Origin of the sequence: Sediminibacillus dalangtanensis, assembly GCF_017792025.1 — a bacterium.
Taxonomy (GTDB): Bacteria; Bacillota; Bacilli; order Bacillales; family Amphibacillaceae; genus Sediminibacillus; species Sediminibacillus dalangtanensis.
In genome coordinates, this window is sequence record NZ_CP046956.1 from 1,382,273 (window position 1) to 1,497,615 (window position 115,343).

A 115,343-nucleotide genomic window follows, 5' to 3' on the forward strand; every position below is an offset into this window, starting at 1 on the left:
TTTTGTTCTTTTATCTGGCTATGCTTGGCTTGGCGCTTTCGATCTTTCATCGCATCCATCATGAAGCGGAGGCAGTCGCGGCTCGGTACGATGCCTTGCTACATGAGTACCGTGGCTTAAAGCGAAAAGCCGTCTCGGATGAGAAACTGGCCAGGCAACAGGAACGTGCCCAAATCGGCCGGGAAATTCATGACAGTGTAGGACATAAGCTCACCAATTTATTGATGCAGCTGGAAGTGGCACGGATGGAAGCGGGCGAAACAAAAAAAGAACGGATAAGCCTGTTAAAAGAATTGGCACAGGAAAGCCTGGATGAAACGCGCCGTGCGGTCAAAGCATGGAACGAGGAAGAGATCGGAGGCATTCCGGCAATGATTCGTTTGATCCGCAAGCTAGAGGCGGAAAATTTTATCCGGATACAATTTTCCGTAAAAAATCGTGCTTTTTCTGCACGATTGACGCCCGAACAAGCCGCAGCCGTGTACCGGGCTGTGCAGGAATCATTGACCAATGTAATGCGTCATGGACCGAAAAGAGAAGCTTCTATTACGTTTGAATCAGCTGGTGAACGCATCTTCCGGTTTGAAATCTCCAATCCGATTCTAGCAGGTTATCGATTTGAAGAGGGCTATGGCCTGACCGCTATGAAAGAACGTGTTCAACAGGCGGGCGGGAGTCTGGAAATTCTTGCTTTCAACAGCTTATTTATCGTACGGGGGATGTTCCCGCTGAAAAAGGAGGATGTCGCAGGTGGTTCGGATTCTATTGGCTGAGGATCAGTCGCTGGTTGCCCAAGGGCTTAAAATGATGATGGAAACAGAGGGGACTCTGCAGGTGACCGGGGAAGCGAAGAACGGAAAGGAAGCGATCGCCCTTTGTGAAAAACAGCAATTCGATTTGGCAGTCCTGGATATCCGTATGCCCGAAATGGACGGACTCGAAGCGGCCAAGGAAATCCGCAGCCGCTGGCCAAGTATGAAGATTTTGATCCTGACCACGTTTAACGATGACGAGTATGCCTTGCAGGCACTGCGTTTAGGAGCGCATGGCTACATGCTCAAGGATGCGGATGCCAAAACGCTGATCCACTCGGTGAAAAGTTGTCTTGCCGGCGGTTTACAGCTGCAGGGCGAAGTAGCGGCCAAAGTGATGCCGCGCCTTCTGTTTGCGAATAATAAAGAGGTGCAAAGAGAACACCATTTAACACCCAGGGAACTGGACATTTTAAAGCAGATTGGTGAAGGAAGAAGCAACAAAGAAATTGCAGCAGAATTGGCTTTATCGGTGGGAACGGTAAAAAACCACACCTCCCAGCTGTTGGATAAACTCGGGCTAAGGGATAGGACACAGCTGGCTATTTACGCCATACGGAATGACTTGGTATAAAAATGTGACGCAGGTCATGGTTTGTCATTTAGATTAGTGACGGAAGACAGTATGCACGCTGTCTTCTTTTTTTTATACTTTAAAAGACATAAACCAAATGTGGTGGAAAATGGTGTTGAAGGGGGAAAGCGCTGTGCTGGAAACAACGAATTTGAAAAAAGTATTTAAAAAGAATGTAGCGGTATCAGACGTCAATTTATATTTAGATAAAGGGGAATCCGTCGGCTTGCTTGGACCGAATGGGGCTGGCAAATCGACGGCGATATCGATGATTTCATCGCTCGTTAAACCGAGCGCAGGAGATGTGACATGGCATGGGAAGAGCGTGGTCAAAGATCCGAACGTCATCCGCATGCACTTGGGCGTCGTGCCGCAGGATATCGCGCTATATAAAGAACTAACGGCTGTGGAAAATCTGCGGTTTTTCGGAAGGATTTACGGGTTGAGAGGCAAGGAACTGGAATCGCAAATGGCAAATGTATTGGAAATCGTCGGCCTGACCGAGCGCAAGAATGAACTGGTCAAACATTATTCCGGCGGGATGCAAAGACGGGTAAATATCGCGGTTGCCCTGCTGCATGAACCGGAGATCATCATCATGGATGAACCGACGGTTGGAATCGATCCGCAATCGCGCAATTACATTCTGGAAATGGTTCAAAAACTCAACGAGGAGCAGGGAATGACTGTGTTGTACACAAGTCATTACATGGAAGAGGTCGAAAGGCTTTGTGACCGGATTTATATTATGGACGACGGCAAAGTGATCGCTTCCGGAACAAAGCAGGAACTCACCAGCATTTTGTCCAGTGAAGAAACGATTTGGATAGAACTGGATCGCTCCTACCCTGCTCTTGCCGCTGAGTTGAATGAGATGGATGGTGTGCTCCGTGTCACCGAGTCAGACAAGGGCATCAAACTGATCACACCGAAAAACAGCAGGCTGCTCGGTCGCATTTTCCAGGCTGCGGAACGCCAGCAAGCCCAGATAACCAGTTTAAATGTTCAAGTGCCGACGCTCGAGGATGTATTTTTACATCTGACAGGTCGCAAGTTGAGAGATTAGGGGGGGACGATGGATGCTATCATTTTTGAAAAAAGATGTAGTGGTATTGCTCCGGGATCGAACCGAATTGCTCGTCTTATTATTAATGCCGATCATTTTGACGGTGATTTTAGGATTCGCATTGAAAGGGATGTTTGCAGGAGGGTTTACTTCTTTTGATATGAAGGTTGCTGTTGTTGATCATAATAATCGCAATGCTGGGGTAGAGCAATTTACGGAAGAAGTCAGGCAGCTTTCCATACCGGTGGAAGCAAAAGATCAACTTATAAAAGCGGCAGAGTCTTCCGAACCTTCCGCCATGTTGATGAACATGCTTGAAGACGAGGAACTTGGCCAAGTGATGGAAACGGAAAAAATGAATGAAAACAAGGCAGAGGAAGCACTAGATGATGGCGAAGTTACCGCCCTGCTGAAGATACCGGAGAATTTCACCTATTTAACGCTAAAAAGGATGCTGCTGGACCAAGGGAAAGGCGCAGAGCTTGAAATGGTTGAGGGAAAGGATTCCTCGCTCATGTCTGGTATTTTCTATGACACGGTCGAGCGCTTCGTCCGTACGTTCAACTTTGAAACCGCCATTGCACAAGCAGCTGACGGGACAGAAGTCACAAGCAAACTGTCTGAAGGGAAGCAGGATGACTTAGGTGGCGTTATCACAGTTACAGACCAGGAGCCGATTTCATCGATTGAGTACTATTCGATCGGTATGGCTGTCATGTTTGCCATGTTTGTTGCATCGACAATTGCCTCAAAGGCTTATGTGGAGAATTATCAAAACGTGTTTTCTCGCATTCTATTATCGGGAAAGCATCCGCTTCTCTATTTGTCCGGAAAGGCGATCTCTACAACTGTATTAGTGTTTATGCAGCTTGTCCTGCTATTCGGCATGGGAAGACTTCTATTGCAAGCTTTTGCCGATAATTCCTGGCAGTTTTGGCTCGGTATGCTGGTGATCGGCGCAGTTTTTTCCTTATGTATCGGAGCTTTGGGTGCTTTATTGACCGCCATTACGGTGAAATCGGAAAGCAATGTTGTTCCAGGTATATTTGCAGGGGGGATTGTGACCGTGTTGGCCATGCTCGGAGGAAGTTTCTTCCCTGTGTCCGGAATGCCTGCATTGTTTACAACCCTTGGGAATTGGACGCCGAACGGGATTATGTTAAATATGACGCTTCAATGGGCGCAAGGTCTCGGGACGTCCTACATTTTACCGTTGATCTTTCGGCTGCTGCTATTGACGGTTGTACTAATCGCAGTCAGTTTGTTGATTTTTTCGAAAAGGAGGGCGGCTTAATTGAAATCAATTTTCCTTTTACAGCTGCAAAGGCTGCGCCGAGAACCTTTGATGGTCCTTTCCATGTTAGGAATGACTTTTATCTTTGTATTCTTTCTTGGCGGATTTGGAACTTACGGGCAAGTGGATGTTCCGGTTTATTTTGATCAATCCATGAAAGAAAAGGAACAGGATTCCCTACTGGCGCAGCTTAACGAATCGGACAGCTATATGTTTACAGAAACGGATCAGAAAACGGCCGAAAAACAAGTCGCTCTAGGCGATGTTGCCTTTGCGATGAAAGCGATGCCTGACAACTACAGGATGCTGACTGCCGCTGACGATCCCAATCAAGTGCTTGTCGATCAGTATGTCAAACAGATCTATGCGGAAAAGTTGCGTCTGCAGGAAGCCGAACAAGCTTCAGGAAATGGTGATTTCCGCGATCAGGTCGAAGCCGCCTTAGTGAATGCTCCTATTACGTTGACTGCTTCGACAGCTGAAGGGGAGTCGAGCGCCGGTGGATATGATCAACGCAATCATTTCTTGTTTGGCATGACGATATTCTTTTCGATCTACACGATCATTTTTAGCTTGAGTAAAGTCGCCGAAGAAAAACGGACTGGCACCTGGAACAGGGTGATTTTATCACCGGTCAAAAAACTCCACTTATACATCGGACACTTGGCTTACTCGTTTATGATCGGTTTTTTGCAAATCGTGTTTATCTTTTCCGTTTTCCAATATGGGTTTGATTATGATATCGGCGACAATTATGGCATGATTTTAGTGACCGTAGTCTGTTATACATTTGCCGTGGTTGCGCTGGGAATGTTGCTGTTAGGATTGGTGAAAAGCCTTGAGCAGCTCAACGCGCTTGTACCAATTATTTCGGTTAGTATGGCGATGATCGGGGGAGCATACTGGCCGATTGAAACGGTCAGTAACAACATCCTTCTCAGCATATCCAAAGTCGTCCCGGTTACCTACGGCATGGAAGCATTAAAGGGAATATCGTTGGGCCAGTCGATGTCTGCCTTGGCTCAGCCTTTAGCAATTCTAGTGGTGATCGGTGTTTTATGTATGGGGGTAGGAATAAACTTGATGGAGCGTAAAGTCTAACGTGCCCTGTTAATAGTGGAGGCAGTCCGGTGAAGGGGACTGCCTCCTTTATTTCGGGTGATCATGCGTACCCGTTTTTTTCTACTAGTGAAATAAAAGGGGTGAAGGCAGGAATTGCGTGCAGTAACTAGAAGACTAATACAAGGAACAGAACAAGGAGGTTTTTTGATGAGTAAAGTGGAGGAAATTCGGATTGTACATCTGCAGGTCCTTCAGGAATTACTCGGGAAAGTCGATGATAAACATGTCGATTTCAAGCCAAGAAGTCCCTTTTTTATAAACCAACTGGTCAAAGGATGAATTTGGCTATCCTGGCGGTTTTTAACTTTATACAAAAAGCTGGCCCGTTTTTGGAACAGCTTTTTGGGTAGGTTCTTTGAAAGTGAAGTTGATAGTGCTATTGTAAAATACGCTTCTTGGGCTGCTTTTTTGCTTGTTTTCCAATTTTTAGAAAGAAAAAGATTCTATTTATTAATTTTCTTTATTTCATCTAGTAAGTTTTTAATCTCTTCTGTTTGGTCTAATAAATTATTATTTATCTTTCTCAAAGCATCGTAAACAGCAAAAATACCTGCAAATACTAAGAATCCGAATAGGATATTCAATTTCAAACTCCTCCCCTTATCCTCTCAAAATACATATACTGATTATAACATTCGTCTTCCTCTTATTGTGCAGAAACAAAAAAATTATACCGGCCCAATAAAGGAAAGTAGTTTACATCGGGAAACTTGGCACCCAAATCGCATTCATTATTTTTATATTTTCTACATGATTCCCTTCCCATTAAGTCAAAATTTCATCTTGCGGTCTGCTTTTCATAGCGGAGAAGTTCTTCTGGTGGCGAAAGAGACGGAACCTACAAGGAGTTTCGTGGGTCTGTTTAAAAACGTACATTTTTAATAAATTTCTTATTTTTATTCGTTTTAAGTCGTCGTTTGGTTGATTTTTTTCTACTTAAGAAGGTATGATGTTCGTAAATGGTAGAGGAGGGATTCCATGTTTGGAGTGCCAGGTCAAGAAAAGGCTATGAAAATGGTATTGCTAGGTTCTGGGGAACTAGGTAAAGAGATGATCATCGAAGCACAGCGTCTGGGAGTGGAAACCGTCGCGATTGACCGTTACCCAGGAGCGCCGGCCATGCAAGTGGCACATCATTACCGTGTGATCGATATGCTCGACGGAGCTAAACTGAAGGAAGCGATTGAAAACGAGAACCCTGATTTAATCGTTCCTGAAATTGAAGCGATTGCTACTGATGCCCTGGTTGAATTGGAACGGCAAGGTTATCGTGTGGTTCCGACTGCTTATGCAACACAGCTGACAATGGACAGGGAAGGGATTCGGCGCTTAGCTAGTGAACAGCTAAAACTTCCGACAGCAGGTTATGCGTTTGCCGAATCATTGGATGAATTAAAACAAGCTGTACATAAAATCGGGACACCGTGCGTGATCAAGCCCTTGATGAGTTCCTCTGGAAAAGGTCAGACAGTTTGCCGGACGGAGGGAGAAATCGAAGCTTCCTGGCAGGAGGCAATAAAAAGCGGACGCGGAAAAAATACCAGGGTGATTGTGGAAGAATTCATCTCTTTCGATTCGGAAATTACCTTGTTGACCGTCCGCTCCTCTTCCGGGACAGTGTTCTGCCCGCCGATCGGTCATAAGCAACAAGATGGAGATTATATTCAGTCGTGGCAGCCCCATACAATGAGCGAGGGGCAAATACGGGAAGCAGAAGACATCGCCAAAAAGATCACAGATCATCTTGGAGGTTTTGGTGTCTTCGGAGTAGAATTGTTTATTACCAAACAGGGCGTTTACTTTAGCGAAGTTTCTCCGCGTCCTCATGACACGGGGATGGTAACAATGGCAACGCAGGATTTATCCGAATTCGCATTACATGTGCGGGCGATTCTGGGATTGCCGGTAGAAGAGGTGACACTTATTTCTCCTGGTGTAAGTCAAGCGGTCAAATCCGAGAGCGAGGGTGATTCCTATTTCCTGGAGGGGATTGAACAAGCATTGCAGACTCCTGGTACGCAGTTACGATTGTTTGGCAAACCAACTACATCGGTCGGACGCAGGTTGGCTGTCGTACTGAATAAAGCAGAAGATGTAAAAGCAGCAAAACAGCAAGTGGCAGAAGCTGCGTCCAAGCTGAAGGTGAAAAATATGGAGTCGGTGGGAAAGCTATAATCACACGTTTTTAAGGAAGGATTGGGAGCATGGAAACAACGTTGGCGGAAGCTTTCAAGCAAACGTCTTACCAGTTATCGGGCCATTCACCACGTAATCTAGAAGTGCTTAAACAAGCTTTGGATCAAGCGAATGGCGAAACAATCAGCGATATGTATGGCAAAGGAGAAATTATCGAGGATTTTCAAAATAAAATGGCCGGTTTCTTAGGGAAGGAAGCGGCAGTGTTTTTCCCGAGTGGCACGATGGCCCAGCAAATTGCTTTGCGGATATGGGCGGATGAAAAGCAGGTAAAGCGTGTTGCTTATCATCCACTGTCCCATCTGGAGATCCATGAAGAAGACGGGCTGAAAGAGCTTCACTATATCGATACTGTATTGTTGGCGGATGAGGATCGTGTCATCGGGTTGGACGATATAAAAGCAATGGATAAAGATATCGCTTGCCTGCTGTTGGAGCTGCCACAGCGGGAAATCGGCGGTCAGCTTCCAACATTTGAAACCTTGGAAGCAATCTCTGTTTATTGCAGAAAGCAGAACATCCGACTGCATCTGGATGGCGCGAGACTATTGGAAACCTTGCCTTATTATAAAAAATCAGCTTCCGATATTTGTGCCTTATTTGATAGTGTGTACATTTCCATGTACAAAGGATTGGGCGGTGTAGCTGGTGCGATTCTTGCCGGGGAAACATCTTTTACAGAAGCATCGAAAGTTTGGAAACGGCGGCACGGTGGGGACATTATCAGTCTTTATCCATATATTCTTTCCGCTGACTACTACTTTGAGAAACGCAGAGGCAAAATGGGACAATATTATCAGGACGCTGTGCAATTGGCTGCATTCTTTAACCAGTGCCCGGCCACAATGACAATTCCGGAGGTTCCAGTTTCTAACATGTTCCACGTTCATGTGGCGAAACGAAAGGAAGAAATAGAGTCTCTCTTGGCAGCTATTTATCAGGAGACTGAATTAGGGCTTACCAGTTATCTCAAAGAAACGGGAGATGAATCCTGTTATTTTGAAGTCAGTGTTGGAGATAGTTTTCAAACCATTCCGAAACCGGTTTTGGAAAGGACTTTTAAGTTGTTTGGTAAGGGGATAAATGAGCTGACTGTACATGAATGAAGGGCGCAGCCACTAATCATAGGGGAAAAATATACTCGACGCAATAAAAATGAGACATGAAACGAAAAACTGTTTTCGCTATGAACCTCCATAAACGATAAAAAGATGGTGAAGCTAGTCACCATCTTTTTATCGTTAGTCTTTACAGGAGAGAAAGGCTTCTCGTTTATTCATGTTTTGTTCCTATACTTCTTAGCCATTCTCGTAGCTGGGCTTTCGGATAATAGACTTTATTATTAATTATTACATGAGGGATATCGGGGAAATCCTCTTTCAACGATTTCGCGTCTTCCTAGGTGATCCCCAGAAAATAATGCACGTAATTTTCCTTCAACAGTTGTTGATCATCATTGTCACTAGATGTATCCATCAATCCTTTTGTTTCCGGGTTTTTGAAATTCTTCAGCCCCTCTCCGATAAAGTAACCTGCCACGGCTATTCCAATTGCTAGCCAGAAAAAATCCAATTCCATGGTGTTTCCTCCCTACTTTTTCTAAATTGCTTTATTTATGTTTACGTTTATCGGCTCTTGAAAGTTTCACTAACCCAGACACCGGATGAGTAGGCAGTTTTAAAGCATGATATAGGATAGGAGGTGAAAATATGCTTGCAGATGGACAGGATGAACATTTTGACGGTGAACGGGAAGGCGTTTATAACGATTCGATCGGCAAAGAAATCGGTGTGCAAAGCGATGCGCCTAAAGCATCGGCAAATCCTTTTCACGTGAAGACATTGAAGAAAGACAATGAATGGAAAAGATTTGATCGGACACGGAAGAGATAAGTTGAAAAACAGCGGTGAGAAAGGAATCTCGCCGCTGTTTTTCCCTACAAGTTGACGCCGTTCATATCAGGATAACGATCCCCGGCAGCTACATGTTGAGGAGATACCTTATCAATTCGCGCCAAATCTTCCTTCGTCAAGGTAACATCGAGAGCTCCTACGTTTTCTTCTAAATACTTTATCCGTTTGGTTCCGGGGATTGGCACAATGTCGTCTCCTTGTGCCAGCAGCCATGCCAATGCCAGCTGTGCAGGCTTACATCCTTTTTCCTGAGCGATTGTTTCGATATCGGTAACTAGGTCCAGGTTTTTCTGAAAGTTTTCCCCTTGGAAGCGAGGAGAAAAGCGGCGGTAATCGTCCTCGGCTAAATCCTCGAACCGTTTGATTTGGCCGGTCAAAAAGCCTCGTCCTAGTGGACTGTAAGGGACAAAACCAATGCCGAGTTCACGGCATGTCGGCAGGATTTCGTCTTCGACATCACGGCTCCATAGCGAGTATTCCGTTTGCAGTGCTGTGATTGGATGGACCTTGTGTGCCCGGCGGATGGTTGCCGGAGCAGCCTCTGACATGCCGAGAAAGCGGACTTTCCCTTCTTTTACTAAGTCAGACATCGCACCGATTGTCTCTTCAATCGGGACATCAGGATCTACACGGTGCTGGTAATACAAATCGATATGATCTACCCCAAGGCGCTTCAGACTGGCATCGCAGGCTTTTTTAACATAATCAGGATGCCCGTTCACACCGAGAAAGGAACCATCATCTCCCCGGACATTACCGAATTTGGTGGCAAGGACTACGTCATTTCTACGTCCTTTCAAAGCCCTCCCTACCAGTTTTTCGTTTTCGCCGACACCATACATGTCAGCTGTATCAAGAAAATTGACTCCCAATTCCAACGCTCGGTCAATCGTTTTTAAAGACTCATTGTCGTCGCGCCCGCTGTAAAAATCGGACATTCCCATGCAGCCTAATCCGAGAGCAGTTACTTCCAATCCTTGGCTTCCAAGATTCTTCTTTTCCATATCCCAGTTTCACACCCTTTTACTAAGTTTTTATGTGATTGTCTTTTGACAAAGTGTAACGAAAAATAGGTGAAGATGCCATTAATTGGTTTTGACCTAATAAAGGTTGTTTATATCGTACTGTAAGATATAATCTTAAATAACGATATGATTAGAGGTGAAGGACTTGGGGCTGGACGAAAAGCTTCTAAATGAGTATTGGACCGATATATATTTTTTATTGCACTATCCGCATAAAGAGAAAGTAACGCATCAGGTTATCCGAATCATGCAGTTGATTGAAAAAAAAGAAACTGTCGGTATAGGCGATGTAGCCGATTACTTTGGGATTTCTCCTAACACGGCATCGGAGCATGTGAAAAGGATAATCGAAAAGGGGTTAATTGTAAAAAACAGGGATAAGGCGGATGAAAGAAAAGTCATCTTAGCGTTGACCACATTAGGACAAAAGGTGTTGCAGCACAATACGAGTCTGGATAGTGAAAAATTAAAACAAGTACTCGTAGGAATGACAGAGGAGGAGAGACAACACATTGAATCAGCTTTTCAATTATTGAGGGAGCGTTCTATTCATGTTTGTTCTGATTAAGATTCTTTTGTCGGCAATAGTAATTGGGATAGTTACCGAGATTTCCAGACGGATACCTGCTTATGGGGGAATGCTTGCAGCTTTGCCGTTGGTTAGTTTGATCAGTATCATCTGGTTGAAAGTACAGGGGGAAGCCGGAACGGACCTAAGTAAGTTCGCTTTAGGAGTTCTTGCGGGATTTCCGGCTACTGCAGTTATGTTAGTCGTTGTTTATTATTCTTTGAAACATGCAGTCAACCTTTACCTATCTATTTTAATGGGGTTAACTGGATGGATTGTTTTTCTCATACTGCAGGAAGCGGTACTTCGTTATGTGAAACAGACCATCATGTCTTAACATGATAGGAATAGTCGGGAGGACATAAATGGATATAGCAAAAGAAGCAATCCGTAACACAGACGGTGAACCGATTCCTTACAGGTTTATTCGAAACAACTCGAACAATAGCAGACTTTGTGTCATGCTTCCGGGATTAGGCTATACAACGGATCAGCCATTGTTTTATTATGCAACCGGACTGTTTTTTGATAAAGGGTTTGATGTCTTACATATTCAATATGAATATGACAGTGCTTCCTTTACAAAACGGGATCGGAAAGAACAATTTAAAATCATAAGCGATGATGTAGAGAAAGTAATGGAAGAGGTCGTTCCAGAAGCTAAATACACGAGTATTTATATGATGGCCAAGTCTATCGGCACTGGCGGACTTGCTCATTTGTTGGAACTGGAGATGACAAAAGTTATTTGGCTGACCCCGCTGCTGCAAATAGATGCGCTCTATGATTGTTTGCGCAATAGTTGGAAAGAGAGCTTATTGCTTATTGGCGACCAGGACAAATGCTTTGTTAAAGAAAGGGTGAGCGGACTCGCTGCCAAGCGCAACTTTAAGGTGCAGATTTTCAAGGGTGCCGATCATTCCTTGGAGCATGAGGGCGGAATTTACCAGTCTATTGATTGCTTGAAAGCTGTCATGAAGGAAATAGAATTGTTTACGAGCGAATAATGGAAAAAGCAAGAGGTCACCAGGACATAAATCCATTTGCGGATGCTTTTGGTATCAGGAATAGAATACCTTGTTGACGAATCGGTATAATTTTTATATAGTAAGTAATAATTTAACACTGACTAGTGCGAGGAAAAGGATAGGCGTTTTTCTAACCGGTTTACAGAGAGGGAAGGCAAGGCTGGGAACTTCCCAACGCAGGAGAAAAATGCACCACCTTCGAGCAGTATTGAGGAAAGCAAGTATTCAATACCGCAGCCGCGGCGATAAAGCGGAATGAGCTGTCACTTTTTTCAGAGTGACGGGAAGCTGGGTGGAACCACGGGTCTGACACACACTCGTCCCTTTCTTAGAGGGATGCGGTGTGTTTTTTATTTGCAAAAAATATAGAAGAATTGCGATGACAAGGACAACAGTTTTTCTAAAACGGCCGACAGAGAGGGAAGGCGAGGCTGAGAACTTCCCGGTGCAGGGAGAAAAGCTTACCACCTTGGAGCAGTCACGGGGAACTTTAGTAACCGGACCGCAGACGCTGTGATAAAGCCGTAACGAAGCCGTTTTGTAATCATATTTACTTGACGGAAAGCTGGGTGGAACCACGGGTATCAAACACGCTCGTCCCTTTTTTATAGGGATGGCGTGTTTTTTTATTTATTTGGAAAAGAAGGAGTGACAAGGGATGAAGTCTAAGAAAATAATCATCCGCTTCCCGGACGGAAGTGAGAAACAGTACCAACAAGGTGTGACGCTTGAAGAAATAGCAGGGTCGGTCAGCCCGTCTTTACGAAAGAAATCGGTTGTCGGAAAAGTGAACGGCGTGTTGACAGATTTACGAAGCAGTATTTCCAATGACGCCGAAATAGAGCTGCTTGACGTTCCGTCACAAGAGGGATTGAAGGTGATGCGTCATACTACTGCGCATGTGTTGGCACAGGCTGTCCAGCGTATTTATGGGGATGTTCATTTCGGTACAGGGCCGGTCATTGAAAATGGATTTTATTATGATTTGGAATTGAGCCAACCGATCTCACAAGATAATCTGGAACAAATCGAGAAGGAAATGCAAAAAATCGTTTCGGAAAATCTGCGAATCGAGCGGGAAGAAGTGTCACGAAATCGGGCAAAGCAATTGTTTGCAGATGATCCATTAAAGCTTGAACTGCTGGGAGATATCCCGGATAGTGTACCAATCACTGTGTACCGGCAAGGGGAGTTTGTCGACTTGTGCCGGGGGCCGCATCTTCCGGAGACTCGTCATATCAAAGCATTCAAGCTGACGCGCGTTTCTGGTGCCTATTGGCGCGGAAACAGTGAAAACCAGATGTTACAGCGTATTTACGGCGTGGCTTTTGCTTCTAAGCCGGAGCTACAGGCTTATTTTGAATTTTTGCAGGAAGCAGAAAATCGGAATCACCGCAAGCTGGGCCGTGAGCTGGATTTGTTTATGTTTTCGGAAGAAGCGCCGGGCATGCCTTTCTATTTGCCAAACGGTCAATTCATACGAAATCAATTAGAAGCATTTTTGCGGGAGATCCAACATCAGTATGGCTACCAGGAAGTGCGTACACCGTTCATGATGAACCAGCGGCTTTGGGAACAATCCGGCCATTGGAACCATTATAAAGATAACATGTATTTTTCCGAGGTTGATGACCAGCGATTTGCCTTGAAGCCAATGAATTGTCCAGGACATATGCTGATTTTCAAAGATAAACTTCGATCTTACCGGGAGCTGCCAATCCGAATGGCTGAGTTTGGCCAGGTGCACCGTCACGAATTCAGTGGTGCGTTGAATGGGCTGTTAAGGGTTCGGACGTTTTGCCAGGATGATGCCCATATCTTTGTGACACCGGAACAAATCGAAGGGGAAATTACCTCTGTGTTGAACTTGATAGACGAAGTATATAGTGCCTTTGGATTTGACTATTCGATTGAACTTTCGACAAGACCGGAAAATTCGATGGGGGAAGAGGCGCTTTGGGTCAAAGCGGAAGCTGCTTTAAAGGATGTACTGGAAAAACTGGACTACGACTACCAAATCAATGAGGGAGACGGAGCATTTTACGGGCCGAAAATTGATGTGCACATCAAGGATGCATTAAATAGAAGCCATCAATGCGCGACCGTTCAATTGGATTTTCAAATGCCCGAATTATTTGATCTGGTTTATGTAGATGAAGACAACCAGAAAGTCCGCCCTGTCGTCATACACCGTGCCGTTTTCGGGTCAATTGACCGTTTCCTGGGTATTCTGATCGAGCATTTTGCCGGTGCGTTTCCTGCATGGCTTGCGCCCGTACAAGTAAAATTGATACCGGTGTCCAGTGCTGTTCATGGGGATTACGCAGTGGAAGTGCAAAATCGCTTACAAACAGAAGGGGTACGAGTTGAAGTAGATTTACGAGAGGAAAAAGTCGGTTACAAAATGAGGGAAGCGCAAGTCAAAAAAACCCCATATATACTGGTAGTTGGTGACAAGGAACGCGACAGCCAATCGATTAATGTCAGGAAATATGGTGAGGAGGAGTCTGAAGAGATGAAATGGAGTGTCTTTATCGAAGCATTGAAGCAGGAGATCGGTATCTGACGTGGAAATTATGAAGGAAGAGTAATTCTTAAATAAGGGGGAGGAATATCACTTTGCGAATAATAAACTTGGTGATTGGCAGCACTACACTTAATTTTTCGTAATCGTTATGCTGGTCCAATCATTTAATCCTCCTATTTATTGGATGTTTGGTCTGTTAACCGCACTTTTTGGGGGGATGGGAATAGAGAGTCTGAAGGACGGTCAGAAGTGGGTTGGATCTGTCTTTTTGTTTACGGCTTTTGTTTCGTGTCTGACAATTGTGAGGAATGCTATTATCGCTTGAAGAGGAGATGGAGAAGGGTGAAACAGGAATTGGATGAGCATTATATTTTAAAAAAAATGACCCAGCGGCAGGCGGAAGAAATCGCTTATAAGTGGCATTATCCAGGTGAATATAGTTTTTATGATATGGAAGCGGATGAAGAAGACTTGGAGGAATTTTTAGATGCAGATCAACGGGGGGATGATTACTATGTAGTGGAAAAGAATGATCAATTGATTGGATTTTTCAACTTTCATCAAAAGCAAAATGGAAAGGTGGAAATTGGGCTTGGTATGAAACCTGAATGTACAGGGAAGGGGAGAGGGCTGGATTTTCTTCGAGCTGGATTGGAACTTGCAATCAAAACATATTGCCCGTCAGCAGTCACGTTATCCGTAGCAGCCTTTAATAAAAGGGCGATCAGACTATATCAAAAGGCAGGCTTTGTCGTAGTCGGTACATTTATTCAAAACACCAATGGAGGCAGCTATGACTTTGTATCAATGGAATGGAATCCAAGGGAATAAACGGGCTTGAAAATATAGCCGGAGGATGAGTTGTTAGGCGAAGATAAAAGCGAATCGGTATTCTTGCTATACTCCTGAATTTATCACAGTATCGTCTATTTTTTCTGCTTAGTATTGATAAAACCAGCAGGCGCCGAAAAGGAACTTGCTGGTTTTATCTTTGCTGCAACATTATTTTTTGTTAACGGAAGCGTCATAAATAGATTCTACTGCATCTCGAAGAGCAGCGTTGAATTCTTCATCCGTTTGATTGACATTTAAGTCAGCGCTCAATGCTCGGGAGAAGCTTGCAATCAAGCCGTCATTTTCTTTTAATTTCTCATTGGCTTCATCACGGGAATAACCGCCAGAAAGAGCTACAACACGTACAACACGCGGATGGTCGATTAACTCTTTGTACGTGTTTGCTACAGTAGGAATTGATAATTTCAGCATAACGTTATCTTTATCATCCAGATTATTTAAATGGCCGAGAATCTCGTCTTTTAAGATTTGCTCGGATTTTTCTTTATCGTTACTATGAATATCTACTTCCGGTTCAATAATCGGTACTAATCCAGCTTCGATGATTTGTTTTCCAATCTCGAATTGCTGATCAACGACAGTCTTTATCCCTTCTGGATTGGCTTCTTTGATAACGGACCGCATTTTTGTCCCAAAGATATGGCGTTCGTTCGCACGTCTTAGTGTCTCGTCCAAGTCGTGAATGGGCTTCATCAGTTGCACACCGTTGGATGCATCTGCTAATCCTTTGTCAACTTTCAGAAAAGGTACAATTCCTTTTTTCTCTGCGAGATAGTCAGCGGTGTACTGGCCTTCTATTTCGCGATCCATGGTTTGTTCGAACAAAATGGCTCCCAGAATGTGAGTAGAGTCAAAAGCAGGGGACGTAATGATACGGGTCCGCATTTCATGGACAAGATCAAACATCTCCTCTTCGTTTGAATAAGCGTCTTCGGAGACACCATAACCAGCCAATGCTTTCGGCGTACTTCCACCGCTTTGGTCAAGGGCTGCAATAAAGCCTTTCCCTTTTCTGATTTTCTCCAATTGATTTGCTTGCATCTTTCCCACTCCTTTACCGGTTTTCAATCACTTCTTCTGAATAGTGATAGAACAGAAGAGAGTTTCCATCCTTTAGTTTAGCCTAAATAAAAGAAAACTTGTAGTAATCGGACTTGAAGTTAAAAAGGATAGATAATAGAAATAGTAAAATTTCCCATTGTCTCAGACAAGCAAGTTCCGATACGTTGTCCTGATCTATCCTATATTGTTCTATAACCTGTTAAGCGAAACATCTAAACCAAAAGCGCATTCATTTTCCATAACGGGCATCGATAGATCGAAGTTCAGATCCAAACGATAAATTTGCAGGAATTTTCCTTGCCAAAAAGAATGTAATGCTTATGGAGAATGAAATGAGGAGGTGGTGTTGTTGCGGATGGAGGATGAAATAGCTGCAAAAGTACATCGCATGAGAGAACTTCACGAAAACTTTTCTCAAGGTCATTACTAGGAAATGAATGACAATTATTCAGATCACTTTATCGGCAGGCTTTACATGCCTGCTAAAGATAAAGTAGTGACCTTTACAGGAGAAAAAATCAAGCAGGGGAACAAACAGGCGGCAGATTATTATCAGGGCAAGGAGCTCAAATTCGTTTATTCCGGCTTAAAGATTATTCCGCAGTCCGATAAACAAGCAGCTGTATCTTACTACATCACACACCAGGCAGAAGGGAAATGTGGTCAAAGCACTTTCGTTGGAAGTGTGGAAAAAAGAACAAGACGGGGAATGGAGAATGATAAGGTGGTATGAAGAAAATGGCTCTGGACAGCCAGTTTAAATGGTATCTGCTTTATTTGTCTATTTATTTTGTCTTTATCGCAGGTATTGTTTTTGGTGGCATGAACCAAATAAGCAATGTAATTATAAGTGATACAGATTACATGGCGGAAGTCTGGAAGTCCTGGCTAAAATGAGAGAGGATAGGGGCGAGGAACCGCTCCATGAGGTCTACCGTGATTTGTACCTATCGACTCAATAAGCGGAAAGCCAATGAATTGATTTTTTCCTTGCAGGACCAGATAAAAAGACAATGACATAACAAACAGGAGAGCGGGAATCCCACCCTCCTGTTTGTTGTTAATATACTTTGTCGCCGTTGAAAATGGAATTTTTAACAACAACATAGTCCACATTGCGAATGGCTTCAAGCTTGTTGCCGCCTGCGTAGGATATCGCTGATTGCAAATCCTGTTCCATCTCTTTCAACGTATCGGAAAGAGACCCTTTGTGCTCGACAAGCATCTTTTTCCCTTCGACATTCTTCTTTTCTCCTTTTTGGAACTCAGAAGCAGAACCGAAGTATTCTTTGAAAAGCTTGCCGTCCGTTTCGATTGTCTCGCCCGGAGATTCTTCATGGCCCGCGAACAGAGATCCAATCATGACCATGGAGGCGCCGAATCGGATTGATTTTGCGATATCGCCATGCGTCCGGATTCCGCCGTCAGCAATAATCGGTTTGCTGGCCGCTTTGGCGCACCAGCGCAACGCAGCTAATTGCCAGCCACCGGTTCCAAAACCTGTCTTGATTTTTGTGATACATACTTTACCAGGGCCGATTCCGACTTTTGTCGCATCGGCGCCGGCGTTTTCCAATTCCCTTACGGCTTCCGGAGTGCCGACATTCCCAGCGATGACAAAGCTGGCTGGCAGATGTTTTTTAATATGCTGGATCATTTCGATAACAGCATTAGAATGACCATGGGCTATATCGATGGTGATGTATTCTGGCGTAAGCTGCGCTTTTGCCAGTTCTTCGACAAAACGGTATTCTTCTTCTTTAACGCCCACACTGATCGAAGCGATCAATCCGCGATTCTTCATGTCCTTGGTAAAAGCCAGGCGTTTTTCTGGCTCAAAACGGTGCATGATATAGAAATAATCATTTTCGGCTAAATATAATGCGATTTTTTCATCGATAATCGTCTGCATATTGGCGGGAACAACCGGAAGTTTGAATGTGTTACTGCCAAGCGTTACGGTTGTATCACATTCTGAACGACTGTCTACGATACACTTTGCAGGAACTAGTTGTATATCTTCATAATCAAATACATTTTCCATGTTATACACCTCTAAACACGAATATTTTAATCAAGTTAAATGTTATCGTTCGTACATAGGGTAATTTACATCATTTTTTAGTGGATGTCAAAGGTTTTATTTGGGTTAAACCAGAACTATTCTTTATATATAAAGGAATCTTTTTCAATGTGATTTCCGTTCTTCTTCGGAATGAATGATAGAATGCAGGCTGGCCGGGTACACTGGTTATAAAAACAAAATGGACTCTGCCTTAAACATAAGGCTGAGAAACTCAGCAGCCGGATTATACCTTTTACGCATATAAGTCTCTTGTTAAACACCATCTAAAAATCGTCTGATAAAGGAGGGGTACGTATGGATATCCGTATTGAAATGCTATATCAGACTCCAAAAGGAACAACGGCCAGCTTCCAGTCAGAAGAAATGAACCCGGGAAAAGCAATCCTGATAGCGGAGGATTTGGAAAGATCCGGACGGATAAAACAAATCCATTTTCTCGACAGCCGTGATACGGAATGGACTTTAAAAGAATTGAAGAAATTTATTGCTGAAATAGAAACAGAACCACATAATGTTACGGTGTATTTTGATGGCGGCTTTGACCAGGATATGCAGCATTCGGGTTTAGGATGCGCTATTTATTATGAGCAAAACGGAAAATCGTTTCGTCTGAGAAAAAATGCACAAGTAGAAGAGTTGGATACGAACAATGAAGCTGAATATGCTGCGTTTCATTTGGCGCTGCAAGAACTGGCATTTATGGGGGTGCATGACCTTCCTGTCACTTTTATCGGTGATTCGCAGGTTGTCTTACAGCAATTGAGTGGGGAATGGCCGTGTTATGAAAAAGAGCTTTCCAAATGGATAGATCGTATCGAAACACTGTTGGATGAACTGGGCATCGATCCTTCCTTTCAGCTTGTTTCCCGCAAGTTGAATAAGGAGGCCGATCAGCTCGCTACACAGGCGCTGCGAGGGATCAATATAACCGGCAATAAAGAGGTAAATTAACCATAATAGCTTGATAAATGCTGAAGTTGGGAGCTGAGTAGCTTCCGGTTTCAGCATTTTTATTGGAATATACTTTTTTAGCACATTAGCATTTGTAGCAAATTACATTGACAGACAAAGTAATATGCTTTACATTGTATTTTAGGAGGTGAGGATAAATTGGCCAGCAACATTTCGACAGACCTGATCAGGGGGCATACTGATACGATTATTTTGAACGTACTGCAGCAGGGGGACAGCTATGGGTATCAAATATATAAAACCATCATCGTTTTAAGCGGAAATCAGTATGAGCTGAAAGAAGCGACGCTTTATACTGCTTTTCGCCGGTTGGAGAAGGAGGGGTATATCGCTTCCTACTGGGGTGATGAAACGCAAGGAGGACGCCGGAAATACTACCGTATAACAGAGGCAGGTCTGGAGCGGTACAAACAGAACAAAAAAGATTGGCATTTTGCCAAGAATGTCTTGAATCAATTAATTGAGGGAGGAATCCATAATGAAGAGAATGAACCAGGATCTTAATCAGAAGGTTCGATCCTATGTAGACAATTTGTTTGCTGGAGTTGGCGATAGTCAACAGTTATATGAATTAAAAGAAGAGCTGTCCATCAATCTGAAGGAAAAGATTATCGATTACAAAAAGGCCGGCATGAATGAAGAGGAAGCCTTCAAGGAGGCGGTTAGTTCGATGGGAGATCTGAGCGGCCTGGTCGAGGATATGCGGCAGATCGGCCAGGACCAGACAAGAAAATCTGTTTATTCATCCATGACTGCCCGTGTTTCCACTGCGGGATTAATTACTGGCATACTGGTAGGTCTATTTGGTCTGTTGACGATGGCCATGTTGTATTTTATGGAGTTGCCCCTTGAGGCTGTGACCGGACCGGCTATCTTTATCGTATTCGGCGGAGCCATCGTCACTTACAGTATGTTGACAAGGGAAACAAACAAAAAGTACGCCATGACCAAAGTGCGTGCGATGCTATACGGTTTGTCGGTCGGATTAATTTTGTTCAGCTTGTTTACAGCTTTTACTTCCGGTTTTGCGACTGGTGAAATTTTTATCGGAATCAGTTCCTTCATGGTATTTTTCTTGGCCGGGTTTGGCTTATTGCTTGGACTGCTGTTCACAGGGACAGATCGGAAAAAAGGAAGATAGGGAATATGGGTGCACATGATGAAGGCATAGTACAGGAGAAGCCAATGATGATAGATGAAAAGCTCCCTTTGCGTTAAAGCAGAAGGAAGCTTTCCGAAAAATGTCTGATTTCGTCCCTTGGAGACAGGGACCGGGGAGAAGTGTTGGCGCACTTCTCTCTTTTATTATAACGAATAAGAAAGATTGATTCTACTAAGTAAAGCTATTATCGTGCGTGATCAAAAGAAGGATGAACAGGATCAAGAAGTTCAAGGCGGCGTAGATTTCAGCAATGGCGCGTATGCAATTATTACGTGAGCAGCGGAAAAGCAAGCCAACAAAAAATTCGAAGGGTTATTTTCACCGGACTTTTTGAACAACCCCTTATAAAATCGTCACCCAATATGGTATTTCCAGCGAACAAAGGATTTCTCTTTCAAGATTGCGGGGTTCGCTATAGGAACTGATTGCTTGAAGCTCGGTATCCGCAAAAGCCGGATGGGTCATGACTTCCACTTTACCGGCTGGGATCCTGCGTAATTGATCGAATATGCTGCTGGTAACACCGTTACCATAAAAGTCTGTCCACAAGGCTTCGGTCAATAGATAATCTGGATCGGTCTGAAGCGATTCTGCAAAGCGAACCGGAACTCGATAGTCTTCCGCTAATCGGAGCATCAACTCCTTCAGTGGTTCCCAGCCATGAATATGATGGTGGCTGTCGATATGATGAAGGGGTAACCCTGTGGAAAGAAACACCTCCAATTGTGTCCGCCATTCTTTTTCTGTTTCCTTCATATCAGGAATATTCATTTCCCGAAAATTACTCCGCCAGCGAAAGGTGCCTTCTTTGTCGACAATCGAATGTAAGTCGGGGCAGAGGGCTTTTCCCCAAGTAAGAACAAGGTGGATTCCGACTTTTAAACCAGGATGGCGCTTTGCAGCTGTTACAGCATCTTCAACGGCAGGTCCATTCATCATTAGTGTAGCGGAACCTACCACACCATTCACAAAAGCCTCGATGATTCCATCATTCACGCCTTTCGTCAAGCCGAAATCATCTGCATTAAATAAAACTTCCATCTGTTTCCTTCCTTTAGTTATGGATTTTGGTCATACAATCGTTCGATGATGAAATTTGTTTTGTCTCCGCGAAAATAAGAGCGTGAAAATTCGATCTTGTTTCCGTGTATATCTTCTGCTGTTGTCTCGATATAGAAGAGTGGCAATCCAGTGTCACACCGTAAATGGCTGCAGATCCGCTCATTTGCAAAGGTGATTTCTACTTGCTCGGTCGTTTTTGCAATATGAAGGCCGAAGACTGCTTGTAAAGCTGCATAGAGGGAGGTTTCGGCATGCTGTTTTGTAAGGCCGGGTGCCATGCTCCAAGGGATATAGGAAACTTCGTATTGGGTTGGTTCTTGATCGGCCAGCCGGATTCTTTCTATCCGTTGCACGGCATCGTTCCTGGAAATGGATAGAGATTGGGAAAGATGTTGATCAGCAGGGATGACCTGAAGATCGAGTAACATGATTTTTGGCTTCTTTCCTTGTATTGCAACCTGGTCACTATACCGTTTGATTGTATGGGAAAGGGTTTGTTTTACCTTCTGATCTGCTACATATGTACCCCGGCCTTGATGCCGTGCCAGGTATCCTTCTTGTGTCAATTGATTCAGGGCAGTTCTCACGGTCGTTCTGCTCACGTTAAACGTGTTGCAAAGTTCCATTTCCGTTGGGATCTTTTCGCCGATTTGGTAGTGGCCGGTTTTAATGCTAGTAAGCAATTCCTCTTTAATGAATTCATGTAATGATAGATTTTTGTTCATTGCATAACTCCCATCTGAAAAGCGACTGGTACTCAAAAATATCTACAGTTTGTTATGACAAATTCGGCTCTTACTCTCTATTGTATGGGAAAAGAATTATTTGTATGATACATTTTCTGCGCCTTTGACGCATAAACATCTTTAAAAAGAACTTGTCACGGCACTCGACTCCTGACCTGTGAAAGGAATGAGCACCAATGTGAAGGATGGATAACTAGGTATTGGCCGCAGACTCAACAGGAATCGTCTTGATGTTTAATTTGGCGAAGCTTATGTGTGATTCGACAGGAAAAAAGCAGGGAAGTGATTGGAAATGTTGATTCAGATCAACTGGGGAACGGCATTGGCCACTCTTCCCATCATTTCATTTAGGGGGTAATCAGAATGAATCATCCGCTCATGCAAAGGTTTATTGAAGTAGCCGGGAGAATAGGAGCTCAGCGTCACTTAGTTGCCATCCGAGATGGGTTTGTCGCCATCATGCCGCTCGTGATCATTGGATCGCTAGGAATCCTGATAAACAATTTTCCACCTTTCGGGAGTTTCGATTTGCCAGGTATCTTAAATGGTATTTTTGGAGAGGGAAACTGGCAAAAGGTAGGCGGGAGCATTTGGAATGGCACGTTTGCAGTTCTCGGTTTGTTGATTGCATTTTCCATTGCTTATAATCTGGCAAAGTCTTATGAAATAGACGGTTTGTCCTCAGGATTAATAACTGCTGCTGCTTATATCATGCTTGTACCAGAAACTCCGGACTGGGGCTTGAGTTTTGCCTGGTTGGGGGCGCAAGGGTTGTTTGTCGCAATCATACTCGCATTGGTTCTTACTGAATTATTTCGATACCTGCTCCAATCCAGGCTGACGATAAAAATGCCGGAAGGGGTACCCGATGGAGTCTCCCGGTCGTTTACCGCACTGATTCCTGCATCTATCATTTTGATCCTCGTAGGCTTATTTCAGGCCTTGATGAGTTACTTCGCGGAAATCAGCATTTTTGAATGGATTTTCAATATCATCCAAGAACCCTTGCAAGGACTAGGAAACACGCTGCCAGCGGCAATGGTCGTATCCTTCTTGAATCACCTGTTATGGTTCTTCGGTTTACATGGAACCAATATTATCGGTTCTGTCATCGAGCCGGTTTATCTGCCGCTCATCGAAAAAAACCTTTCCTTGTACCAAAACGGCGTTTCCGCTTTTGATGTCCCGAATATCGTAACCAAACCATTCCTCGATTCTTTTGTGTTTATGGGCGGTTCCGGGACAACGATTGCTTTGCTGATCGCTATATTTTTTGTCATCCGTCAAGAGAAAAACCATCCATATCGGGAAGTGGCAAAATTATCAACACCGGCTGGGCTTTTCAATATAAATGAACCCGTGATCTTCGGCTTACCTATCGTATTAAATCCAATTATGATGCTCCCCTTCATACTCATTCCTGTCATACTTACTGTTACTTCCTATGTCGCGCTGGCAACCGGAATCGTCCCTAAAACAGTAGCGATTCTCCCTTGGACGACGCCTCCGATTTTGAGCGGGTATCTTGTGACGGGAGGAAGTTGGCGGGGGATTGCTCTCCAGATTTTCAACCTGACGTTGGCGATAATTCTATATATCCCGTTTGTTGTGGCTGGTGTCCGGGCGTTGAAACAAAGAATGGAGGCACGATAGAGGAGATAAATGGGAAAACTTGCACGGTGCTTGATGATTTTGCGGGTATGAAAGGGAAAGGGATAGTAAACGCCCGCCGTTTTTTCTTAGAGATTTCTTTCAAAACATCAGGCAAGGTCTGCATGTTATTAAAAAGGCACAGATAGAAGTGATAGTGTTTCTATTGTGTTTTTTGGGGAGCAGGTTGCTTAAGGAAGGGGGAAGGAAAAGAAAGATGAATATCATTCTTGTATGCTCGGCTGGTATGTCGACGTCGATGCTAGTTGCCAAAATGAAAAAAGCAGCGGATAACCGAGGAGTGACGGCAACTATCGAAGCAGTTTCCGAGTCAGCGCTTAAGCGTAAATTGGAAAATCTCCACGTGGTGCTGATAGGTCCGCAGGTTAGGTATTTGGAGAAAAAGATAAAAAGCCAGTTGGAGCCTAAGGGAATAAAAGTTGCTGTAATCGACCAAATGGCTTATGGCATGGTACAAGGAGAAAAAGTACTCGATCAGGCACTGGGACTGTATAAGGAAATATAAATCGTTAGGGTGTACGGATTGCCAGGGGCGCTTAGCATGAAAGAGTGTTTCTGGCTTTTTGATGCTGGTGGCACGGTTGGATGGAACGACAGAAATACAAAGTACCTATTTACATCTTTCAGGAAAAAGGGAACAATAAGAAAGCAGCACTTAATAAGACCTGCGGTAATATGTCAAACAAAAATTAAATTAATATTTGATAATCAAGGTACACTTTATCAAAAAAGGCAACACCAAACTAGACCAGTAATATATGTAAATTACTGGAATGGAATAAAAAGGATTTAGAAGCTAGATATGCTTCATTCATTCACGCTCCTTTTCGACGTGTAGACTTGGTGATTGCGTAGTAGCGCATCAACCAACCGTACTAATTTTCTTGCGGTTAAGACGAGTGCCCTTTTATGTTGGTGTTTTGGTACTTCTTTGTATTTCTTCGCGTAATACGCTTGGTACTCAGGAACTTGTCTTCTTACCGAGTTGGCGGCTTCAACAAGGTAATATCTAAGGTACTGATTCCCATTACGAGATAGCGAAGTATCATCAGCTGTAAAACGTCCTGATTGATTTTTACGCCAATAGAGGCCTGCGTATTTAGCAATCTTTGTCTCATCATCAAAGCGTTCAATTTGGCCAATTTCTGCAATAATTCCTGCAGAAAACACAGGTCCAATCCCTGGGATTGTTTCAAGTGTTTCCGTTAATCCAGCCATGATCCGTTTGATGGCTTTATCTATCTCTTTTACTTGTTTTTGAAGTGTGCGAATCACTTCAATAGTAGTGCCAAGGATGAGATCAATAGAGTTTTCCAAGACCTTGTCTAATCGATAAGAAGAACGAACGGCTTTTTGGATTGATTTAGCTACACATTCGGCATCACTGAAACGATTCTTCCCTTTCTCTTGAAGGAATGCAGCTAGATCTTCCAATGGCATTTGAGATAGTTCTTCTAAACTGAATTTCTCGAAAAAGAGTTCCATCATGGCATTACCAAAAATGGAGGAGTCCACTTCCTCTTGAAAGGTATTGCATTTGTAACTCAAGTGTTGAAGAAAGTGCTGTTTTTCTTTGGTCACCTGATGAACGAGTTGGTATCTCGAACGAGTAAGCTGTTGGAGTGCTATGTATTGGCTCTCTTTAACAACAGACATATTGGCTCGGCCAAAGCGCAGGTAATCAGCTATAACAAATGCATCAATCTCATCGGTTTTGTCCATATCACTATAACTCTTTTTAAAGTTCTTAATTTGTTTAGGATTCATGACAAACACTTGTGTACCAAGTGCCTTGAGTGACTCGTCATTATGAAAAAACATAGATGGATGAAAGCTATAGACCGACGTAGACTCAAGACCAATTTTGAGTATATCGACTTTTTGGCCTTCGACACACTCTAGAATAGAATCTCGTAATAGAGTTGCACCTGGTAGATCATTGGATACGGTGAAGCTTCTGAGTTTATCTCCTTCACCATTTAGTAAGCAAACCTTGATATCAAAAGAACTAACATCTAATCCAGCAAATAATTTCACGGGGGATACCCTCCTTTCAAATTAGAATCATTGGTACTTATTTCTTGGACGCCCTGAGATATCCCTAGTGTGAACGCCGATCAGCAACCTCGTGTATCAGTACTATCCTTGGTTCGAAAGCCGCCCTAGAGCTACTATTTTCTAGGTTCGAAGAACAAGGTGCACAGCCTGCGAGTAGGAAGTTCCGCACGTACACTGGGAAACAGTCTTAAAGTGTGGTCGAGCCACAGGAGATGAAAGAATTGTCCCAAATGATCCTAAGACCATTATCTAGAAATATCTCAGGGTGTCCAAGACTTTTTGACATTGATAGCAGGAAAAAATGTAAAAACTGAAGGCTCTATTTGAGGGCCTAAACATAATATACGAGGGAGATTAATGCATGGGAAAATATTTAAGCTATAAAGAAATTCAAACTAGATGCGGTACATTGCAGGAAAAATATCAGATAGAGGAAGAAAGGTTTTATGATGTGGTGGAAATATGGGCGGAAAGCAATCTTTCGCCGAAAGATAAATTGCTCGGAAGTTTTCACGAGTTGCTGCGTATCGTCAGCAAGGAGATTGACACGATTGAGAATACCTTGGAATTGGAGGCCTCTTGTCGGATGGGCTGTGCGTTTTGCTGCTATTATCCTATCATTATCAATAAAATGGAAGCAAAGCTGATGAGACAGGCGATGGCGGTTTTTCCTGAGCAGCGCAGGAACAAACTTCATGCTCATTTTCATCATTATTTCCAAGAGTACGGCAAGCAGCTTGAAGATCTGTCAGCCATTGAAACGGAAACCGACCGGGAGTTCAAACTTGCCTACCGGAAAAAACAACTGCCATGCGTCATGCTCGATACAGAAACCAATCAATGCATGGCTTATGAAATCAGACCGATTCCTTGCCGGACTTACGTAAATTATGCTGATCCAAAAGTTTGCCAGCAAAACCTCATGCCAAAAGAAACCGTCAGCTTCGAATTTTTATATGGCGAGTATATGGGCGCACTCAACGAATTTCTGCAATTCCTTTATGAAGAAGAAGATACAGCCTTCATTGACTACCCAAACGACCTCTACACCCAAGATTACCTGTTTAACTGGTTCAAAGATGACTACAGGGTCTAACTAAGGGCTAAGGGGGAATACGGGGGTCAGTCCCCAATATATGAATTTCTGTCATTCTCAACCTGTCGGGACCGTTTTAGGGACTGACCCCAAATGGGGGAGACAGGATCTGTTAATGAGCTGAATGTTGACAGAGCGGGGTTTAGGGAGATTGAAGGTGTGTCCCCAAATCCGTGGAATATCTCACCTAGTTTGGTTAAGGGGTCAGTCCCTCCCGCGGTATTTGGGTGTCGTTACTGGTGCGGGAGGGACTGACCCCGGATTTTATTCTTTCATTCTGCTTTTGACAAGCTGCATGCGTTCGTTGAACAAGGTCGGATAAGACATGTAACCGAGCAAGATGCTGGTGACCACTGCTGTTGTCAAAATCAGGAATAAAATTAACAACTGAAATTGGACGGCTTGCACTGGGTCTGCACCTGCTATGATTTGGCCGCTCATCATTCCTGGGAGCTGGACAAGTCCGATGGTTTTTTGGCTCTCAATGGTTGGAATGGTGCTCGCTTTGATGGAAGTGATCAGTTGGCGATGAATCGCTTGTTTAGGTGTACCACCCAATGAGAGAATCAACTCGGTTTCGTCCTCGTGGTCTTCCACTTCAGCGGTAAATCGATTCAAAAACAATATCGACAAAACCATGGAATTCCCGATAATCATTCCGCTGATTGGAATGATATATTGAGGAGTAGGTGGTGTGATCGAAAGCCCGAGCAGAATACCTTGGGTAAGCACTTCTACAACAATAAAGGTGAGAATCAGTTTCCAGGTAATTCCTTGAATCGACCTGCCTTTCCGTCTTGCATTTTGTGTGGCTGCCGCAATCATCAGAACAACCATTAATAGAATGTAGAGCATGTTTTCAGCATCAAATACATACTGCAATAAATACCCGACCGCAAGCAGCTGTATAATCGAGCGGATGGCAGCAATAATCGTATCCTTTTCCAGTTCCAGTCTTAAAACTTTCGATAATAAAAGCGGAATGATAACAAAAATGAGTGCGAGGGACAATGTAAGATAATTCATGCATCTTCCCCCTTCACAAACCTTTTGACCTGTTCATTGGAAGGGTTGTTCAACAAACTGCTTTCCCCTGTTTCTACCACTTCTCCTTCAATCATCACCCAAGTATAGTCACCGAGGCTTCTCGCCTGTTGTAAGTTGTGGGTGATCCAAACTATCGTCGTACCATAGTTTTGATTGATTCGAATGATCAATTCTTCGATATCCTGTTGTGAAACACGATCCAGTGAAGCAGTGATTTCATCTAACAGCAGCACATCAGGACGATTAACTAAGGTACGGGCAATCGACAGCTTTTGCCGCTGGCCCCCGGACAAATCCTTAATGTTCTGTTGTATGCTATCCCGCTTCAGTCCGACTAAGTCTAATAATTCCAATGCGTCATCCTGTTCAAGTTCTTTTCCCTGCAGTTTGAGCGGAAGAGATAAATTTTCGAAAACACTCCCACTGATCATGGTGGCGCTTTGCAAAGCCACACCTACTTTCCTTCTGAGTTCTACAGGGTTATATACTTCTATGGGCTTTTCTTGTACGTAGATGTTACCAGATGTGGTCGCGCGCAGCCCGTTCATCAATCGGAACAAACTGGTTTTACCAGCGCCGGACGGCCCGACCAAGGTTGTGATTTTTCCTTCAGGAAAAGAGCCGGTTATCTGTTTCAATATCTTCTGACCGTCGGCAGTGTAGGATACATTTTCCAAACGGACGGCTTCCTTGTCTGTCACTGACATGATTGATTCTCCTTCTCTCTAATTTGCTTTTAATCAGTATCCCCTATGAAAACTGTTTCTATTTTCTCCAAAGCATCAGGATTATTTTAGCAAACTTGATGGAGATTTGTTGATTGAGAAAATCGAAGAAAGTGATTGTGTATGAAAAGCAAACCTCTACCACCCCCAAGGAGAATCGGTTATAATAAAAGAAGCGCAACACAAAATTACATAAGCGAAACCACAAGGGGAGCTTTATGCTGAGAGTGAACGAGACTGTTCTGACCCTTTGAACCTGTTAGTTAATGCTAGCGCAGGGATGTGGATGATGGTGGATCGGATTCTGGCTGTCTGCATACATGTTCTCCCTTGGTGTTTCGTATGGAAAAGGGGAGTTTTTTTATATGTTGAAGAAGTTGGGATTGGTTGCATTGATTGAAGCTTCATTTTTCGCTGCACTGGCATTTGTTTTTGATTTACTTCCTTCGATCAGATTGTCTCCATCGATTTCCATCTCGTTTGCCATGGTACCGATTTTCCTGCTCGCATTCCGGAGAGGCTTCATTGTCAGTGTTCTGGCAGGCTTTATTTGGGGATTGTTGCAAGTGGCTCTTGGTGATGCAGCTCGTTCTATTCTTACGCCTTTACAAGGATTTATCGAGTATTTTGTAGCTTTTGCCTTTGTTGGTTTTGCCGGACTTTTTTATCAACCGGTTCAGACAGCATATCGCAGGGGGAGAAAAAGAGCCGCTTTATGTTTGGTGACTGTCGCTGTTTTTGTCGGTAGTATCGCCCGTTACTTTTGGCATTTCATTGCCGGTTTTATATTTTGGGGTGAATATGCTCCAGAGGGAATGAATCCTGTCTGGTTTTCCTTTGTTGCCAACGGGGTGACAGCACTGGGCGCCGCTGTATTGTGTTCTATATTGACAGTATTGGTACTAAGCAGTGCGCCGACATTAATTCGGCCCAAAACCGCTGCCCCTGTTTCTCCCCCGAAAAAAGCTTCCTGAGAGAAAAATAATAGAATGGTTACGGAAGGTAGGGGTAACTCATGGATCCATTGGATATCCTGGACAATTTAGAGAGTATAAAACCTGTCTACCAGCCGATTGTCAGCGCGATTCGTCATACGGTAGCAGGTTATGAAGTGCTGGGCAGATTCAGAAATGAAGAAGAATGGGAGAGTCTTGGTCCTTTTTTTTCTGATCCGGAAGTACCGGAAGAATTCAAAGTAGAAGTCGATCAACATCTTTTACAAATTGCCATAACGGAAATGCTTGAAGCCGAAGTGGATGGCTATTTATTCATCAACCGGAATGCAAAACAACTGATGGTCAATGACGGAGAAGATTTGTTACAACTGTTGTTGGATTTCGAGGCAAAAGGGTTTTCGATGAACCGTATTGTCATTGAAGTGACGGAGCATGATTTTGACGAGGCGTTTGAAAACTTGAACCATCTTCTGCTTTATTATAAGACTTTCGGCATTCAGATTGCAGTCGACCATGTTGGAGCGAAAAGCTCTAATATTGACCGGATTCGCCAACTGGAACCGCATATATTAAAAATAGATACAGATATCATCCGTCGTCACAATGCGGATGGTTTTCAAGATATCATGCATTCGCTATCCATGCTTGCCAGGCGGATCGGAGCAGCTTTATTGTTTGAAAACATAGAAGATAATTTTCAATTGTATTTTGCCTGGAAACATGGCGGCCGTTTTTACCAGGGGTATTATCTGGCGAAACCCGGTTTTGCTTTGGACGGTCAGTCCGTATTAAGGATAAATGTGACAGAAAAGGTATCCGAATACATCAAGCGGGAAAAACAACTGGTAGAACAACGTCTGCTTCATGTGCTGAATTGGGAGCAAAAAGTAAAAAGGATTCAGTCCCAGTGGGAAGGAACCAAGAAGGCTGATCACTTTATCGAAGGCTTGACCAGCGACTTTGAGGAAGAGAGTTTTCGGATGTTTATCTGCGATAGCGACGGTCACCAAGTATCTTCCAACTTTCGAAAAAGAGATGGCCGGTGGGAGATGGAGCCTGATAAAATAGGGTCGAACTGGGCTTTTCGTCCTTACTTCCTAGAAAATACTATGCAGATGAAAACATGGAGCAGGGGGATCCTGTCCGAAATCTATTCGGATATTGAAACAAGGGAAATGATTCGAACATTTAGCTTTCCGCTGACAGATGAGTATTTTTTGTTTATTGATATCCGCTATGCTTTTATATTTGAGAACGAATCGCTGCTAATCTGATCATCGCAGGGTAACGAACATTAGCTGAAAACAGCCTGGCAAATCTCAGGCTGTTTTTTTGATGGGCAAATAGTAGTCCATTTGGCCGACAAAAATGGGAGGGGTTGGTTCTATTTATTTATTTTTTAGAAAAGTTAGTTCGTTCAATTGATAAACAAAGTGTAGATGTTTATAATGAAAGGGCTTACAAACAGAGGAGTCACTCTTATAATGCTGCTTCTCTGTAGTTTATGTGATGGGAGGGATGGAGGAGGGTTTTTTTGTAACTTTTTATTTTAAAAAGGAGGAAATGATTGATGTTACAAGTCCTACGAAAACCTATAATTGCAGGCCTTGCCTTTTCTCTGTTCGTTTCTGTTGGTGTCCATAAAGTGGGGGCGGAACAAACAGAAAGTGCTGCCAGTGCCTTAGAAGTGCCATCCATCCAAGAAAGATATCAGGATTCCTTTACCATTGGAGCCGCAGTGGAGCCTTATCAATTGGAGGGAACACAGGGAGAAATACTTAAACACCATTATAACAGCATCGTTGCGGAAAACGTCATGAAACCGATTAATATTCATCCGGAAGAAAAGCGTTATGATTTTGAAGAAGCAGACAAGGTTGTCCAGTTTGCCAGGGAAAATAACATGGAGGTTCGTTTCCATAATCTCGTCTGGCACAGCCAGGTACCAGAATGGTTTTTCCTCGATAAGCAAGGGAACAAGATGGTGGATGAAACGGATCCGAAACAACGGGAGAAAAACAAGCAATTACTACTGAAACGATTGGAAAAACATATAAAAACCATTGTTAAGCGATATAGAGATGATGTAGATTCATGGGATGTCGTCAATGAAGTAATCGATGAATATGCTTCCAATGAACGCGGGCTGCGTGAATCCCCCTGGTATCAAATAACGGGGACGGACTACATCAAGACTGCATTTGAAACAACCAGGAAATACGCTGGCGAAGATGCAAAACTTTATATCAATGACTACAATACAGAAGTAGAACCGAAGCGTACGTACTTGTACAATCTTGTTGTTGATTTGTTGGAACAAGGGGTTCCGATAGACGGAGTGGGACATCAATCCCATATCCAGCTTGGCTGGCCATCCCTTCAGGAGATGGAGGATTCGATCAATATGTTCGCTGATCTTGGACTTGATAACCAAATCACCGAACTCGATGTTAGCATTTACGGATGGCCTCCAGCTCCTGCATATCCAACATACGATGCCATTCCGGACAGTATCTTCCTTACCCAGGCACAGCGCTATGATGATTTGTTTGCCTTGTATGAGAGACTGGAAGATAAAATCAGCAACGTAACCTTTTGGGGCATTGCAGATGATCATACCTGGCTTGATGACAGGGCCGAAGAGTACAATGATGGCATAGGAAAAGATGCTCCGTTCGTTTTTGACCCGGAGTATAATGTGAAACCTGCATATTGGTCGATTATGGACTGAAAAGCTAAGGAAGAAACACATATAGCAAGGACTGCTTAGGATTTCGGCAGTCCTTTCCTTTTTAACCGATTCCCATTCGGATAAGAATTCCGGCCAACATTCCTGTCAGGAGAGAAGGAAGAAAACGGCTTGATATTCGAAGAATTACTGCAGTGACAAGACTTCCGATAAGGACGGGGATAGAAAGTGTAAGCTGGTTGTTAACAGGAATAATCATTTGTTTTAAAATAAGGGACGTAATAATTGCTATAGGCAAAAAATCAAAATATCGTCGAAGAGCAGGTCCTAGTTCGCGTCCTGCCATAAACGCTGTCCCTATGATTCTGGAAAAATAGGTTGATACAGCAAGCAATCCAATCAATATCCAATCATGAAACATGGCGGTCCCTCCTTGCCATCAATAGCCCTGCAAATGGTGCAGCAACCCCCGTTGCGATAATTGTTAAAGGGTTGTCGGGAAAAACAAATTCCATTCCTGTTGTTAAAATAGCTGCTGCCAAGGCTGTGGTTATTTCTGGGCGTTTCCGGAGGCTTGGTATAAGCAAAGCGGTGAAGGTAAGAGGGAATGCTAAATCCAATCCCCATTGATGGGGGTCGATTTCCCCTCCAATGAGTGCTCCTGCAAGCGTAGCAAAAACCCAGGCAATATAGAATGTAAATGAGATAACGGCAAAATATAATGGATCTGGTCCATATTTGGTAAACCGGGCGCTTCCTAGAACGAATGGTTCATCGGAGACCCAAAAGGATAATGCCCATCTCCATCTACCAGCGGTTGAAATTCCTTTAGAAAGCGCCGCTCCGTATAAGAGGTTGCGTAAATTCAATAAAGTGGCTGTAATTAATACACTCACCATGCCCGCTCCACCTATCAGCATTCCTGCCGCGGCCAGCTGCACCGAGCCGGAAAAAACCAAAACGGACATGGCTGTCGCTTCTCCCGGATGGAAACCGGCCTGGTTGGCCAACACCCCGAAAGATAAACCGTATGCTGCTATAGCGGTTGCCAGCGGCAAAGCTTCCAACAAGGCAATTTTTACTGTCGCTCCATTTGATCCTTTCATTTTGTCCTTCCCTTCTTTTATTTGATAAAATAGGTATATTAAAGGTTACTTTTTGTATATTTTAATATAAATTCAGGCATTAGTATACTATGTTTTACTTTTTGTTTATTATAATAAACCGATTTTCGGTAAATGAGGTGAAAGCATGAATAAACCGAAGGAACGACAGACAGGAGATGCTGGAAAAAGAATCGGGACTAACTTGCGGCAATTCAGGGCAAGAAAAGGACTTAGCATTGACGCGCTTTCCAGTATAATTGGTGTTAGTAGATTGACCTTGCTAAAAATCGAGAATGGAGAGGGAAATCCGACATTGTCCGTGATTTGGAAAATAGCGAATGGGCTGAATATCCCGATTACCGATTTGTTGTCCATAGAAGGAGAAGTAGCTGTATCTCGAAAGACAGAAAGTTTGAAACTAAGCAGTTCGGATGAGGTTTTTACTGCGGAGCCATTGTTCCCTTCTTATGGACGTACGGAGCTTTATCGAGGATACTTACAGGCAAGAGGAAAATATGAGGCAGAAGCACACCAAACAGGTGTAACAGAATTTGTGACTGTAATGGCTGGCGGTCTGTCCATCAAAGTGGATGGGGAGACGTATAGATTGGAAGCTTATGATTCCATTCGGTTTAAAGGAGACCGCCTTCATACTTATGTTAATACAACCGATCAGGTAACCATCCTGCATTTCATGATTGCGTACCCAACCTTATAAAAAGCAACACACTCAATACGATTTTGTTAATTGAGGAAGCAGTTGCTTGTACACTTGGCCGATTACACCTTTCAATTGGTGGACACCTAAGTTTGCATTCGTCATGATAACCGCCCCCGTTCCCAAGGAAGGATAAGCGACAAGCATCGATTGAAAGCCAATTCCCCAACCGAAAGAAGAAATCTCTTTTTCTCCCTCCCCCCAGTCCAAAAACACACCAAGGCCTGAAAAGGGAGCGCACCCCTGGGGGGAGAGCATTTCTTCCGCAAGGGAATGAGAGAGTACTAAGGTGCTTTTACCAGTTGCAGCTAAAAGGAATTCTTTCAATATAAGACTAAGATCAGTAGGGGTTGTCCATAGACCTGCTGCGGCAGGAAAGGGATACACCGGATATTTCCCATTCACAGTTCGGCCGACCTTATCGTGACCGGAGGAAAGCTTATCTCCTTCTGTTACGGTATATGTACTGTTTTTCATTCGCAAGGGTTCAAACAATTCCTCTTTGATTATTGTTTCAAAAGATTTTTCGGTAACATCTTCTATCAAAAGCTGAATAATGCAATAAGCAGTATCTGAATAATGAAAACTCCCCCCTGGTTTTTCTTTGACATGGACTGGATAGGGGCAATAAGCGGTTTTACCCGTTAATACATCTTGCATAAGGGGGAATCCTTCTGCTTCGTTAAGGGGACCGAAGCTTTCCTTCGGGTCCTTTATTCCTGCTTGATGGCTTAGCAATTTGCGTAAGGTGACTTTGCTTGTTTTTATCAGGGGGGATTCAGGCACCTTCCAAGAGACTAATTTCCGATTCACATCCTCATCTAAATCCAGGATTCCTCTTCCAGCGAATTTCATCACAAGCATGGCTGTGACAAACTTACTGATGGAGCAGGCGCTAAATAACGTTTCAGGTTTTACCCACTGGTTAGCACCAGCTTCTGTGACACCGAAACATTCCGTTGTTTGAAGGTTATACTTCTCGATAATAGCCAAACTCATACCAGGAACAGTGGACTGCTCCACCAAGGATGTTAACTGTTTCCTCATTTTTTCATCTCCCCATCCGTATTTCTTTTCATTATATAATAAGAACACCTGTTCGTAAATGAGATAATGAAAATTGTTGGGACTGAAAGATAGAAACATTTATCAAAAACGTCCGATAGGAGTTGGAATCAAAGCTGGAGCACCACATTCTTTAACATCGATCATACAAAGCAAAAACCCGACGATTTCGAAACATCGTCCGGTCTTTGTTTTGATGACTATCCTTTTGTATATTATTTACTATTTATTAAAAAATTTTTGTCGTCCAATCTTCGCAATTCCATTTAGCTGTAACGATTCCATCGTAAAACTCCGGCTCGTGAGAAATAAGCAGGACACTACCTTTGTATTCAGAAAGTGCACGCTTTAGTTCCGCTTTCGCATCTGGATCTAAGTGATTGGTCGGCTCATCCAAAACGAGCAGATTCGTTTCCTTGTTGAGCAATTTGCAAAGGCGTACTTTGGCTTTTTCCCCGCCGCTGAGGACTTGTACCTTGCTTTCAATATGCTTTCTTGTCAGTCCGCACTTAGCCAGTGCAGCTCGCACTTCCTGTTGGGTGAAGTGGGGGAACTCGCTCCATATTTCTTCAATACACGTGTTGTCTGACTCTTTTTTTAACTCTTGTTCAAAGTAACCAATATGAAGGTGCTCGCCTAATTGAACAGAGCCGGAAACAGCAGGGATTTCTCCAAGAATACTGCGCAGCAATGTCGTTTTGCCGATTCCATTCGCTCCATATAAAGCGATTTTTTGCCCGCGTTCCATTGAAAGATTCAATGGACGCGATAAGGGTTCGTCATAACCAATGACCAATTCGGTTGTTTCAAACAAATACTTACCAGGAGTCCGTGCTGTTTGAAACTGAAAGGAAGGCTTCGGATTTTCTGCATCCAGCTCAATGAGATCCATTTTATCCAATTTCTTCTGACGCGACATCGCCATTTTGCTTGTAGCTGCGTTTGCTTTATTGCGGGCGACAAAATCTTTTAAATTGGCTATTTCTTTCTGCTGTTTCTTATAGGCTGCTTTCAGCTGCTGTTTTTTCATTTCATACACACGGAGAAATTCATCATAGTCTCCCGGATAGCGGTTTATTTGCTGGTTTTCCATATGGTAGATAACATTTACAACACTATTTAAAAACGGAATATCATGCGAAATAAGGATGAAGGCATGATCGTATGCCAGTAAGTAACTTTTCAACCATTCTATATGTTCCACATCCAAATAGTTGGTCGGCTCATCAAGCAGAAGGATGTCCGGTTTTTCCAGAAGCAGCTTGGCCAGCAGCACTTTAGTACGCTGGCCGCCGCTCAAATCGTGAACATCCCGCTCAAGCCCATAATCATTAAGGCCAAGCCCGTTTGCTACCTCTTCAACCTTGGCATCGATCGTATAGAAATCATTGTTGGTCAGGGCGTCCTGGATATGCCCGGTCTCTTCCATGATGGTTTCCAGCTCTTCCGGTTCCGCTTCCCCCATTTTTGCATAAAGTAGATTCATCTCTTCTTCCATGTCATACAAGTATTGAAAAGCGGTCCGCAGCACATCGCGAATCGACATACCTTGTTTTAAATCGGCGTGCTGATCGAGATAGCCGACTCTTGAGCGCTTGGACCAGGTAACGGTTCCGGCATCTGGCTCTAGTTTCCCGGTGATAATATTCATGAAGGTGGATTTCCCTTCACCATTGGCGCCGATCAATCCAATATGTTCTCCTTGCAATAGGCGAAACGAGACATCGTCGAAAATCGCCCGGTCTCCAAACCCATGGGTCAAGTTAGCTACAGTCAATATACTCATTGTAAACACCTTTTCTAGTTGTTATCGTCTTTCTTATTATAAAGGGGATTGGATAAAAGCGATAGGGGGGAGAATAGACTGCGAAGTGCCAGTGAGATAGAGGGTCGTGATATAATGAGAAACAGCACTTTTTGCTTATACCCTTGTAAATGATGGAGGGGCACTCAATGAAGCTAAACCTTACCAAAAAAAAGATTAAAGATAGATGCGGCACAGTCTCCTATAAAAGTGGTGAAGCCTTCTTTCGCAGTAAGAAAGTAAAACTGACTACTCCCATGCCAGGGAGATGGGAAGCAATCGTCATCGGCAAGGAAGACTTCCATGTTTTGATTAAAACGGATAAAAATGGATATATCTGTACTTCCTGCAGTTGTCCTTCTTTAGCGGGTTTTCCAAAAGATTGTCAGCATATTGCTGCTGCCTTGCTCGCAATCGAACAGAACGAATCAGCTTCTCAAGCATCAACACAGGAAGGAAGTGGACTAGCTGATAACTTGGTTTCCCTGTTCAAACAGCCGGAGGTACGTCCAGCCAGACAACAACCCCATTTTGAAAACCGTCAACTGCTGGATATCCAATTCACTTGTAAGCTTGTTACTTCTCCTGGCACCGACAGTTATTTTGCCATAGGCCTTGCTGTATCTACTCATAAAGTAAAAGATATCCCAAGCTTTCTGCGCCGATTACAGGAAGGGCAACCGGTATTGCTGTCCCCCGCTTTGACGATCGATATGCAAGTGCATTGTTTGCCGCAGGAAGAAGATGCCGTGCTCAAGCATTTGACTGGTATCATGCAGGATCAGTGGGAGGGCATGGATAATGCAGAAACAGAATTCTTACCGATTCCGCCATCAGCCTGGGAAAAGCTCCGTTACCTTTTACAGACAGTCAAATATGTTCAACTTGAATACCGAAGGCAACAATACCCACGTTTTGAAGTATCTGAGGAAAAATTGCCCCTGCGCTTTGAATTGGTTGAATCGGGCGTGAGAGGTTTTTTACATGTCGAGGGTTTGGAGAAAATCGTTCTGGTGGAACCTTATCAAACCGTACTGGCAGGAGGAACATTGATAAAGATAGAACGACATGACTGCAAACGTCTCGCAGAATTGATGCGGATGCTGGGAAGATCCGGAACAAAAAGGATTCCGATCGAACCTGGACAATTCTCTTTTTTTATCGAAAAGGTTGTGCCTGGACTGAAAAATATCGGCATGGTGACCATTTCGGGAGGAGAGCATTTCAGTCTGGCGAATAAGCCTCTTGTCGCAAAATTGTACTTGGATAGAGTGAACAGCCGTCTGCTTGCTGGCCTGGAATTCCATTATGACCAAATTGTGATTAATCCGATGGAAGAACGGGAGCTTGCTTTGCATTCTTTAATTGTCCGGGATAGCGAAAAAGAGGAGAAGATTCTTCAGTTAATGGAGGACAGTCTGTTCACCAAAACAGACAGTGGTTATTATCTGCATAACGAAGAGTTGGAATACGACTTTCTTACTTATACCTTGCCTAAACTCCAGAAATTGGCCCGAGTCTATACGACAACGGCTGTCAGGGTCCGGGTTGTAAAGGAAAATATTTTTCCGAGAATCAGGGTCAAGGTGCATAAAGACCGTATGAATTGGTTGGAATACAAATTTGAAATGGATGGGATCGCCGACGACCAGGTTAGAGAGCTGTTGCATGATTTAGAAGAGAAAAGAAAATATCACCGATTAAGAAATGGTTCACTGCTTTCTTTGGAAACGAAGGAATTTCAAGAAATCAGGCGATTTTTAAATGAGATTCCGGAAGGAGAAGGAGACATGGAAAACGGGTTGAAGATCCCATTTGAACAAAGCCTTCAGCTGCTTGACCAAGTAGACAGTAATCCGGTCCTGTTAGTGGAAGATTCTTTCCGGGCATTTTTGAGAAGTATCAGCCAGCCAAATGAACAAGCATTCGATTTGCCTACCGGTTCGGAAAAAGTACTTCGGGAATATCAGATTCGGGGTTTTCAATGGTTGAAAACATTGGCTTTCTACGGATTCGGTGGTATTCTTGCCGATGATATGGGCCTTGGGAAAACGGTGCAGGCTATCACGTTCTTATTGTCTGAACAAGAACAGATGAGGAAGAATCAGCAGCCGGCATTGATTGTTTGTCCTTCTTCGGTTACTTACAACTGGCTCCATGAATTGAGAAAGTTCGCTCCCGGGATGAAGGCCATGGTTCTCGAAGGGGAAAAACACTTGCGGAAGAAAATGATGGAGCATGTAAGTGATCAGGATATCTTGATTGTCTCCTATCCTATATTGAGAAGAGACATCACTGAAGTGGAAAAGACTGTTTTCCATACCGTCTTCTATGATGAAGCGCAGGCGTTCAAAAATCCTGTCACCCAAACCGCGCGGGCAGCAAAAAGGGTTCAGGCAATCCATCGATTCGCGCTGACAGGCACTCCTATGGAGAATGCCTATGAAGAACTATGGTCCATTTTCCATGTTGTTTTTCCTGCTCTATTTCAAGGTCTTCGGGCGTATAGTTTCTTGTCTAAGGATGCAATCGCCAAACGGGCCAGACCATTTATTTTACGCAGGATGAAGACGGACGTACTTTCTGAACTTCCACAAAAACGGCAAAGTATCGAAACGCTAGAACTGCTTCCCGAACAGAAGAAACTTTATGCAGCTTATTTAGCTAAGCTTAGGCATGACACCTTGAAACATTTGGATAAGGAAACGTTTCATAAAAATAAAATAAGGATTCTGGCCGGATTGACGCGGTTAAGGCAGATTTGCTGTCACCCTGGTTTGTTCGTCGATAAATATCAAGGAAGTTCGGCAAAATTCCGTCAGTTGTTTGAATTGATAAGAGAGGCAAAACTCGCCGGAAGAAGATTATTGGTGTTTTCCCAGTTCACCAAAATGCTCGATTTAATCGGAAGAGAGCTGACTGCCAGAGGATGGACATTTTTTTATTTGGACGGGCAGACCCCGGGAAACGAAAGAGTTGAGACGTGTGAAAGATTCAACGAGGGGGAGCGTGATCTGTTTCTGATATCGATGAAAGCGGGCGGGACCGGACTTAATTTGACAGGTGCCGATACCGTTATCTTCTATGACAGCTGGTGGAATCCAGCCGTCGAGGAACAGGCCGCAGATCGTGCTTACCGAATCGGCCAGCAGCGGGATGTGGAAGTGATTAAACTTGTCGCTAGAGGTACGATTGAAGAGAAAATGAATGATTTGCAACAGAAAAAGCGAAAAATGATTGGCGAGATACTCGATTCGGATGCAAAGGAAGCGGCATTGCTTACAGAAACAGATATCAAAGAATTATTGACGTTCAACGAATAATAATCATGACAGCCTATTTTAGAAGATGTTTTCCGCATGGATTTACTAGCAGCGGTTGGCAATTGCCAGCCGCTTTATTACGTTCTATTTTTTCTTGCTGTCTATCCTTCCTATGAAAATGATAGAGCAATTTGTGGTGCCAATAATCGTTGCCCGGAAGGCCTTTACTATGTTGAAAGGGAAGAATAGTAACGAAACCATAGCTTAAATCTATCTAACTTAGCAGTATAAATGTTAAGTAAAAGAGCATAGAATTCAATCTGTGCTTTTTATGCTAATAGTTGTTATATATGGTGGTAATTATTGGTAATTTATTGAAATATGACAGTATGCTCATGTTATACACTTTGGGTTGTTGCTTGACTGTGGAGGAACGGAGAGAAACTTAATTTGAACGATAAGGTTAAATAAAGGCTTTCTTAAGGTTCCTAAATAACAAAAAATCGTTCCGATAAAGTGAAAAACGAACCTGTTATTAAGGTCGAATATTTAATCTTCGTCTTTCTTTAAAACCTTCTTTATTCCTGCTGCGATAAGCACTCCTATAAGACCTGCTACACTAATCGTAACAATTTGTCCCCAATCAACTTCTCCGTTTTGCAATAGACTCATGATGAACCCGGCTACTATAACACCAAGAACCCAAGCAAGCCAAAATTTTAGTGAGTACATAATATCCCCCCCCTAAAGTCTCTAACGTGTTTGATAGACATAAGTACAAGTTATTTGAAAAACATATATCCCTATATTAACAAAAAAACAGAATCTACTATCTGTTGAAATTTTAGAAATCCTCAAAAACCTATTTTCATCGGCAATACCAACAATATTACCAGCAAAACTTTATTCAATCTTGTTAACCAAAAAATTGTCGCTTTCAAAATTCAGCGATGAACCTACACGAATATTATTCTCTTCCTAGTAAGTCCTGAGCTCTCGACAATAAAAACTTTTGCAGGCTTACTACTGGTCCTTTCCTTTAATCTTTTACAGGAAAAATCAAAGAAATGACGAAATAGATATAAAACAGGAGAGGGGAGATTTGGTGGAAACAACATGCTTTTTCTGTAAAAAGGAATTCACCATTGACTATTCGGATGACCAGTACTTAAAAATCAAAAAGAATCCGCAAGCCCGGTACGTATGTAAAAGCTGTAACCGGTCGATGCAGCAGGAAGCTCAGCAATCAACCGGATTACATCCAGACACAATAGATAAATATGACAAATTTTTTCGTTAACTGAAAATGAAACGAATAAGAACGAGGAAAGTATGCGAAACGTTGAAGTAGTATCTTACAAGGATCAATGGCCGAATTTGTTCTTGAAAGAGGCAAAGGAGATCAAAGAAGTTTTTGGAGACGAACTAATCGATGTTCATCATATCGGGAGTACGTCTGTTCCTGGATTAGCGGCTAAACCGATTATCGATATCATGCCGGTAGTCCGGGATATCGAGAAGGTAGACAGATACAATCGACAGATGGCTGCAATCGGCTATGAAGGAAAAGGAGAGTTTGGCATCCCGGGACGCAGATATTTTCGAAAAGGCGGCGAAAATCGCAGCCACCATGTTCATATCTTCCAACAAGGAGATAAAGGGGTAACCCGGCATTTGGCATTTCGTGATTTTTTACGGACGCATCCACATGTAGCCCGGAAATATGGGGCCAAAAAACAGGAATTAGCCGGGCAATTCCCATGCAACATAGAGTCGTATATGGATGGAAAAAATCAGCTTGCCCAGGAAATTGAGCAAAAGGCGCTGGCATGGTATCAGAACAATTAAAGACAATCCAAAATGGGTTTATTCGTTTTCCATGTTAAACCAAAGCGGATCATCGTTATCTACATCACCATTATAATTGATCAAAATTTCTTCTCCGGCTTTAATATCTTTATGGGCGAAGTAGTCAAAGGTATGTTTGGAGAAATTGATATCATAGTCCGCATTAGGCTGATAGGAATGGTTGAACAGCATGCCATAACCGAGAACAACCGCCGTGTGATTTTTTCCATATTCAAAAACATAATCATCCAGAACGGTTTGCTCAATGTATTGATGTTGATCATTCGGATAAGGAATGACAGGTGCCTCATGGATGATTTCCCCTTTGGAAATATCACGTGTAGCAAAGACACCGCGGTTAAATTCCCCGTCACTGATCTTAGATGTTCTTATTTCAATCATGCATTTACCTCCAGAAAAAATATTTATCTATACACAATGACACCAATCATCAAGTAATGCAACCATTTTCGGTTATTCTTTTGAAGGGTTAGTTTTTTATGTGGAAAAGAAAGAGAGAAGAGGATTAAAAGAAAGGGTGAAATGGTTTTGAAAGAGAGCTATAAACTTTTGGAAGTGCCGGGTTATCGAGCAGTAGGTTTAAAGTGGGAAGGGGCTTACAAGGATATTGACCAATTAAAACAAACGATTCGACGTATGAATGAAAGAGTGGGAGAACTGGATAAAGCAGTTGAACCTGATGTTCAGCTGGGATTGTCTTATCATCTGCGTCCGGATGGTTTTGTTCATTATTCTGCATACAAGGTAAGTGAGGAACAGCAGGTTCCAAAGGGAATGGTGGAAATCAGAATACCAGCAATGACTTGTTTATATACGGAGCACCAGAAAGGACAGAGTATTGGAGAGACATATTGGAAATTGAACCATTGGCTAGAGTCTAGTTCCTACCGTCCTTTTAAGGAAAAGGGTGTCGATTATTACGACGACTTGCCAATAAAGCATGAAAGATATCCGGCAGACCGGGATGAGGAGAATCCGCATTTTGCTATTTTGATTCCGGTAATCAATCGAGATGAGAAAAAGGCATGACGTTTCTTATATAGTATTGATAGGAGTTACTTACGTATTGAAAAGGAAGGAAGTATCAAAGTGAACGGAAGAACAATCAATCAACCGATTATCAGCAGGGTGGGTGGTGCATTGCTTCACGTGGACAACTTAAAGAAAATGGTCGCCTGGTATGGGGCGTTGTTGAATATGGATGTCACAATTGATAAAGACATCCCGTTCTATGTATTCGATCTGGATAATAACATCAATCTTACGCTTGATGACCATCGCAACATACCTAGCGTTAATAAAAGGTATCCAATCTGTCAGCTGAAGACAAAGGATATCGAAACAACTTACAAAGTGGTACGGGAAGCAAGAATACCAATCACACTTGATTTAAAGCGTCCACATCCCGGCTTGGCTTACTTTAACATACAGGATTCGGAAGGCAATAGCTTGATGATCCTTGAATCGGAATGGATTAATCCAGCTCCAATTAAGCAGAACGATACTTCCCATCCGATCACAAACCATTTAAGTAATATAATCATTCCGGTTCATGATTTGGAAAGGGCGACAGAATGGTATAGCAAGTTGCTCGGTTTTCCGATAAGAAAAGATCGGCAGGATGGCGGCCCCGTTTACTCATTCGACTATGATGGAGGAACTGGAATACTGCTCGATGACAACCGCAACAATCAGGACTTAACTTCCTTTCCTGGTTTTATGTTAAAGGCGAAGGATATTAAAGAGGCTTTTTCCTATGTTCGGAAAAGCGACGTGGAGGTTGTAAGAAATGTTCAACATGATCACTACTTTATCATCAAAGACGCCGAGGAAAATTCGGTCATGATTTGTACTTGAGAATGGTGGGGAAGATGTCAGTGAGAAGAAGTTTTCGTTTTCCATCTTCCCTTTCCTTCCTTTTGAAGATATTCAAGGCAAATTCAGAATCGAAGGTTTCTTGCCTTCATCTACAGGGTTTTTATTTATTTTCCTATCAGGCATAGAAAAAACCTGCTGCAAGATAGCACAGTGTAGCAACTCCGGCACCGGCAGCGCAAAATTTCAGCTTATAGTAAGCATATTCAACCAGTGGCAGCTCCATAATGGAGGCTGTAGTAATCGTTGTATCTCCAAGCGGGGAAGTCATGGCTCCAAATGAACCGCTGGCGAACACTGCACCTACTGTCATTATGATCGGTGCATCGGTGGCAGCAGCCAGGGAGAATCCTAAGGGCATAAACAACCCCCACGTCCCCCAGGAAGAACCAATAAAGTAACCTACAGTCGATCCCAGAACAAATAAAATAGCCGGAATCGTAAATGCAGGAAGAAAACTACCCAGCGTTGAACTGACGAACTGTGAAAAACCTAAATCTTCCGCATTCAGTGATAATGCCCAAACAAGGATCAGCAGAATAATTGCCTGCATCATTTGGTTTCCGCCATCCACGAAATGATACAGCAATTCATTTAACGGCAATTTGCGAATCGCATAGAAAAGGAACGTAACCGTCAAGGTTAAGAATACGGCCAGCAGCATGACGAACGTAGCATCGGCTTGCGTAAACGCATCGAATACCGTTATCGCCCCTTTTGCGCGGCCATCTTGCCAAAGCAAATACAATGACAAACCCAAAAGCAGAAATAATGGGACGATGAGATTCCAAGGCTGGGCTTTCACCAATGATAATTCTTTATCAATGCTGGAACGGTGAAAAGGATGATCTTCGTCACCTTCATCTTTGTGTGGTTCTTTTTCAATGGCTTTAGATGTCCAAAACGTACGAGCAAGACCGAACAGAAGCATGATGATGGCAAAAAAATTAAATGGGATACTCATCAAAAATACGCTATAAGCACTCATTTCCAAACCATTTTTATGAATCCCGTTCTCAACAAGTGAGACCATAAAACCGACAAAAGCGGTTGCGACAGGCAAAAGGACAATGACGGATGAAGTAGAAACATCCATCGTAAATCCGACCTTTTGTCTGGAAATGCTCCATTTGCCCAACAATGATTTAACAACAGGACCAATCATCATAATCCGGAACATCGGCATCATAAAAGTAAAAGGCAGGGTCAACCAGATAAGACCTAAAAGACTCCGCTGAGAATGGATTTTCCCCCCTATCCATTCTGAGAATCCTTTGATTCCGCCAGATATCGTCATCATTCCGACCAGTCCACCGAACAAATATAAGAATCCGATAATTTTAATGTTGGTTTCGTCTGACAACGTTTCGACCATATAAGTGACAGCTTGATCGGACGCACTTAACCATCCTGCTTTTAAAAGGATAGAACCTGCCAGGACACCAAGAACAAGACCAGGTAAAATTCTTTTCAACCAAATGGACAGGGCGATAACGATAGAAAACGGTACGATGGAAAGCCACTCGACTGACAATTGGATCCCTCCTTACGTGATCCTTAGGATTCCCATATAAAGACGTACAATACCTGTCCATCTGTATCTCCAAGCCAAGGTTTAGGCGGTGTAAAAAAAAGGAGGGGATAATTATTCTTACTTGACAACTAGGAATAGTTGCAATTAAGATGTTTTATACAATTGTATATTCTTATCAAGAGAAGTTTAGGGAACTGGCCCGATGATACTTCAGCAACCTCTGTACACAGAAAGGTGCTACATCCAGCATGCTTGAGAGATAAGAGTTAGCAGAACCTTCCATCTTTCTCGGAAGGTTTTTTTGTGTGATATGAATGCCGTCTTGGCCAACAAGGAAAGGGGGAAGTTGAGTGAGAACATTGAATGGAAAAATAGCCGTAGTGACCGGCGGTGCCAGAGGAATCGGCAAAGAGATTGTCAAAAAGCTGGAAGAGGCTGGGTCCACGGTGATTGTTGCCGATAAAGGAATACACGCTGACAAGCTTCAAACTCTTCAATTTGCTGTTGATGTGACGGACAGGAGAGCTGTGGAGCAGTTTTTCCAATCCGTCACCAATAGGTTCGGTACAATCGACATTTTGGTGAATAATGCCGGAATATCCACGATGGCAGAAGTAGTGGAAATGGAGGAAGAAGATTGGGATTCGGTCATGGATGTGAATGCGAAAGGGGTTTTCCTTGCCAGTAAATATGCTGCGAAACAGATGAAAACAGCGGGGAATGGCGGCAAAATCATCAACATATCCTCTCAAGCAGGGAAAAACGGTTATCGGTACATGGGAAGTTATGTTGCTTCTAAGCATGCTGTCCTTGGATTGACAAAAGTTATGGCTTTAGAACTGGCAGCCGACAATATCCTGGTGAATGCCGTGTGTCCAGGCATTATTGAAACCGAAATGAAACGTACAGAACGGGTCTGGGGAGGCGAACTACGCGGTGTGGAAGCAGCTGCGATCGAGGCAGAAGACCATTCCCAAGTCCCTTTGGGAAGAACCGGGTCTCCAGAGGATGTAGCAGACACCGTATTATTCCTGGCATCAAATGCAGCGGACTATATTACCGGTGAAAGTATCAATGTTACAGGCGGAATGACCATGAATTAAGAATGCTTTTTGTCTGAGAAAAAGGTATAAACTGCGCAGTAACTTCCTTTGTAGTCCTTGGGCCTTTTTATAGTAGTGACGTAGTCCAGCGCTACGGAAATACCTTACGCTTTCCGCGGGCAGCTGGTGAGCTTCCTCAAGCTAACGCTCTGCGGGATCTCACCGAGGCCTTTGCTCCCGCAGGAGTCTACAGGTATTTCCTCCGCTGGTAGGGGATTTCTGAATTTTGGTTAGGGGGATACCACATGTTAGCTCTATTTTAGTGCTTTTTCACCTATAATTCAGAAATCTATCTTAAGCGGCGGAAAATGCGACACTCCTGGGGGAAGAGCAGCTTCCGAAGACCCCGACGGCTGGGTCTGCGTCTTCCGGTTAAGCTCTGTGGCGGGTTTCCTCGACCCAAGGGGCAAAGTGGCATATTCAAGTAGAATCCTAGCTGAGGTGCTGCCCCCGGAAAGGAGGGTTGTCCGCAGCACTGGACTTTCACTCAACTTCATTAATGCGCAGTTTTTATCCACCGCTCACCTATTGGGTAAGGTGCAGCAGTCTAAAAAAATAGTTATTTCGAACGGGAGGAGACGAGAAAATGAAAAAGGGAAAAATAGAGGGGAATCCTTATGCATTGCTGCCGTTTCTTGTGTTTGTATTGTTATTCCTCGGCACAGCATTAATTACAAAGGATTTCAGCAGTATGCCAGTAGTGGTGGCGATTTTGATTGCCGGCTTGTTTTCGCTGACTATGAACCGTAAAGAAAGCTTTGCCAAGAAAGTCGAAGTGTTTTGCAGGGGTGGAGGCGACCATAATATTATTCTGATGGCACTTATTTTTATATTGGCCGGTGCCTTTGCTTCCGTGGCAGAAGCTACAGGTGGAGTTGACTCTATTGTCAGTTTGGGCACCTCGATATTACCGGCGAATTTGCTGATGGTCGGTTTGTTTGTAGTCAGTTGTTTTATCTCTATATCAATGGGAACATCCACTGGGACAACTGTCGCGATCGTACCTATAGCTGTGGGTGTCGCGCAACAGACTGGCATCGATACTGCAATGGCCGTCGGTGCAGTCATCGGTGGTGCCATGTTTGGTGATAACTTATCGATGATTTCAGACACAACCATTGCAGCAGTTAGAACGCAGGAGACCAACATGAAGGACAAATTCAAATCAAATTTCTTTATCGTTCTGCCGGCGGCTATAGTAACTGCCTTGATATTGGCGTTTATCCCGGTCGGGGAAGCTGCTGTGAGTCCAGAGCAAAGCTATCAGCTAATCACGGTCCTTCCATACCTGGCTGTTCTTGTCATCGCCCTGCTGGGTGTGAATGTACTGCTGGTCCTTGTCGGTGGAATCGTCTTTTCCGGAATAGTCGGCCTGGCAAATGGCTCCTTTGATTTCTATGGCTTGCTAGGTGTCATTGGAGATGGGATAGTCGGAATGGAAAACTTAGCAATCATCGCCATCTTGATCAGTGGCATGGTGGAAATTATCAAACATAATGGCGGAATCACATTCCTGCTAAATTACATTGTCAGCAAAATTAAAACCAGGAGGGGAGCGGCATTCGGAATTGCCGGTTTGGTTAGTACGGTCGACGTTTCGACTGGTAACAATACCGTTTCCATTTTGATGTCGGGTCCGTTGGCAAAAGATATTTCGACGAAATATGGAATAGAGCCTAAGCGATCTGCAAGTATTCTCGACTTGTTCTCTTGTTGTTTCCAAGGTCTAATTCCATATGGTGGACAAATGCTTGCAGCAGCGGGATTGGCTTCGATTTCGCCTGTGTCCATCGTTCCTTTTGCCTTTTATCCGATGTTAATTGGAATTAGCGGGATTATTGCCATCTTTGTTTTGTATCGCAAGCGTACTGATTCAGCTAGTGATGATGCTGTAACGGAACATCAGGTTTAATCTAATCGTTTTCTACCTACCAAAGCATTATAAGCCGTTTACCGTAAAGCCCAGAGCAACCTCTGGGCTTTATTGATAGTCGTTTCAGAATAAAGATAGATAGTTGGAATACAATGTACAGTGAATACTTGAAGCGGTCGAAACTATTATGCAGCCTTATGTGGATAGGGAGGACAAAAAGTCGTGAACAAAAGTATATACTTCATTGTTTTCCTGTTCGCTCTGGGAATTTATGTTCTAGTTTATTCTAATCAACATACTGTGGTCGACTCTGCTGGAGATCTGTATTCTTTCTTGCCTCCAACTTCATTAGATAAAGTGGTTTCGGCTGACAAATCTATTCCACATGATGGTTCAAAATTAAGTTGGATACTACCTCAACCGAAGGAGTCGACGCAAAATCAACAAGTGAAAGATATATCGCTATATATGGAATCTGACAACTGTCAGTTTGATGAGCAATCTGCATCGGCTTTTATAGAAAGAATGAGTCTATCGGAGAAAATTGGCCAAATGGTGATTGCCGGCATTTCAGGTACAGCTATGGGAGAGCAAGAAAACAGCCTGGTTGATGACTATCATATTGGAGGCTTTATATTTTATGCCAAAAATTTGGAGTCACCTGAACAAACCTCTATCTTTTTGAACCAATTGAAGGCGGAAAACAAGAAGAACAAGTTACCGCTTTTACTGAGTGTCGACCAGGAAGGAGGCAGGATTTCCCGGCTTCCGGGAGATATTGTGAAGCTCCCCTCTAACAAATGGATTGGCCAACTGGATAAATCGGATTTTTCCCATCGGGTAGGAGAAATACTGGGAAAGGAACTCAATGAGTTTGGTTTTAATATGAATTTTGCTCCCGTTCTTGATGTAAACAGTAATCCGGATAATCCGGTGATTGGCGACCGGTCCTATAGTGACGATCCGAAAATTGTCAGTAAACTTGGAATTCAGACGATGAAAGGAATCCAGTCAAAGCAAGTTATTCCGGTCATCAAGCACTTTCCTGGGCACGGTGACACTTCTGTCGACTCTCATTATCAGCTTCCCAAAGTCAATAAAACGTTACAACAGTTGGAAAAACTGGAGCTGATTCCATTCCGTCGGGCAATCGATCAAGGGGCAGAAGTAGTCATGATCGCTCACATTTTACTTCCCCACCTGGATGAGACCTATCCAGCCTCCATATCAAAAAAGGTTATCACAGATTTGCTTAGGAATCGGTTGGACTATGATGGTTTGGTGATGACCGACGATATGACAATGGAAGCGATAATCGACAACTTTGAAATAGGTCAGGCATCCGTTGATTCCGTGCTAGCCGGGAGTGACGTCATTCTGGTGGCACACGATTATCAGAAAGCGGTCCGTGTGATCGATGCGCTGCGCACGGCAGTGGAGAATGGCGAAATATCGGAGAAGCGGATTAACGAGAGTGTGAAAAGAATTATCCGGCTCAAGCAACAGTATGGATTGAAAGACGACCCAGTGAACAAAGTAGATATTACGTCGTTGAATCAGTCAATTAATACGTTGTTAAACAAATATGATCAATAAATTCTTGTATTTTCTTGTATCTATTCTATCTTGGGCATAGAAAGGACAAGAAATAATCCGAATGTCCGTTCGTTGAAACTATATGACATGATATAATAAATATAGATAAAGTTCTTTTTAGGGTGGGTCGGCTAGCCCCGTGAAAGGGGGTGATGCCGTGAGCATGTATCAAGTATTAATGGTCCTGATTGGCTTTGGTTCTTTTTTGATTGCATTGCTCGCTTTGATCATTACCATGATCAATAAAAAATAGACCTCCCTATTTGCCCTTCAAGTGACTAGGAGAGGTCTATCTCTTGATGATAGCCGATCCCTCTGGGGGAACCGCTTATCTATCCAGACCACGGCATGCGCTGTGGTCTGTTTTCTATCTATATTATACCCCAATGATCTGGTTAAGAAAAGGAAGCGAAACTGCCTGTATCAAAAATGGGTCCTTGCGTTTATTCGGCTTCCAGTCTGTCTATGCTATAATAAATACAAGATAATGTTCTTTTAGGGTGGGTCGGCTAGCCCCGCGAAAGGGGGTGATGCCTGTTGAGCATGTATGAAAGTTTTATGGTGCTGATTGGTTTTGGTACCTTCTTGATTGCTTTGCTCGGCTTGATCGTTTCGATGATCAATAAAAAATAGACCTCCCTATTTGCCCGTTAAGTAACTAGGAGAGGTCTATCACCACTATGATAGCCGATCCCTCTGGGGGAACCGCTTATCTGCAGACCACAGTGCCCGCTGTGGTCTGTTTAGTTTTATTCCATTTCCACTTTTATTATACCCGATTTTCGTACGATTGAAAAGCTGTTCATTGTCTGGAACCCCCGTCGGATAATAACTGATAAACAGCAGCGAAATCTTTTTTACTCAATCCCTTATGTTTGGCAAACGCATAAACCTCTTTAGCACCATGTGTTACTGGTAACGGAGCACCGGTTAAATAGGCTGACTCGGAAATCTGTTGTAAATCCTTATGGGCATGCTCCAGGGGAAACTGTGCTTCAAAGTTCTCATGCAACATCATATCCCGTTTCCCTTTTAAGATAGGAGCGGTGACAGGGAGCTCGAATAGCACATCCATCAACTGCTCGCGCTCCAAACCTAGAGAAGTTCCGAAGTTTACCGCTTCTGCAAATGTGGCCATCGAAGTGACTAATGATAAATTAACAGCCAGTTTTGTTGAAATGCCGTTTCCGTGTTTTCCCATGTGTTGGATCGATTTCCCCATTGCCTTTAAGTATGGTTTTACTTCCTCTACATCCTCGTCGTTTCCGCCAACCAGAAAATTTAGCTGTCCCTGTTCAGCAGGTCCTTTTGAACCAGCAACAGGTGCATCGATAAACCTGCAGCCAGCCGCTTCTGTCTTTTTTGCCATTGCTTTACTAAACGCTGGGTTGACCGTACTGCAATCCACCCATAGTTTATTTCTTGTCAGTCCATTTAATAGCCCATCTTCCCCTAATGCTACGGATTCCACAGCTTCGGGGTTGGTCAGCATGGTAAAGACGATATCTGCTTTATGAGCAACAATGCTGGGTGAATCTGCCCATTCGGCCCCTTTTTCTTTTGTCCTATTGTAAACGACAAGTGCTTCTCCATTAGCAAGCAAATTTGCTGCCATATTGCCGCCCATTATACCTAACCCGATAAAACCTATCATGATTTTCATCCTTTCCATTCAAAGTCTGTAACAAGAAATATTCCCTGAAAGGCGGAAAGAAAAACCGGGCGGAATATTGCACAGAAATAATGTTTTTAAACAGTTGCACGCTCGATTAATTGAAAGGGCAGGGAAACTTTGCTCTTTTTCTCTGTTTTTTGGATAAACTGGACTGCTTTTTTTCCCATTTGTTTGATCGGTATGTCGATCGTTGAAATATGCATCGCTTTGGCAATCTGTTGATTGTCAAAGCTCAGGATGGCAAGATCTTCGGGAATTAATATTCCCTTTTCTTTGGCCGTAAGGACCATTCCGGCAGCCACCTGATCATTGGTTACGAGAAAGGCCGTTGGTCTCTCTGGCATCCGGCACCAACTTTCCATTACATGGATACCATCCTCGATGGTCAAACATTTATCGAATACCCATTTTTCCCTTACTGGTTGATTAATCTTATCCATCACCGTTTGATAGGCTTTCGTACGTTTATGACTATTTGTACCTTGTTTTCTTCCCAAAGTGTAGGCTATTTTGGTATGCCCTTTTGTCAGCAAGTAATCCAAACCATCCATGAATGCCTTCTCATGAGGAATACTGACCGATGGCAGATCCGTTTGATCGGAATCTTCACAAAGAATGATGGGGCCATGCGGTATGTAATCTTTTATAATTTTCAGAGACGCGGCTCGTGAAGTGAAAATCAACCCGTCGATTAAATTTCCTCGAAGCAGCTCTAAAGCTTCCAGTTCTTTTTTGACATGATAGTTTGTTTGAATCAGGACAAGCTGTAAATCATGTTTTAAACCTTCCTCCGCTATACCTTCTACAATATTACTGAAATAGGGAGTCTCAATGGAGGGGAGGACGACACCCAGCAAGTTTGTTGATCCTTTCGATAGATGAATAGCAGTAAGATTCCGATGATAATCGAGTCTTTCCATTGCCTGATACACGGCTTGCCTTTTTTCATCCCGAACATAGGGATGGTTGTTCAATACGCGTGAGACGGTCGAGACCGAAACACCGGCAAGACCGGCAATTTCCCGAATGTTGGCCATGTTTGGCGACTTCCTTTCCTTAAAAAATTTCGTCTTGACCTGAAACGCGTTTCATACATTACCTTTTGTTTAAACTTAAGAAAGGGTGAAGGCAGGATGATAAGCGGGTTATTGGTTTTGGTTTGTTTATGTTTGTGTGAGATTATCATAGCAAAACTGGTGGTCAAAGACAAAACGGCTTTTCTCATGGATTTTCAAGCGTTTTTTGACTGGCCGGATACTTATGGGGAGAGAGTCAATAAATCAAAGAACAAAGAATAATAGGGAAGAGCGAAACCATTTTGCTTAACTTTAGCAAAATGGTTTCTTTAGGCTCTAGATAAAGAAAGTTTATACTTATGATAATACTAGTGCAAAAGTAATAAAAAAAGTGAGATAATGAGAAAAATTTAGAGGAAATTTACTAAGAAAGGATGACGAACAAATGAACAATATTTTATTTGATATACCTGCCGATGTATATAAAACGTTAAGTGAATCGGAAAGATATTTGCTTGAATACATAAATAATCATCTAGAAGAGATATCTACAATGTCGATTGTGAAATTGAGTGAAAATGCGAGCGTTTCTACTGCAACAATCGTCAGACTAATGAAAAAGATAGGTTATGACGGCTATACCTCTTTTAAATACAGCTTAAAAGAAAAGGTTCAAATAACAGATGAAAACGATGAAATGGAAAACATAGATATGAAAATAAAACACGCTATTAAAAAAAATGAATTAGAAGTGGTAAAAACGATACAGTTACAGAGTATTGGTCAAATTGAGGATGCAGTACAAAAAATTCATGATGCAGAGAAAATTTACATATTTGCGCGCGGTTTTTCAGAGATGATTGCTCATGAAATGACGATCAAGCTACAACTCATGGGAAAAAACTGTGAAGTACATGACGATCCAAATATTATTCGTATTAAGTCACGAGAGATAAGAGAGCGTGAACTGGCGATTTTTGTTTCGTTAAACGGTGAAACAAGTGAATTGGTAGAGGCTTGTAAGAACTTGAACATCCGCCAAATCACGACTATTACATTGACAACAAGGATGGAATCAAGCTTGGGAATGATGTCAGAGATGGCCTTCATTGGATATAAAGGAAGTCAGTCTTACTTTCCAGATTATGAAGTTCGTTCCAGACTTCCACTCAGTGTGTTATCCAGAATATTACTCGACGCTTATGCGATAAGAATGCTCTGATATTACAGGGCATTTTTTTGTAGGCAAATCTCGAGATTCTTGGATGAGCGCATCATGGGTGAGTAGGGAACTCTCTAACCTGCTAGTCGTCAACCGCTTCTATTGGGCTTCCCGATCGTTTTTTTCATAAGGTCACATAATCGACTTCGAATTCTTACTCATTTGCAGGAAATAACTACCCGTTCCATATTTAGGGGTTATTGTTTTTAAACACATGTGAATTTTTATATAAAAACGTTTCTAAGGATATGTGAAGTATCCGCAACCGCACTTTTCATTTCGAGAAAACGTTTACAAAAACTGAAAACATTTACATGGAGTTCTATGTAACAATGAAATTAAGGAATTTGAAGAAGGAAGGTGTCTCCATGATTTACACCCTGACTCCGAATCCGGCCATAGATCTATATGTCGGATTGGAGGCATTAAGACCCAATCACGTTAATCGTACTTATGAGGAGGATTATCAGCCAAACGGTAAAGCAATAAACATATCAATCATGTTGAAAAAGTTGGGAATCAACAGTACTGCACTTGGTTTTATTGCTGGTTTTTCAGGCTGTTTTATAAAGGAGGAGCTGAATAAGTTACAGATCGCCACTGATTTCGTAGAGGTAAAAGGCATTACAAGAATCAATATTTTTGCCAATGCTGAACAGGAATACAAGATTGTCAATAAAGGTCCCGCAATACCGGAAGAGCGCAAGGAAGAAATGTTAGAAAAAGTTGCGATGATTCCCGAACATAGTATGCTTTTTGTTTCGGGAAGCTTGCCAGGAGGAGTGGATGACACGTTTTATACTGAGATTGCAAGTATTTGCTGGCAAAACAATATAAGACTGGTTTTGGATATAAGTTCTAAAGAAATACTGGAGTGTTTGCCTTTTCGGCCCTATTTAATTAAACCGAATGATGAAGAGCTTGCCAGCTTCTTTGGGATAAGCAAAGAAAATATGGATGTGTCTACTATTGTTAACTGTTCCAGAAAATTGTTAGAGAATGGTGCAAACCAAGTGCTCGTATCTCGAGGAGAAGCTGGAGCAATCTATATTTCTCCAAGTCAAATTTTAAAAGTTACAGCGCCGAAAGGAAAAGTTATCAATACCGCTTGTTCTGGAGATGCACTACTTGCTCTGTTTATCGGTAAGCTTGAACAAGGCTCCTCTCTGGAAGAAGCTTTGCAATATGCTTCTGCTGGAGGATCTGCGACTGCATTCAGTAAAGGGCTGTGCAGCCTTTCTGATATAGATGCACTTATACAAGAAGTGAAAATTACCCAAATAAAGGAGGAGTTCATCAATGGCTGATATTAAAATCGTAGCGGCAACCGGATGTCCCACAGGAATAGCCCATACATTTATGGCAGAGGAGGCGTTAAAGCAGGCGGCCAAAAAACTTGGGATTGAGATTAAAATTGAGACACACGGACAGTCCGGTATAGAAAATGCTCTAACGAAACAGGAAATTACAGAAGCCGATGGAGTAATCATAGCTGCTGATAAGGATGTCAAAGCCAGTCGTTTTCATGGCAAGCCGGTTGTCGAGGTCCCTGTGGCGAAGGGGATTCATGAACCGGAAAAATTGATTCAAACAATTATTGATGGAAAAGCAACCGTATACAAAGCAAAAAAGGATGGCCCGCAGGAAGTGATTACGGATTCTGGAAGTCATCCAACTGGGAAAAAAGCAATTTTGCATTCCATTTACAAAGATTTGATGAATGGTGTTTCCTATATGCTGCCTTTTGTAGTCGGCGGCGGTGTATTGATTGCTTTGTCGTTTTTATTCGGAATACATTCAGCAGATCCAGACCACGAATCATATAATTCCGTTGCTGCCTTTCTAAATAGTACAGGTGGACTTGCTTTTCAATTAATGGTACCGATTCTAGCAGCGTTCATAGCTGAGTCAATTGCTAAACGTCCGGGATTGGTAGTCGGTTTTATCGGGGGATTAATTGCCAGTAATGGAGGAGCGGGATTTCTTGGAGGAATTGTTGCCGGTTTTGCTGGCGGATACATTGTCTTATTACTTGTAAAGCTGTTCAGCAGGATGCCGAAATCGCTCAATGGATTAAAGTCTATTTTTCTCTATCCCTTAATCGGAATCTTGTTGATTGGAATAGTCATGACGTTATTAGTTGAGCCAATGACAGCTATTAATGAAGGGATGAAAACATTCCTGTCTAATTTTCAGGATGCGAATCCGATTTTACTTGGCTTGATTGTCGGTGCTATGTCCGCCTTTGATATGGGTGGACCAGTAAACAAAGCAGCCTATGTAACAGGTACGGCACTATTGGCAGAAGGGAATTTTTATTTCATGGCGGGTGTATCGGCTGCTTGTATAACTCCGCCGCTAGTCATAGCATTTGCCACCCTTTTCTTTAAAAAGTACTTCAACCAGGCTGAACGGAATGCTGGGGGCGTTAACTTTATTCTGGGTGCAACCCATATAACAGAGGGAGCGATTCCTTTCGCAGCCAAGAACCCGATTGTTGTGATTCCGATTCTGATGGCAGGTTCCTCGGTATCTGCAATTTTGACTTACGTGATGGGAGTACAAGTACCTGCTCCACATGGTGGTTTTTTGGTACTTCCTGTAGTAACAGGAGCAGTGCAATGGGTGATTGCTATTCTTGCCGGTTCTTTGACAGGAGCATTTATTTACGGATTTTATAAAAAGCATAAACATGAAAAGGAAAAGCAGAAAGGGGAAGAGGATGAAAACAACGAACAAATTGCTTAGCTCTAATCAAATACGTTTGAATCAATCGGTTTCTTCTCAACAGGAGGTTTTCGATTTGATTGGGCGCATGGCAGTTGAAGCGAAGATCGCCTCGTCAGCTGCACTTGTGGCAGAAGGGTTGAAACAGCGGGAACTTGAAAGTACGACGGGGTTTCAAGATGGTTTTGCCATTCCTCATACACAGAATGAAGCGATAGAGTCACCTGGTATTATTATTTTAAAAAGCAATAAAGGAATTGAATGGAATTCTTTAGACGATAAACCTGCACAATTTTTTATCGCCTTACTTATCCCTAAGGAAGAAGCAGGTAATACACACATTCGGGCTTTGGCATCCTTATCACGAATGCTGATTCATGAGGAAAACAGGAGAGAACTCCTCCGTGCAGGAGATGAAACAGAAATTTTATCGAAAATCAGTGAAGCATTAGAACAATAAATCTCAGGAGGCGTATTATGGGACTGATATCATCTACACCTATGTTAGAAAAAGCTAGAAGTGAAGGATTCGGAATTGTCGCGTTTAATGTACATTCATTGGATATGATTTATGCAGTGGTGGAAGCAGCCGACGAGGTCAAAGCTCCAGTAATTCTGCAGACAACAGTAGGTTCCGTCAAGTCATTAGGAGCTGAAAATATTGTAGCAGCTGCCGAAAAAGCATCAAACCAATATAATGTGCCAGTAGCACTTCATCTAGATCACTGTACAGAGTATTCCGTAATAGTGCAATGTATCCGGGCTGGATACACTTCAGTGATGATCGATGCATCCATGCATCCATTTGAAGAAAATGTTAGAAAGACAAATCAAGTAATGGAAATAGCAAAGCATCTGGACATCAATGTGGAAGCAGAGTTGGGAAAAGTAGGTGGAGTTGAAGATGACATCGTTGTTTCTGATGAGGATGCACAAAAAGCAGTACCGGCCGAATGTGTAGAATTCATTAAACGGACAAAGGTTCCGACATTGGCCCCAGCAATTGGAACTGCGCATGGCATCTATAAAGGAGAGCCGGACATCGATTTCATTCGCATTCAGGAAATTGCCCACTTGGTGGAAGTTCCCTTGGTATTACATGGCGGGTCTGCAATCCCTGATGAAGATGTTAAACGGTGTGTCTCATTAGGAATGGCTAAGATGAATGTTTCGACTGAATTGAAAAATGCTTACTCTGCTGCAATCAGGAATCATTTTATAGAAACTCCAGAAGCTTTAGATCCGCGCCAGTATTTAAGCAAAGCTAAAAATGCTGCAAAAGACCTTGCCCAATCTAAAATAACGCTTGTCGGATGTGCGGGAAAAGCAACAGAGATACAAGAATATGAAAAAGAAAAGCACAGTAACCCTATAATGGCTAATTAAAGTTTGTGGGCTGCCGAGATGAACTCAGCAGCCCAACTCTTCACTTATACTTCCTTCAAAACAAACACTTCCGAATTGAAGTCTTGTGGGTATCCTGTTTCATTTCGTTTCAGCAATATACCGATATTCATCAGTTCGTCCCCGAAATGATCGACAGGATTGTTGTTGATCAAGTACCGTTTATCAGGATCAAGTCCTTGCAGTTTAATCCGATTGAACTTATCATTTGGTTTTGCTAACACTTTATAATAACCTACAATGGCCTCTGACTGATCATTCGAAACTACCATCCAGGCTGTTTCATTTCCGTCGAATGGACTAAGTAACCGGTAAAATCGGCCGGTTCGGATTAACGAGCGTTTCTCTTTAAAAAAGCGTACCTGTTCCTTTACTTCTTCTTTTTCGGCTGCAGTAAGGTTTGTGATATCCAGTTCATACCCAAATGTACCAAAGTATGCTGTATTTACACGAGTATGAAGCGGAGTCGTTCTGCCGACCTGATGGTTAGGAATGGCAGACACATGACTTCCCATCGCGCTTAAAGGATAAACGAGCGAGGCACCATATTGTATTTTTAATCGCTCCACCGCATCGGTGTTATCGCTGGTCCAAGCTTGGGGTGCATAGTACAACATACCAGGATCAAATCTTGCCCCGCCGCCCGCGCACGATTCAAAAAGAATATCCGGATATTTGTGGATCAACCTTTCATAAAGCTGATAAACACCGAGAATATAACGATGCATCACTTCACCCTGCCGGTCAGCTTCCAAATCAGAGGAATAAGCTTCTGTTATATATCGATTCATGTCCCATTTTATATAGGAAATCGTTGCCTTTTCTAGGACGCTATCCATTAATTTATAAATGTAATCGACAACTTCCGGACGTGAAAAATCCAACACATATTGATTACGACCATGAGAAGCCCGGCGACCAGGAGTCGAAAGTACCCATTCTGGGTGTTCTGAAAACAATTTAGTGCCTTTGCTTACCATTTCTGGTTCAAACCATAAACCAAATTTCACTCCCAATCGATCTATTTTCCTGGCTAGTCCATCAATACCATCAGGAAGCTTCTGCTTATTCTCAAACCAGTCACCTAGTGAAGAGGTATCATCATGCCGCTCACCGAACCATCCATCATCAAGAACACACAATTCCATGCCTAGTTCTTTAGCTGTGTTTGCAATTGCTAGCACTTTTTCTTCATCGAAGTCAAAGTAGGTTGCCTCCCAGTTGTTGATTAAGACTGGACGGTCTTTGTCCCGCCAACGGCCTCTGACAAGTCTCTCCCGATACAACGCATGATAGGTGTTGCTCATACCGTTCAACCCTTTATCTGAATAGACCATGACACATTCTGGTGTTTGAAAGCTTTCACCTGGTGCTAACTTCCATTTAAACTGGAATGGATTGATCCCCATCATCACTCTGGTCACCCCAAATGTGTCCACTTCAATCTGGCCAACGAAGTTCCCGCTATAAACAAGACTAAATCCAAATACTTCCCCACTAGATTCGGTCGTCTGCTTACGCTTTAAAGCAAGAAAGGGGTTGTGTATATGGCTGCTTGCACCCCGAGAGCTTGAAATAGACTGAACCCCTTTGAACAGGGATTGTGCCTGAAGGTGGGTTTCACGTGCCCAGGCACCATTTAAATGTACCATTTCAAATTGATCATCTGGCAAATCGATATTTGTGCTCATTGCACTGTCCAGAAAGCAAGTTTCATTTCCCAGGTTGACGAAACGGGCATTTCGCGTGATAACGCTGCGATTCGTGTAAATGCTATAGCTCAAAATCAATCTGCACTGTAGTATCTTATCGAAAAGGACAACTTCCAACGTTTCTGCTTCTTCTTCTTGCTCTGTATAGGTTGCTGGGAGGTTTTCGAGTGCCGGTTTCCCTTTGGTGATGTGATAGCTTTCATACTGGAAGTTGGTTACATGGCTGCCGTGCTGACCAATGATTTTATGAGCAGGATAGCGATAATCCGTCGTTCCATAGCTCGGATATTCCTGTTTGATATGCTCTAGGGAGGAGGTATAGTCGCCTTCTAACATATTTGTCGAAGCAGGCCTTGCTTCACGTTCAATCAAATGTTTAAAACTTTTTCGGTGGTTCACGCCTTTTCCATAGTACAAATGTTCCAGTTGACCGCTTTTCTCCATGACACGAAAAATGTAACTTATTTTTCCGTTGGTCAAGTGAAATTCCCGGGCCTCTTGGTTTATGTTTATCGCCATTCTAATAACCCCTCTCTAAAGGATTTAAAAAAACATTTCAAAGTAAGGTTGAAATCCCTTACAAGCATTTAATCATAAGTTGCTAAGTAGAGAAAGGTGTAATATCAAATTGAACTTATTTATTCCCGATCGTGATGCTGAAGGGATAGGGAGGGGGAATGCCTAGGGTGGCCATAACTTTGATGTAGTGGTATGTTCCATATAAAGTATGGAAAAAGTGCCAAGTATCCCGTAATAACGGGACTTGGCACTCCATAATCAATTGATGGAGAATTTTTCTTTTATTAGTAAATCCTCCGGGTTTTTTCCTATTTCATCCTGATGAAAATAATCTCTGAGTAGGCCGTCTTTCAAATAATTCGCTATGGCGGCCATAGTCATGCCTTGATCAAGAGCCAGGTAAGCTTTTGTAACTTCACCTGTTTCGACATTGACAGAATCAAGGAAGCCATACTTTCCATAAGCATCAAAACTTTTTAACGTTTGAATATTTTGGAATGCCTCCATCGGAGCATATTCTAACGCCAGGAAAGTTGCATGCGGAGTGATCGTTCCATCCGACTTGTAACCATCCATACCGAGAGGTGTTGCGGCAAACTCGGAATAACCTTCAGGAGTAGCAGCTGGTGACATTCCCCAGGCTGGATACCCTTGTTCTTCAGCATAGTTAATTTGAAGATCGACATGTCGTTGATTATTCAATCCCAAAGCTTGGGTTCCAAGTTCTTTTTCTTTGATCACAAGCGAAGGCATTAAGGCTTCAAACATACTTCCGCCCCAGCTAGGCACATATTTCTGATCATTGTAGCTATAGTGACCTTCGAATACTTCGACTCCATCATACGTTTCCACATGTCCTTGAGGTGTTTGGGCTTGCCAGTCCCAACTCTCAGGCATCGTCCGATTCATTTTCCACCAGTGTTCCTTCGGTACATCTCCTTTCCCAATAGAAATATAGCTTGCTACTCGTGGTTCCGTATAAAATGCTCCGTAATGGTGTGCGGTTAAACTTCCGGTTTCGACATCATAACCTCCTCTCATTTGTCCTACTTCAGGATCATAGAGAGTAGAATAATCCATGTTTTCTACAATGGTATTGGTTTTTTCATAAAGCTCTGGATATGCTTGTCCCGCCACGATTAATCCAGCTGAAAGCCAGCCGTTGTCCACGGTGGAAATGAATTGTCCCCAATCTGTCATAAGAGTGGCATCCGCTGTATAATACCAGTTATAGTAAAGACCGTTCCACGTGTCCATGTTTTCTAAAGTTTGGATGGTTTTTTGGAGATTTTTTAGAGCTTGTTGACGGTTGATGAGTCCAAGTTCTTCAGCAGATACGACACTCATCATATACATGCCTATGTTGGTTGGAGACGTGTGTGATTGAATGTTGATTTTTCCGTCATTCCAGCGTACAGCATCAGCGGTAAGACCTGTCTCGTTATCCGTGAATTCTTCAAAGTAACGGTATGTTTGTTTAGAAATAGCTTTTAATTGCTTCGATAAGGCAACTTCCTTTCCTTTTGGAGAAGTATCCGCAAAACCAGGCGTTGTAATGGCAGCATTGACTAGCAATAAAAATATTAATACCAACGCACACTTTTTCTTCATCCTAGCACCCTTTCTTATTAATAATTGAAACGTTTCAATTGGTATTATACTAAACAGGAATGTAAGCGCAATCATTTGAGTGCCGAAAAAGAAAAAACAGGAAGTTTGCCTCATCGTCAGTAATTTGAATGTTAGGACAATAGTACACCATGTAGCGAAATTAGGTACATTTACTCGAGAGATTGGTTCGGCTCATTAAAGAGTTGAAGCATTCTATTTCAATTTCCATCCAATATATGTAATGATATTATCTAAACAGTAAAGGAGCTGATGTCATATGACAGAACAAACCCAATTAGGAAAATCTGGTTTGAAGGTCAATCCGATTGGTCTGGGTACAAATGCAGTCGGTGGACATAATCTTTATCCAAATCTCGACGAAGAAGCAGGAAAAAGTTTAGTGCGTACAGCGATAACCAACGGAGTCAATTTGTTAGATACCGCGTTTATCTATGGCCCGGAACGCTCCGAAGAACTGATCGGTGAAGTGCTCCAGGAGACTGGCAGGCGGAATGAGGTCGTCCTTGCTACAAAAGGGGCACATAAGTTTGTCGGCGATGACACCGTCATGGATAACTCTCCGGCATTTTTGAAAAAATCGGTAGAAGACAGCTTGAAAAGGCTGCAAACAGACTATATTGATTTATTTTATATCCATTTTCCGGATGAATACACTCCAAAAGACGAGGCTGTTGGAGCACTGAAGGAACTAAAGGACCAAGGCAAGATCAAATCCATCGGTGTCTCGAACTTTTCAATCGACCAGTTGAAAGAAGCAAATAAAGATGGCTACGTCGATGTTTACCAAGGAGAATACAATCTGCTTCAGCGCGATGCAGAGAAAGAATTATTGCCTTATACGGCAGAAAACAATATTTCCTTTATACCATATTTTCCGCTTGCTTCCGGATTATTGGCGGGCAAGTACACGGAGCAAACAACATTCAATGATTTGCGTAAAGAAATGCCGCATTTCCAAGGGGACAATTTTAAGAAAAACCTTGTGAAGGTGGACAAGGTACGCAGCATTGCCGAAGCAAAAGGGGCAGAGGTTGCTCATGTAGTCCTAGCATGGTATTTGACCCGTCCATCCATTGATGCCATTATTCCTGGCGCTAAGCGGTCTGAGCAGGTACTGAATAACTTGAAGACATTGGATGTGAAATTGACTGAAGAAGAAATAAGTGAAATTGACCGTATTTTTAGTTGATAAATGAAACAAGAAAACGAGTACTGAACCTAAATCGGACAGTACTCGTTTTCTAATAGATTCAGAAACTGACGGATAGGGTATACGATAGGCAATTCCAATCTATAAGGAAGAACTTCTTACATTTTCCTGTTAGATCACATCACCAACAGATTGATTCGATACAGGATTAATGATACGATATTCGATAATTTAACCAAAATCAACAGCAGAGGAGGCATCATCATGAGACCTGTCACAATGAAAGATATTTACCAGCATTCGATAGCCCAAAAATATGTTAGGCGCTCTGGAATGGCGCATGCAATTTCTGTAGCATTCCACGCTTATAAGCTGGCTTTGTCCTACAATGTGAATCCGGATTGGGCAGCCAAAGCAGGCTTTCTCCATGATATCGGCCATTATCAATGGTATCGAAATGGAGAATGGGATTATCAGTTATACCGGGCGTATGACATTCATCCTATTAAAGGAGCGGAAAGGGCTCATAAATTACTGGTTCGTCTCGGGGAAGACAAGCAAGCAGCAAAAGAGATTGCCCATGCGATTCTGTTTCATACCGAATCTGCACTGCCGCAAGGGAATGTTCAATTAAATGATTTACAACAAGTAATTCATTTGGCTGATGAGAAAGATAAGCAGCCGGGGGATTCCCATCATTACCGTCACATGGATAAGCAAAAGGAATTACAGCTGATTGAATTGATCGATGAAAAAATAGATCATAGCTTGACTGCCGGGATGAATATTTAATCCCACAGTTTCGGAGACACCTTCCCCTCCAGCTTTCCCTTCCTTCTATTCCTCTTTGCAACGAACAAACACCATCAAGCATGGTGTTATTTTTATGCTCTCAGCGTGTATAGGACAACCGGTTGAGAGGATAAATGTCACTGCGCCTCTATCTCCGCCTATCATTCTTTGTGTTCTCTATTTTCAGATAAGAGCTTCTCTTATTAAAAGTATATAGGTTGAAAGATTATGTCTTACCTCTACTAGAAAAAGATTTTACGTGTCATCCGTTTCTTATTGGGAATAGGTAGAATAGAAGATGATAAGGAGGTTTTATGATATGAATCTCGAAAAAAAGTTGGAAAGTAAAATGCCGGAAATGACGGCATTGCTCGAGGAATTGGTCAATATGGACAGCAACACGCATGATAAAGAAGACGTAGACAAAGTCGGCACCCTTCTGAAAACTAAGTTTGAGCAGTTGGGAATGTACGTTCATACCCATCGGGAGAAAAAACTAGGGAATAATTTGGAAGTGAAGGCTGAACGCAGTAGCGAACCAAAAATTATAATTGTCGCACATATGGATACAGTTTTTCCGAAAGGAACAGCAAAAGAACGTCCATTTGAAATTATTGATGATTTTGCGTATGGGCCAGGTGTAAGTGACGAAAAATCCAGTCATGTCGCTGTATTATATGCTCTCAAGGCATTAAAGGAGAGCGGATCGGACGCTTATAAAAACGTTCATGTCATTTTTAACAGCGATGAAGAAATTGGTTCTCCAACCTCCAAACCGTTGATAAAAAAGGCGGCAGCAGATAAGCACTATTCATTAGTGGTTGAATCTGGACGACCTGGCGATGCGGTTGTGTCCGAGCGGAAAGGAGTTGGCCGGTTCGACATTGAGGTCGAGGGAAAAGGCGCTCACGCTGGAGTTGAACCGGAACTTGGCAGGAGTGCGATAAATGAACTGGCACATAAAGTCATAAAACTACAAAATCTGAACGACTACGAATCAGGTCTTTCGGTCAATGTGGGTCTCTTTAATGGTGGAACCTCGAGTAATACCGTACCACCTGATGCTGATGCCAAAATCGATGTTCGTGTCAAGGACAAGCAACAGGCGAAAGAGGTCACAAAAGAAATTTCCGATATTGCCGACGAGGATACAGTAGAAGGAACATCAACCTATTTGGAAGGCGGGATGGCACAGCCACCGATGGAAAAAACAGAAGAGACGGAAAAGCTTCTGGATGTTATTCGGGATGCAGGAAAAGAGTTGGGGATGTCCATAAAGGATGTCGGAACAGGCGGAGCGTCGGATGCAGCGTACACAGCAGATGAGGGAATCCCTACCGTGGACGGCATGGGACCGCTTGGAGAGTATTCACATAGCCTTACCGAAGAATATGTCGACCTTACAACGTTTGCTAAGCGTACAGCCCTGTTGGCCAGAACTATCCAACTTTTGACACCTGAAAATCAATAAAAAACAGATGGGGACTGTCCCCCAGTACTCTACCACTGCGACTTGGTAGAGTGTTTTTTATAAAAGGTTAAGTTCTCGGGTGGTGTTGTCTAGCTCCGACCCGGCAAAAAGGCCAATCTGAAGCTTGTTTTTAAGCATGTTTTCGAATGTAGCAAAAGGGCAGGGGAGACAGTGCAGTAAAATGTTAAGCAATAAATATACGTGAAACAACACACTGTCATGCTAGAATCTTCTCCAATCTGTATGTTTTCTTTGCCATGGATGTGCAAGGCAATTGCACTATATAACTTTTTCTGATAATTTCAATTTTTTATGTTACCCTGTATATTATCTAGCAAACTTGTCATTGGTGAGAAGGGGAGACTATTACATGAAGACAGAAAGAGAAAAAATGATTGGCAGTGAGTTATATAATGCTGGGGATCCAGAATTGGTTGCAGACCGCAAGAATGCCCGCAGGCTGACCAGACTTTACAACCAAACCACTGAGTCGGATGACGAAAGGCGCAGGGATCTCCTTAAGGAGCTGTTTGGCTCGACAGGCGATCGTTTTTTTGTAGAGCCGACCTTCCGATGTGATTATGGTTATAATATCCATGTCGGAGAAAGGTTCTATGCAAATTTTGATTGCACGATACTTGATGTTTGCGAGGTACACATTGGCGATGATTGTTTATTGGCTCCTGGTGTACATATTTACACAGCTGCTCACCCCCTCGATCCGGAAGCTCGTAAGGCTGGTGCTGAGTTCGGAAAACCTGTTACCATTGGTAATAATGTCTGGATAGGCGGAAGGACAGTGATCAACCCTGGGGTTGCGATTGGTGATAACGCTATCATTGCCTCTGGTTCTGTTGTGACTAAGAATATCCCTGCAAATGTAGTAGCTGGGGGAGTACCGGCGAATATTCTTAAGGAAGTAAAATAATAACGGAAGAGAGGAGGTACTCCATTGAATCCTGTATTATTGGATATACCTGTTGAAATGAAAACAGAAAGGCTGCTTTTACGCAGGCCTGAACAAGGTGATGGTGAATTGGTGAATCAGGCGGTCAAAAGATCAATCGAAGAATTGCGTCCATGGATGCCGTTTGCCCAAACTACTCCAACAGAATCCGATAGCGAAGCGGACATTAGAGAGGCCCATATCCGTTTTCTTAAGCGGGAAAAATTAAGATACTTGCTATTTCACCGGGAATCAAATGCGTTTATCGGTTCTTCCGGCTTTCACAATATCGATTGGGAAGTACCAAAATGCGAATTAGGTTACTGGATCGATACAAAGTACGCTGGGCTTGGTTATATGACAGAAGCCATTGATGCCTTGACCTCTTTTGCATTCGTTGAACTTAACTGCAACCGTGTGGAAATAAGGTGTGAGGAAAAGAATTTTAACAGTCGCGCCATTCCGGAAAAGCTGGGCTACGAACTAGAAGGAATATTGAAGAACGTGGATGTATCGGCGGATGGAAAGCATCTTACAAACACGTGCGTTTACGCAAAAGTAATAGAAAAGAGCAGGGTTCCCTCGTTGTAACCGGGAGCCCTGCTCTATTTATTCTTCCCCTGGTATGGTGAAGGATTGTTCGGCTTTGTATTTCTCCCCGCCACTTGGGGTCAACCAGGCTGTCAGCAAATAATCGCCTGGTTCCATGTCGCGTTCACGTAAATCGATTTGATAATCAAGCGTATCACCAGGATGAAGCGTTTCTTCCCCCATTACTTGTGCAAACGAGGTAACACTGGAAAAGAGAAAAACTTGCTCGCCGGCATCATTTGTAATTTCGTAATCATAACGCTGGGAACTTGTAAATTCTAACTTAATCTTCTCGTCGCTATTATTACTCACGGAATATTGATAAACCAGCGGACTCTGTTCCATCAATTCTGCATTTACCTGATTTAGGGACCCGTCATCGTTTCCATTCACTTCTTCAGCCTCCTCATCCTGATTGTTCGAACCGCATCCTGCCAGTATGGCAGCTGCCAATAATAAAAAAAGGAATGCTCTTTTCATTCCACAACCTCCCGTATCATTTGTCGATTAGACGTCCTAAATGGCTATAATGTTACAAAATAACTGTATCATTAATGGGATGGACAAAAAATCAAGAAAGCATACCTTTTTTTAAAAAGAAACAAAAAACGCACTGCTGCCTTTCTTTTGAGAGAAAGACAGCAGGTCACCTTTTACTTTATTTTGGCATTTCCCCAGTCAGCATGGTCATAACTATTGCCATCTCCTGCATCGGTTACAACAAGTTTTAGTATTTCTACTCCTTCGATGTCCACAGATATTGCTTCACCTGGAGTATTGCCGGTCTTTGTTTCACTTTCAAAAAGCTTTTCTTCATCTCCATACACTTCAAAAGTGACAGATCCATTGCTGCCTACTTCTGCGTCAACCCCGGCCACTGCTTCAAACTTTTTGGCTCCACTTCCTGTTAGGTCAAAAACGATTTCAGAATTGGCATGCGTGCCGATTCCTTTTTCAAAGTGGTTCACACCCTCCGTTGTCCGCAAACGCAGGTCATTGCCTTCCACAGATTTATCTCTTTGGACCGAGCGCCAGCCGCTGTTTGCACTTATCCAGTCCATATCGCTGAGAAACAGTTCCTCGACGGTTTCAAACTGGATAGTGAAGGTTTGTTCCAACAGACCGTCGTTTGATCGAGCTATGATAACTGCTCGACCAGGTATTTCTTCTGCTTGAACAATTTCAAGATCGACATGGTCATCAAATGGTACCGCCTCAACTTCCGGTATCTCGGTAAGGCTTCCAGCCAAATAACGCTTCGTGTACTCGGTTTTTCCCGGGTGGAACCCTTGAAGAGTTTCACCATCAATTTCAATGTTTTTCACAAGGTTTGTCGTTATCAGTTTATTACTTTCTTCCATAGCGGATTGGTCATTTGAAATAGGTTTGAGACGATAGGAATAGGTATAAGACTTATCAGCGTTTAGTGTGAATTCTGGGTGAGGACGCGCTCCCCAGCTGTCGTCGCCACCTAATCCCATTTGGTGATAATCCAGACTTACAAAGATATCATCTTTTCTCACTAATTCGTAGGGATGCGCATGGTTTTCCAAATCCTGTTCCGTATAGTGTAAAGCGCCGACTTCCAGAGATGGTTGGCCGATTGCCATTAGCCCAATGCCTTGTTTATTGGTGAAAGTCGTCCAGCGGACTCCGGTGTGGTTGCCGGTCTCCTGAGGCTCGAGGTAGGGGATGAATTGATCCTCTACCGTACTTTGATACAAGCCGATGTCCGCCGACTTGTTGCGATCCCAGTAATTCTCATGCGGTCCCCGACCAAACCAGGTCATCTCTTCATATTCTTTTGGCAATGTCAACTCCATTCCGATTGCGGGAATTTCCGGAAGGTCCGCGCCGGGATTCAATGTACTATCAATCACGACATCGCCGCTTCCGTAAATGACGTACGATACACTGTAAGAGGATGTGTTGGTTGTCGGCAACGTAGAATGAACGTTGATTTTGACAACTTTGTCACCAATTGGAGTTACCTTTACTTCTTCAATCGTCCGGTTTTTTCCCGCCTCACGCCAAGTGGCTGTTCTAGAAGGCATTCCATTCCCTTTGTCGTTGTCATTCGGTGCCCGCCAGAAATTGGGTTCCGGTCCTGCTTTGATCAATTGGTTTCCACGATAGATAAAGCTGGAGATCGTTCCGGCTTTCTTATCGAAGTCCAAATGAAATTGTTCCCCTTCAACAGTAACTGAATCGTTCGTTTCATCCAAGGTCATGCTTGGCATTTGAGAAATGTCTTCCATAGGCTGGTCTGGTACTTCGTAGGGGATTTGCAGCTGTTCCGACGCTACAACGTGCCCCTTTTTTGCCCAATCCGTTTTATGAGGAAGTGTGAAGCGAATGTTCAGCCAATACTCAGCACCAGGTGTCAGTTCCGGTTGACTGTAATCAAGATTTATTTGCTTTTGTTCTCCTGGCTTGATATTCAATTTTTTCTCTTTTCCTTTTTCTATCGTTTTGTCATTCTCCTTTACTTCCCATTCCAAATCATAGCTGCTCAAATTGGTAAACAAAAAGTCGTTCTGGATGCTGATAGAGCCGTCGATCAAGTCTTTTCCGGTCACCTTGATGTTTTGGTAGACTTTTTTGACTTCCCAAAGTTCAGGTTGAATGCTGCGGTCGGGGAAGACCAGGCCGTTAGCAAGGAAATTACCATCGTTTGGATTGTCCCCCCAGTCTCCGCCGTAAGCAAAGTATTCTTTTTGCTCAAATTCTTCCTCTGTTACTTCGTTGAAGTCCATCCATAGCACGGTGGAACTGTCCGGTCCTCTGTCGCTTGTCAATTCCTCCGCCGATAAAGCTCGGTTATGAATGGCTGCTTGGTCAATGACTGCAGTAGTTACACGGTCGGCTTCTGTGTTCCGGCCAATATTGACAGCGAAAGCATTACTGCTAATATCTCCATCATAGGCTTTATCAGCCAGCAATTGTCCGTCCACATACAGTTTTAAAGCGTGCCCATCATAAACACCTGCTACATGGTGCCAATTGCCTTCCCAGTTGTCGGGTAAAGAGGCAGACACGGTTATCCATGGATTGGAGAGATTTTGGTTATAAACGAAAAATTCTAGTTGGCTGCCGTTTTGTTTCAGTGCATACTGACTGTCTCCTTTCGCGATAAATGGACTGTGGGTACTGGTTGCTTCGGGCTTTACCCAAGCTTCCAAGGTTAGTTGTTTCTCCGTTATGTCCAACTTTTTTTCTTGTGGAACGGTAACATATCCATCGATTGCCTTACCATTTTCTCCTTCTATCGATTCGCCAAACAACCGGCCTTCGACAGGGTTAGCACTTTGATCATTGACTATTTTTTTGACAGGTGTCGGTTCACGCAGTGATTGGTCGACCCAATCCCAAATAAAACCACCCTGAAGATTCGGGTATTTGTCAATGACATCCCAATACTTATATAGGTTGCCGACACTGTTTCCCATCGCATGGGCATACTCGCAAAGGATATACGGTTTATCATTCCCCGACTTGCCATAACTTTCGACAGAAGCGACGGAAGGGTACATATGACTTTCTACGTCAGTCCAGCGATTATCCCCTTCATAATGGACAAGTCTGGTAGGGTCAGCTTCATGTGCCCATTCCGCCATTTTCTTAAAGGAATCGCCACGGCCTGCTTCATTACCCAATGACCATATCAGTACGGATGGGTGGTTCTTATCCCTTTCAATCATGGATTGGAGTCTGTCCAATGATGCATCCAGCCATTGCGGATCACTAGCCGGCAAAATGTTATTTGCTCCGTGAGATTCCAGATTGGTTTCATCAATCAAGTAGAGTCCGTACTCGTCTGCGAGTTCGTACCACCGCTCATTATTGGGATAGTGAGAAGTACGAACCGCGTTAATATTAAATTTTTTCATTAACTTTATATCCTTGATTATTGTTTCTTCGGAGATATTGCGGCCAGTATCCGGATCGATTTCATGTCTGTTGACTCCTTTGAAGACAATAGGTTTCCCGTTTAAATGCATTTGTCCCTCTTTTAATTCGAATTCACGAAAACCGATTTTACTGCTTTCTGTTTCGATTATATTTCCATTGTTGTCCTTAAGCACAAGCACCAATTTATACAGATTCGGATTTTCTGCCGACCATTTTTTCGGATTTTTGATTAATTGGCTGCTGTTTGTTGTAAATGCTTGTTTTCCATCTAGACGGACATCCATTTTAATGGGTTCTTTGCTGACGAGTTTGTCGTTTTCATTATATAAGTGGGCTTCTACTTGGTATTCATTGGCTTCTTTGCTTTCTGAGAAGTTCTGAATATCGACCTCTACATCCAAGGAAGCGTCCACATATGCTTCATCCAAATCCGTTGTTACCGTGAAGTCGTTCATGTGGATGGTTGGTGTACTGTATAAATAAACATCCCGGAATATGCCGCTAAGCCTGACAAAATCTTGGTCCTCCAGCCAGCTGCCGTCCGACCATCGATACACTTCCACCGCCAATGAATTTTCACCAGGATGAAGATAATCGGAAATATTAAATTCTGCCGGTGTATAACTATCTTCACTGTAACCGACTTTTTCGCCATTTATCCAGACATAAAAAGCGGATTCGACCCCTTTAAAGGAAAGGAATATCTCCCTGCCGTCCCAGTTGTCAGGAATAGTAAATGTACGTTTATAAGAGCCGACAGGATTGTACACAGTAGGTGCTTTAGGTGCTTCAGGCTGCTCATACCCTGTCCAAGGATACGTAATATTGGTATAAATCGGATAATCAAAGCCCTGCAGCTGCCAGTTGCCGGGGACTTGGATCGTATCCCATGTGGATATGTCATAGGAATTCTTGTAAAAGTCCTCTGGTCGGCCATCCGGGTTCTTGGACCAGCGGAAACGCCATTCACCATTTAAGGACTTATAAAACGATGAGGCAGTTCTATCTCCCTCCAAGGCTGTTTTTATCGAATCATAAGGCATTAATGTAGCGTGGGCAGGTTCGCGATTTACTTTGAATGTTTCCGGGTTGTTGTTCCATTCTGGTTCGGAGTTATCCGCAGCTTCAATACTTGTGGAAACGACGAAAAAAAGAAAAAGTAAAGCTGACAAACCTATAATCCATTTTTTCTTCATTACTTAACATCCTCCTTTTTTCTTTGATAAGCTAAAAAAGCTAGAGAAATTCCTCCTTTCAAGAAATAGATTAAGCACCTTTATAAGAATGAAAGATACTTGTGATAAATAAATACACAGAGAACGGAAGCCAACAATAACGTGGTGTAGGACAAAGGTGGGAATTGGGGAGCGTTTATATCCGTATAAGTAAACGCTTACATAGACTATAATTGTTTTTGATAGAAATACCAGGGATAAAAGCTGGATAATTTTAAGATTTTCTTCATATTTTTAAGATTGGCAAATCCTTTGGAGACCTGCTTAGTGCTAAGGACTTAACTGGATCAATCGCATAAGCGGAAGATAGATAAATAGAATTAACGCTTTATTACTAAGAGAAGCTGGTTGGATGATAACGCAAAAAGGAATCAGGTCAGCATTCTGGCAGTCGTTGACATTCATGCAGGTAAACTATATAGTCGAATTGACAGAATTTTTCAAAAGGAGGGAGCGGCTTTTGGAAACAAAAAAGCACGAAGACCGGTGGAGCAGGGAATATGCAAAACAATTGGATCAGCAAGATCCACTAGCTAATTTTCGCAGTGAATTTTACATAGACAAAGATGTCATTTACTTTGACGGCAATTCATTGGGATTACTCTCAAAATCTGCAGAAAAGGCCGTCCATCTTGTGCTGGATTCATGGAAGCAAAACGGTATTGACGGCTGGACTTCTGGAGAAAACCCATGGTACTACCTGGCGGAATCGTTAGGGGAGTTATCTGCACCGTTAGTAGGGGCTGAACCGGAGGAAGTGGTCATCACTGGTTCAACCACCATTAACCTGCACCAGCTTGTCGCCAGTTTCTATCAGCCAAATGGCAGTAGAACAAAGATTTTAGCAGATGAATTGAATTTCCCTTCAGATATATACGCTTTACAGAGCCAGCTTGAGCAAAAAGGATATGATCCGGATAAACATCTGATTCGAGTGAAAAGCTCGGACGGGAGAACACTGGATGAACAACAGATCATTTCGGAAATGACGGACGAAATTGCTCTGATCGTATTGCCGAGTGTCCTTTACCGCAGCGGCCAGGTGCTTGATATCAAACGTCTGACCGAAGCTGCTCACTCACGTGGGATTCTGATTGGTTTTGATTTATGTCACTCTATTGGTGCAATACCCCATCAATTGGATGAGTGGGAAGTCGACTTTGCTTTTTGGTGTACATATAAGCATTTGAACGGCGGGCCAGGGAGTGTCGGAGGTTTGTATGTAAACCGGCGCTATTTCGGCATGAATCCTGGTTTAGCTGGGTGGTTCAGTTCGAATAAAGAAAAACAATTCGATATGGAACATACATTGAGCCCGGCTGCATCGGCTGGAGCCTTTCAAATCGGCACTCCTCATATCCTCAGCATGGCGCCAATGATAGGTTCTTTAAACATGTTCGCGGAGGCAGGGATTGAACGGATTCGTGCGAAATCACTGAATCTCACGGATTATTTACTATTCTTAGTGAGGCATCGCTTGCATGGTTATCACTTTACGATCGCAAACCCTCTCTCGCATGATTCCCGTGGTGGTCATGTTTTCATCGAGCATGAAGAGGCTGTCCGGATATGCAAAGCGTTGAAGGAGGCAGGGGTGATACCGGACTTTCGGGCTCCAAACGGCATAAGACTGGCACCAGTTGCGTTATATAATACATTTGAAGAAGTGTGGCAGGTAGTGGATTTATTGAGAACCATCATGGAAGAAGAGCGTTTTCTGCGCTTTGAAAAAAAGCGGGAGGTTATAGCATAATATGAACTCATCAGAATGGATAGATATCACTCAACCCATGTCGAACAGGATTGCTCACTGGCCGGGTGATGAACCGTTTTCCTACCGCCTGACCTTTTCTAAAGAACAAACCGGATCAGTGAATATTGGTCAAATCAGTTCCAGTTGTCATACAGGCACTCATATAGATGCCCCTTACCATTACGACAACCAAGGAAAACGTGTCCTTGATATCCCGATTGACACATATATTGGTCCGGCCAAAGTCGTTGATGTCTCACATGCAGAAAAAATCGATGCGAACATCTTGTCGAAATTCCGGATTGATGGCGTGAAACGACTACTCTTGCATAGCTCGCTTCCGAATCAACCTGAACGGTTTCCGGAAAAAATGCCTTTGCTTGATCCGGATATCGGCCCCTTTTTAAAAGAACGGGGAGTAGGGCTGTTAGGAGTAGATATGCCATCTGTCGATCCAATAGAAAGTAAGGAATTACCAGTTCATCATGCATTACATGATAATAGTGTCTATATTCTGGAAAACCTCATGCTCGATCATATCATTCCAGGAGATTATGAACTGATCGCTCTGCCATTGGCACTGGAAGAAGCTGACGGGAGTCCGGTACGTGCTGTACTGCGCTGTCTGTAATGAAAAGGGGGAGAGAAATGGCTGACAAGAAGACTGATTCTAGAGAAGACAGCATCCATACCGATTTTTTGAAAAAAATGACGTACAGCGATTATTTAGATCTCGACCGTTTGTTGTCCAGTCAGAAACCGTTGTCTGATCACCATGATGAAATGCTGTTTATTATCATTCACCAGGTGAGTGAGCTGTGGATGAAACTGATTCTGCACGAAATCCAATCTGCGATTCAGGCGATTCATAAGGGGAATTTGTCTGAAGCTTTTAAAATGCTGTCACGGGTGAAAAAAACCCAAAAACAAATCATCGCGGCCTGGGATGTGTTGTCTACCTTGACTCCCAGCGAATATATTGAATTTCGGGATAAGCTTGGTCAGGCTTCCGGGTTTCAATCTTATCAATATCGGCTAATCGAGTTTTCGCTGGGCTTTAAAACTTCGCATGCATTAAAAATATATCAGCAAAATCCTGTGATTTATCAACAATTAATGGAAGCTTATCGCGCACCTGGTTTGTATGATGCCGCCATTCAGGCTCTTCATAGGGCGGGTCTGCCAATCAATCCTGAAATGATAGAAAGGGATTTTTCTGAACCATACGAAGCTGATCCTAGTGTGGAAAAAGCTTGGCTGGAGGTTTATGAAAATATCGATCAATACTGGTCGCTTTATGAGTTGGCAGAGAAGCTGGTCGACATCGAAGATTCCCTTCAACAGTGGCGGTTCCGGCACATGAAAACAGTCGAACGAATCATAGGACATAAGACGGGGACTGGTGGATCTTCTGGGGTAGGCTATTTGAAAAAGGTACTCGATCATTATTTTTTCCCGGAGCTTTGGAATCTGAGGACGAAAATATAGCGAATATATTATCTTTTATATTAAAATAGCAGCATTGGAGGGATGTTATGAAAACAAATCGAGAGCAGTGGTCTTCAAAAATAGGATTTATCCTTTCGACGGCGGGGGCGGCAATCGGCCTCGGCGCGATCTGGAAATTTCCATATGTTACCGGGATGAACGGCGGTGGAGCGTTTTTTCTACTATTTGTTGTTTTTACAGTATTAATCGGACTGCCCTTGTTGATTTCTGAGCTCATAATAGGCAGAGGAGCAGGTAAAGAAGCCGTCACGGCTTATAAAGTTCTTGCACCCAATTCCCACTGGCCTTGGATTGGTAGGCTTGGTATAGTAGGTTGTTTTTTGCTTTTGTCTTTTTACAGTGTAGTGGGAGGCTGGGTATTGATATACAGTGCCAGAGCAATTCCCGGAACGGTGATCACCGATTCTGCTGACTATGCGGAAATGTTTGGTGCTGTCACTGGAAGTCCGCTGGTTACGTTAATCGGCCTCGCCCTATTTTTGCTTATTAATATCATCGTTGTTTCATTCGGAATTAAGAAGGGGATCGAACAGGCAAGCAAATTGTTGATGCCGCTGTTATTTATCTTTTTCATCATATTGGTTGTAAGATCCTTGACGCTGGATGGCGCCATGGAAGGGGTTCGCTTTTTCTTACGGCCCGATTTCTCGAATATAACAGCTGAAGGGGTACTGTATGCTTTGGGACAATCCTTTTTCTCTCTGGCTGTTGGTTTTTCCTGCATGGTTACATACAGCTCTTATCTGAATAAGGAAGTGAGCATCCCGTCATCGGCTGGGAGTGTTGCGGGTATGAACATCTTTGTTTCCCTTCTGGCCGGACTGGCAATCTTTCCGGTTGTTTTCGCTTTTGGACTTGAACCGACAGAAGGACCTGGCTTACTATTCATTGTACTACCATCTGTGTTTTCCCAAATGCCATTTGGTGAACTGTTTTTATGTCTGTTTCTGTTATTATTTTTATTCGCTACGTTGACTTCTTCCTTCAGTCTGCTGGAAATCATTGTTTCTGCTTTCACAGAAAGCGGGAAACGACGCAGAAAACCAGTTACGCTAATCGCCGGGATTGTGGTCTTTTTTGCCGGAATACCAGCTGCCCTTTCTTCTAGTACGATAAGCGGTTTCCATCTATTCGGTCTGACTGTATTTGATGCGACCGACTATCTGGTAAGTAACATTTTGCTTCCGGTGGGCAGTCTGCTAATCGCTGTCTTTATTATATACCGGATGGAGAGTTCCTTGGTGGAACAGGAATTTAAGCTTAGTTCAGGGCTGGCTTCTCCTTGGTACTCTATATGGAAAAACCTGATGCGTTACCTTATCCCGATTACTATTATTGTTGTGTTTCTCACCACAATCGGAGTCTTTGGGTCTGCGTGATTGCAGATGAGTTATATTAGCATTCCATTTCTATGGTTCGAATGCAAACTTGGAATAAAACAATAAAAATTTTTTCTATTTTTTCTGCAAAGAATGAGCGTCGGACAAAAGCATCGTAACCAAAAAAACCCGAACGAACGGTTCCACCATTCGTTTGGGTTTTTTGATTAACAAAAAGCAAACCGTCCTACCCTTCTCTTATGAAAAGTGCGACTCTCCACTCCGGCAAGATACTTCGCTTTCCGCGGGAACGCGTAGTATCTTGCTGTAGCGATTTGAAGCACACATCAAACCACAGGATAAAACGAGAATACACAAAAAAACCGAACGAATTTGATTGGCATTTAGAATTCGCTCGGTTTTTGCTTTAGTAGCCATGCTTTTGTCCCGGCCTCATTGATTTTAATGAATATGGGGCGGGTGGCCCTTCGAGGAATTCGTGATTTTAAATCCTTCGGTAGGTATATAAAAGTATTGTATCCATACGCCGTCCAGAAAATCTTCCCTGCTATCCATCAACACATCGATTTCTTTATCTGTATGAACGATTTCGTCATGTTCTTTCGGATAATCGAGCGTCAGGTCGTAATGGGCATGATTTCCATGGAACTCGGAAACAAAAACACGGAGCATTTGTCCTTCTTCTCCATCCTCGGCAAGCCATTGCTTGATTTTTTTGGCGGCATTGCGATTTATTTTGCATTTCATGGTATCATTCCTCCTTAAAATGTATTATCCCTTCTCGGACTAAAAAAAGAAAGAAATCAGGCTTCTTACAAGCGAATAAAAATCTTCGCCGGACGGCAGCGCTGGAAACCAATCATAGAGAAGGAGCGCGGTTTCTATTATGTAAACGGACATAATAGTTTGACAATTCAACACAACATTGCTATTATTTAGTCATAAGTTAATAATCCTTTAAGGGGAGTAGCTTTTACGGCAAAGTCGTCAATACAGAGTTTTTCACTCTCGGCTTTGTTGGCAACTTTTCGTTGTTAGCAAGACCTTACCTGTTGAGAGGTATAGGTCGTTTTTTAATTTATACAGGCCTATACCGCTATCGGTATAGGTCTTTTTGTTTTATAGGCGAACTAGCTTTTAAGGAGGAAAAGAACGTGAGGAAGAATATTTCGTTTTCGACATTAGTAGAAGAAAATAAACAAGAGTTAACCAGGAATTCACAGGAAGTGGAGAGGATTGAAAAAAGGTTGGATGATAAATACCTGAAAACAGATAAGGGGGTAAGTCGGTGATGAATAACTTTATGTTCCAGAACATGCCTGGATATATCCAGCAGGAAATTGAAGGAGTGATGAGCAAGGTAAAATCGTTGATAAAAAAGAATACGATTTTTACGCTTGTATCCATTCCGTTAATCGTTTTTTCGGTATTTAACTTATTCATCCTTCTTTATCGTTATGGAGCAGGGACCGAAATGGTCTATGTGCTCTTACTGTTTGCTTTATTAGGATCCATCGGTATAGCGTTGTATAAAGAAGCGAAAGCGATCCGTAAAGAAATCAGGAAGGTCAGCAGTGATCAAATTGTAGAGCGAATTGAGGCAAGTGACGTAGTCAATGATTACCAAAAACGAGGGTTTATTGAAACCATCAAAAAACAACCGGTATTAGCCATGTCCGTGTTTATACAGTTTCTCCAGGAAGAAAAAAACCGGAAGGAAAACGAATAAGAGAAGTAAAATACAGTTTGACATATTTATGGAACGACAGGTCCATGAGTACATTTACATTGAAACATGTCTGGAAAAAAATAGTGGCAAAAGAAAAACCGATCGATGATTCGAAATTCTTCGAACCCGTTCGGTTTTTCCTTTTGGATTTTTATTATAACCTGCGAATTAACTTTCTGTTTAGAAATATTGGTGCCAAACACCATCGGGAGATATTTCGCTTTCTGAGGAAGTTGAAGCCATGATCATAGAAACCACCGTTTCTCGGAGTAGCGAAGTGAAGCACCCATCAAACAAAAAAGAATGAAACGGAGTTTTCAGGATATATCTTTTTTCAAGTTCGTAAATTTTCGGATGATTTTGTAGATTTGCAGGATAGTGAGAATGATGAAAGCTGTTACAATACAATGTAAGCGCTAGCAATCAGGAGGAGATATGTAATGAAAAAAATAGGATGGCTGTTGGCAGGTATGCTTGTATTGATCAGTTTAGCTGCATGTGGCGGAGAAAGCGACGAAGCTTCTGGCAGTGATGTAGTAGAACTGACCGTTTGGAATGACTGGACGGAGGATCGCCCAGAGAACACCGTTTACAAAGACATGATCAAGAAATTCAATGAAGAAAACGAAGGGATCGAAGTGAAAGTCGAAAGCATCCCGCATGATCAGTATGAAACAAAGCTACGCACACAAGCTGCAGGACAGCAGCTTCCTGATATGTTCCGGGTATGGCCGGGTACTAGAATTGCTCCATTGGTAGAGGGCAACGCACTGCTTTCCTTGAATGAAATTGTCGACGAATGGGAAGGAAAAATCCCGGAAGGAATCTTGAAGGATTATGCCATCGATGGAGAGCATTATGCAATTCCGGCAAATATCAGTGAAACCAGCCTGATTTTTTACCATAAAGATGCATTGGCAGAGGCAGGTTTTGATACGTTTCCTGCTACTTACGAAGAACTGAAAAGTCTGATCGAAAAATTGAAAGAACAGAACGTCACACCTATCGCACTTGGAAACAAAGCGATTTGGCCGCTTCAGTCGGTATATATATCGACGATTGCAGACCGTTATACCGGAAGCGATTTTCTGGAAAAAGCCTTGAATGGTGAAGCATCCTTCACTGATGAACGATTTGTCAAAGCATTGTCTGTCATTGAAGAATTATCGAAAATGGATGCTTTTAATGGGGATATGAACACAATAGACGAAGCGCAATCGAGAAGTGAGTTTGTGAGTGGCAACACGGCTATGCATTTCGCTGGTTCGTGGGCAATTGGTCCAATACTGGACAGTGTAGAAAATCCAGATGCAATCGGAGTAGCCCCGTTTCCATCCTTTGAAGGAGGGAACGGTGATCCTGCCAAAATAGCAGGAGTTGCAGGTGGCGGTATTGCCTTGAACAGTGATTTGAGTGGAGAGAAAAAGGAAGCAGCTTTTAAATTTCTAAAATACTTCTACAGTGATGAAATGTTCCAAAAGCTAGTCAAAGCCAATATCATCGTGCCGGCTGACGTAGAAATGGACGACAGTATCCCACAGGTATTTCAGGAAGCCAACAGCTTTGCACAAGGCGGACTGGCACCTGTCTATGATGCAACTTTAACACCGGAACTGACCGATATTATTAATAATGGTTTACAGTCCATAACGCTTGGTGAAAAAACGCCTGAAGAATTAGCGGAAGAGATGGAGAAAGAAACGGAGTAAAACAATTTCATTGCGATAGGCTGCCGTTATGGCGGCCTTTCCCATGAAAAAAAGGAGGAATGGAGATGCAGGCAGCCGGAAAAGCAAAAGGGGCCATCATCATCGGTTTATTACCTGCCATCTTGATTTATAGTGTGTTTGCCATTCTGCCAATTATTCAATCGTACTATTATTCGGTGATGGAATGGAATGGATTTTCCGAAATGTCATTTGTGGGCTTGGCAAATTTTCAAGCATTGTTCCAAGACGGACTGTTTTGGAATTCGGTGAAAAATAACATTTATGTCGTATTGGCATCCGTACTGGGGCAAGTACCAATTGCTTTGTTTATTGCATTGCTGTTGAACAGAAAGTTGAAGGGATTGAAAATCTTCCGGACAATTGGTTTTTTGCCCGTCGTTTTGTCCACTGTGGTCATCTCGTTAACCTGGAGCCTGATTTATAACTCGGAAAATGGTTTGATCAATGAATTACTCCGGGCGTTGGGCTTAGGCGGATTGGCGCAAAACTGGCTAGGCGATACGAACTGGTCGATGATCGCTGTTTGTGTCACGGTTATCTGGCAATTTGTCGGCCTGTATTTAATCATTTTTCTTGCTGCTTTGCAAAATGTACCGGAAGAGGTATTAGAGGCAGCAAGAATGGATGGAGCTTCAGAATGGACGACAACCTGGAAGGTCACGGTTCCGATGATATGGGATACCATCATCGTTGCGGTTATTCTATGCATAGCCGGCAGTTTGAAAACGTTCGATTTAATCTACGTCATGACAAACGGCGGACCGTCCCACTCGACGGACGTTATGGCGTTATATATGTTCAATGAAACCTTCAGCCAGCTGCAGTATGGATATGGAAGCGCAGTATCCGTTGTCATATTTTTCTTCAGTTTAATTTTGATTTTTATTGTCACCAAATTACTGGGACGTAAAATGTTATAAAAAGGAGGAACAAGATGGAAACGACAGTGAAAACGGCCGCTGGATCACAGGTTGAAAAACAAAGAGGCCGCAAAAAACCTGGTTGGAAACGGCTATTGATTTATACAATTCTAATCTTGTTTGCCATTGTGAATGCCTATCCAATAATCTGGATGGTCATCAATTCATTCAAGTCGGAAAGTGAATTTGCTGTTAACCAATTCGGATTTCCGAGAGAATTGGTATTGGAAAACTATCAAAATGCTTGGGAGATAGCCAATTTTGGTGTTCTTTTTAAAAACAGTATATTCATCTGTGTCGCTGCTACTGTTATCACCGTATTAACAGGGGCTTTAGCCTCGTACTTTTTATCAAGATTCACGTTTAAAATGAGTAAATTCATTTATACATTTTTTATTTTCGGAATGCTGATTCCTATTCATGCTACCCTGGTTCCCATGTTTATCCTGATGCGTAATCTCGGATTGTTGAATACGCCGGTCACCTTGTTATTTCCCTATATTGCTTTTCATTTGCCGATAACGATTTTTATTTTAACAAGCTTTATGAAAGCTTTTCCTAAGGACATTGAGGAGTCGGCGATTATGGATGGCTGTGGTATTTTTCGGATTTTCTGGTCCATCGTGCTGCCGATGTCCCGACCGGCCCTTGCTACGGTAGTCATTCTTAACTTCATTTATAATTGGAATGAATTTTCCTTTGCCCTGGTACTGATCAATGACCCGGCTTTCCAGACACTGCCGTTGGGTCTGGCAAATTTTGCCGGTCAGTTCACCACCAACTATGGAGCACAAATGGCAGGTTTGACCATGTCACTGATCCCGATAATCGCTATTTATTTAATGCTTGAAAAAGAAATCGTAAAAGGTATGACAGCTGGGGCGGTTAAGGGATAAGATAGAGCTAGTACTCGGTCAAGGATGGATGCTAATGTTCCGCCAATGGGGATTGAAAAAACAGTTTGCCACCGTTTTCCTGGTATTGATCACTCTGCCGACGATGTTTTTCGGTGCTTTGATCTACTACCAAACAACAAAAGCGTTTAAACAACAAGCAGCCGATCATACTATCGGACGCTTGGAAACAAGTGAAGAAACGTTGACATCGGTTATACGAAATGTAGAAAACATGACTTCCTTCATGATTTACGACGAAAATTTCCGCACTTTTTTCTCTTCTTCAAAATCGGAAATGACGAGTGAAGTCTACAAGCGGGCTGAAGAGGGCATAAAAGGGTACTTCACGTTTCAGTTAACGTCTTTTGATTATATCGATTCTATCATGCTGGAATCAGCCAGTGGGAACAAGCTTCATTTTGGCAATCCAGTCACAGCGGATGAAGCTGTATTAGACCAGGCAGCCACAAAGAAAGGCGGTGGCCTGTCCTGGAGCGGTTCCTATCAGGTCGACAGCGATTGGGAAGGAAAAAAACAAGTAATAAGCCTTTCGAGAGAAATAAACGATCTCAACCATATAACAGAGCCAATCGGAAGGGTAAGAATTCGACTGGATCAGGCGGATTTATACCAAACGGTTAAAGGCGACACTGCAGGTGGCCAGGGGTACTTTTTTGTCATGACGGATCAAGGCGATGTAGTACTGCATCCGGATGAAAACATGGTTGGTAAACCGTTCCCTGATCAGACACTGATCGATCGAATTATCGCAAGCAGTCAGCGATCGATCAGCTATGAAACAAAGGACAACCGTTATTTAGTCGTGAAAAAGAAAATAGACGGAATGAACTGGTTTTCAGTGGCAGTCGTCAACCAGGGAGAAGTAGTTCAGGAACTTTATAATGTACGGTCTCTCCTTGTTGACATGATTTTGTTGCTATTGTTATTGGGCACCGTTGCTTTTGCTGGATTTTATTTTTTCAATATCCGACGTATCCTAGAACTTACCGAACAAACCAAACAGCTGGAAAATGGGGATTTCAATGCCAATGTCCCCGTAAACACAAATGATGAAATCGGAAAGCTCGGTATGCGCTTCAACCAGATGGTGAAAACGATCCAGACATATATAAACCAGGAATACAAGCTGAAAATCAAACAAAAAGAGTCTGAACTACAAGCCATGCAAAACCAAATAGACCCTCATTTTTTGTATAATACATTGGATATGATTCGCTGGACAGCAAGGTTGGAAAATGCGATGGAAACAGGACATTTGATTGAACAGCTGTCAAAAATGTTCCGGATGAACTTGAATAAAGGGAATATGTGGGTCAAATTAGATGAAGAATTTGCTTATATTCGGCATTATCTCGAACTACAGAAAAGCAGGATGGGGAGCCGTCTTCGATACAGTATTTTTTATGAAGCGGATATTGGCGGGGCATATAGTATCAAACAGATTCTGCAGCCACTGGTGGAAAACAGTATACGCCATGGATTTAAAAACGTTTCCTATCAGGGAGAACTCCGTATCAGGGGATACAGACAGGAGAATCAAATTTTGATTGATGTGGTGGATAATGGGGCAGGCTTCCAATCGTACGATGAAACTGGAAATGAGGGCAGCGGTTTTGCGCTGAATCAGCTTCATGAACGATTATTGCTGGCCTTTGGAGAGGAGGGGAAGATAAAGCAAATCCCTTCCCGGAATGGAACCTGGATGCAAGTAAAGCTGCCACTGCTGAATAAGAGACCGGAACAGAAGATTAAAAAGGAACCGGGTGATTGGAATGACGTGTAAAATGCTCATTGTCGACGATGAACCGATTATCCGCAATGGATTGACAAAAACAATTCCATGGGAAAAATACACTATCGAAGTTGCGGAAGCAGCACACGACGGCTTAGATGCAATCAAAAAAATAAACGCTGCTGATGACATTGATATCGTCGTAACCGATGTGCGAATGCCGAATCAAGATGGTTTACAGCTTGCTGCTTATTTAGCTGAACACTATCCTGCAATCCGTATCATCATTCTAAGCGGTTATGATGACTTCGATTATGCTAAACAAGCGATGCACGCTGGTGTGAAAGATTACTTACTAAAACCAGTAGACATAGATGAATTGATTACGGTGGTAAGAAAAACGTCCGAAGAAATCCTGGAAGAACGTTTCCGCCATGCTCAGATGGAACTGTCAGCCATCAGAAATGAACTATACTACCAGGTGATGGATACACCAGTCAGTCATTTTCCTGACAAAAATCTTAGTGAAAAAGTAAAGCTATTCCCTTTTGTCACCTTGATCAAGGATTACTCGGTTCTTCTAACAGAAGAAAGTCACAAACAGCTAACTGAATGGAAACGTCACTGGGAACAAAGCATTTCCGAGTTGTTTACCACGATTGATGTAAACTGTATTTCTTTTTTTACCGGAGAAAATATGTTGTTGACCTGTCTGATTGTAAAAAAGGAAGGAATTAAGACGGAAGAGATTGAACGCCTCCTGGTTTCCGGGATAAATTATTTGGAGTTTCCGCTATACGCTCTTCTCCATAACCGATATATTCAGCTGAATGAGCTAGCGTATGTATATCGCCAGTTTGACCAATCGTTATCATTTTTGCCACTGGCAGATCAAGGAATCATCCATCTGCCAGTTCCCGAGTCTTGGCACAGCGGTTGCAAGTCATCAGATTTTCCGAGTGATAGGCTGATCGATTCCATTTTGCGCGGAGAACGGGACAAGATAAGGGATCTTACGGATGAGTTATTTAACAGCTTTCGTTTAAATTCCCGCTCTCTTTCGCAAACGGCCACTGCAGCTCGAGAGATTGTTTCCTCTGCCTACGAAAGGTGTCAGGGGTTGATGAGAAGACAGATCGATAGGACGCCATCTCTTCATCACTCGCTCGATTTTCAGTACCACAACACGTATCAAGCAATCCGGATTCTGTTCGAAAACGATATTCAATTGTTGATGGAGCAGTATCAATTGACTCGTGCCGAAAACAATGACTGGTTGATGGAGCGTGCAGAAGCCTACATTAAAAAATATTACACCTCAGATATTAAAGCCCACGAAGTAGCCGATGTTATCAATATTTCTCCGAATTACTTCAGTTCTTTGTTCAAACAAAGAACTGGAAAGAATTTTAATGAATACGTGAAGGAACTTCGGGTTGAACAAGCGAAGACGTTACTTGCTGATACCCCTTTTAAGGTAAGGGAAATCGCAGAGCAGGTCGGTTACCATGAATACAAATATTTTGTAGAAGTATTTAAAAAGTTTGTGGGGATGACACCAACAGAATTTCGAAAATGGAACACTGCCAAAGTAGAATGAACCACCAGAATTTGTATTACTGAATTCCGTTATTTCATAAAAGGAGCGATAAACCATGCAAACAAAAATGATTCAAGTACCTGAGGATTTCATGATCGGTGCGGCCGTTTCCGCCTGGCAGACAGAAGGCTGGTCAGGAAAAAAAGATAGTCAGGATTCCTATTTGGATTTATGGTACAAAAACAATCAAAACGTCTGGCATGAAGGGTATGGACCAGCAGTAGCGACCGATTTTCGCAACCGTTACAAGGAGGACATCGGTTATATGAAAGAAATCGGTCTGACGCATTTCCGGACTTCCATCAATTGGTCTCGATTTCTAGTAGATTATGAAAATACTGTCGTGGATGAAGATTATGCCGCCTACATCGATGACATGATCGATGAATTGATTGCCAACGGAATAGAACCGATGATTTGTCTGGAGCATTACGAGGTACCGGCAGTCTTATTTGAAAACTATGGTGGTTGGGGATCCAAGCATGTTGTCGAGCTATTTGTAAAATATGCGGAGAGGGTGTTCGAGCGATATGGTGACAAAGTCCAACACTGGTTCACTTTCAATGAGCCGGTTGTCGTACAGACGAGGGTTTACTTGGATGCCATTCGTTATCCATTTGAACAGAATACAAAGAAATGGATGCAATGGAACTTTAACAAAGCACTGGCAACAGCCAAGGTGGTTTCTTTGTTCAAAGAAATGGAGCTCAATCAAAAATACGGGGCTAAAATCGGTGTTATTCTAAATCCGGAGGTCACTTATGCCCGTTCTACGTCCCCTCACGACCAGGAGGCGGCCCGAATCTACGATTTGTTTTTTAATCGTGCCTTTCTGGATCCCTCTATCAAAGGGGAATATCCACAGGAACTATTCGATTTAATGGCAAAACATGATATAACATTTGAGCATACCAAAGAAGAATTGCAAATCATTCAAAGCAATACGGTCGATTATGTTGGGCTCAATCTTTATTTTCCGCATCGTGTACAGGCACGGACATCAGCCTGGAATGAACGGATCCCTTTTCATCCCGCTTATTACTACGAGAAATTTGACCTGCCCGGCAAAAAAATGAACCCTTACCGAGGATGGGAAATCTATCCACAAATCATGTACGATATGGCTCTTCGAATGAAAGAGGAATATGGAAACATCGAATGGTTCATTGCCGAAAATGGAATGGGAGTAGAAAAGGAACAGCGTTTTAAAAATAAGGATGGCATGATTGAGGATGATTACCGAATAGAGTTTATCAGTGACCATTTAAAATGGCTGCTTAAAGCAGTCGAAGAAGGTGTGAATTGTAGGGGCTATATGCTGTGGGCATTTTCTGATAATGTTTCCCCGATGAATGCATTTAAAAATCGTTATGGTCTGGTCGAAATCAATTTAGAAGATAACAGGAACCGCAGGCTTAAAAAATCCGCCTACTGGTATCAAAAATTGATTGCTGAAAGGCAATTCGAAACAATAGTTGGGGAGTATAAGTGAGACATCCGTTTGTGCATAAGGAATAACATGGAAAAGGAGTCAGCCCGTTTTAAAAAAAGAGAAGAGGGGGGAAACCATGGGCAATATTCTGGCAATAGATATAGGCGGAACATTTCTGAAATATGGAATAGTTACTAGAGAGGGGGATATCCAGTCAAGCAGCAAAATAAAGACACCGAAAACGATCGATGAATTGCTGTTCTTTCTTGAATCGCAAGCAACGTCCCAACCATTCCTTGCCGGGATTGCAGTGAGTTCGCCGGGAGCTGTATCCGAAGCTGGTTTTGTCTATGGTTCAAGTGCTGTTCATTATCTGCATGGCCCGAACATGAAAGCATTAATCGGTGAAAGAACTGGTCTTCCGGTCTTTATGGAAAATGACGCCCACTGTGCTGCCTATGCAGAAATTTGGAAAGGGGCCGCTGCAGGGCGAAAGGATGTCATGGTGATGGTTATCGGGACGGGAATCGGCGGAGCTGTCATAAAAAATGGGAAGCTGCATAAAGGAGATCGTTTGCACGGGGGAGAATTCGGTTACATGCTGCTTACCTCTGATATCGAAAGCAGCGATGATGTCTGGAGCCGGATTGCTTCCATGAAAGCGCTTGTTAAAAAGGTTGCAAAGCAAAAGCGGATTGAGCCATCCATGCTGACAGGAGAAGAAATATTTGAAATGGCTGAAAACGGCGATCCAATTTGCCGGGAAGCGGTGGATGGTTTTTACCATTTATTGGCGATCGGTATTTATAATTTGCAATATATTTATGACCCGGAAATCATACTTATCGGAGGTGGAATAAGTGCACGTCCGGACTTGATTGAACACATAAACGGCAAGTTGGACAGGATACTGCGTCTGATCGATTTGGCCAAAATAAAACCGCGCATTGAATCTTGCCATTTTCGCCAGAATGCCAATATACTTGGTGCAGTATATGGTTGGCTAAAACGTGAACAGAGCATAAACACTAAAGAACAAAATAGATGTTGAAAGATTTGGCAGTATCGGTTTCAACACAACTAGTTACACAAGAGAGAGTTTGGAACAAAAGCATAGTGGCCAAAGCAAAAACCGAACGATGATTCGATCTTACTAGGATGCGAATCCGTTCGGTTTTTGAAATTTTAATAGTAACTGTGAATTGCTTTCTCTTAAGAAGAGTGGTGGTAAGCACTTTAAAAAGGTACTTCGCTTTTCGTGGAAACATCGGTGTTATTACCTACTACATAAAACGTTTCTAATACAACTATCCATAGTACGAAAGGATTGTATGCTGCTTTGTTAAAATGGCATGGATCATTCAAAATCAGAACACCGTATCTTGTGGAAGATTATATTAGCCGGGTCATAGCGCCTTTCTCTCCTTATCTTAATATAGTGGCTTTCTATCAACGGTATGACAGGTCCGGAATGATAGGGAAAAGAAAAATTGACATTTTCTGGGCGGAAATATTTTTTGTTTGTCCGCATGACTTATTATATAATAGGAGTGAAAAGCGAGGAAAAAGCCTCATATGGAGGGAATATTTTGCAAATAGCGGCAATAGACTTTGAAACGGCAAATCGTTACCGTACCAGTGCTTGTTCCGTCGGCATTGTCATAGCTGATGAGAATGGGATAATAGATGAGTTTTATAGCTTGATCAATCCATTGATGGATTTTGATTCCTTTAATACGTATATCCACGGCATCAGCGAACAAGACGTGGTGGATGCTCCAACTTTTGATGAGCTGTGGCCCACTTTGATACCATACTTATCCGGCCGATTGGTCGTCGCTCATAATGCCAGCTTTGATATGAGTGTTCTGCGACAGACCCTGGATCGATACGAATTGACTTATCCTGAATTCGACTATCTCTGTACAGTGACCATGTCCAAAAAGGTTTGGCCGGAATTGTCGAATCATAAATTGCATACAGTAGCAGCACATAATGGAATCGAGTTCTTTCATCATAATGCTCTGGAAGATGCCAGAGCAGCAGCGTTACTGATGGTAGAAGCTATCAAGCATCAACAGGTTGAGGGTTTTGACGCGTTGGCGGCTTTACATGGTTGTAAAAAGGACAGGGTTTACGAACGTGGTTATCTCCCACCCAAAACTCAGACCAAACGGCGAAAGTCTGCTAAACGGTAAGGCATATTCAAGCAGATACAGACAGCCACAGGCTGTCTTCTTTGTTTTTACGCTTGGAAGAAAAAGTCGGCAGTTGTTATTTAGAAATAAGAGGGTGGAGCAATGGAAAAATTTTTAGCTTTTGATATAGGCGGAACGTTTATAAAATATGCTGTGATCAAGGAAGATGCAGAATTAGTGGAGAGTGGTAAAACGGCAACCCCGGATACCCTTGAAGGATTGATCAATATAATTGTGGGGTATGCGGAAGCCAATGCGGATGCTAAGGGGATTGCAATCAGTGCGCCTGGAGCGGTATCGGAGGAGGGTATTGTATATGGATCGAGTGCCTTGCCATATATACACGGACCAAATATTAAACAAATGGTAAAAGAAAAAACGAACCGGCCGGTTTTTATGGAGAATGATGCCAACTGTGCGGGATATGCCGAGGTCTGGAAAGGAGCAGCACGAGGCAAGCAGGATGTACTGGCGGTTGTCCTCGGTACAGGAATTGGTGGAGCCGTTATTAAAAATGGTTCCTTGCACAAAGGGGCGCATCTGCATGGTGGAGAATTTGGTTACATGCTTACACGTCCTGAACTTTCTGAAGAAGATAACACGTGGAGTGCTACGGCTTCTACCGCTGCTTTGGTCCGCATGGTGGCAGCTGCTAAGCGAGTCGAAAGCAGTTCGTTGTCCGGAGAAAAAATATTTTCCATGGCTGAAACCGGGGATAATGATTGTATAAACGCAATTGACAAGTTTTATCATAATCTGGCGGTCGGTCTGTATAACTTGCAGTACATATTCGATCCGGAATTGATAGTAATTGGTGGCGGGATTAGTGCCAGGCCGGATTTAACCGACAGAATCGGTGAAAAATTAGAGCAAATACTCAGCAGGATAGATATTGCCACTGTAAAGCCAAAGATAGCCGCTTGCCATTTTAGGCAAAATTCGAATTTACTTGGAGCAGTTTATGGATTAATGAAGCAAATCAATCCTTCTTACAGGTGAGTAGTTCCATACTAGGTAAATTGTAGGAATTTTCGTAAAACTCGGTTGACAATCTGTTGGCCGAGCTTTATGATACTGCTTATAACAACGTTGTTATCTTTTGTAAGCGCTTTCTAATTTTGGGGAGGTGGTGAAAGTTCCGGCTTGTTACAAGACACTGCAATATAACTTGTTAAGACCTGCGGTAATATGTCAAACAAAAATTAAATTAATATTTGATAATCAAGGTACACTTTATCAAAAAAGGCAACACCAAACTAGACCAGTAATATATGTAAATTACTGGAATGGAATAAAAAGGATTTAGAAGCTAGATATGCTTCATTCATTCACGCTCCTTTTCGACGTGTAGACTTGGTGATTGCGTAGTAGCGCATCAACCAACCGTACTAATTTTCTTGCGGTTAAGACGAGTGCCCTTTTATGTTGGTGTTTTGGTACTTCTTTGTATTTCTTCGCGTAATACGCTTGGTACTCAGGAACTTGTCTTCTTACCGAGTTGGCGGCTTCAACAAGGTAATATCTAAGGTACTGATTCCCATTACGAGATAGCGAAGTATCATCAGCTGTAAAACGTCCTGATTGATTTTTACGCCAATAGAGGCCTGCGTATTTAGCAATCTTTGTCTCATCATCAAAGCGTTCAATTTGGCCAATTTCTGCAATAATTCCTGCAGAAAACACAGGTCCAATCCCTGGGATTGTTTCAAGTGTTTCCGTTAATCCAGCCATGATCCGTTTGATGGCTTTATCTATCTCTTTTACTTGTTTTTGAAGTGTGCGAATCACTTCAATAGTAGTGCCAAGGATGAGATCAATAGAGTTTTCCAAGACCTTGTCTAATCGATAAGAAGAACGAACGGCTTTTTGGATTGATTTAGCTACACATTCGGCATCACTGAAACGATTCTTCCCTTTCTCTTGAAGGAATGCAGCTAGATCTTCCAATGGCATTTGAGATAGTTCTTCTAAACTGAATTTCTCGAAAAAGAGTTCCATCATGGCATTACCAAAAATGGAGGAGTCCACTTCCTCTTGAAAGGTATTGCATTTGTAACTCAAGTGTTGAAGAAAGTGCTGTTTTTCTTTGGTCACCTGATGAACGAGTTGGTATCTCGAACGAGTAAGCTGTTGGAGTGCTATGTATTGGCTCTCTTTAACAACAGACATATTGGCTCGGCCAAAGCGCAGGTAATCAGCTATAACAAATGCATCAATCTCATCGGTTTTGTCCATATCACTATAACTCTTTTTAAAGTTCTTAATTTGTTTAGGATTCATGACAAACACTTGTGTACCAAGTGCCTTGAGTGACTCGTCATTATGAAAAAACATAGATGGATGAAAGCTATAGACCGACGTAGACTCAAGACCAATTTTGAGTATATCGACTTTTTGGCCTTCGACACACTCTAGAATAGAATCTCGTAATAGAGTTGCACCTGGTAGATCATTGGATACGGTGAAGCTTCTGAGTTTATCTCCTTCACCATTTAGTAAGCAAACCTTGATATCAAAAGAACTAACATCTAATCCAGCAAATAATTTCACGGGGGATACCCTCCTTTCAAATTAGAATCATTGGTACTTATTTCTTGGACGCCCTGAGATATCCCTAGTGTGAACGCCGATCAGCAACCTCGTGTATCAGTACTATCCTTGGTTCGAAAGCCGCCCTAGAGCTACTATTTTCTAGGTTCGAAGAACAAGGTGCACAGCCTGCGAGTAGGAAGTTCCGCACGTACACTGGGAAACAGTCTTAAAGTGTGGTCGAGCCACAGGAGATGAAAGAATTGTCCCAAATGATCCTAAGACCATTATCTAGAAATATCTCAGGGTGTCCAAGACTTTTTGACATTGATAGCAGGAAAAAATGTAAAAACTGAAGGCTCTATTTGAGGGCCTAAACATAATATACGAGGAGATGAGTGAATGAAGAAGAAGTGTTTTCGACTGTTTCTTGTTTTGGCGTCATGTTTGCTTATATTCAGCAATCTGTCCCTTTCGGTTTTAGCAGGACCCAACAAGAATTCAACCAATAATGAGTGGCAATTTGCTGCTTTCGGATCGAATACGAGTGAAGAAAAAAATCCGCGGCCGCTCTTTCATGAAGATGGTTCCTTCCGTATGGATGCAAAGGGCGGGAAAATTGCCAGTAGCGAAGAAGGGCTGTCATTCTATTTTATGGAACTGCCGGCTGATTCCAATTTTGAATTGCATACAACCGTGAAAGTAGACCGATACAGTCCTGACAGCCAGCGTTCATTTGGACTGATGGTCCGTGATCAGGTGGCTGACAGTGGGGATTCCGGTAAAATCACTTCCAATTATTTAGCTGTCGGCGGACTGGATGATCAAATGCGCGGTTTTTATAACCAGGCTGGGTTAACCAAAATGAATCCTTTTGATAAAAGTAATCCACCGGTTACCGGGGAAAGCTATGATTTATCTATTAAAAAATCGGGAGAATCATATGAGGTTGCTGTAAATGGAGAAAAACAAGCAGTTTCCTTACCTGACGGCCTATCGGACAAGCTATATGCCGGCTTTTATGTTGCACGTGACGCAGCTGTAACCTTTGAAGACTATTCTTTAAACGTTGCAGACCAGGTGCCGGACCATTTGCAAGTCGATGCTGAACATATGAAGCAATCTTATTTAATCGGTGAACAACTCCATTTAGAAGGACTCCTTGTAACAGCTGTTTATTCAGATGGAAGCCGTGAGTTGCTCGACTCGGATGATTTTTTTATTACCGGATTTGACAGCACCACAGCCGGAACTACTTCCATAGCGATACATTATGCTGGAGCCTCGGCTGAGTTAAACTTGGAAATCCGGGATTTGGCACTGACCGACCTGCACATTAAATACAATCCGGCGAAAACCGACTATTATTTGCAAGATACCTTTGAACCAGATGGACTCGTCGTAGAAGCAGAGTTTGACGAAGGATACCTGGTTGAGGAATTAGAGGAAGAACAATTACAGTTCGTTATCGATGGCGAGATTATCGACCCAGCTGATTATCGATTTAACGAACCAGGGGGCAAGATGGTGATTGTTCAGCCAAAGCAAAACCCTGCTATTTCTGTTTCCTTTCAAGTCACTGTTTCGGAAGCGGAACTAACTGGCTTAGAGATCCAAAAGGCTCCGGTGAAAACGACCTATTATCCGGGCGATGAGCTGGACTTGGCAGGATTGATTGTCGAAGCGACATACAGTGATGGTTATGTGGAACGGGTTATGCGAAGGCAGCTTACCGCATCTGAAATAGATACGGAAACGCTTGGCAATCAGCAGGTGAAGCTATTTTATAAGCAGACGGAGACAGCCTTTACTATTCAGGTAAAAGAAAAAGAATTACAAGGTTTAAAAGTGATGAGCTACCCTAAAACAACCTACCAAATTGGGGAGGAATTTACTTCAAAGGGACTTAAAGTAGGAAAGCTGTACGATAACCAAGATGTAGAGCAAATCGATGAAACAGCTTACCAACTGGATACATCTGCGTTCAATGGTGGAAAAACAGGTGTTTATCCGATTCAAATTATTCCAACTAAAGATGGTATCGACCCAATTACCTTCGATGTAACAGTTAGAGATCCCCTTCAACCAGAATGGAAGTCGATTCAGTTCGGGCAATCGACAGGACCAGAGAAAAACTATATCGAACAACTGGATAACGGAGCTGTCCGGATAGTAGCCGAGCCGGGTGCCGGAAAAGTCACAGGAGATCATGACGGCATTACGTTCTATTATACAGAAGTAGATGCAGAATCGGACAATTTCCAGCTATCTGCTGACATTACTGTTCGGGAATACGCCAAAAGTCCGGCACATGATGGACAGGAATCATTTGGCATCATGGCAAGGGATGCGATTGGAAAGGAAGGAGACTCCGGCGTTTTCGCTTCTAATATAGCAGCGATCGGCGGCTTCAGCGGCGGTACACAGGAAAAAAACGGTACACAGCTGTTTATCCGGACAGGGGTGGAGACACCGGACGATGCAGGCAGCAATGGCATTCAGAAAATGATGCTGGATGAGGAAAAACCGACACCAGGCAACACGTATCCTGAAGAAGCCTACCGTCTCACTTTGTCCAAAACTAATAGCGGATTTTCAGGCCAAATCAATGATGGCGAACAAGCTGTCTTTTTTGAACCCGATATCCTGAATGTCCAAGACTCCAAGATGTATGTCGGTTTTTATACGGCCCGCCTGGCAGACATCGAAGTTCATGATATAGAATTTGAAGCTACCGCTCAAGCTACAGATCCGCCAAAAGTGGATCCTCCTGCAGAACCAGTTAAGCCGAAACTGGAAGTGTTATCAAGAAGTAAAACTTCTGAATCTGCTTATGAGTTACGCTTGAGACCAAATGTCGATGGATTTGTTACCGTCAAACAAGGAGAGGAATCGGTTGCCCGTTTTCATTCTCTTCAAGCGGGAGAAACTTCGGCAATAACAACCGATCTTAACGCCAATCAGGCGAATGATTTCAGTATTTCTTTTGTTCCTGATGATACACAATATTTAACTGATTACAAAAAAATCGTACAAAATTTCACTGTCTCCATGAAGACCTTTCGTAGTGGCCGGGATATTCATGCAGCTCCTAACGGTTCGCCAGAAGGAACCGGAACAAAAGAAAACCCGCTTGATCTGGATACTGCTATTGCTTATGTTCAGCCAGGACAGAAAATCATATTGGCGGACGGCAACTATGAACGTAATCAAAAATTAGAAATTGAAAAATATAATGACGGTACAGAAGAAGCAAGAAAGTATTTGGTCGCAGAGGATGGTGCGAGACCTGTCATTGACTTTGACAAGAAATCGGAGGGCGTTGTGCTCAGTGGTGACTATTGGCATGTAACCGGCATTGATTTCACTAGATCTGCCGGGAATACAAAGGGATTCACGGTAGGAGGCAGCCATAACATCATTGAACAAAGTCGTTTTTATGAGAACGGTGATACCGGCTTGCAGATCAGTCGAACGATTTCGGAAGCGCCTAGTGAAGAATGGCCATCTGATAATTTGGTTTTGAACAGTGAATCCTTCGACAATCGAGATCCTTCTGACAATAATGCCGACGGATTTGCCGCGAAACTAACTGCTGGAGAAAACAATGTTTTCCGAGGGTGTATTGCCCACCATAATATCGATGATGGGTGGGATTTATATACAAAGGCTGGTACCGGTGCAATCGGTGCTGTCCTGATAGAGGACAGTGTTGCTTACGAGAATGGTACTTTGAGCGACGGCACGGTTGGTGACGGTGATAAAAATGGCTTTAAACTCGGTGGGGAGGGAATCCATGTACCACATGTAATCAAGGACAGCATAGCGTTTAGCAATGGTGCTGCCGGGTTTACCAGCAACAGCAACCCTGGTGTTATTGCAGAAAACAATGTTGCCTACGATAATGCCGGTGGCAATATCGATTTTTCGACTTATGGCGGAATCGAATCTGATTTCACCATCAATCGATTTATTTCTTATCAAACGGCGTATACAGTCAGCGATGTTTATCCGGCGGATTTGGCTTCGGGAACAAACTTTTTCTTTGACGGCGAGCAGACTGAAAATAGTACAGGAGTTAACCTTACCGATGAGAGCTTTGTTAGTCTGGAGCCGGAACTACCTTACCAGCGTGATGCTGAAGGGGCGATTATTAAAGGTGATTTCCTAAAAGTCCAGCTTCCGGCTGAAATCACACTCCATCCACATATTATAAAGAAAAACAAAGGAAAAAAATCTGGTAAAAGAGGCCCTAAACTGAATGTTTTTATAGAACTTGATCAAGGAATCAACCTTGAAAATATAGAAGTGAACAAGGTCAAACTTGATGGGGATTTACGTCCTATAGATCAGAAGTCTATGAAAATAGGGGACCATGACAAAGATGGTATTCCAGAATTGAAGCTGCAGTTTTCCAGAAGTGCATTAGAAGCAAAGCTTGAAAAAGGGAAACAACTTATTACCATTGATGGTGAACTGACTTCTGGACTGCCGTTCCAAGGACAAGCGGAAATACTGGTTAAATAGAACAGTTAGAGTGCTCCATTTGTGTTTCTAAAAGACTTTTTCCTATACTTTCTTGCTTGTACTTTGAATCCTTTCTGTATTGCTTAAAAATTGCTATCCTGCGCTGCGGAATTACCCTGCGTTTTTCCGCAGGCGGCAGGGGAGCCTAATCGAGCTCTCGCTAGGTGGGTCTCACCGATGCCTTCGACTGTTGTACTTCCATCGGAGCGAACATGTAACACCCTGGCTGGTTCGGTTTCGACGGAAAAAGCAGGTGCAATTTCTTTTTAGAGGCCTTCGTTATGCCCGAACTTTTTTGCAGGAACATAAAAAGCCTTGAAAATCATCAGAATATTATATAAAATAAAATAACAACGTTGTTATAAAGATGAAAAGGAGTGGATTTCAGGTGGATCGTTTTATTAAAGCCGCAGATCAAAAAGGGTATCGGGATATTTTTTCAGAGGATTATGAGCTCCTGGAATACTTGGCATTTGGCAAACTAGCACTGGATAAAGGAGAGAGCTTTTCAGCAGACACAAGCTCTTATGAAACTGCTTTAGTCATTCTGACAGGAACGGCATCTGTCGAAACGGAAGGAGAAAAATGGAAACAACTGGGCGGAAGAGAAAGCGTTTTCTCCGGGAAAGCTACGACTGTTTATCTGCCGTGCCAGTCTTCTTATCAAATAACTGCTGATACGGATGTGCAAATAGCAGTCTGTAAAGTAAAGGCCGAAAATAAATATCAGCCTTTCGTCGTCCGACCGGATGAAGTAGTCGTACATAACCGCGGTGAAAAGCAATGGAATCGTACCGTAAATGATATTATTGCGGATAATGCTAACGGAAGAGTCCACCGAATGGTTCTTGGGGAAACGATCAACGATGAAGGACAATGGTCGGGTTATCCACCACATAAACATGATGGGGAATTTGCACCGGAAGAACCCAATCTTGAAGAGATTTACCACTATCAAGTAAACCCGGAACAGGGATTCGGCGTGCAGCATCATTATACGAAGGACGGAAAAATCGATACAGCATATCCGATAAGACACGGTGACAGCTTTGCAATCGATATTGGCTATCACCCAGTTGGAGCTGCTGGCGGTTATCAAGTCTACTACTTATGGTTCATGGCTGGAGAGTCCGGCCGGAAATTAAATCCCTATGAAGATCCTGCTCACAAGTGGCTGCACGAAAAATAAGCAGGAGGGTATGTAGGGGAATGAACAGGGAGGAGAGTAGTTTGCCTCCCTGTTTTATTTGATGGATGTATAGTCTTTTTGTCTATCCTCCAAGCTCTATAATAAGGCTGTTCGTAAAGCGAGACATGCATTTAACCAGAAAGGACTGAAAAGAATGGTCGAAAACAGGAAAGTCCACCGGTTGCGTGAGATGTTAACCGCAGGGAATAAAACCGGTATATTGCTGACCTTGCAAAAAAACATTTCATGGCTGACAAATGGGCGAAGTTTTATCAACACAGCATCGGAGAAATCACCGGCAAGTATTCTTGTAACGAAAACGAAGATAGCACTATTTGTAAATAATATAGAAGCGGAGCGCCTGATCGAAGAGGAATTTGATTTGAAATTCGATTATACGGAAGTGTTTCCCTGGTATGAACCAAAGCAGTTTGAGTTGCTTCTTTCCAACTATGTCGACAAACAAGAGCTTTTACTCGATCTTCAGGTAGAAGAACAGTTACTGCAGGTGCGAACCATTTTGACGGGGGAAGATAGGGAAGAAGTTCAAATACAGGGAAGACTTACTGGTGAAGCGATTGAACAAGTCGCTTTTGAACTCAAACAGGGGGAAAGTGAGTATCAACTGGCCGGACGTCTTGCCAAGTGCTGTCTCGATCGGGGGCTAGAACCGATCGTCAATTTGGCGGCGGTGGATGATCGTGCTTTCAAACGCCGCCATCCACTTCCAACCTCCAATCGATTGGAACGTTATACCATGTTGGTTGTCTGCACTAGGAAGAAGGGAAAGGTAGTATCTGCCTCCAGACTTGTACATTTCGGCGAACCGTCTGACACAATAAAAGAGCGGCACCGTGGGGTAATTGCGGTGGATTCCCGTCTGATAGCAGCTACTCAACAGGGTGTTGACTTTCAGACGCTTTATGAGCTGATGAAGACTGCATATAGCGATGCGGGATACCCGGAAGAGTGGAAATATCACCATCAGGGAGGTCTTTCTGGATATAACACAAGAGAAAGACTGCTGTTGCCTGAGCACGCAGATCATGTTGTGCAAACAGGGCAGGTTTTTGCCTGGAATCCGAGTATTACAGGAGTCAAATCAGAAGATACCATTCTTGTTGGAGGAAACGGGTCTGAAATTGTAAGCTATACTGGAAATTATCCAATGTTGGAAGTAAAAGCAGGGAATAAAGTCGTCGAACGGCCGGATATCCTGATTCGTTGACTAACAGAAAGCGACAGAAATAGGAAAGAAGGGCGGCTTGAAGTGAAGAAACAATCTGACCGATTCGGCTACAAGCAACTGGCAGGATTTTTTATTCCGCTTGGTTTTTCGGCGAGTTTGACATCAATCACGCATGTGATCATTAATGGTACGTTAAGTCGTGGCGAACATGCAGCATTTATTATAGCCTGTTACGCGGTGGCGTTTTCACTGTTCGGGATTATTGAACGCCCCGTCATCGTTTTCCGGCAGACATGTTCCGCTTTGGTGAATGACAGGCTCGCATTCCGGAAGCTGTGGCTGTTCATGGTTTATATACTTGCCGTCATTATCGGATTAAGTATGGCAATGGCTTTCAGCTCAATGGGTGACTGGGTATATGTTAAACTTTTTAACGCAGACGAGAATATGGTTCACACCATTTCAGAAGCTTTTACAGTAATCGCGGTAGTAATTATTTTTTCAGGAATCCGCGGGATATATCAAGGAATCATCATCAACCACTTGCAGACAAAGTGGCTCACCATCGGGGTCGTTATCCGACTGGTGGCTATGTTTGTCATTGCTTATTTGTTTGTCGCATTCGATTATGTAAAAAGCGTCACCGGTTCGGTCATTTTTTTGACAGGAATGATTATGGAATGTGGCATCAGTGTCTGGAAAGGTAAACGAATTCTGACAACCCACTATCCGAAACAGGTTGAGCCACTTTCGATGAAAGAAATTTCCCAATTTTATATGCCGCTCGTCTTTTATTTTCTTATCCAAACGATTTTGATTCCTATTATCTATGTATTCTTGGCCCAAACGGAAAACATGGAATTAGGGATTGCATCCTTTGCTCTTGCTTACAGCATCACCCAGATGTTAATGAGTTTCTTTATGTACACACATCAACTCGTCCTGCAATTATACGAAACGAATAAGCAGAAGGTTGTACGGTTTATGGGAGCAGTCAGTTTACTGCCGACACTGCTTCTTTTACTGCTTTGTTATACACCAGCTGGTTACTGGTTCATGGAAACGATCATGGGGGCAAATGGTGAACTCGCCGAGTCAACACTGGCGGTGATGAAATTTTTCATCATTAAAACGCTCGTATTTCCATGGGTCGACTTCTTAAATGGATTCCTTATGTTGCACCGGCAAACGAGGAAAATGCTCATTGCTCAGCTTTTGAATTTGGTCACTGTCGTTCTGAGTATTTGGCTGTTTGTCCGGCTGTTCCCAGCATGGAATGGCATCAGTGGTTCTCTTGCAGCATCGGTGGGGGAATTTGTCGGTCTTATTATGGTAAGCATAATTATCTACCAAATGACAAGAAAAACAAAACGGCAAAAGCAGGATTGGAAAGCAGGATAAAAATAGAGAGAAAAGTCCATCTTACCTGTTCGATGAAAGATGCTATAATAATAGTAAATGTAAACGCTTGACAGGGGGATGTTATGCGATTTCGTCCTTTTTACAGCAGTATTAAAATAAAAAATAAAATATTTTCGATTTCCTTACTGCTTTTATTGATTTTTTGCATAATCGGAATGATTACCTACCATTATTTTACTCAGCTATACGAAGAGCGTATCTATCAGGAGTCTGCTGATATGCTGCAATTATCTTCCACTGTCATCGACGAAGAATTGAAAAAAATCGAAAACCTGACCTTTCAAGTCAGCACGGATTCTCTCGTTCAGGAGTACATGGAAACGATCAATGAGCGAAAGCTGGGATTTGAAGATTATAAAACAAAAGCAAACTTGTTGGAGCGACTGCTTACCTTTGCTTCAAGTGAAAGGTACATATCTTCCATCCAGGTGATCGACCGGTTTGGGGAGAAGTACACGACCGGTTATGATACAAAAATAGAAAACGACGCGGAAAAAATACGCAAGCTTGTTTACGCGTCACAGGGTTCCAATACGTGGTCCAAGATAGAAGGGAAAAATGGGATTTCGGCAGCGAGGCTGATCCGGAGAAAGGAAAATGTCAGTCTTGCCAATATGGGGATTCTTATCGTATCGGTAGATATGAACAAGTTTGTCGACCAGACACTGGATTTTTCTAAAAATAAAAATTTCATCGTGACCAACGGAAAAGAAATCTATTACCAAAACAAGGGAAACGGGCTGGACGTTCAAGAATTGCCTGATAACGTAAATGACAGCGGTTACAAAGTGGTGGATTTTTCTGGTGAAGACTTTTTACTCACATACAAGCATTCCCGTTTTTCCAAGCTCACTTACTTTCATTTACTCCCCTTCAGCGATATTACCAAGCAGTCTCAAACGATTAAACGAATTATGATTATTTGTTTTCTGTTCATGCTTACACTGACAATCCTGCTGAGCAGGAAAGCTGCAGAGAATATATCTAAACCTTTGGAAGAATTGTCTGCAAGGATGAAGCAAGTTCAAGAGGGTGACTTCGAAGAACAAGCCACCGTTCCGGAAAAATACTATAATGACGAGGTTGGCCAGCTACATGTCAATTTCCGTTCTATGCTGGATAAAATCAATCAACTCATCAAAGAAAACTACACGAAACAATTGATTATCAAAGAAACGGAATATAAAGCACTGCAGGCACAAATCAATCCCCATTTTCTTTATAACACACTGGACTCAATCAATTGGCTCGCCAAAATCAACCAACAGGAAAAAATCTCGGTCATGGCCGAAGCACTTGGCAATATGATGCGCAACATTATCAGCAAGAAGGCAGCGATGATCACCATAAAGGAAGAATTAGAGATTGTTAATAATTATGTCACCATCCAAAAGTATCGTTATGAAAACAGATTGGAATTTACGCTTTGCGATTGGGAAGTATTCGAAGATTGTCAAATTCCAAAGTTGACTATTCAGCCAATAGTCGAAAACGCGATTCAGCATGGATTAGAAGAGATGGTAACACCATGCCGGGTTATCGTGCGTTTTAAGCGTATAGATGAAAATCTGCAAATTATAGTGGAAGATAACGGTCCGGGAATCGAAGAAAATAAATTGGAAGGAATTTATAAAGGGGAAATCCGATCGAAAAGCTCGGGAATAGGATTAAAAAACATTAACGAGCGCATCAAGCTGATGTTTGGTGAGGAATACGGCATCATGATTGAAAGTCAAGTGGATATAGGAACAAGGGTGAAAATATTAATTCCGAATATGGTGGGGTGAAGAGTTTGTATCGTGTACTGTTGGTCGACGATGAGATTAATATTCTGGAGGGGATAGCCGCACTGGTTGACTGGTCTTCTTGCAACACATCATTACAAGTAAAGGCTACGAATGGCCAAATGGCTTTTGAGCTGATTAGGGAAAATCCGCCGGACATTGTCATTACGGATATCAAAATGCCGGGAATGAACGGGGTGGAATTGATTCAGCAAGTACATCGTCAATATCCAGAGATTCGTTTTATCGTCTTATCTGGATACGACGAATTTGAATTTGCTAAAACAGCTATGGAGTGTAACGTTAAGCACTATTTGTTAAAGCCGAGCAATGAAAAGAAAATCGAGGATGCGCTGAACCAGGTAGTAGCTGATTTAGATGAACAAAATCAGAAACGGGATTTTTTAGAAAGAATGAGAAGTCACTTACAAAAAGTGATGCCTAAAGCGAAAGAACAATTTTTGAAAGATTATATCACAAATAAAAGCTACAGCCTTCAGGATTGGGAAACCTACAGTCAAATGTTCGGACTGCAAACAACCTCCAAACTTTTCCGGCTGCTAGTACTGGTTGTCGATGGAGCACACGAATACGAACAACAATTTGCCTTGAAGGAAATGGTCACCGAACGGATGGGGGAACAGCAGTCGGTCCCTATGTCCACTACCATCGGTGAACGGATTGTCCTCCTGCTGGAAGATATGCCGGTGACGGAATTATCTGAATACTTAAAAGAAATGAAAAAGACCTATAAAAGCTTCTATCAAAAGACATTCACAACGGCAATCAGTAACGCAGGAACGATCAATGAATTGAGGATGTTATACAATGAAGCGATCAATTGCTTGACCCAGCGTTTTTATCTTGCCGACGGCAGTATTATCACTGTCCAGGATATTGGGGAAGCAGACGATGCCAGATTTAAAGAATTGCAATACGATCATGAAGATTTGTTATTAGCAGTCCGGAGTGGTAACACAGAAGCGATGCGCCATTATTTAAGTGATTTTTTTGATGATATTCATCATCGCAAGCTTGAGGTGGGATTGGTGAAATCCCATTGCCTGGAATTATACATGTCCATCATACGGCAAGCGGACCAGCAAGCTATGGATCGATACTTCCAACAAATCATTTTATTTCAGCAATACAATCGCTTTGGGGAAATAAAACAATATATCAGTGAAATCGCAGAAGAAATTACCGCTTACCATTATGAACGGACAAAACAAACCCAGACGAACATTATTAGCAGGGTGATCAGCTATGTGGAAAACAATCTTGCTGAAGAGGAGATGTCGCTCTCCAAAATTGCTGCGGATGTGCTTTATATGAATCCTGACTATTTGGGAAAGCTGTTCAAGAAGGAGAAGGGAGAACGTTTTTCGAACTTTTTGATTAACCGGAGAATGGAAAAAGCAAAAAGGTTAATCGAAGAGACAGAGCAAGTCAAAGTATTCGAAGTCGCAGAAGCGGTAGGCTTCGGTAATAACCCGCGTTATTTCGGGCAGGTTTTCAAAAAACATACGGGAATGACACCTACCGAATATAAAATGCATTCCATTAAAAACTAGGACTGGGCCAGCAAAGGACCAGTCCGTCTTTTTATAAGTCGTGATTCTGTCATTTTTATGCTTTACCACAATCAGTATAAACTGCACACTGAATTTATCCTGACTTCCCTTGAAGTGGGAAAATCCCTCGCTACAGAAATATTTGCTCTATCTTAATTATAAGAAAACAATCAGCCATTTGATAAAGGATCATATCTGTTTTTTGTACATAAATGTCTGAAAATTTTATTTTTTACAAACAAGGCTTGCATTATGATGGAATTAAGCTATAGAAAGCGCTTTCAAAGACAAAGGGGAGATGTGAAAAATGAAGAAAAGCTTGTTATGGAGTTTGGCGTTGGCCTTCGTTTTGTTTTTATCTGCATGTTCAGGATCGGATGAAGCGTCGGGTGAGGGCGGAAGCGATGACAGTGGAGAAGACGGGGATCAAGTGACACTAAGGATGACTTGGTGGGGATCTCAAAGCAGGCATGACCAAACACAAGAAATTATCAAGAAGTTTGAGGAAGAAAACCCGGACATTAAGATTGATGCAGAATTCACCGGATTTGACGGCTATTTTGAAAAAATGGCCGCACAAGCTGCAGGTAATAATCTTCCGGATATTATGCAGCAAAACTTCGGAGAATACCTCAATCAATATGCAGACAAGGGATTGCTTGCAGACTTAACTGAATACGTGGAAAGTGGCCAAATCAATGTCGAAGGTGTAAGTGATACAGTAATGGAATCCGGTAAGAAGGAAGGAAAGCTGCTTGGAATTCCTACAGGGACAAATGCATTAACAGCCTTTTACAACACCGATATGTTGGAAGAAGCAGGTGCGGAAATTCCTGACGAAAACTGGACGTGGGACGATTACGTTGCTACTGCGAGAAAGGTACACGAAGAGACAGGGGAATTCGGGGCAAGGTTGATGGAACCAAAGAATTTATTTGAATATTACTTGCGGGAAAAAGGTTATAAGTTATTCAACGAGGACGGCACAGATCTAGGATATAATGATGACCAGTTGCTTGCTGATTATTTCACTTTGAACAAACAGCTGGTAGATGACGGAGTGGCACCTGGTTATGATACCATCCAGCAAATAAAAGGGGTCGAGGATGAATTAATTGTCCACGGAAAAGCACCTTTTGATTTCAGGTGGTCCAACCAGGCAACCGCATTGACCAGTGCTGCGGGTGACCGCAATTTGGAGATGACATTGTTGCCAGGGGCTAACAATACGGAAGGAATGTATTTAAAACCGGCAATGCTTTGGTCAGTTAGTGAAAACTCAGAGCATAAGGAAGAAGCAGTACGTTTTATCGATTTCTTTACTAATAACATCGAGGTTTACAAAATAGGCGGATCTGACAGAGGGGTTCCGATTAAAGAAGACATTCGCAACCAGATGGCTGATGACTTGAGCGAGACGGATAAGAAGGTGTTCGATTACATCGAATTGGTGACAGAGAACAGCTCTCCTATCGATTCCAACTTCCCGCCTGAGTCTTCTGAAGTATTAGCTGCTTTGGAGGAAGTCGATGAGCTTGTTATGTATGGAGAACTATCTCCAGAGGAAGGCGCAGCCCAGTTTAGAGAGAAAGCAACATCGATTTTAACCAGATAAGCAAAAAGAGATGGCCCTGAGCGAGGTGATCAGGGCCATCTTCCTGATTTGATTTTTTTAATTGTTCACTTCCGGCACTCGTCGGATAACATGACGTATGTTGATTCTCTTCAATAATATACAAAAGAGGTGAGGGCAATGTTACCGAAAAGAGAAGAGCAAACCACAACAACCGTACCCGAAGTGTCTTCCAAACAAAAGTTTAAGCAGATGGAGCCGCTCAAGCCTGCCCGGCGCAAGGTGAAGAAAGACAACCGTAACACAACTGGTTATTTGTTCATATCACCGTTTTTGCTGGGATTTTTTACGTTGACAATCTTTCCGATTTTGTATTCCTTGTATTTGTCTTTCACTGACTATGATTTGATGGGCACGCCCAGTTGGATCGGACTCGATAACTATGTACGGATGTTTACCGATGATCCAACCTTTTGGAAGTCGATGAAAGTGACCTTTTTTTATGCAGGGATTGCCGTTCCGATTCGTCTCGTTTTTGCACTCTTGGTAGCGATGGCTTTGAATAAAATCGTTGAGATGGTCGGTTTGTACAGGACACTTCTTTATTTGCCATCTGTGGTAGGGGGCAGTATCGCCGTATCGATTATGTGGCGACAACTTTTCGGGAATGATGGTGCAGTCAACTCGATTTTAGGTGCACTGGGACTACCGACCCATTCTTGGTTGGGGGACCCTGATACGGCAATTTGGACCTTGATCGTGCTATATGGATGGCAGTTTGGTTCATCGATGTTGATTTTTCTTGCTGGCCTCCGTAACATACCGAAAACTTATTACGAAGCTTCTAGTGTCGATGGCGCTGGACCGGTTAAACAATTCTTCATCATCACCATACCGTTACTGACACCCGTTATTTTGTTCAATACGATTATGCAGGTAATCCAAGGATTCATGGCCTTTACACCGAGTTTTGTCGTAACGAATGGCGGACCAGTCAACAGTACGTTGCTATATGTCCTGTACATGTACCAGCGTGCGTTTGAATACTTTGATATGGGTTATGCCTCTGCTATGGCTTGGGTGATGCTAGTCATTATTGCCATTTTCACTGCGTTGATTTTCAAAAGTTCACCCCATTGGGTTCATTATGAATCGGATACTAAATAAGGAAAGGAGAAGTGGGCATGAAAAATAAAAAATGGAAAAAGATAGTGCAGCATACGGTCATGATTGTGTTCACGCTGATTATGATTTATCCGCTCGTATGGATGGTCAGCAGTTCCCTGAAGGAGAGCTCCAGTGTGTTTGTTGACGCCCATTCCCTGATACCCGAAGGCTGGCATTTTGAAAATTATATCACCGGCTGGAAAGGTTTTGGTGGAATCTCCTTCAGTACATTCTTTATCAATTCGGCAATCATTTCTGTTGTGGCTACCATTGGCAGTATATTATCTTCTACTTTGATTGCCTATGGATTTGCCAGGGTGAAATTCGCCGGTAAGAACATATGGTTTGTTTGTATGATGCTGACGATGATGCTGCCGTTTGAAATGGTAATGATTCCCCAGTATATCATGTTTAACAAATTTAACTGGATTGATACTTATTTGCCGTTGATTTTGCCGACATTTTTCGGAATCCCATTTTTTATCTTTTTAATCATGCAGTTTATCCGCACTATACCGACGGAACTTGATGAAGCAGCGAAGATAGATGGATGTAATAGTTTTCAAATTTTCTATCGAATTATTGTTCCGTTGATTGTACCGGCAATGATGACTTCGGCGATTTTTTCTTTTTATTGGAGATGGGATGATTTTATGGGACCGCTGATCTATTTATCTACTCCAGAAAAGTATCCGGTTTCCTTGGCATTGAAGCTGTTTTCAGATCCTAACTCCGTTACGAATTGGGGAGCGATGTTTGCGATGTCAACTCTTAGTATCGTGCCGATATTTGTGATTTTCTTCCTCTTCCAGCGTTACATTGTCGATGGAATCAGTACAAGTGGACTAAAATCTTAAGCATTTATAAAAGGAGTGTTCTGTGGTGGTTACAACCAATCAATCAAAAACTGCTAGTCCATTAAAAACACCTTTAGACTGGGCAAAGGCTGCGTGTGACTCTCTTATGGCTGCTTATAAACCGGCCGAATTGCCCCCCGACGGCCGCTGGCATTACCATCAAGGGGTGTTTCTGGAAAGTATGCGGCAGTTGAAAGCACATATTGGGGGGGAAGACTACGAAAAATATATAAAAGCCTATGTTGATTATAATATTGATGAAAATGGAAACTTCTTGTGGAACCGCAAAGAACTGGATGCCATTCAGGCCGGTTTGCTGTTATTTGAACTGGATGAGCAAACGGATGATTCCCGTTATCGGACGGCTGCTGGTAAATTGCGTAACATGTTTCCGACTTTAAACCGGACTTCAGACGGCGGATTTTGGCATAAAGACGGCTATCCCTATCAAATGTGGCTTGATGGTCTCTATATGGGCGGTGTTTTTGCCATGAATTACAGTGAAAAATACGATGAACCGGAACTGTTGGAAATGGTATTGGAACAAGAGCGACTAATGAGAAAACATACGAGGGATCAGCAGACAGGTTTGTACCACCATGCCTGGGATGAAAGCAGAAAGCAGCCATGGGCGGATAAAGAGACAGGGAAATCCCCAGAATTCTGGGGAAGAGCTATCGGCTGGTATGGCATTACATTTAATGAAATCCTTGATTTTCTGCCGGAAAGCCATGCTTCAAGAGTGGAGGTATCCTCCGCCTTGCGTGATCTGGCGGTAAGCCTAGTCGGCTATCAGGATGAGAAAACGGGCTTATGGTACCAGGTGGTTGATAAACCGGATCATCCAGGCAACTGGATTGAAACGTCTTGTTCCGCTTTGTTCGTGTATACGATTGCGCGAGCTATCCGGGGTGGCCATCTTGATGAAAGTTACCTGCCATATGCAGTTAAAGGGTATAGAGGGTTGATCGAGCGCATGCAGTTTGACGAGAATGGACGATTTATCATGCCGGAAATATGTATCGGGACCGGTGTGGGAGATTACCAGCACTATATCAATCGTCCGAAAACGGAAAACGATTTACATGGTGTTGGTGCGTTTGTCCTGGCCAGTATGGAGATGCAAGAACTGTTACCGGCCTTGTAAATAAAGGAAGTGGAGGGGGAAATATGAGGAAATTTGCAGTATGCGGGGTAAGTAAACGTGCTATGGGCATGTTTATCAAACCGATGTTGGAGCGTTTCGCAGCTACTAGCAAGCTGGCAGCCCTCCTTGATGCGGACGCCAAGCGATTTGCCGTCTGTAAGTCGGAATTCCCTGAAATAGAACATGTCCCGGAGTATGGAGAAACGGAATTTGACAAAATGGTAAAGGAAACCCAGCCGGATGTCATCATCGTGGCTAGCAGGGACGATACGCATGTTGACTATATTTTGAAAGCGTTGGAGAAGGATATAGATGTGATTACGGAAAAACCGATGACGACCACTGCTCTGGATAGTAAACGAGTAATGGAGGCGGAAGCTCGAAGCAAGGGCAAGGTCACGGTAACGTTCAATTATCGTTACAGCCCTTACCATATGCGGATCAAAGAATTGATCATGGCTGGTAAGGTAGGACGGATTACTTCGGTGGATCTGAATTGGTATATTGACACCTATCATGGTTCCAGTTATTTTCAGCGCTGGAACAGGATGAGGGAATTTTCCGGCGGGCTTTCCATCCACAAAAGCTCTCATCATTTTGATTTAGTAAACTGGTGGCTCGACCAAAAACCAATGGAAGCTTTTGCTTTTGGCGCATTGAATTATTATGGCCCGGAAGGGGAGCACAATCCATTAAAGGAAGACGGAAGGCATTGCAAAACCTGTGAAGTCAAGCATGATTGTTCCTATTACATGCGATGGAATTCGCGGAGTAACAGTGTGATCGTTCAGGATGACCACATTGATTCAGATGAAGCGAGGAAAGACACTTATACCGGTTATCGACCGGACCAGTGCGTGTTTGACTCTGCGATAAATATAGAAGATACCTATACAGCGACAGTGAAGTATGATAAAGGTGCTTTATTAAGCTATTCAATCAATTTTTCTTTGCCTTATGAGGGATATCGGCTGGCCATCAATGGGACAGAGGGACGGATAGAAACCACTGAATTCCATGCTCCGTCAAGGGTGCCCTTTCCTGTACCAGAACAAACGATAGAATATTTTCCATTGTTCGGTTCAAAAGAAACGATTCATGTAGTGAAAAGAGATGGAGGCCATGGCGGAGGCGATCCGGTCATTCAAGAGGATATTTTTATGGGAGAAGACCCTAAAAGACCTTATACGATTTTATCGGGAAGCAAGGATGGCGCGTATGCCGTCACGCTCGGAGAAGCGGTTTGGAGGTCGGCCAAGGAAAACAGGCCGGTCCGCATTGAAGATTTGTTGAGCCAGCAAACGGTAAGCAGTTAGTCGACAGGGAATCGGACAAAAAGAGGTAAGGTTAGAATCAGGGAGGGTTAGCTATGCAGGTAGGAAGATTGTTGAATGGCGTCATGGCTTTTTGTAAATGGGTAACCCATTTTGCTTTGCTCAACATATTATGGATCGGCTGCACTTTGCTCGGTGGAGTTGTTTTTGGGCTTGCGCCGAGTACGGCAGCTATGTATGCCGTTGCCCGCAAACATATGCTCACCGAGGATGCGCCACTCCTCCGTACGTTTTGGAGCGTTTATCGCCAGGAATTTTTCCGAGCAAATGGGCTGGCTTGGCTGTTGGCGGGGATGGGTGCTATATGGTATTTTGATCTTCATTTTTTCCGGGAGTTTGAAGGCTGGGTTTACTCGCTAATGGATTACCTGATGATTATGATTGGCCTGGTTTATATGATTTTGCTGATGTATATTCTTCCAGTGTTTGTACATTACGACTTGAAAATCCTGGGATACATCAAACAAGCGCTGATTATTGGATTTCTTCATCCTGCCAACCTTGTCTTAATGCTTGTCGTCGGGTTATCGTCCTATTACTTTTTCATTTATTTCCCTGGTTTGATTCCCCTGTTCGGTTTAACCGTGTTCGCCCATTTAAATATGTGGCTGTCATGGAAGTGTTTTGATCAGATTGAGGAAACAAAACTTACCGTCGAGAGAGCAGCCTCATAATGATTGATGGATATGGTCTGATGGAAGGCGACTTCTGCAGACCATGTTTTTTGTATGATCGGAAACTATTTGTTTACTATTTTAGTGAACTTCTATGGCCAGACAAAACTGCTGTACTACCATTCGATAATCTCTGGAGGACGCTCCGAAAAGTTTGTTATCTTTCAAAAGCATGCTTTAAAGGCAATAATATAGGCGAAAAAATCTTTCAAAAGGCAAAAATTGAGGATATAAATAGGTGGTTCTTTTTATGGAAATGATTTTTATATTTTTGAATATCATCCTCCCCGTGTTCATTCTCATCGGGATTGGGGTATGGCTGCACAAACTGTTCACCTTAGATCTTTATACACTCGCAAAGCTTAATATTTATTTTCTGAGCCCGGGTTTTGTTTTGATCAATCTCTATGAGTCTGAATACTCTCTACATATTCTTTGGGAAGTGTTTTGCTTTTTCGTTCTATTCATTGCAGGTTTGTATTTGATTGTTAAAATGATTGCGAAAATGGGGCGATACAGTAAAAGTGTAGAAGGGGTATTTACCAACAGCGTCCTGCTTTACAATTCTGGAAACTATGGCATTCCGGTCAACGATTTGGCCTTTAAAGATCCGCTTGCAGCCACTATTCAAGTGATCGTCATGACCTTTCAAAATGTTCTGTCCTATTCCTTCGGTATCTTTTCGTTGAAGGCGGTCAACGAAGGAAAGTGGAAGGCTTTACTCGGCTTGTTGCGCATGCCTGCTATCTATGCAATGTCTGTAGGGATTTTATTGAATGTTTTTGAGGTTGATTTACCTGTTTTTTTGCTGAAACCGGGAGAATATATAGGCAACGCTATGATTGGAATGGCATTGTTGACCTTGGGAGCACAAGTAGCTCAATTGACATTCCATCCTAAACTCATGGTAGTGTATGTCAGCTTGGCAGTAAGGCTGGCTCTTGGACCAGCCTTAGCGGTTGTTTTGATTTGGTGCCTCGGTTATGAAGGATTGCTTGCCAAGGCGCTGCTCGTTTCATCGGCAATGCCAAGCTCTGTGAACAGTGCGATAATCGCGCAAGAATACAAGAACGAGCCGGATTTGGCTGCACAAACCGTTCTTGCTTCCACCGTTCTAAGTATGTTTACAGTTACCATCACAATCTATTTATCTAGTTTGCTTTACTGACAGGAGCCGCCCGTTTTTGCTAGATTGTGTTTCTGTTCCAGGAAGGTTTTAGAGAATTTCCGCTGTTCGGGCGTGTTGGCAGCTTCCATGATTATATCGACTTCCGGCTTATACTGTTGGAGTAATTGAAAATATAGATCATAATTCAAGTGGCCGCTGCCAGGAGGAACTGTTACCATCTGACCATTCTCAATGATTCTGTCTTTTGCGTGACAAGCGAGAATCTTAGTACCCAAACGTCTGAAGGCTTGTTCAATTACTTCGTCTTGCCTGCTGACATTTTCGGCCGTCAGCAAGTTTCCCGGATCTAAAATGACACCTATGTTGCTCGACGGGAGCTGTTCCATCATTCTTTCTAGCGTTTCCGCATCCCCGATCAAATGATCGTTCGCTGGCTCGATCCCGATAAAAACCCCATGCTTTTCTGCTTCTTCAATAAGCAATTCCAAGCTTTCTTTTAAAACTTCCCAGTCTTCCGGGATAAAGCCGCCGGGCATTTTTCCAACTTCTGCCGCCACCACATAACAGTCAAAGAACGGTGCGTAACGTATCAGCTCCTTGAAACGCTCCAGGTTCTCCTGTCGTTGTTCCGGATCTCTCTCATACAGATGCAGATAACAGGCAAGAACAGAGATGGAAACACCGTGCCTTTTAAATGCTGCATGGATGCTCCTTGCCAGCCCGGGACTTAGATATCCGGGACAGTGGAAGTTCGGTGAATCAATTGCTTTCCACAAAGCAAGCTGAACATGCGAAAAACCTTCTTTCCCTACTTTTTCAGCCAACATATCCCATGGCTGTTTTCCCATCAAATGGGCCAGTACTCCGATACTCATCCGATCCCTCCTTCCTTTATTGGAAATATTAGATAGTCAGCCAGCGGCAGTTTCATTGTTCTTAAGCACTTACAGACCACTCTGGCTATTTCTTCTGCACCTTGTTCGTTAAAATGCGTATTGTCTTGTAAGCCGTCTGGATAATTTTTCGACGCACCTGGTTCTACCCACATAAACAATTTTTTGGATTCTATATCTCCTAATTTTTCCAAAAGGACAGTCGTTTCCTTGGTTAGGTCAATCAACGGTATTGATTCCATGCGTGCCAGTTCCCGCATAGCAGTTGGGTAATCACCATGTGTTTCCCGCAGCCTTCCGTTTTCTGAAAAGTTCCGCCGTTGAACCGGAGTCAGTAAAACAGGGAAGGCTTGTTTCTGTCTCGCAACAGTAATATACTGGTTCAAACAATCTTGATAGGTAGTGAATGGATCTGTACGTCTTTCGGGTTCAGGCTTGCTGTCATTGTGACCGAACTGGATGAATAAATAATCGCCTGGCTGCAGATCACGATTGATTTCATCCAGTCTGCCTTCTGTCATAAAGCTTTTGGAGCTCCTGCCTCCAACTGCCCGATTGATGACAACAACTCCCGCTTTAAAGAAGCGGGGAAGGGCCTGCCCCAGCCTGCTTGTGGAGCTCGATCCTTATCATAATTACATACAGTTGAATCTCCAGCTAAAAAAACCCGTATCCCCATCGGTTTCAGCTCCTCCTTATCCAGCTGTCTGTCAGGCAAGCGGTTTACAAGAGCTGGATAATCTTAATTCCGGTTCCAAGTAAATGGCAGATGCTAAAGATTTTTCGTCAATGACAGCCATCAGTACTTCTGCAAGTTTTCCTGCGATGGTATCAAGCGGGACCCCGACGGTTGACAAAGACACTTCCATGTCCTCGCTTTGAGGGAGGTTGTCATAACTGATGATCGAAATATCTTCCGGTATGTGCAAGCCCTGCTCATGAAGAGCGCGTAAGACTCCCTTGGTCAAATCATGGCTTCCACTGACTATTGCGGTAGGCAATACCAGCTGTTGCAGGATTTTTTTAGCAGCAGCATACCCATCATATTGTTCCAATCCAGATACCTGAATCAACTGTCCCTCCACCGAAGCCGAAGAAACAGCCGATTGGAATCCTTTAACTTTGTCGGCTTGCAATCGGTCTTTCTCCTGCATATCTCCCACATAACCGATACGGCGATGTCCCGTTTGGATCAGGTGTTCAACTGCAGCTTTGATAGCTTTACGGCGGTTGGCATCGATGACTGGATTGATGGTGTTTTCGCTTGCGATTCCATACGTAACCATTGGGACCGACACATCCAAGTCGGTTTGATTTGTTCCCTCCTCGAAAGTGAGAATGGCATCGACTTGATACCTGTTGAAGGTTTTCACCGCGTCTTCTAATTCATTAATAGAAATAAGCGTCGTATAGGATAACTGTTCCAACCGTTTGTTTAATCTTGTAATCAATGCGGCATGGGCAGCTCGTTCAATTGTCGGCCAGACAACTCCGATGGTATGAGACTTTTTCGACACAAGGCTGCGCGCTGCGGCATTTGGCTGATATCCTAACTGTTCAGCCAATTCGGTAATGCGTTTTTTAGTAGGTTCTTTTACCAGGGGACTGTCCCTCAGAGCTTTAGAGACGGTGGAATAACTGACCCCTGCGGACTTAGCTATATCTTTAATCGTGACGCCCATTGGTGTTCCTCCATTTTTAAGAGAATGTGTAATAAGTATATAACGGCATGATGCAGGAGACAATGCTGTCCAGGAGGATAATCAGCCTTCTTAGCGATCCAGCTAACTGACATTGACAGAATATTCATTGCACTCTATAATAATAACAACGTTGTTATTATTTTTCAAATTAATTTTTCAGGAGGTCTAACATGAGTGAGCCCACGATCGTGATTCATGAGCGGGATAATGTAACAATAGCGCTTCAGGACTTAAAGCCAGGAGAATCGATTGTAATCGAAGGGGAGGAAATCATTGTCCAACAGGCTGTCCGTGCCGGCCATAAAATTGCAAGGAAACCGATTCCGGAAAATGAAAACGTTATCAAGTATGGCTACCCGATTGGCAAAGCTTCTACTCCTATTGATGTCGGAGATTGGGTGCACACCCACAATGTGAAGACGAATCTTTCGGGAACTTTGGAGTATGAATACAACCCGACACCAGATAAAGTCACCAGTCAAGGAGAATCTGAACGTACTTTTCAAGGGTATGTCAGGAAAAATGGAGAGGTCGGAATCCGTAACGAAATTTGGATTATCAATACGGTAGGATGCATTAACAAGACTGCTGAAATCGTGGCGAAGATGGCCAATGAACAGCATAAGGATGAACAAATTGACGGGGTTTTTCATTTTTCCCATTTATTTGGTTGTTCGCAGCTTGGGGATGACTTGCATAATACCCAGAAAATATTAAGCAGCCTTGTGCATCATCCGAACGCTGCAGGAGTTTTGGTAATGGGGCTTGGATGTGAAAACAACTATATAGATGCATTCAAACAAGTGATCGGTGATATTGATGAAGACAGAATCAAGTTTATCAGTGTGCAAGAAACAACCGATGAGATTGACCATTCCCTTGATCTCATTGAGGAGCTTGCTGATTATGCGCGTTCCTTCAAGAGAGAAGCTGTACCGGTTTCCAAGTTGAAAGTCGGGTTGAAATGCGGTGGATCAGACGGTTTCTCCGGGATTACCGGTAATCCGCTGCTTGGTGCTTTCTCGGATAAGCTGATTCAGCAGGGGGGAGCTACAGTACTGACAGAAGTTCCGGAAATGTTCGGTGCAGAAACCATTCTGATGGGAAGAGCAAAAGATGAACAGACCTTCCGTAAGATCGTTGATTTAGTCAATGACTTTAAGGAATACTTTTTGCGGCATGGGCAGAATGTCTATGAAAACCCTTCACCTGGAAATAAGGAAGGCGGGATCACCACTCTGGAAGAAAAGTCATTGGGGAATGTACAGAAAGGTGGTTTCGGAGAGGTTGTCGATGTACTGCCATATGGCGACAGGATGATGTCCGGAGGATTGAATTTGCTTCAAGGACCTGGCAACGATTTGGTGTCTACGACAGCATTAGCAGCTGCTGGTGCCCATATAGTCTTATTTACGACCGGCCGTGGCACCCCGTTTGGAGGACCTGTGCCTACGGTGAAAATTTCTACGAATTCGGCACTTGCCGAAAAGAAAAAGAACTGGATCGATTTTAATGCCGGAGCATTGGTAGAAGGGAAGGGCAAGGAAGAGCTGACGGAAGAATTTTTTGATTACATTGTTGATCTTGCTTCAGGCAACAAACAGACGAACAACGAAAAATTTGGCTTTAAAGAAATTTCGATATTCAAAGACGGTGTCATTTTATAACGA

The 115,343-nt window shown here is 42.9% G+C and carries 105 protein-coding genes and 2 riboswitches (1 of these 107 cut by a window edge); of the genes, 77 read left to right on the forward strand and 28 right to left on the reverse strand.

What is annotated here, in order from left to right; genetic code table 11:
- The 6 genes from ERJ70_RS07050 to ERJ70_RS20120 form a co-directional block, all read left to right on the forward strand.
- Positions 1-773: the 3' portion of a sensor histidine kinase gene (locus ERJ70_RS07050; RefSeq protein WP_209368195.1), read on the forward strand. It extends 394 nt beyond the left edge of the window; 773 of the gene's 1,167 nt are visible here — the last part of the coding sequence; its start codon lies beyond the left edge, outside the window; the stop codon is at positions 771-773.
- Entirely contained in the window at positions 751-1,386 is a 636-nt protein-coding gene (locus ERJ70_RS07055) for a response regulator transcription factor (RefSeq protein WP_209368196.1), read from the forward strand. The genes ERJ70_RS07050 and ERJ70_RS07055 overlap by 23 nt, the downstream gene beginning before the upstream one ends.
- A 133-nt stretch (positions 1,387-1,519) precedes the next feature.
- Complete coding sequence (locus tag ERJ70_RS07060) at positions 1,520-2,452, forward strand: ABC transporter ATP-binding protein (protein ID WP_209368198.1); 933 nt, start codon at positions 1,520-1,522, stop codon at positions 2,450-2,452.
- A gap of 13 nt (positions 2,453-2,465) precedes the next feature.
- Positions 2,466-3,746 (forward strand): ABC transporter permease, encoded by a 1,281-nt coding sequence (locus tag ERJ70_RS07065; protein WP_209368200.1) that lies wholly within the window; start codon positions 2,466-2,468, stop codon positions 3,744-3,746.
- Positions 3,747-4,847: an ABC transporter permease gene (locus tag ERJ70_RS07070; RefSeq protein WP_209368202.1), complete on the forward strand. Its 1,101-nt coding sequence runs from the start codon at positions 3,747-3,749 to the stop codon at positions 4,845-4,847.
- Between the two features lie 168 nt (positions 4,848-5,015).
- Positions 5,016-5,147, forward strand: a complete 132-nt coding sequence (locus ERJ70_RS20120; RefSeq protein WP_256439080.1) for a hypothetical protein — start codon at positions 5,016-5,018, stop codon at positions 5,145-5,147.
- 164 nt (positions 5,148-5,311) lie between these two features.
- Here ERJ70_RS20120 and ERJ70_RS07075 read toward each other — a convergent pair whose 3' ends face one another.
- Positions 5,312-5,458 (reverse strand): hypothetical protein, encoded by a 147-nt coding sequence (locus ERJ70_RS07075; protein ID WP_209369594.1) that lies wholly within the window; start codon positions 5,456-5,458, stop codon positions 5,312-5,314.
- A 388-nt stretch (positions 5,459-5,846) separates the two neighbouring features.
- On the opposite strand from ERJ70_RS07075, the gene purT reads away from it, so the two are divergent.
- On the forward strand, positions 5,847-7,043 hold the full coding sequence (gene purT, locus ERJ70_RS07080) for a formate-dependent phosphoribosylglycinamide formyltransferase (RefSeq protein WP_209368203.1): 1,197 nt from the start codon (positions 5,847-5,849) through the stop codon (positions 7,041-7,043).
- 29 nt (positions 7,044-7,072) lie between these two features.
- Positions 7,073-8,170, forward strand: coding sequence for a threonine aldolase family protein (locus tag ERJ70_RS07085; protein ID WP_209368205.1), 1,098 nt, complete (start codon positions 7,073-7,075; stop codon positions 8,168-8,170).
- A gap of 292 nt (positions 8,171-8,462) precedes the next feature.
- On the opposite strand, the gene ERJ70_RS20180 is transcribed toward ERJ70_RS07085, so the two are convergent.
- Complete coding sequence (locus ERJ70_RS20180; protein ID WP_309507378.1) at positions 8,463-8,642, reverse strand: hypothetical protein; 180 nt, start codon at positions 8,640-8,642, stop codon at positions 8,463-8,465.
- 131 nt (positions 8,643-8,773) lie between these two features.
- On the opposite strand from ERJ70_RS20180, the gene ERJ70_RS07095 reads away from it, so the two are divergent.
- On the forward strand, positions 8,774-8,956 hold the full coding sequence (locus ERJ70_RS07095; RefSeq protein WP_209368207.1) for a hypothetical protein: 183 nt from the start codon (positions 8,774-8,776) through the stop codon (positions 8,954-8,956).
- A 44-nt stretch (positions 8,957-9,000) separates the two neighbouring features.
- Here the strand turns inward: ERJ70_RS07095 and ERJ70_RS07100 are convergent, their stop codons facing one another.
- On the reverse strand, positions 9,001-9,981 hold the full coding sequence (locus ERJ70_RS07100) for an aldo/keto reductase (protein WP_209368209.1): 981 nt from the start codon (positions 9,979-9,981) through the stop codon (positions 9,001-9,003).
- A gap of 166 nt (positions 9,982-10,147) precedes the next feature.
- On the opposite strand from ERJ70_RS07100, the gene ERJ70_RS07105 reads away from it, so the two are divergent.
- The 6 genes from ERJ70_RS07105 (at position 10,148) to ERJ70_RS07130 (ending at position 14,956) form a co-directional block, all read left to right on the forward strand.
- Positions 10,148-10,570, forward strand: coding sequence for a MarR family winged helix-turn-helix transcriptional regulator (locus ERJ70_RS07105; RefSeq protein WP_374099773.1), 423 nt, complete (start codon positions 10,148-10,150; stop codon positions 10,568-10,570).
- Complete coding sequence (locus ERJ70_RS07110; RefSeq protein WP_209368211.1) at positions 10,554-10,907, forward strand: DUF3147 family protein; 354 nt, start codon at positions 10,554-10,556, stop codon at positions 10,905-10,907. The genes ERJ70_RS07105 and ERJ70_RS07110 overlap by 17 nt, the downstream gene beginning before the upstream one ends.
- Before the next feature lie 28 nt (positions 10,908-10,935).
- A complete protein-coding gene (locus tag ERJ70_RS07115; protein WP_209368213.1) occupies positions 10,936-11,577 on the forward strand; it encodes an alpha/beta family hydrolase in 642 nt (213 codons plus the stop codon).
- Positions 11,578-11,977: 400 nt separating this feature from the next.
- Positions 11,978-12,115, forward strand: coding sequence for a hypothetical protein (locus ERJ70_RS07120; protein WP_209368215.1), 138 nt, complete (start codon positions 11,978-11,980; stop codon positions 12,113-12,115).
- A 141-nt stretch (positions 12,116-12,256) separates the two neighbouring features.
- A complete protein-coding gene (thrS, locus tag ERJ70_RS07125) occupies positions 12,257-14,164 on the forward strand; it encodes a threonine--tRNA ligase (protein WP_209368217.1) in 1,908 nt (635 codons plus the stop codon).
- A gap of 342 nt (positions 14,165-14,506) precedes the next feature.
- The gene (locus ERJ70_RS07130; protein ID WP_209369195.1) at positions 14,507-14,956 is read left to right on the forward strand and encodes a GNAT family N-acetyltransferase; all 450 of its coding nucleotides are present in this window, start codon (positions 14,507-14,509) and stop codon (positions 14,954-14,956) included.
- A 171-nt stretch (positions 14,957-15,127) separates the two neighbouring features.
- On the opposite strand, the gene ERJ70_RS07135 is transcribed toward ERJ70_RS07130, so the two are convergent.
- Entirely contained in the window at positions 15,128-16,021 is an 894-nt protein-coding gene (locus tag ERJ70_RS07135; RefSeq protein ID WP_209368219.1) for a fructose bisphosphate aldolase, read from the reverse strand.
- A 454-nt stretch (positions 16,022-16,475) separates the two neighbouring features.
- On the opposite strand from ERJ70_RS07135, the gene ERJ70_RS07140 reads away from it, so the two are divergent.
- Positions 16,476-16,775 carry a hypothetical protein gene (locus ERJ70_RS07140; protein WP_209368220.1) on the forward strand — a complete coding sequence of 100 codons (300 nt, stop codon included), beginning with the start codon at positions 16,476-16,478 and terminating at the stop codon, positions 16,773-16,775.
- Positions 16,772-16,939: a hypothetical protein gene (locus ERJ70_RS07145; protein WP_209368222.1), complete on the forward strand. Its 168-nt coding sequence runs from the start codon at positions 16,772-16,774 to the stop codon at positions 16,937-16,939. Before ERJ70_RS07140 ends, ERJ70_RS07145 begins: the two co-directional genes overlap by 4 nt.
- 163 nt (positions 16,940-17,102) lie before the next feature.
- On the opposite strand, the gene guaC is transcribed toward ERJ70_RS07145, so the two are convergent.
- A complete protein-coding gene (guaC, locus tag ERJ70_RS07150; RefSeq protein ID WP_209368224.1) occupies positions 17,103-18,086 on the reverse strand; it encodes a GMP reductase in 984 nt (327 codons plus the stop codon).
- 336 nt (positions 18,087-18,422) lie between these two features.
- Here guaC and ERJ70_RS07155 point away from each other — a divergent pair, with 336 nt between their 5' ends.
- The 3 genes from ERJ70_RS07155 to ERJ70_RS07165 all read left to right on the forward strand — a co-directional run bounded on the left by ERJ70_RS07155 (position 18,423) and on the right by ERJ70_RS07165 (position 20,241).
- Positions 18,423-19,079 (forward strand): ribonuclease H family protein, encoded by a 657-nt coding sequence (locus tag ERJ70_RS07155; RefSeq protein ID WP_209368226.1) that lies wholly within the window; start codon positions 18,423-18,425, stop codon positions 19,077-19,079.
- 159 nt (positions 19,080-19,238) lie between these two features.
- The gene (locus tag ERJ70_RS07160) at positions 19,239-19,604 is read left to right on the forward strand and encodes a PadR family transcriptional regulator (protein ID WP_209368228.1); all 366 of its coding nucleotides are present in this window, start codon (positions 19,239-19,241) and stop codon (positions 19,602-19,604) included.
- A complete protein-coding gene (locus tag ERJ70_RS07165) occupies positions 19,579-20,241 on the forward strand; it encodes a permease prefix domain 1-containing protein (RefSeq protein WP_209368230.1) in 663 nt (220 codons plus the stop codon). The genes ERJ70_RS07160 and ERJ70_RS07165 overlap by 26 nt, the downstream gene beginning before the upstream one ends.
- 363 nt (positions 20,242-20,604) lie before the next feature.
- On the opposite strand, the gene ERJ70_RS07170 is transcribed toward ERJ70_RS07165, so the two are convergent.
- Positions 20,605-21,303: a carbohydrate deacetylase gene (locus ERJ70_RS07170; protein ID WP_209368231.1), complete on the reverse strand. Its 699-nt coding sequence runs from the start codon at positions 21,301-21,303 to the stop codon at positions 20,605-20,607.
- Positions 21,304-21,320: 17 nt separating this feature from the next.
- The gene (locus ERJ70_RS07175) at positions 21,321-22,049 is read right to left on the reverse strand and encodes a GntR family transcriptional regulator (RefSeq protein ID WP_209368233.1); all 729 of its coding nucleotides are present in this window, start codon (positions 22,047-22,049) and stop codon (positions 21,321-21,323) included.
- Positions 22,050-22,433: 384 nt separating this feature from the next.
- Here ERJ70_RS07175 and ERJ70_RS07180 point away from each other — a divergent pair, with 384 nt between their 5' ends.
- Positions 22,434-23,723, forward strand: coding sequence for a PTS sugar transporter subunit IIC (locus tag ERJ70_RS07180; protein ID WP_209368235.1), 1,290 nt, complete (start codon positions 22,434-22,436; stop codon positions 23,721-23,723).
- Positions 23,724-23,937: 214 nt separating this feature from the next.
- Positions 23,938-24,246 carry a PTS sugar transporter subunit IIB gene (locus tag ERJ70_RS07185; RefSeq protein WP_209368236.1) on the forward strand — a complete coding sequence of 103 codons (309 nt, stop codon included), beginning with the start codon at positions 23,938-23,940 and terminating at the stop codon, positions 24,244-24,246.
- A 302-nt stretch (positions 24,247-24,548) separates the two neighbouring features.
- Here the strand turns inward: ERJ70_RS07185 and ERJ70_RS07190 are convergent, their stop codons facing one another.
- Positions 24,549-25,778, reverse strand: a complete 1,230-nt coding sequence (locus tag ERJ70_RS07190) for an IS110 family RNA-guided transposase (RefSeq protein ID WP_209367978.1) — start codon at positions 25,776-25,778, stop codon at positions 24,549-24,551.
- 382 nt (positions 25,779-26,160) lie between these two features.
- On the opposite strand from ERJ70_RS07190, the gene ERJ70_RS07195 reads away from it, so the two are divergent.
- Positions 26,161-26,895: a YkgJ family cysteine cluster protein gene (locus ERJ70_RS07195; RefSeq protein ID WP_209368237.1), complete on the forward strand. Its 735-nt coding sequence runs from the start codon at positions 26,161-26,163 to the stop codon at positions 26,893-26,895.
- A gap of 264 nt (positions 26,896-27,159) precedes the next feature.
- On the opposite strand, the gene ERJ70_RS07200 is transcribed toward ERJ70_RS07195, so the two are convergent.
- Positions 27,160-27,921 (reverse strand): ABC transporter permease, encoded by a 762-nt coding sequence (locus ERJ70_RS07200; protein ID WP_209368238.1) that lies wholly within the window; start codon positions 27,919-27,921, stop codon positions 27,160-27,162.
- Complete coding sequence (locus ERJ70_RS07205; RefSeq protein ID WP_209368239.1) at positions 27,918-28,649, reverse strand: ABC transporter ATP-binding protein; 732 nt, start codon at positions 28,647-28,649, stop codon at positions 27,918-27,920. The genes ERJ70_RS07200 and ERJ70_RS07205 overlap by 4 nt, the downstream gene beginning before the upstream one ends.
- A 215-nt stretch (positions 28,650-28,864) precedes the next feature.
- Positions 28,865-28,965: riboswitch (TPP riboswitch) on the forward strand.
- A gap of 67 nt (positions 28,966-29,032) precedes the next feature.
- Between ERJ70_RS07205 and thiT the strand changes: the two genes are divergently transcribed.
- The 3 genes from thiT (at position 29,033) to ERJ70_RS07220 (ending at position 32,354) form a co-directional block, all read left to right on the forward strand.
- The gene (thiT, locus tag ERJ70_RS07210; protein ID WP_374099774.1) at positions 29,033-29,641 is read left to right on the forward strand and encodes an energy-coupled thiamine transporter ThiT; all 609 of its coding nucleotides are present in this window, start codon (positions 29,033-29,035) and stop codon (positions 29,639-29,641) included.
- Positions 29,642-29,682: 41 nt separating this feature from the next.
- Complete coding sequence (locus ERJ70_RS07215) at positions 29,683-30,897, forward strand: EAL domain-containing protein (protein WP_209368240.1); 1,215 nt, start codon at positions 29,683-29,685, stop codon at positions 30,895-30,897.
- Between the two features lie 296 nt (positions 30,898-31,193).
- Positions 31,194-32,354 carry an endo-1,4-beta-xylanase gene (locus ERJ70_RS07220; protein ID WP_209368241.1) on the forward strand — a complete coding sequence of 387 codons (1,161 nt, stop codon included), beginning with the start codon at positions 31,194-31,196 and terminating at the stop codon, positions 32,352-32,354.
- A 61-nt stretch (positions 32,355-32,415) separates the two neighbouring features.
- Here the strand turns inward: ERJ70_RS07220 and ERJ70_RS07225 are convergent, their stop codons facing one another.
- Both ERJ70_RS07225 and ERJ70_RS07230 read right to left on the reverse strand, forming a co-directional pair.
- The gene (locus ERJ70_RS07225; protein ID WP_209368242.1) at positions 32,416-32,733 is read right to left on the reverse strand and encodes an AzlD domain-containing protein; all 318 of its coding nucleotides are present in this window, start codon (positions 32,731-32,733) and stop codon (positions 32,416-32,418) included.
- The gene (locus ERJ70_RS07230; RefSeq protein WP_209368243.1) at positions 32,723-33,418 is read right to left on the reverse strand and encodes an AzlC family ABC transporter permease; all 696 of its coding nucleotides are present in this window, start codon (positions 33,416-33,418) and stop codon (positions 32,723-32,725) included. Before ERJ70_RS07230 ends, ERJ70_RS07225 begins: the two co-directional genes overlap by 11 nt.
- A gap of 145 nt (positions 33,419-33,563) precedes the next feature.
- Between ERJ70_RS07230 and ERJ70_RS07235 the strand changes: the two genes are divergently transcribed.
- The gene (locus tag ERJ70_RS07235) at positions 33,564-34,136 is read left to right on the forward strand and encodes a helix-turn-helix domain-containing protein (RefSeq protein WP_209368245.1); all 573 of its coding nucleotides are present in this window, start codon (positions 33,564-33,566) and stop codon (positions 34,134-34,136) included.
- A 12-nt stretch (positions 34,137-34,148) separates the two neighbouring features.
- On the opposite strand, the gene ERJ70_RS07240 is transcribed toward ERJ70_RS07235, so the two are convergent.
- Together ERJ70_RS07240 and ERJ70_RS07245 are read right to left on the reverse strand one after the other, a co-directional pair.
- Positions 34,149-35,183 (reverse strand): serine hydrolase domain-containing protein, encoded by a 1,035-nt coding sequence (locus ERJ70_RS07240; RefSeq protein ID WP_209368247.1) that lies wholly within the window; start codon positions 35,181-35,183, stop codon positions 34,149-34,151.
- Positions 35,184-35,430: 247 nt separating this feature from the next.
- Positions 35,431-36,987, reverse strand: a complete 1,557-nt coding sequence (locus ERJ70_RS07245) for an ABC-F family ATP-binding cassette domain-containing protein (protein ID WP_209368249.1) — start codon at positions 36,985-36,987, stop codon at positions 35,431-35,433.
- 167 nt (positions 36,988-37,154) lie between these two features.
- Here ERJ70_RS07245 and ERJ70_RS07250 point away from each other — a divergent pair, with 167 nt between their 5' ends.
- Complete coding sequence (locus ERJ70_RS07250; protein ID WP_209368251.1) at positions 37,155-40,328, forward strand: DEAD/DEAH box helicase; 3,174 nt, start codon at positions 37,155-37,157, stop codon at positions 40,326-40,328.
- 36 nt (positions 40,329-40,364) lie between these two features.
- Positions 40,365-40,517: a hypothetical protein gene (locus ERJ70_RS07255; protein ID WP_209368253.1), complete on the forward strand. Its 153-nt coding sequence runs from the start codon at positions 40,365-40,367 to the stop codon at positions 40,515-40,517.
- Between the two features lie 300 nt (positions 40,518-40,817).
- Here ERJ70_RS07255 and ERJ70_RS07260 read toward each other — a convergent pair whose 3' ends face one another.
- Entirely contained in the window at positions 40,818-41,000 is a 183-nt protein-coding gene (locus tag ERJ70_RS07260) for a hypothetical protein (protein WP_209368255.1), read from the reverse strand.
- A 370-nt stretch (positions 41,001-41,370) separates the two neighbouring features.
- Between ERJ70_RS07260 and ERJ70_RS07265 the strand changes: the two genes are divergently transcribed.
- Together ERJ70_RS07265 and ERJ70_RS07270 are read left to right on the forward strand one after the other, a co-directional pair.
- Entirely contained in the window at positions 41,371-41,568 is a 198-nt protein-coding gene (locus ERJ70_RS07265) for a hypothetical protein (protein WP_209368257.1), read from the forward strand.
- Positions 41,569-41,600: 32 nt separating this feature from the next.
- Positions 41,601-42,116 (forward strand): GrpB family protein, encoded by a 516-nt coding sequence (locus ERJ70_RS07270; protein ID WP_209368258.1) that lies wholly within the window; start codon positions 41,601-41,603, stop codon positions 42,114-42,116.
- Between the two features lie 18 nt (positions 42,117-42,134).
- Here the strand turns inward: ERJ70_RS07270 and ERJ70_RS07275 are convergent, their stop codons facing one another.
- Positions 42,135-42,518, reverse strand: coding sequence for an SET domain-containing protein (locus ERJ70_RS07275; RefSeq protein ID WP_074597675.1), 384 nt, complete (start codon positions 42,516-42,518; stop codon positions 42,135-42,137).
- 147 nt (positions 42,519-42,665) lie between these two features.
- Between ERJ70_RS07275 and ERJ70_RS07280 the strand changes: the two genes are divergently transcribed.
- Positions 42,666-43,166, forward strand: a complete 501-nt coding sequence (locus ERJ70_RS07280) for a GyrI-like domain-containing protein (RefSeq protein WP_245208144.1) — start codon at positions 42,666-42,668, stop codon at positions 43,164-43,166.
- A 60-nt stretch (positions 43,167-43,226) separates the two neighbouring features.
- Positions 43,227-43,994, forward strand: coding sequence for a VOC family protein (locus ERJ70_RS07285; protein ID WP_209368260.1), 768 nt, complete (start codon positions 43,227-43,229; stop codon positions 43,992-43,994).
- 136 nt (positions 43,995-44,130) lie between these two features.
- Here the strand turns inward: ERJ70_RS07285 and ERJ70_RS07290 are convergent, their stop codons facing one another.
- Entirely contained in the window at positions 44,131-45,546 is a 1,416-nt protein-coding gene (locus ERJ70_RS07290; protein ID WP_209368261.1) for a Na+/H+ antiporter NhaC family protein, read from the reverse strand.
- Between the two features lie 169 nt (positions 45,547-45,715).
- A riboswitch (SAM riboswitch) is annotated at positions 45,716-45,812 on the forward strand.
- An 84-nt stretch (positions 45,813-45,896) separates the two neighbouring features.
- On the opposite strand from ERJ70_RS07290, the gene ERJ70_RS07295 reads away from it, so the two are divergent.
- The 5 genes from ERJ70_RS07295 (at position 45,897) to ERJ70_RS07315 (ending at position 50,751) form a co-directional block, all read left to right on the forward strand.
- A complete protein-coding gene (locus ERJ70_RS07295) occupies positions 45,897-46,649 on the forward strand; it encodes an SDR family NAD(P)-dependent oxidoreductase (protein ID WP_209368262.1) in 753 nt (250 codons plus the stop codon).
- A gap of 586 nt (positions 46,650-47,235) precedes the next feature.
- The gene (locus ERJ70_RS07300; protein WP_209368263.1) at positions 47,236-48,561 is read left to right on the forward strand and encodes a Na+/H+ antiporter NhaC family protein; all 1,326 of its coding nucleotides are present in this window, start codon (positions 47,236-47,238) and stop codon (positions 48,559-48,561) included.
- Positions 48,562-48,744: 183 nt separating this feature from the next.
- On the forward strand, positions 48,745-50,118 hold the full coding sequence (nagZ, locus tag ERJ70_RS07305; RefSeq protein WP_245208145.1) for a beta-N-acetylhexosaminidase: 1,374 nt from the start codon (positions 48,745-48,747) through the stop codon (positions 50,116-50,118).
- Between the two features lie 163 nt (positions 50,119-50,281).
- Positions 50,282-50,371, forward strand: a complete 90-nt coding sequence (locus ERJ70_RS07310; RefSeq protein WP_234400749.1) for a putative holin-like toxin — start codon at positions 50,282-50,284, stop codon at positions 50,369-50,371.
- 290 nt (positions 50,372-50,661) lie between these two features.
- Positions 50,662-50,751: a putative holin-like toxin gene (locus tag ERJ70_RS07315; RefSeq protein ID WP_162832890.1), complete on the forward strand. Its 90-nt coding sequence runs from the start codon at positions 50,662-50,664 to the stop codon at positions 50,749-50,751.
- 169 nt (positions 50,752-50,920) lie between these two features.
- Here the strand turns inward: ERJ70_RS07315 and ERJ70_RS07320 are convergent, their stop codons facing one another.
- Complete coding sequence (locus ERJ70_RS07320; protein ID WP_209368264.1) at positions 50,921-51,772, reverse strand: NAD(P)-dependent oxidoreductase; 852 nt, start codon at positions 51,770-51,772, stop codon at positions 50,921-50,923.
- A 95-nt stretch (positions 51,773-51,867) separates the two neighbouring features.
- On the reverse strand, positions 51,868-52,830 hold the full coding sequence (locus ERJ70_RS07325) for a LacI family DNA-binding transcriptional regulator (RefSeq protein ID WP_209368266.1): 963 nt from the start codon (positions 52,828-52,830) through the stop codon (positions 51,868-51,870).
- A gap of 424 nt (positions 52,831-53,254) precedes the next feature.
- On the opposite strand from ERJ70_RS07325, the gene ERJ70_RS07330 reads away from it, so the two are divergent.
- From ERJ70_RS07330 to ERJ70_RS07350, 5 genes are all read left to right on the forward strand, one after another.
- Positions 53,255-54,031, forward strand: a complete 777-nt coding sequence (locus tag ERJ70_RS07330; protein ID WP_209368268.1) for a MurR/RpiR family transcriptional regulator — start codon at positions 53,255-53,257, stop codon at positions 54,029-54,031.
- 368 nt (positions 54,032-54,399) lie between these two features.
- Positions 54,400-55,338, forward strand: a complete 939-nt coding sequence (pfkB, locus tag ERJ70_RS07335; RefSeq protein WP_209368270.1) for a 1-phosphofructokinase — start codon at positions 54,400-54,402, stop codon at positions 55,336-55,338.
- Positions 55,331-56,779, forward strand: coding sequence for a PTS fructose transporter subunit IIC (locus tag ERJ70_RS07340; protein WP_209368271.1), 1,449 nt, complete (start codon positions 55,331-55,333; stop codon positions 56,777-56,779). Before pfkB ends, ERJ70_RS07340 begins: the two co-directional genes overlap by 8 nt.
- Complete coding sequence (locus ERJ70_RS07345; RefSeq protein WP_209368273.1) at positions 56,754-57,218, forward strand: PTS sugar transporter subunit IIA; 465 nt, start codon at positions 56,754-56,756, stop codon at positions 57,216-57,218. The genes ERJ70_RS07340 and ERJ70_RS07345 overlap by 26 nt, the downstream gene beginning before the upstream one ends.
- A 17-nt stretch (positions 57,219-57,235) precedes the next feature.
- The gene (locus ERJ70_RS07350) at positions 57,236-58,144 is read left to right on the forward strand and encodes a class II fructose-bisphosphate aldolase (protein WP_209368275.1); all 909 of its coding nucleotides are present in this window, start codon (positions 57,236-57,238) and stop codon (positions 58,142-58,144) included.
- 44 nt (positions 58,145-58,188) lie between these two features.
- Here ERJ70_RS07350 and ERJ70_RS07355 read toward each other — a convergent pair whose 3' ends face one another.
- Positions 58,189-60,393: an alpha-galactosidase gene (locus ERJ70_RS07355; RefSeq protein ID WP_209368276.1), complete on the reverse strand. Its 2,205-nt coding sequence runs from the start codon at positions 60,391-60,393 to the stop codon at positions 58,189-58,191.
- A gap of 258 nt (positions 60,394-60,651) precedes the next feature.
- Positions 60,652-62,004, reverse strand: coding sequence for a glucoamylase family protein (locus ERJ70_RS07360; protein ID WP_209368278.1), 1,353 nt, complete (start codon positions 62,002-62,004; stop codon positions 60,652-60,654).
- Between the two features lie 277 nt (positions 62,005-62,281).
- Here ERJ70_RS07360 and ERJ70_RS07365 point away from each other — a divergent pair, with 277 nt between their 5' ends.
- From ERJ70_RS07365 to ERJ70_RS07385, 5 genes are all read left to right on the forward strand, one after another.
- Complete coding sequence (locus ERJ70_RS07365; RefSeq protein ID WP_209368280.1) at positions 62,282-63,214, forward strand: aldo/keto reductase; 933 nt, start codon at positions 62,282-62,284, stop codon at positions 63,212-63,214.
- 225 nt (positions 63,215-63,439) lie between these two features.
- On the forward strand, positions 63,440-63,967 hold the full coding sequence (locus tag ERJ70_RS07370) for an HD domain-containing protein (RefSeq protein WP_209368282.1): 528 nt from the start codon (positions 63,440-63,442) through the stop codon (positions 63,965-63,967).
- A gap of 319 nt (positions 63,968-64,286) precedes the next feature.
- Entirely contained in the window at positions 64,287-65,438 is a 1,152-nt protein-coding gene (locus ERJ70_RS07375; protein ID WP_209368284.1) for a M20 family metallopeptidase, read from the forward strand.
- Between the two features lie 370 nt (positions 65,439-65,808).
- Positions 65,809-66,366, forward strand: coding sequence for a sugar O-acetyltransferase (locus tag ERJ70_RS07380; protein ID WP_209368286.1), 558 nt, complete (start codon positions 65,809-65,811; stop codon positions 66,364-66,366).
- A 24-nt stretch (positions 66,367-66,390) separates the two neighbouring features.
- Entirely contained in the window at positions 66,391-66,975 is a 585-nt protein-coding gene (locus ERJ70_RS07385) for a GNAT family N-acetyltransferase (RefSeq protein WP_209368288.1), read from the forward strand.
- A gap of 18 nt (positions 66,976-66,993) precedes the next feature.
- Here the strand turns inward: ERJ70_RS07385 and ERJ70_RS07390 are convergent, their stop codons facing one another.
- Positions 66,994-67,455, reverse strand: a complete 462-nt coding sequence (locus ERJ70_RS07390; RefSeq protein ID WP_209368289.1) for a BsuPI-related putative proteinase inhibitor — start codon at positions 67,453-67,455, stop codon at positions 66,994-66,996.
- Positions 67,456-67,628: 173 nt separating this feature from the next.
- The gene (locus tag ERJ70_RS07395; protein ID WP_209368290.1) at positions 67,629-72,083 is read right to left on the reverse strand and encodes a glycoside hydrolase family 2 TIM barrel-domain containing protein; all 4,455 of its coding nucleotides are present in this window, start codon (positions 72,081-72,083) and stop codon (positions 67,629-67,631) included.
- 499 nt (positions 72,084-72,582) lie between these two features.
- Here ERJ70_RS07395 and kynU point away from each other — a divergent pair, with 499 nt between their 5' ends.
- From kynU to ERJ70_RS07415, 4 genes are read left to right on the forward strand one after another with little or no spacing between them, the layout of a single operon-like run.
- Positions 72,583-73,875 (forward strand): kynureninase, encoded by a 1,293-nt coding sequence (gene kynU / locus ERJ70_RS07400; RefSeq protein ID WP_245208146.1) that lies wholly within the window; start codon positions 72,583-72,585, stop codon positions 73,873-73,875.
- Between the two features lies 1 nt (position 73,876).
- On the forward strand, positions 73,877-74,506 hold the full coding sequence (kynB, locus tag ERJ70_RS07405; protein WP_209368291.1) for an arylformamidase: 630 nt from the start codon (positions 73,877-73,879) through the stop codon (positions 74,504-74,506).
- 17 nt (positions 74,507-74,523) lie between these two features.
- Positions 74,524-75,363: a tryptophan 2,3-dioxygenase gene (kynA, locus tag ERJ70_RS07410; RefSeq protein WP_209368292.1), complete on the forward strand. Its 840-nt coding sequence runs from the start codon at positions 74,524-74,526 to the stop codon at positions 75,361-75,363.
- Positions 75,364-75,410: 47 nt separating this feature from the next.
- A complete protein-coding gene (locus ERJ70_RS07415) occupies positions 75,411-76,763 on the forward strand; it encodes a sodium-dependent transporter (protein WP_209368293.1) in 1,353 nt (450 codons plus the stop codon).
- A 402-nt stretch (positions 76,764-77,165) separates the two neighbouring features.
- On the opposite strand, the gene ERJ70_RS07420 is transcribed toward ERJ70_RS07415, so the two are convergent.
- On the reverse strand, positions 77,166-77,471 hold the full coding sequence (locus tag ERJ70_RS07420; RefSeq protein ID WP_209368294.1) for an iron-sulfur cluster assembly accessory protein: 306 nt from the start codon (positions 77,469-77,471) through the stop codon (positions 77,166-77,168).
- 407 nt (positions 77,472-77,878) lie between these two features.
- Here ERJ70_RS07420 and ERJ70_RS07425 point away from each other — a divergent pair, with 407 nt between their 5' ends.
- The 11 genes from ERJ70_RS07425 (at position 77,879) to ERJ70_RS07475 (ending at position 89,981) form a co-directional block, all read left to right on the forward strand.
- Positions 77,879-78,016: an FbpB family small basic protein gene (locus ERJ70_RS07425; RefSeq protein ID WP_209368296.1), complete on the forward strand. Its 138-nt coding sequence runs from the start codon at positions 77,879-77,881 to the stop codon at positions 78,014-78,016.
- Complete coding sequence (locus ERJ70_RS07430) at positions 78,016-78,453, forward strand: DUF5392 family protein (protein WP_245208190.1); 438 nt, start codon at positions 78,016-78,018, stop codon at positions 78,451-78,453. The genes ERJ70_RS07425 and ERJ70_RS07430 overlap by 1 nt, the downstream gene beginning before the upstream one ends.
- Before the next feature lie 440 nt (positions 78,454-78,893).
- Entirely contained in the window at positions 78,894-80,162 is a 1,269-nt protein-coding gene (locus tag ERJ70_RS07435) for an ABC transporter substrate-binding protein (RefSeq protein ID WP_209368299.1), read from the forward strand.
- A gap of 65 nt (positions 80,163-80,227) precedes the next feature.
- A complete protein-coding gene (locus ERJ70_RS07440; protein WP_209368301.1) occupies positions 80,228-81,103 on the forward strand; it encodes a carbohydrate ABC transporter permease in 876 nt (291 codons plus the stop codon).
- A 14-nt stretch (positions 81,104-81,117) separates the two neighbouring features.
- Positions 81,118-81,999, forward strand: coding sequence for a carbohydrate ABC transporter permease (locus ERJ70_RS07445; protein ID WP_209368303.1), 882 nt, complete (start codon positions 81,118-81,120; stop codon positions 81,997-81,999).
- A 34-nt stretch (positions 82,000-82,033) separates the two neighbouring features.
- Positions 82,034-83,803, forward strand: a complete 1,770-nt coding sequence (locus ERJ70_RS07450; RefSeq protein WP_209368305.1) for a cache domain-containing sensor histidine kinase — start codon at positions 82,034-82,036, stop codon at positions 83,801-83,803.
- Positions 83,793-85,352 (forward strand): response regulator transcription factor, encoded by a 1,560-nt coding sequence (locus tag ERJ70_RS07455; protein ID WP_245208191.1) that lies wholly within the window; start codon positions 83,793-83,795, stop codon positions 85,350-85,352. Before ERJ70_RS07450 ends, ERJ70_RS07455 begins: the two co-directional genes overlap by 11 nt.
- Before the next feature lie 55 nt (positions 85,353-85,407).
- Complete coding sequence (locus ERJ70_RS07460) at positions 85,408-86,844, forward strand: glycoside hydrolase family 1 protein (protein ID WP_209368308.1); 1,437 nt, start codon at positions 85,408-85,410, stop codon at positions 86,842-86,844.
- 76 nt (positions 86,845-86,920) lie between these two features.
- A complete protein-coding gene (locus ERJ70_RS07465) occupies positions 86,921-87,835 on the forward strand; it encodes an ROK family protein (protein WP_209368310.1) in 915 nt (304 codons plus the stop codon).
- A 538-nt stretch (positions 87,836-88,373) separates the two neighbouring features.
- Complete coding sequence (locus tag ERJ70_RS07470) at positions 88,374-88,982, forward strand: 3'-5' exonuclease (RefSeq protein ID WP_209368312.1); 609 nt, start codon at positions 88,374-88,376, stop codon at positions 88,980-88,982.
- A 102-nt stretch (positions 88,983-89,084) separates the two neighbouring features.
- Complete coding sequence (locus ERJ70_RS07475) at positions 89,085-89,981, forward strand: ROK family protein (RefSeq protein WP_209368314.1); 897 nt, start codon at positions 89,085-89,087, stop codon at positions 89,979-89,981.
- Positions 89,982-90,302: 321 nt separating this feature from the next.
- On the opposite strand, the gene ERJ70_RS07480 is transcribed toward ERJ70_RS07475, so the two are convergent.
- Positions 90,303-91,532, reverse strand: coding sequence for an IS110 family RNA-guided transposase (locus ERJ70_RS07480; protein ID WP_209367978.1), 1,230 nt, complete (start codon positions 91,530-91,532; stop codon positions 90,303-90,305).
- A 381-nt stretch (positions 91,533-91,913) separates the two neighbouring features.
- Here ERJ70_RS07480 and ERJ70_RS07485 point away from each other — a divergent pair, with 381 nt between their 5' ends.
- From ERJ70_RS07485 to ERJ70_RS07545, 13 genes are all read left to right on the forward strand, one after another.
- Positions 91,914-96,038 (forward strand): right-handed parallel beta-helix repeat-containing protein, encoded by a 4,125-nt coding sequence (locus ERJ70_RS07485; RefSeq protein ID WP_209368315.1) that lies wholly within the window; start codon positions 91,914-91,916, stop codon positions 96,036-96,038.
- A gap of 388 nt (positions 96,039-96,426) precedes the next feature.
- Positions 96,427-97,227: a 5-deoxy-glucuronate isomerase gene (iolB, locus tag ERJ70_RS07490; protein WP_209368317.1), complete on the forward strand. Its 801-nt coding sequence runs from the start codon at positions 96,427-96,429 to the stop codon at positions 97,225-97,227.
- Between the two features lie 154 nt (positions 97,228-97,381).
- On the forward strand, positions 97,382-98,455 hold the full coding sequence (locus ERJ70_RS07495; protein WP_209368319.1) for a M24 family metallopeptidase: 1,074 nt from the start codon (positions 97,382-97,384) through the stop codon (positions 98,453-98,455).
- 42 nt (positions 98,456-98,497) lie between these two features.
- Positions 98,498-99,817 (forward strand): multi antimicrobial extrusion protein MatE, encoded by a 1,320-nt coding sequence (locus ERJ70_RS07500; protein WP_209368321.1) that lies wholly within the window; start codon positions 98,498-98,500, stop codon positions 99,815-99,817.
- 83 nt (positions 99,818-99,900) lie between these two features.
- A complete protein-coding gene (locus ERJ70_RS07505; protein WP_209368323.1) occupies positions 99,901-101,625 on the forward strand; it encodes a sensor histidine kinase in 1,725 nt (574 codons plus the stop codon).
- Between the two features lie 5 nt (positions 101,626-101,630).
- Positions 101,631-103,196, forward strand: coding sequence for a response regulator transcription factor (locus ERJ70_RS07510; RefSeq protein WP_209368325.1), 1,566 nt, complete (start codon positions 101,631-101,633; stop codon positions 103,194-103,196).
- A gap of 307 nt (positions 103,197-103,503) precedes the next feature.
- Entirely contained in the window at positions 103,504-104,811 is a 1,308-nt protein-coding gene (locus tag ERJ70_RS07515; protein ID WP_209368326.1) for an ABC transporter substrate-binding protein, read from the forward strand.
- 210 nt (positions 104,812-105,021) lie between these two features.
- Positions 105,022-105,936 carry a carbohydrate ABC transporter permease gene (locus tag ERJ70_RS07520; protein ID WP_209369203.1) on the forward strand — a complete coding sequence of 305 codons (915 nt, stop codon included), beginning with the start codon at positions 105,022-105,024 and terminating at the stop codon, positions 105,934-105,936.
- 17 nt (positions 105,937-105,953) lie between these two features.
- Complete coding sequence (locus tag ERJ70_RS07525; protein WP_209368327.1) at positions 105,954-106,793, forward strand: carbohydrate ABC transporter permease; 840 nt, start codon at positions 105,954-105,956, stop codon at positions 106,791-106,793.
- Positions 106,794-106,818: 25 nt separating this feature from the next.
- Positions 106,819-107,940: a glycoside hydrolase family 88/105 protein gene (locus ERJ70_RS07530; RefSeq protein WP_256439081.1), complete on the forward strand. Its 1,122-nt coding sequence runs from the start codon at positions 106,819-106,821 to the stop codon at positions 107,938-107,940.
- Between the two features lie 23 nt (positions 107,941-107,963).
- Positions 107,964-109,256, forward strand: a complete 1,293-nt coding sequence (locus tag ERJ70_RS07535) for a Gfo/Idh/MocA family protein (RefSeq protein ID WP_209368328.1) — start codon at positions 107,964-107,966, stop codon at positions 109,254-109,256.
- Between the two features lie 53 nt (positions 109,257-109,309).
- Positions 109,310-109,948, forward strand: a complete 639-nt coding sequence (locus ERJ70_RS07540) for a YesL family protein (protein ID WP_209368329.1) — start codon at positions 109,310-109,312, stop codon at positions 109,946-109,948.
- Between the two features lie 250 nt (positions 109,949-110,198).
- Entirely contained in the window at positions 110,199-111,116 is a 918-nt protein-coding gene (locus tag ERJ70_RS07545) for an AEC family transporter (protein WP_209368330.1), read from the forward strand.
- On the opposite strand, the gene ERJ70_RS07550 is transcribed toward ERJ70_RS07545, so the two are convergent.
- The 3 genes from ERJ70_RS07550 to ERJ70_RS07560 all read right to left on the reverse strand — a co-directional run bounded on the left by ERJ70_RS07550 (position 111,110) and on the right by ERJ70_RS07560 (position 113,652).
- On the reverse strand, positions 111,110-111,952 hold the full coding sequence (locus tag ERJ70_RS07550) for a sugar phosphate isomerase/epimerase family protein (RefSeq protein ID WP_209368331.1): 843 nt from the start codon (positions 111,950-111,952) through the stop codon (positions 111,110-111,112). The two genes, ERJ70_RS07545 and ERJ70_RS07550, sit on opposite strands and share 7 nt — an antisense overlap.
- Positions 111,949-112,575, reverse strand: coding sequence for a rhamnogalacturonan acetylesterase (locus tag ERJ70_RS07555; protein WP_309507445.1), 627 nt, complete (start codon positions 112,573-112,575; stop codon positions 111,949-111,951). The genes ERJ70_RS07550 and ERJ70_RS07555 overlap by 4 nt, the downstream gene beginning before the upstream one ends.
- A gap of 105 nt (positions 112,576-112,680) precedes the next feature.
- Positions 112,681-113,652: a LacI family DNA-binding transcriptional regulator gene (locus ERJ70_RS07560; RefSeq protein WP_209368332.1), complete on the reverse strand. Its 972-nt coding sequence runs from the start codon at positions 113,650-113,652 to the stop codon at positions 112,681-112,683.
- A 191-nt stretch (positions 113,653-113,843) separates the two neighbouring features.
- Here ERJ70_RS07560 and ERJ70_RS07565 point away from each other — a divergent pair, with 191 nt between their 5' ends.
- The gene (locus ERJ70_RS07565; protein WP_209368333.1) at positions 113,844-115,340 is read left to right on the forward strand and encodes a UxaA family hydrolase; all 1,497 of its coding nucleotides are present in this window, start codon (positions 113,844-113,846) and stop codon (positions 115,338-115,340) included.
- Positions 115,341-115,343: the final 3 nt, after the last annotated feature.

What these genes read in the sequence shown, in the direction of transcription:
- ERJ70_RS07455 (WP_245208191.1), top strand. Translation starts at nt 83,793, where the DNA reads ATGACGTGTAAAATGCTCATTGTCGACGATGAACCGATTATCCGCAAT.
- kynA (WP_209368292.1), top strand. Translation starts at nt 74,524, where the DNA reads ATGGCTGACAAGAAGACTGATTCTAGAGAAGACAGCATCCATACCGAT.
- ERJ70_RS07525 (WP_209368327.1), top strand. Translation starts at nt 105,954, where the DNA reads ATGAAAAATAAAAAATGGAAAAAGATAGTGCAGCATACGGTCATGATT.
- ERJ70_RS07345 (WP_209368273.1), top strand. Translation starts at nt 56,754, where the DNA reads ATGAAAACAACGAACAAATTGCTTAGCTCTAATCAAATACGTTTGAAT.
- ERJ70_RS07355 (WP_209368276.1), bottom strand. Translation starts at nt 60,393, where the DNA reads ATGGCGATAAACATAAACCAAGAGGCCCGGGAATTTCACTTGACCAAC.
- ERJ70_RS07375 (WP_209368284.1), top strand. Translation starts at nt 64,287, where the DNA reads ATGAATCTCGAAAAAAAGTTGGAAAGTAAAATGCCGGAAATGACGGCA.
- ERJ70_RS07520 (WP_209369203.1), top strand. Translation starts at nt 105,022, where the DNA reads ATGGAGCCGCTCAAGCCTGCCCGGCGCAAGGTGAAGAAAGACAACCGT.
- ERJ70_RS20120 (WP_256439080.1), top strand. Translation starts at nt 5,016, where the DNA reads ATGAGTAAAGTGGAGGAAATTCGGATTGTACATCTGCAGGTCCTTCAG.
- ERJ70_RS07460 (WP_209368308.1), top strand. Translation starts at nt 85,408, where the DNA reads ATGCAAACAAAAATGATTCAAGTACCTGAGGATTTCATGATCGGTGCG.
- ERJ70_RS07205 (WP_209368239.1), bottom strand. Translation starts at nt 28,649, where the DNA reads ATGTCAGTGACAGACAAGGAAGCCGTCCGTTTGGAAAATGTATCCTAC.
- ERJ70_RS07215 (WP_209368240.1), top strand. Translation starts at nt 29,683, where the DNA reads ATGGATCCATTGGATATCCTGGACAATTTAGAGAGTATAAAACCTGTC.
- ERJ70_RS07485 (WP_209368315.1), top strand. Translation starts at nt 91,914, where the DNA reads ATGAAGAAGAAGTGTTTTCGACTGTTTCTTGTTTTGGCGTCATGTTTG.
- ERJ70_RS07475 (WP_209368314.1), top strand. Translation starts at nt 89,085, where the DNA reads ATGGAAAAATTTTTAGCTTTTGATATAGGCGGAACGTTTATAAAATAT.
- ERJ70_RS07110 (WP_209368211.1), top strand. Translation starts at nt 10,554, where the DNA reads ATGTTTGTTCTGATTAAGATTCTTTTGTCGGCAATAGTAATTGGGATA.
- ERJ70_RS07315 (WP_162832890.1), top strand. Translation starts at nt 50,662, where the DNA reads ATGTATGAAAGTTTTATGGTGCTGATTGGTTTTGGTACCTTCTTGATT.
- ERJ70_RS07240 (WP_209368247.1), bottom strand. Translation starts at nt 35,183, where the DNA reads ATGAGGAAACAGTTAACATCCTTGGTGGAGCAGTCCACTGTTCCTGGT.
- kynB (WP_209368291.1), top strand. Translation starts at nt 73,877, where the DNA reads ATGAACTCATCAGAATGGATAGATATCACTCAACCCATGTCGAACAGG.
- guaC (WP_209368224.1), bottom strand. Translation starts at nt 18,086, where the DNA reads ATGGAAAATGTATTTGATTATGAAGATATACAACTAGTTCCTGCAAAG.
- ERJ70_RS20180 (WP_309507378.1), bottom strand. Translation starts at nt 8,642, where the DNA reads ATGGAATTGGATTTTTTCTGGCTAGCAATTGGAATAGCCGTGGCAGGT.
- ERJ70_RS07225 (WP_209368242.1), bottom strand. Translation starts at nt 32,733, where the DNA reads ATGTTTCATGATTGGATATTGATTGGATTGCTTGCTGTATCAACCTAT.
- ERJ70_RS07420 (WP_209368294.1), bottom strand. Translation starts at nt 77,471, where the DNA reads ATGAAATGCAAAATAAATCGCAATGCCGCCAAAAAAATCAAGCAATGG.
- ERJ70_RS07195 (WP_209368237.1), top strand. Translation starts at nt 26,161, where the DNA reads ATGGGAAAATATTTAAGCTATAAAGAAATTCAAACTAGATGCGGTACA.
- ERJ70_RS07415 (WP_209368293.1), top strand. Translation starts at nt 75,411, where the DNA reads ATGAAAACAAATCGAGAGCAGTGGTCTTCAAAAATAGGATTTATCCTT.
- ERJ70_RS07390 (WP_209368289.1), bottom strand. Translation starts at nt 67,455, where the DNA reads ATGAAAAGAGCATTCCTTTTTTTATTATTGGCAGCTGCCATACTGGCA.
- ERJ70_RS07430 (WP_245208190.1), top strand. Translation starts at nt 78,016, where the DNA reads ATGAATAACTTTATGTTCCAGAACATGCCTGGATATATCCAGCAGGAA.
- ERJ70_RS07255 (WP_209368253.1), top strand. Translation starts at nt 40,365, where the DNA reads ATGGATTTACTAGCAGCGGTTGGCAATTGCCAGCCGCTTTATTACGTT.
- ERJ70_RS07445 (WP_209368303.1), top strand. Translation starts at nt 81,118, where the DNA reads ATGGAAACGACAGTGAAAACGGCCGCTGGATCACAGGTTGAAAAACAA.
- ERJ70_RS07505 (WP_209368323.1), top strand. Translation starts at nt 99,901, where the DNA reads ATGCGATTTCGTCCTTTTTACAGCAGTATTAAAATAAAAAATAAAATA.
- ERJ70_RS07130 (WP_209369195.1), top strand. Translation starts at nt 14,507, where the DNA reads ATGACCCAGCGGCAGGCGGAAGAAATCGCTTATAAGTGGCATTATCCA.
- ERJ70_RS07435 (WP_209368299.1), top strand. Translation starts at nt 78,894, where the DNA reads ATGAAAAAAATAGGATGGCTGTTGGCAGGTATGCTTGTATTGATCAGT.
- ERJ70_RS07170 (WP_209368231.1), bottom strand. Translation starts at nt 21,303, where the DNA reads ATGGAAGTTTTATTTAATGCAGATGATTTCGGCTTGACGAAAGGCGTG.
- pfkB (WP_209368270.1), top strand. Translation starts at nt 54,400, where the DNA reads ATGATTTACACCCTGACTCCGAATCCGGCCATAGATCTATATGTCGGA.
- ERJ70_RS07275 (WP_074597675.1), bottom strand. Translation starts at nt 42,518, where the DNA reads ATGATTGAAATAAGAACATCTAAGATCAGTGACGGGGAATTTAACCGC.
- ERJ70_RS07310 (WP_234400749.1), top strand. Translation starts at nt 50,282, where the DNA reads ATGTATCAAGTATTAATGGTCCTGATTGGCTTTGGTTCTTTTTTGATT.
- ERJ70_RS07245 (WP_209368249.1), bottom strand. Translation starts at nt 36,987, where the DNA reads ATGAGTATATTGACTGTAGCTAACTTGACCCATGGGTTTGGAGACCGG.
- ERJ70_RS07100 (WP_209368209.1), bottom strand. Translation starts at nt 9,981, where the DNA reads ATGGAAAAGAAGAATCTTGGAAGCCAAGGATTGGAAGTAACTGCTCTC.
- ERJ70_RS07120 (WP_209368215.1), top strand. Translation starts at nt 11,978, where the DNA reads ATGACAAGGACAACAGTTTTTCTAAAACGGCCGACAGAGAGGGAAGGC.
- ERJ70_RS07330 (WP_209368268.1), top strand. Translation starts at nt 53,255, where the DNA reads ATGAACAATATTTTATTTGATATACCTGCCGATGTATATAAAACGTTA.
- ERJ70_RS07065 (WP_209368200.1), top strand. Translation starts at nt 2,466, where the DNA reads ATGCTATCATTTTTGAAAAAAGATGTAGTGGTATTGCTCCGGGATCGA.
- ERJ70_RS07550 (WP_209368331.1), bottom strand. Translation starts at nt 111,952, where the DNA reads ATGAGTATCGGAGTACTGGCCCATTTGATGGGAAAACAGCCATGGGAT.
- ERJ70_RS07155 (WP_209368226.1), top strand. Translation starts at nt 18,423, where the DNA reads ATGGATATCCGTATTGAAATGCTATATCAGACTCCAAAAGGAACAACG.
- ERJ70_RS07560 (WP_209368332.1), bottom strand. Translation starts at nt 113,652, where the DNA reads ATGGGCGTCACGATTAAAGATATAGCTAAGTCCGCAGGGGTCAGTTAT.
- purT (WP_209368203.1), top strand. Translation starts at nt 5,847, where the DNA reads ATGTTTGGAGTGCCAGGTCAAGAAAAGGCTATGAAAATGGTATTGCTA.
- ERJ70_RS07200 (WP_209368238.1), bottom strand. Translation starts at nt 27,921, where the DNA reads ATGAATTATCTTACATTGTCCCTCGCACTCATTTTTGTTATCATTCCG.
- ERJ70_RS07325 (WP_209368266.1), bottom strand. Translation starts at nt 52,830, where the DNA reads ATGGCCAACATTCGGGAAATTGCCGGTCTTGCCGGTGTTTCGGTCTCG.
- ERJ70_RS07140 (WP_209368220.1), top strand. Translation starts at nt 16,476, where the DNA reads ATGAATGACAATTATTCAGATCACTTTATCGGCAGGCTTTACATGCCT.
- ERJ70_RS07350 (WP_209368275.1), top strand. Translation starts at nt 57,236, where the DNA reads ATGGGACTGATATCATCTACACCTATGTTAGAAAAAGCTAGAAGTGAA.
- ERJ70_RS07300 (WP_209368263.1), top strand. Translation starts at nt 47,236, where the DNA reads ATGAAAAAGGGAAAAATAGAGGGGAATCCTTATGCATTGCTGCCGTTT.
- ERJ70_RS07220 (WP_209368241.1), top strand. Translation starts at nt 31,194, where the DNA reads ATGTTACAAGTCCTACGAAAACCTATAATTGCAGGCCTTGCCTTTTCT.
- ERJ70_RS07320 (WP_209368264.1), bottom strand. Translation starts at nt 51,772, where the DNA reads ATGATAGGTTTTATCGGGTTAGGTATAATGGGCGGCAATATGGCAGCA.
- ERJ70_RS07085 (WP_209368205.1), top strand. Translation starts at nt 7,073, where the DNA reads ATGGAAACAACGTTGGCGGAAGCTTTCAAGCAAACGTCTTACCAGTTA.
- ERJ70_RS07465 (WP_209368310.1), top strand. Translation starts at nt 86,921, where the DNA reads ATGGGCAATATTCTGGCAATAGATATAGGCGGAACATTTCTGAAATAT.
- ERJ70_RS07165 (WP_209368230.1), top strand. Translation starts at nt 19,579, where the DNA reads ATGAAGAGAATGAACCAGGATCTTAATCAGAAGGTTCGATCCTATGTA.
- ERJ70_RS07545 (WP_209368330.1), top strand. Translation starts at nt 110,199, where the DNA reads ATGGAAATGATTTTTATATTTTTGAATATCATCCTCCCCGTGTTCATT.
- ERJ70_RS07270 (WP_209368258.1), top strand. Translation starts at nt 41,601, where the DNA reads ATGCGAAACGTTGAAGTAGTATCTTACAAGGATCAATGGCCGAATTTG.
- ERJ70_RS07495 (WP_209368319.1), top strand. Translation starts at nt 97,382, where the DNA reads ATGGTCGAAAACAGGAAAGTCCACCGGTTGCGTGAGATGTTAACCGCA.
- ERJ70_RS07540 (WP_209368329.1), top strand. Translation starts at nt 109,310, where the DNA reads ATGCAGGTAGGAAGATTGTTGAATGGCGTCATGGCTTTTTGTAAATGG.
- ERJ70_RS07185 (WP_209368236.1), top strand. Translation starts at nt 23,938, where the DNA reads ATGAATATCATTCTTGTATGCTCGGCTGGTATGTCGACGTCGATGCTA.
- ERJ70_RS07175 (WP_209368233.1), bottom strand. Translation starts at nt 22,049, where the DNA reads ATGAACAAAAATCTATCATTACATGAATTCATTAAAGAGGAATTGCTT.
- thrS (WP_209368217.1), top strand. Translation starts at nt 12,257, where the DNA reads ATGAAGTCTAAGAAAATAATCATCCGCTTCCCGGACGGAAGTGAGAAA.
- ERJ70_RS07180 (WP_209368235.1), top strand. Translation starts at nt 22,434, where the DNA reads ATGAATCATCCGCTCATGCAAAGGTTTATTGAAGTAGCCGGGAGAATA.
- ERJ70_RS07365 (WP_209368280.1), top strand. Translation starts at nt 62,282, where the DNA reads ATGACAGAACAAACCCAATTAGGAAAATCTGGTTTGAAGGTCAATCCG.
- ERJ70_RS07515 (WP_209368326.1), top strand. Translation starts at nt 103,504, where the DNA reads ATGAAGAAAAGCTTGTTATGGAGTTTGGCGTTGGCCTTCGTTTTGTTT.
- ERJ70_RS07565 (WP_209368333.1), top strand. Translation starts at nt 113,844, where the DNA reads ATGAGTGAGCCCACGATCGTGATTCATGAGCGGGATAATGTAACAATA.
- ERJ70_RS07340 (WP_209368271.1), top strand. Translation starts at nt 55,331, where the DNA reads ATGGCTGATATTAAAATCGTAGCGGCAACCGGATGTCCCACAGGAATA.
- ERJ70_RS07250 (WP_209368251.1), top strand. Translation starts at nt 37,155, where the DNA reads ATGAAGCTAAACCTTACCAAAAAAAAGATTAAAGATAGATGCGGCACA.
- thiT (WP_374099774.1), top strand. Translation starts at nt 29,033, where the DNA reads ATGTTGAAGAAGTTGGGATTGGTTGCATTGATTGAAGCTTCATTTTTC.
- ERJ70_RS07360 (WP_209368278.1), bottom strand. Translation starts at nt 62,004, where the DNA reads ATGAAGAAAAAGTGTGCGTTGGTATTAATATTTTTATTGCTAGTCAAT.
- ERJ70_RS07370 (WP_209368282.1), top strand. Translation starts at nt 63,440, where the DNA reads ATGAGACCTGTCACAATGAAAGATATTTACCAGCATTCGATAGCCCAA.
- ERJ70_RS07440 (WP_209368301.1), top strand. Translation starts at nt 80,228, where the DNA reads ATGCAGGCAGCCGGAAAAGCAAAAGGGGCCATCATCATCGGTTTATTA.
- ERJ70_RS07380 (WP_209368286.1), top strand. Translation starts at nt 65,809, where the DNA reads ATGAAGACAGAAAGAGAAAAAATGATTGGCAGTGAGTTATATAATGCT.
- ERJ70_RS07115 (WP_209368213.1), top strand. Translation starts at nt 10,936, where the DNA reads ATGGATATAGCAAAAGAAGCAATCCGTAACACAGACGGTGAACCGATT.
- ERJ70_RS07135 (WP_209368219.1), bottom strand. Translation starts at nt 16,021, where the DNA reads ATGCAAGCAAATCAATTGGAGAAAATCAGAAAAGGGAAAGGCTTTATT.
- ERJ70_RS07235 (WP_209368245.1), top strand. Translation starts at nt 33,564, where the DNA reads ATGAATAAACCGAAGGAACGACAGACAGGAGATGCTGGAAAAAGAATC.
- ERJ70_RS07395 (WP_209368290.1), bottom strand. Translation starts at nt 72,083, where the DNA reads ATGAAGAAAAAATGGATTATAGGTTTGTCAGCTTTACTTTTTCTTTTT.
- ERJ70_RS07095 (WP_209368207.1), top strand. Translation starts at nt 8,774, where the DNA reads ATGCTTGCAGATGGACAGGATGAACATTTTGACGGTGAACGGGAAGGC.
- ERJ70_RS07145 (WP_209368222.1), top strand. Translation starts at nt 16,772, where the DNA reads ATGAAGAAAATGGCTCTGGACAGCCAGTTTAAATGGTATCTGCTTTAT.
- ERJ70_RS07450 (WP_209368305.1), top strand. Translation starts at nt 82,034, where the DNA reads ATGTTCCGCCAATGGGGATTGAAAAAACAGTTTGCCACCGTTTTCCTG.
- ERJ70_RS07535 (WP_209368328.1), top strand. Translation starts at nt 107,964, where the DNA reads ATGAGGAAATTTGCAGTATGCGGGGTAAGTAAACGTGCTATGGGCATG.
- ERJ70_RS07230 (WP_209368243.1), bottom strand. Translation starts at nt 33,418, where the DNA reads ATGAAAGGATCAAATGGAGCGACAGTAAAAATTGCCTTGTTGGAAGCT.
- ERJ70_RS07260 (WP_209368255.1), bottom strand. Translation starts at nt 41,000, where the DNA reads ATGTACTCACTAAAATTTTGGCTTGCTTGGGTTCTTGGTGTTATAGTA.